This is a genomic window from Rhizobium sp. RAF36, assembly GCF_052114105.1.
Classification (GTDB): domain Bacteria; phylum Pseudomonadota; class Alphaproteobacteria; order Rhizobiales; family Rhizobiaceae; genus Rhizobium.
In genome coordinates this window covers 57,672-169,587 of the sequence record NZ_JBFREC010000010.1, presented here as the reverse complement: position 1 = coordinate 169,587, position 111,916 = coordinate 57,672, and the positions used below count along the sequence as shown (strand labels likewise).

Annotated in this window: 107 protein-coding genes and 1 pseudogene (2 of these 108 only partly in view); 62 read left to right on the top strand and 46 right to left on the bottom strand. The window is 61.1% G+C overall.

Annotated elements, in window-relative coordinates; genetic code table 11:
- Window positions 1-1,186: the 3' portion of an adenylate/guanylate cyclase domain-containing protein gene (locus AB4Z25_RS26230; protein ID WP_112537098.1), read on the top strand. It extends 38 nt beyond the left edge of the window; only the last 1,186 of its 1,224 coding nucleotides appear in the window; the start codon falls outside the window, past its left edge; it ends in the stop codon at window positions 1,184-1,186.
- Window positions 1,187-1,266: 80 nt separating this feature from the next.
- On the opposite strand, the gene dgoD is transcribed toward AB4Z25_RS26230, so the two are convergent.
- A complete protein-coding gene (gene dgoD / locus AB4Z25_RS26225) occupies window positions 1,267-2,415 on the bottom strand; it encodes a galactonate dehydratase (RefSeq protein WP_112537097.1) in 1,149 nt (382 codons plus the stop codon).
- A gap of 55 nt (window positions 2,416-2,470) precedes the next feature.
- Window positions 2,471-3,226 carry a FadR/GntR family transcriptional regulator gene (locus AB4Z25_RS26220; protein WP_112385671.1) on the bottom strand — a complete coding sequence of 252 codons (756 nt, stop codon included), beginning with the start codon at window positions 3,224-3,226 and terminating at the stop codon, window positions 2,471-2,473.
- 211 nt (window positions 3,227-3,437) lie between these two features.
- Between AB4Z25_RS26220 and AB4Z25_RS26215 the strand changes: the two genes are divergently transcribed.
- From AB4Z25_RS26215 to AB4Z25_RS26175, 9 genes are all read left to right on the top strand, one after another.
- A complete protein-coding gene (locus AB4Z25_RS26215; protein ID WP_112385670.1) occupies window positions 3,438-4,421 on the top strand; it encodes an arabinose ABC transporter substrate-binding protein in 984 nt (327 codons plus the stop codon).
- A 71-nt stretch (window positions 4,422-4,492) separates the two neighbouring features.
- Window positions 4,493-5,998 carry an L-arabinose ABC transporter ATP-binding protein AraG gene (gene araG, locus AB4Z25_RS26210; RefSeq protein WP_112537122.1) on the top strand — a complete coding sequence of 502 codons (1,506 nt, stop codon included), beginning with the start codon at window positions 4,493-4,495 and terminating at the stop codon, window positions 5,996-5,998.
- Window positions 5,999-6,013: 15 nt separating this feature from the next.
- Window positions 6,014-6,964, top strand: a complete 951-nt coding sequence (araH, locus tag AB4Z25_RS26205) for an L-arabinose ABC transporter permease AraH (RefSeq protein ID WP_112385669.1) — start codon at window positions 6,014-6,016, stop codon at window positions 6,962-6,964.
- Window positions 6,961-7,824 carry an aldose 1-epimerase gene (locus AB4Z25_RS26200; RefSeq protein WP_442210047.1) on the top strand — a complete coding sequence of 288 codons (864 nt, stop codon included), beginning with the start codon at window positions 6,961-6,963 and terminating at the stop codon, window positions 7,822-7,824. The genes araH and AB4Z25_RS26200 overlap by 4 nt, the downstream gene beginning before the upstream one ends.
- 11 nt (window positions 7,825-7,835) lie before the next feature.
- Window positions 7,836-8,615: an SDR family oxidoreductase gene (locus AB4Z25_RS26195; RefSeq protein ID WP_112537095.1), complete on the top strand. Its 780-nt coding sequence runs from the start codon at window positions 7,836-7,838 to the stop codon at window positions 8,613-8,615.
- A 119-nt stretch (window positions 8,616-8,734) separates the two neighbouring features.
- A complete protein-coding gene (locus AB4Z25_RS26190) occupies window positions 8,735-9,166 on the top strand; it encodes an OsmC family protein (protein ID WP_112537094.1) in 432 nt (143 codons plus the stop codon).
- 144 nt (window positions 9,167-9,310) lie between these two features.
- Window positions 9,311-9,916 carry a TetR family transcriptional regulator gene (locus tag AB4Z25_RS26185; RefSeq protein WP_112385665.1) on the top strand — a complete coding sequence of 202 codons (606 nt, stop codon included), beginning with the start codon at window positions 9,311-9,313 and terminating at the stop codon, window positions 9,914-9,916.
- A gap of 48 nt (window positions 9,917-9,964) precedes the next feature.
- Window positions 9,965-11,101: an efflux RND transporter periplasmic adaptor subunit gene (locus tag AB4Z25_RS26180; RefSeq protein ID WP_112537093.1), complete on the top strand. Its 1,137-nt coding sequence runs from the start codon at window positions 9,965-9,967 to the stop codon at window positions 11,099-11,101.
- A gap of 24 nt (window positions 11,102-11,125) precedes the next feature.
- Window positions 11,126-14,269: an efflux RND transporter permease subunit gene (locus tag AB4Z25_RS26175; protein ID WP_112537092.1), complete on the top strand. Its 3,144-nt coding sequence runs from the start codon at window positions 11,126-11,128 to the stop codon at window positions 14,267-14,269.
- Window positions 14,270-14,318: 49 nt separating this feature from the next.
- On the opposite strand, the gene AB4Z25_RS26170 is transcribed toward AB4Z25_RS26175, so the two are convergent.
- The 3 genes from AB4Z25_RS26170 to AB4Z25_RS26160 are packed head-to-tail and all read right to left on the bottom strand — an operon-like array spanning window position 14,319 to window position 17,280.
- Window positions 14,319-15,230, bottom strand: coding sequence for an ROK family protein (locus AB4Z25_RS26170; RefSeq protein ID WP_112537091.1), 912 nt, complete (start codon window positions 15,228-15,230; stop codon window positions 14,319-14,321).
- A 59-nt stretch (window positions 15,231-15,289) separates the two neighbouring features.
- Window positions 15,290-16,624, bottom strand: a complete 1,335-nt coding sequence (locus AB4Z25_RS26165) for a sensor histidine kinase (protein ID WP_112385661.1) — start codon at window positions 16,622-16,624, stop codon at window positions 15,290-15,292.
- Window positions 16,621-17,280: a response regulator gene (locus tag AB4Z25_RS26160; RefSeq protein WP_112385660.1), complete on the bottom strand. Its 660-nt coding sequence runs from the start codon at window positions 17,278-17,280 to the stop codon at window positions 16,621-16,623. Before AB4Z25_RS26160 ends, AB4Z25_RS26165 begins: the two co-directional genes overlap by 4 nt.
- Before the next feature lie 185 nt (window positions 17,281-17,465).
- Between AB4Z25_RS26160 and AB4Z25_RS26155 the strand changes: the two genes are divergently transcribed.
- The 3 genes from AB4Z25_RS26155 to AB4Z25_RS26145 all read left to right on the top strand — a co-directional run bounded on the left by AB4Z25_RS26155 (window position 17,466) and on the right by AB4Z25_RS26145 (window position 20,676).
- A complete protein-coding gene (locus tag AB4Z25_RS26155) occupies window positions 17,466-18,125 on the top strand; it encodes an exopolysaccharide biosynthesis protein (protein ID WP_112385731.1) in 660 nt (219 codons plus the stop codon).
- A gap of 141 nt (window positions 18,126-18,266) precedes the next feature.
- Window positions 18,267-19,220, top strand: a complete 954-nt coding sequence (locus AB4Z25_RS26150) for a sugar-binding transcriptional regulator (RefSeq protein WP_112385659.1) — start codon at window positions 18,267-18,269, stop codon at window positions 19,218-19,220.
- Between the two features lie 145 nt (window positions 19,221-19,365).
- Complete coding sequence (locus tag AB4Z25_RS26145; protein ID WP_112385730.1) at window positions 19,366-20,676, top strand: ABC transporter substrate-binding protein; 1,311 nt, start codon at window positions 19,366-19,368, stop codon at window positions 20,674-20,676.
- Here AB4Z25_RS26145 and AB4Z25_RS26140 read toward each other — a convergent pair.
- Complete coding sequence (locus tag AB4Z25_RS26140; RefSeq protein WP_442210064.1) at window positions 20,664-20,870, bottom strand: hypothetical protein; 207 nt, start codon at window positions 20,868-20,870, stop codon at window positions 20,664-20,666. The genes AB4Z25_RS26145 and AB4Z25_RS26140 overlap by 13 nt on opposite strands.
- Between AB4Z25_RS26140 and AB4Z25_RS26135 the strand changes: the two genes are divergently transcribed.
- The 6 genes from AB4Z25_RS26135 to AB4Z25_RS26110 all read left to right on the top strand — a co-directional run bounded on the left by AB4Z25_RS26135 (window position 20,815) and on the right by AB4Z25_RS26110 (window position 27,479).
- Window positions 20,815-21,687, top strand: coding sequence for a carbohydrate ABC transporter permease (locus AB4Z25_RS26135; protein WP_112385658.1), 873 nt, complete (start codon window positions 20,815-20,817; stop codon window positions 21,685-21,687). The two genes, AB4Z25_RS26140 and AB4Z25_RS26135, sit on opposite strands and share 56 nt — an antisense overlap.
- A gap of 1 nt (window position 21,688) precedes the next feature.
- The gene (locus AB4Z25_RS26130; protein ID WP_112385657.1) at window positions 21,689-22,519 is read left to right on the top strand and encodes a carbohydrate ABC transporter permease; all 831 of its coding nucleotides are present in this window, start codon (window positions 21,689-21,691) and stop codon (window positions 22,517-22,519) included.
- An 18-nt stretch (window positions 22,520-22,537) separates the two neighbouring features.
- Window positions 22,538-23,536: an ABC transporter ATP-binding protein gene (locus tag AB4Z25_RS26125; protein WP_112516867.1), complete on the top strand. Its 999-nt coding sequence runs from the start codon at window positions 22,538-22,540 to the stop codon at window positions 23,534-23,536.
- 102 nt (window positions 23,537-23,638) lie between these two features.
- The gene (locus AB4Z25_RS26120; RefSeq protein ID WP_112537090.1) at window positions 23,639-25,120 is read left to right on the top strand and encodes a mannitol dehydrogenase family protein; all 1,482 of its coding nucleotides are present in this window, start codon (window positions 23,639-23,641) and stop codon (window positions 25,118-25,120) included.
- An 89-nt stretch (window positions 25,121-25,209) separates the two neighbouring features.
- Window positions 25,210-25,893: an HAD family hydrolase gene (locus tag AB4Z25_RS26115; protein ID WP_112537089.1), complete on the top strand. Its 684-nt coding sequence runs from the start codon at window positions 25,210-25,212 to the stop codon at window positions 25,891-25,893.
- A complete protein-coding gene (locus tag AB4Z25_RS26110) occupies window positions 25,893-27,479 on the top strand; it encodes an FGGY-family carbohydrate kinase (RefSeq protein WP_112385653.1) in 1,587 nt (528 codons plus the stop codon). Before AB4Z25_RS26115 ends, AB4Z25_RS26110 begins: the two co-directional genes overlap by 1 nt.
- Here AB4Z25_RS26110 and AB4Z25_RS26105 read toward each other — a convergent pair.
- The gene (locus AB4Z25_RS26105; RefSeq protein ID WP_112385652.1) at window positions 27,476-28,333 is read right to left on the bottom strand and encodes a MurR/RpiR family transcriptional regulator; all 858 of its coding nucleotides are present in this window, start codon (window positions 28,331-28,333) and stop codon (window positions 27,476-27,478) included. The two genes, AB4Z25_RS26110 and AB4Z25_RS26105, sit on opposite strands and share 4 nt — an antisense overlap.
- 235 nt (window positions 28,334-28,568) lie before the next feature.
- Here AB4Z25_RS26105 and AB4Z25_RS26100 point away from each other — a divergent pair, with 235 nt between their 5' ends.
- Window positions 28,569-29,282 (top strand): sulfate transporter family protein, encoded by a 714-nt coding sequence (locus AB4Z25_RS26100; protein WP_112537088.1) that lies wholly within the window; start codon window positions 28,569-28,571, stop codon window positions 29,280-29,282.
- Window position 29,283: 1 nt separating this feature from the next.
- On the opposite strand, the gene AB4Z25_RS26095 is transcribed toward AB4Z25_RS26100, so the two are convergent.
- Complete coding sequence (locus AB4Z25_RS26095; RefSeq protein ID WP_442210044.1) at window positions 29,284-29,709, bottom strand: VOC family protein; 426 nt, start codon at window positions 29,707-29,709, stop codon at window positions 29,284-29,286.
- Between the two features lie 81 nt (window positions 29,710-29,790).
- On the opposite strand from AB4Z25_RS26095, the gene AB4Z25_RS26090 reads away from it, so the two are divergent.
- Window positions 29,791-30,366: a TetR family transcriptional regulator gene (locus AB4Z25_RS26090; protein ID WP_112537086.1), complete on the top strand. Its 576-nt coding sequence runs from the start codon at window positions 29,791-29,793 to the stop codon at window positions 30,364-30,366.
- Here the strand turns inward: AB4Z25_RS26090 and nth are convergent.
- Window positions 30,331-31,134: an endonuclease III gene (gene nth, locus AB4Z25_RS26085; protein ID WP_442210042.1), complete on the bottom strand. Its 804-nt coding sequence runs from the start codon at window positions 31,132-31,134 to the stop codon at window positions 30,331-30,333. The genes AB4Z25_RS26090 and nth overlap by 36 nt on opposite strands.
- Between nth and AB4Z25_RS26080 the strand changes: the two genes are divergently transcribed.
- Together AB4Z25_RS26080 and AB4Z25_RS26075 are read left to right on the top strand one after the other, a co-directional pair.
- Window positions 31,133-31,630 carry a DUF2244 domain-containing protein gene (locus AB4Z25_RS26080; RefSeq protein ID WP_112537121.1) on the top strand — a complete coding sequence of 166 codons (498 nt, stop codon included), beginning with the start codon at window positions 31,133-31,135 and terminating at the stop codon, window positions 31,628-31,630. The genes nth and AB4Z25_RS26080 overlap by 2 nt on opposite strands.
- A gap of 69 nt (window positions 31,631-31,699) precedes the next feature.
- Entirely contained in the window at window positions 31,700-32,572 is an 873-nt protein-coding gene (locus AB4Z25_RS26075; protein WP_112537084.1) for a bifunctional helix-turn-helix domain-containing protein/methylated-DNA--[protein]-cysteine S-methyltransferase, read from the top strand.
- A gap of 10 nt (window positions 32,573-32,582) precedes the next feature.
- Here the strand turns inward: AB4Z25_RS26075 and AB4Z25_RS26070 are convergent, their stop codons facing one another.
- The gene (locus AB4Z25_RS26070) at window positions 32,583-33,563 is read right to left on the bottom strand and encodes a sugar-binding transcriptional regulator (protein ID WP_112537083.1); all 981 of its coding nucleotides are present in this window, start codon (window positions 33,561-33,563) and stop codon (window positions 32,583-32,585) included.
- Between the two features lie 434 nt (window positions 33,564-33,997).
- Between AB4Z25_RS26070 and tal the strand changes: the two genes are divergently transcribed.
- On the top strand, window positions 33,998-34,963 hold the full coding sequence (tal, locus tag AB4Z25_RS26065) for a transaldolase (protein ID WP_112385645.1): 966 nt from the start codon (window positions 33,998-34,000) through the stop codon (window positions 34,961-34,963).
- Between the two features lie 93 nt (window positions 34,964-35,056).
- The gene (locus tag AB4Z25_RS26060) at window positions 35,057-35,722 is read left to right on the top strand and encodes a DUF1345 domain-containing protein (RefSeq protein WP_112537082.1); all 666 of its coding nucleotides are present in this window, start codon (window positions 35,057-35,059) and stop codon (window positions 35,720-35,722) included.
- An 18-nt stretch (window positions 35,723-35,740) separates the two neighbouring features.
- On the opposite strand, the gene AB4Z25_RS26055 is transcribed toward AB4Z25_RS26060, so the two are convergent.
- Entirely contained in the window at window positions 35,741-35,914 is a 174-nt protein-coding gene (locus AB4Z25_RS26055; protein ID WP_112385643.1) for a DUF1328 domain-containing protein, read from the bottom strand.
- Window positions 35,915-36,189: 275 nt separating this feature from the next.
- On the opposite strand from AB4Z25_RS26055, the gene AB4Z25_RS26050 reads away from it, so the two are divergent.
- The gene (locus tag AB4Z25_RS26050) at window positions 36,190-36,822 is read left to right on the top strand and encodes a YjbE family putative metal transport protein (RefSeq protein WP_112537081.1); all 633 of its coding nucleotides are present in this window, start codon (window positions 36,190-36,192) and stop codon (window positions 36,820-36,822) included.
- Here the strand turns inward: AB4Z25_RS26050 and AB4Z25_RS26045 are convergent.
- The 7 genes from AB4Z25_RS26045 to AB4Z25_RS26015 form a co-directional block, all read right to left on the bottom strand.
- A complete protein-coding gene (locus tag AB4Z25_RS26045; protein ID WP_112537080.1) occupies window positions 36,819-37,916 on the bottom strand; it encodes a helix-turn-helix transcriptional regulator in 1,098 nt (365 codons plus the stop codon). The genes AB4Z25_RS26050 and AB4Z25_RS26045 overlap by 4 nt on opposite strands.
- A gap of 173 nt (window positions 37,917-38,089) precedes the next feature.
- On the bottom strand, window positions 38,090-39,517 hold the full coding sequence (locus AB4Z25_RS26040) for a gamma-aminobutyraldehyde dehydrogenase (protein WP_112537079.1): 1,428 nt from the start codon (window positions 39,515-39,517) through the stop codon (window positions 38,090-38,092).
- Between the two features lie 48 nt (window positions 39,518-39,565).
- Window positions 39,566-40,381 (bottom strand): ABC transporter permease, encoded by an 816-nt coding sequence (locus AB4Z25_RS26035; protein WP_112537078.1) that lies wholly within the window; start codon window positions 40,379-40,381, stop codon window positions 39,566-39,568.
- The gene (locus tag AB4Z25_RS26030; RefSeq protein ID WP_112537077.1) at window positions 40,371-41,333 is read right to left on the bottom strand and encodes an ABC transporter permease; all 963 of its coding nucleotides are present in this window, start codon (window positions 41,331-41,333) and stop codon (window positions 40,371-40,373) included. The genes AB4Z25_RS26035 and AB4Z25_RS26030 overlap by 11 nt, the downstream gene beginning before the upstream one ends.
- The gene (locus AB4Z25_RS26025) at window positions 41,330-42,313 is read right to left on the bottom strand and encodes an ABC transporter ATP-binding protein (RefSeq protein ID WP_112537076.1); all 984 of its coding nucleotides are present in this window, start codon (window positions 42,311-42,313) and stop codon (window positions 41,330-41,332) included. The genes AB4Z25_RS26030 and AB4Z25_RS26025 overlap by 4 nt, the downstream gene beginning before the upstream one ends.
- A 187-nt stretch (window positions 42,314-42,500) precedes the next feature.
- Window positions 42,501-43,661, bottom strand: a complete 1,161-nt coding sequence (locus AB4Z25_RS26020) for an ABC transporter substrate-binding protein (RefSeq protein ID WP_112537075.1) — start codon at window positions 43,659-43,661, stop codon at window positions 42,501-42,503.
- Between the two features lie 121 nt (window positions 43,662-43,782).
- Window positions 43,783-44,694, bottom strand: coding sequence for a LysR family transcriptional regulator (locus AB4Z25_RS26015; RefSeq protein WP_112385636.1), 912 nt, complete (start codon window positions 44,692-44,694; stop codon window positions 43,783-43,785).
- Window positions 44,695-44,873: 179 nt separating this feature from the next.
- Between AB4Z25_RS26015 and AB4Z25_RS26010 the strand changes: the two genes are divergently transcribed.
- Entirely contained in the window at window positions 44,874-45,626 is a 753-nt protein-coding gene (locus tag AB4Z25_RS26010; protein WP_112537074.1) for a hypothetical protein, read from the top strand.
- Window positions 45,627-45,713: 87 nt separating this feature from the next.
- Here AB4Z25_RS26010 and lysS read toward each other — a convergent pair whose 3' ends face one another.
- From lysS to AB4Z25_RS25990, 4 genes are all read right to left on the bottom strand, one after another.
- Window positions 45,714-47,210: a lysine--tRNA ligase gene (gene lysS, locus AB4Z25_RS26005; protein ID WP_112537073.1), complete on the bottom strand. Its 1,497-nt coding sequence runs from the start codon at window positions 47,208-47,210 to the stop codon at window positions 45,714-45,716.
- Between the two features lie 16 nt (window positions 47,211-47,226).
- Window positions 47,227-48,684, bottom strand: a complete 1,458-nt coding sequence (gltX, locus tag AB4Z25_RS26000; protein WP_112537072.1) for a glutamate--tRNA ligase — start codon at window positions 48,682-48,684, stop codon at window positions 47,227-47,229.
- Between the two features lie 194 nt (window positions 48,685-48,878).
- Window positions 48,879-50,648, bottom strand: a complete 1,770-nt coding sequence (locus tag AB4Z25_RS25995) for an SLC13 family permease (protein ID WP_112537071.1) — start codon at window positions 50,646-50,648, stop codon at window positions 48,879-48,881.
- A gap of 91 nt (window positions 50,649-50,739) precedes the next feature.
- The gene (locus AB4Z25_RS25990) at window positions 50,740-51,495 is read right to left on the bottom strand and encodes a bestrophin-like domain (protein ID WP_442210035.1); all 756 of its coding nucleotides are present in this window, start codon (window positions 51,493-51,495) and stop codon (window positions 50,740-50,742) included.
- 134 nt (window positions 51,496-51,629) lie between these two features.
- Here AB4Z25_RS25990 and AB4Z25_RS25985 point away from each other — a divergent pair, with 134 nt between their 5' ends.
- Window positions 51,630-52,175, top strand: a complete 546-nt coding sequence (locus tag AB4Z25_RS25985; RefSeq protein ID WP_112537070.1) for a glutathione peroxidase — start codon at window positions 51,630-51,632, stop codon at window positions 52,173-52,175.
- On the opposite strand, the gene AB4Z25_RS25980 is transcribed toward AB4Z25_RS25985, so the two are convergent.
- Entirely contained in the window at window positions 52,176-53,009 is an 834-nt protein-coding gene (locus AB4Z25_RS25980) for an AraC family transcriptional regulator (protein ID WP_112537069.1), read from the bottom strand.
- Between the two features lie 93 nt (window positions 53,010-53,102).
- Here AB4Z25_RS25980 and AB4Z25_RS25975 point away from each other — a divergent pair, with 93 nt between their 5' ends.
- Window positions 53,103-54,026 (top strand): phytanoyl-CoA dioxygenase family protein, encoded by a 924-nt coding sequence (locus AB4Z25_RS25975; RefSeq protein WP_112537068.1) that lies wholly within the window; start codon window positions 53,103-53,105, stop codon window positions 54,024-54,026.
- 33 nt (window positions 54,027-54,059) lie between these two features.
- Here AB4Z25_RS25975 and AB4Z25_RS25970 read toward each other — a convergent pair whose 3' ends face one another.
- Both AB4Z25_RS25970 and AB4Z25_RS25965 read right to left on the bottom strand, forming a co-directional pair.
- Window positions 54,060-54,809, bottom strand: coding sequence for a TerC family protein (locus AB4Z25_RS25970; protein WP_112537067.1), 750 nt, complete (start codon window positions 54,807-54,809; stop codon window positions 54,060-54,062).
- A 158-nt stretch (window positions 54,810-54,967) separates the two neighbouring features.
- Window positions 54,968-55,645, bottom strand: coding sequence for a TetR/AcrR family transcriptional regulator (locus AB4Z25_RS25965; RefSeq protein ID WP_112537066.1), 678 nt, complete (start codon window positions 55,643-55,645; stop codon window positions 54,968-54,970).
- Window positions 55,646-55,800: 155 nt separating this feature from the next.
- On the opposite strand from AB4Z25_RS25965, the gene AB4Z25_RS25960 reads away from it, so the two are divergent.
- The 7 genes and pseudogenes from AB4Z25_RS25960 to xylA all read left to right on the top strand — a co-directional run bounded on the left by AB4Z25_RS25960 (window position 55,801) and on the right by xylA (window position 63,810).
- Window positions 55,801-57,021 carry an HlyD family efflux transporter periplasmic adaptor subunit gene (locus AB4Z25_RS25960; RefSeq protein ID WP_112537065.1) on the top strand — a complete coding sequence of 407 codons (1,221 nt, stop codon included), beginning with the start codon at window positions 55,801-55,803 and terminating at the stop codon, window positions 57,019-57,021.
- A 22-nt stretch (window positions 57,022-57,043) separates the two neighbouring features.
- Complete coding sequence (locus tag AB4Z25_RS25955; protein WP_112537064.1) at window positions 57,044-58,633, top strand: DHA2 family efflux MFS transporter permease subunit; 1,590 nt, start codon at window positions 57,044-57,046, stop codon at window positions 58,631-58,633.
- A 91-nt stretch (window positions 58,634-58,724) separates the two neighbouring features.
- Window positions 58,725-59,717: an alpha/beta fold hydrolase gene (locus tag AB4Z25_RS25950; protein WP_112537063.1), complete on the top strand. Its 993-nt coding sequence runs from the start codon at window positions 58,725-58,727 to the stop codon at window positions 59,715-59,717.
- 100 nt (window positions 59,718-59,817) lie between these two features.
- Window positions 59,818-60,843 carry a LacI family DNA-binding transcriptional regulator gene (locus AB4Z25_RS25945; RefSeq protein ID WP_112537062.1) on the top strand — a complete coding sequence of 342 codons (1,026 nt, stop codon included), beginning with the start codon at window positions 59,818-59,820 and terminating at the stop codon, window positions 60,841-60,843.
- Window positions 60,844-60,861: 18 nt separating this feature from the next.
- The gene (gene xylB / locus AB4Z25_RS25940; protein ID WP_112537061.1) at window positions 60,862-62,316 is read left to right on the top strand and encodes a xylulokinase; all 1,455 of its coding nucleotides are present in this window, start codon (window positions 60,862-60,864) and stop codon (window positions 62,314-62,316) included.
- Window positions 62,312-62,425: pseudogene (locus tag AB4Z25_RS25935) on the top strand (endonuclease domain-containing protein); the annotation flags it as partial. The gene xylB and the pseudogene AB4Z25_RS25935, both read left to right, overlap by 5 nt.
- A 74-nt stretch (window positions 62,426-62,499) precedes the next feature.
- Window positions 62,500-63,810, top strand: a complete 1,311-nt coding sequence (xylA, locus tag AB4Z25_RS25930) for a xylose isomerase (protein ID WP_112516837.1) — start codon at window positions 62,500-62,502, stop codon at window positions 63,808-63,810.
- 75 nt (window positions 63,811-63,885) lie between these two features.
- Here the strand turns inward: xylA and AB4Z25_RS25925 are convergent, their stop codons facing one another.
- The 3 genes from AB4Z25_RS25925 to AB4Z25_RS25915 all read right to left on the bottom strand — a co-directional run bounded on the left by AB4Z25_RS25925 (window position 63,886) and on the right by AB4Z25_RS25915 (window position 67,632).
- Entirely contained in the window at window positions 63,886-64,269 is a 384-nt protein-coding gene (locus AB4Z25_RS25925) for a response regulator (protein ID WP_112516836.1), read from the bottom strand.
- Between the two features lie 3 nt (window positions 64,270-64,272).
- Window positions 64,273-66,279, bottom strand: a complete 2,007-nt coding sequence (locus AB4Z25_RS25920; RefSeq protein WP_442210031.1) for a GAF domain-containing protein — start codon at window positions 66,277-66,279, stop codon at window positions 64,273-64,275.
- Between the two features lie 321 nt (window positions 66,280-66,600).
- The gene (locus tag AB4Z25_RS25915) at window positions 66,601-67,632 is read right to left on the bottom strand and encodes a LacI family DNA-binding transcriptional regulator (protein WP_112537057.1); all 1,032 of its coding nucleotides are present in this window, start codon (window positions 67,630-67,632) and stop codon (window positions 66,601-66,603) included.
- 165 nt (window positions 67,633-67,797) lie between these two features.
- Here AB4Z25_RS25915 and AB4Z25_RS25910 point away from each other — a divergent pair, with 165 nt between their 5' ends.
- From AB4Z25_RS25910 to AB4Z25_RS25885, 6 genes are all read left to right on the top strand, one after another.
- The gene (locus AB4Z25_RS25910; RefSeq protein ID WP_112537056.1) at window positions 67,798-69,321 is read left to right on the top strand and encodes a sugar ABC transporter ATP-binding protein; all 1,524 of its coding nucleotides are present in this window, start codon (window positions 67,798-67,800) and stop codon (window positions 69,319-69,321) included.
- Between the two features lie 80 nt (window positions 69,322-69,401).
- Complete coding sequence (locus AB4Z25_RS25905; RefSeq protein ID WP_112385617.1) at window positions 69,402-70,406, top strand: ABC transporter permease; 1,005 nt, start codon at window positions 69,402-69,404, stop codon at window positions 70,404-70,406.
- 86 nt (window positions 70,407-70,492) lie between these two features.
- A complete protein-coding gene (locus AB4Z25_RS25900; protein ID WP_112385616.1) occupies window positions 70,493-71,440 on the top strand; it encodes a substrate-binding domain-containing protein in 948 nt (315 codons plus the stop codon).
- Window positions 71,441-71,690: 250 nt separating this feature from the next.
- Window positions 71,691-72,743, top strand: a complete 1,053-nt coding sequence (locus tag AB4Z25_RS25895) for a sugar phosphate isomerase/epimerase family protein (RefSeq protein ID WP_112538080.1) — start codon at window positions 71,691-71,693, stop codon at window positions 72,741-72,743.
- Window positions 72,744-72,930: 187 nt separating this feature from the next.
- Complete coding sequence (locus tag AB4Z25_RS25890) at window positions 72,931-74,118, top strand: Gfo/Idh/MocA family protein (protein ID WP_112385614.1); 1,188 nt, start codon at window positions 72,931-72,933, stop codon at window positions 74,116-74,118.
- Window positions 74,119-74,231: 113 nt separating this feature from the next.
- On the top strand, window positions 74,232-74,591 hold the full coding sequence (locus tag AB4Z25_RS25885; protein ID WP_112538079.1) for a hypothetical protein: 360 nt from the start codon (window positions 74,232-74,234) through the stop codon (window positions 74,589-74,591).
- 47 nt (window positions 74,592-74,638) lie between these two features.
- Here the strand turns inward: AB4Z25_RS25885 and AB4Z25_RS25880 are convergent, their stop codons facing one another.
- Entirely contained in the window at window positions 74,639-75,046 is a 408-nt protein-coding gene (locus AB4Z25_RS25880; protein ID WP_112538078.1) for a DoxX family protein, read from the bottom strand.
- 250 nt (window positions 75,047-75,296) lie between these two features.
- Between AB4Z25_RS25880 and AB4Z25_RS25875 the strand changes: the two genes are divergently transcribed.
- The 3 genes from AB4Z25_RS25875 (at window position 75,297) to AB4Z25_RS25865 (ending at window position 80,960) form a co-directional block, all read left to right on the top strand.
- Window positions 75,297-76,895, top strand: coding sequence for an ABC-F family ATP-binding cassette domain-containing protein (locus tag AB4Z25_RS25875; protein WP_112538077.1), 1,599 nt, complete (start codon window positions 75,297-75,299; stop codon window positions 76,893-76,895).
- A gap of 164 nt (window positions 76,896-77,059) precedes the next feature.
- Window positions 77,060-78,433, top strand: coding sequence for a GH1 family beta-glucosidase (locus tag AB4Z25_RS25870; protein WP_112538076.1), 1,374 nt, complete (start codon window positions 77,060-77,062; stop codon window positions 78,431-78,433).
- A 319-nt stretch (window positions 78,434-78,752) separates the two neighbouring features.
- Window positions 78,753-80,960, top strand: coding sequence for an EAL domain-containing protein (locus AB4Z25_RS25865; RefSeq protein ID WP_112538075.1), 2,208 nt, complete (start codon window positions 78,753-78,755; stop codon window positions 80,958-80,960).
- Here the strand turns inward: AB4Z25_RS25865 and trhO are convergent.
- The 3 genes from trhO to AB4Z25_RS25850 form a co-directional block, all read right to left on the bottom strand.
- Window positions 80,957-81,886 carry an oxygen-dependent tRNA uridine(34) hydroxylase TrhO gene (gene trhO / locus AB4Z25_RS25860; protein ID WP_112538074.1) on the bottom strand — a complete coding sequence of 310 codons (930 nt, stop codon included), beginning with the start codon at window positions 81,884-81,886 and terminating at the stop codon, window positions 80,957-80,959. The two genes, AB4Z25_RS25865 and trhO, sit on opposite strands and share 4 nt — an antisense overlap.
- Before the next feature lie 62 nt (window positions 81,887-81,948).
- Entirely contained in the window at window positions 81,949-82,857 is a 909-nt protein-coding gene (locus tag AB4Z25_RS25855) for a CHAD domain-containing protein (RefSeq protein WP_112538073.1), read from the bottom strand.
- On the bottom strand, window positions 82,835-83,323 hold the full coding sequence (locus tag AB4Z25_RS25850) for a CYTH domain-containing protein (protein ID WP_112385607.1): 489 nt from the start codon (window positions 83,321-83,323) through the stop codon (window positions 82,835-82,837). Before AB4Z25_RS25850 ends, AB4Z25_RS25855 begins: the two co-directional genes overlap by 23 nt.
- A gap of 151 nt (window positions 83,324-83,474) precedes the next feature.
- Between AB4Z25_RS25850 and AB4Z25_RS25845 the strand changes: the two genes are divergently transcribed.
- From AB4Z25_RS25845 to AB4Z25_RS25830, 4 genes are all read left to right on the top strand, one after another.
- Entirely contained in the window at window positions 83,475-84,113 is a 639-nt protein-coding gene (locus tag AB4Z25_RS25845) for a 2-dehydro-3-deoxy-phosphogluconate aldolase (RefSeq protein WP_112385606.1), read from the top strand.
- Window positions 84,114-84,217: 104 nt separating this feature from the next.
- Window positions 84,218-84,937, top strand: a complete 720-nt coding sequence (locus tag AB4Z25_RS25840) for a tellurite resistance TerB family protein (protein WP_112538072.1) — start codon at window positions 84,218-84,220, stop codon at window positions 84,935-84,937.
- A 63-nt stretch (window positions 84,938-85,000) separates the two neighbouring features.
- Window positions 85,001-85,690 carry a GNAT family N-acetyltransferase gene (locus AB4Z25_RS25835; protein ID WP_112538071.1) on the top strand — a complete coding sequence of 230 codons (690 nt, stop codon included), beginning with the start codon at window positions 85,001-85,003 and terminating at the stop codon, window positions 85,688-85,690.
- Window positions 85,687-85,893 carry a hypothetical protein gene (locus AB4Z25_RS25830; protein WP_112538070.1) on the top strand — a complete coding sequence of 69 codons (207 nt, stop codon included), beginning with the start codon at window positions 85,687-85,689 and terminating at the stop codon, window positions 85,891-85,893. The genes AB4Z25_RS25835 and AB4Z25_RS25830 overlap by 4 nt, the downstream gene beginning before the upstream one ends.
- Window positions 85,894-85,896: 3 nt before the next feature.
- On the opposite strand, the gene AB4Z25_RS25825 is transcribed toward AB4Z25_RS25830, so the two are convergent.
- From AB4Z25_RS25825 to AB4Z25_RS25805, 5 genes are all read right to left on the bottom strand, one after another.
- A complete protein-coding gene (locus AB4Z25_RS25825) occupies window positions 85,897-86,943 on the bottom strand; it encodes a nickel/cobalt transporter (RefSeq protein ID WP_442210060.1) in 1,047 nt (348 codons plus the stop codon).
- Between the two features lie 20 nt (window positions 86,944-86,963).
- A complete protein-coding gene (locus AB4Z25_RS25820) occupies window positions 86,964-87,605 on the bottom strand; it encodes a DUF1007 family protein (protein WP_112385601.1) in 642 nt (213 codons plus the stop codon).
- Window positions 87,606-87,707: 102 nt separating this feature from the next.
- Window positions 87,708-88,601: a LysR family transcriptional regulator gene (locus tag AB4Z25_RS25815; protein ID WP_112385600.1), complete on the bottom strand. Its 894-nt coding sequence runs from the start codon at window positions 88,599-88,601 to the stop codon at window positions 87,708-87,710.
- A 26-nt stretch (window positions 88,602-88,627) separates the two neighbouring features.
- Window positions 88,628-88,954 carry a type II toxin-antitoxin system PemK/MazF family toxin gene (locus AB4Z25_RS25810; RefSeq protein WP_112538082.1) on the bottom strand — a complete coding sequence of 109 codons (327 nt, stop codon included), beginning with the start codon at window positions 88,952-88,954 and terminating at the stop codon, window positions 88,628-88,630.
- Window positions 88,951-89,166, bottom strand: coding sequence for an antitoxin MazE-like protein (locus AB4Z25_RS25805; RefSeq protein WP_310296888.1), 216 nt, complete (start codon window positions 89,164-89,166; stop codon window positions 88,951-88,953). Before AB4Z25_RS25805 ends, AB4Z25_RS25810 begins: the two co-directional genes overlap by 4 nt.
- Before the next feature lie 552 nt (window positions 89,167-89,718).
- On the opposite strand from AB4Z25_RS25805, the gene odc2 reads away from it, so the two are divergent.
- Window positions 89,719-90,852 carry an ornithine/lysine decarboxylase gene (odc2, locus tag AB4Z25_RS25800; RefSeq protein WP_112538068.1) on the top strand — a complete coding sequence of 378 codons (1,134 nt, stop codon included), beginning with the start codon at window positions 89,719-89,721 and terminating at the stop codon, window positions 90,850-90,852.
- Between the two features lie 88 nt (window positions 90,853-90,940).
- Entirely contained in the window at window positions 90,941-91,531 is a 591-nt protein-coding gene (locus AB4Z25_RS25795; RefSeq protein WP_112538067.1) for a GNAT family N-acetyltransferase, read from the top strand.
- Window positions 91,532-91,574: 43 nt separating this feature from the next.
- On the opposite strand, the gene AB4Z25_RS25790 is transcribed toward AB4Z25_RS25795, so the two are convergent.
- Complete coding sequence (locus tag AB4Z25_RS25790) at window positions 91,575-92,531, bottom strand: NAD-dependent epimerase/dehydratase family protein (protein ID WP_112538066.1); 957 nt, start codon at window positions 92,529-92,531, stop codon at window positions 91,575-91,577.
- 179 nt (window positions 92,532-92,710) lie between these two features.
- On the opposite strand from AB4Z25_RS25790, the gene AB4Z25_RS25785 reads away from it, so the two are divergent.
- Entirely contained in the window at window positions 92,711-93,676 is a 966-nt protein-coding gene (locus AB4Z25_RS25785) for a serine hydrolase domain-containing protein (RefSeq protein WP_442210058.1), read from the top strand.
- Between the two features lie 23 nt (window positions 93,677-93,699).
- On the opposite strand, the gene AB4Z25_RS25780 is transcribed toward AB4Z25_RS25785, so the two are convergent.
- The 3 genes from AB4Z25_RS25780 to AB4Z25_RS25770 form a co-directional block, all read right to left on the bottom strand.
- Window positions 93,700-94,689, bottom strand: coding sequence for a WD40 repeat domain-containing protein (locus AB4Z25_RS25780; protein ID WP_112516899.1), 990 nt, complete (start codon window positions 94,687-94,689; stop codon window positions 93,700-93,702).
- Window positions 94,689-95,792 carry a CobW family GTP-binding protein gene (locus AB4Z25_RS25775; RefSeq protein WP_112538064.1) on the bottom strand — a complete coding sequence of 368 codons (1,104 nt, stop codon included), beginning with the start codon at window positions 95,790-95,792 and terminating at the stop codon, window positions 94,689-94,691. Before AB4Z25_RS25775 ends, AB4Z25_RS25780 begins: the two co-directional genes overlap by 1 nt.
- A gap of 127 nt (window positions 95,793-95,919) precedes the next feature.
- Window positions 95,920-96,711 (bottom strand): creatininase family protein, encoded by a 792-nt coding sequence (locus AB4Z25_RS25770; protein WP_112538063.1) that lies wholly within the window; start codon window positions 96,709-96,711, stop codon window positions 95,920-95,922.
- 72 nt (window positions 96,712-96,783) lie between these two features.
- Between AB4Z25_RS25770 and AB4Z25_RS25765 the strand changes: the two genes are divergently transcribed.
- The 3 genes from AB4Z25_RS25765 (at window position 96,784) to AB4Z25_RS25755 (ending at window position 99,416) form a co-directional block, all read left to right on the top strand.
- Window positions 96,784-97,296, top strand: coding sequence for a MarR family transcriptional regulator (locus AB4Z25_RS25765; protein ID WP_112385721.1), 513 nt, complete (start codon window positions 96,784-96,786; stop codon window positions 97,294-97,296).
- A gap of 119 nt (window positions 97,297-97,415) precedes the next feature.
- On the top strand, window positions 97,416-98,438 hold the full coding sequence (locus AB4Z25_RS25760) for a LacI family DNA-binding transcriptional regulator (protein WP_112385593.1): 1,023 nt from the start codon (window positions 97,416-97,418) through the stop codon (window positions 98,436-98,438).
- A 15-nt stretch (window positions 98,439-98,453) separates the two neighbouring features.
- Entirely contained in the window at window positions 98,454-99,416 is a 963-nt protein-coding gene (locus AB4Z25_RS25755) for a 2-hydroxyacid dehydrogenase (RefSeq protein ID WP_112538062.1), read from the top strand.
- Here AB4Z25_RS25755 and AB4Z25_RS25750 read toward each other — a convergent pair.
- The gene (locus AB4Z25_RS25750) at window positions 99,413-100,183 is read right to left on the bottom strand and encodes a gamma-glutamyl-gamma-aminobutyrate hydrolase family protein (protein ID WP_112538061.1); all 771 of its coding nucleotides are present in this window, start codon (window positions 100,181-100,183) and stop codon (window positions 99,413-99,415) included. The genes AB4Z25_RS25755 and AB4Z25_RS25750 overlap by 4 nt on opposite strands.
- Window positions 100,184-100,476: 293 nt before the next feature.
- Here AB4Z25_RS25750 and AB4Z25_RS25745 point away from each other — a divergent pair, with 293 nt between their 5' ends.
- On the top strand, window positions 100,477-101,583 hold the full coding sequence (locus AB4Z25_RS25745; protein ID WP_112385590.1) for a TRAP transporter substrate-binding protein: 1,107 nt from the start codon (window positions 100,477-100,479) through the stop codon (window positions 101,581-101,583).
- Window positions 101,584-101,640: 57 nt separating this feature from the next.
- On the opposite strand, the gene AB4Z25_RS25740 is transcribed toward AB4Z25_RS25745, so the two are convergent.
- Entirely contained in the window at window positions 101,641-103,179 is a 1,539-nt protein-coding gene (locus AB4Z25_RS25740; RefSeq protein WP_112538060.1) for a TRAP transporter large permease, read from the bottom strand.
- Window positions 103,180-103,200: 21 nt separating this feature from the next.
- Window positions 103,201-103,740 (bottom strand): TRAP transporter small permease subunit, encoded by a 540-nt coding sequence (locus AB4Z25_RS25735; RefSeq protein ID WP_112538059.1) that lies wholly within the window; start codon window positions 103,738-103,740, stop codon window positions 103,201-103,203.
- Between the two features lie 321 nt (window positions 103,741-104,061).
- Between AB4Z25_RS25735 and AB4Z25_RS25730 the strand changes: the two genes are divergently transcribed.
- From AB4Z25_RS25730 to AB4Z25_RS25705, 6 genes are all read left to right on the top strand, one after another.
- A complete protein-coding gene (locus tag AB4Z25_RS25730) occupies window positions 104,062-106,359 on the top strand; it encodes an EAL domain-containing protein (RefSeq protein WP_112538058.1) in 2,298 nt (765 codons plus the stop codon).
- Between the two features lie 143 nt (window positions 106,360-106,502).
- Window positions 106,503-107,255 carry an N-acyl amino acid synthase FeeM domain-containing protein gene (locus AB4Z25_RS25725; RefSeq protein ID WP_112538057.1) on the top strand — a complete coding sequence of 251 codons (753 nt, stop codon included), beginning with the start codon at window positions 106,503-106,505 and terminating at the stop codon, window positions 107,253-107,255.
- Window positions 107,256-107,433: 178 nt separating this feature from the next.
- A complete protein-coding gene (locus AB4Z25_RS25720; RefSeq protein WP_112385585.1) occupies window positions 107,434-107,658 on the top strand; it encodes an aa3-type cytochrome c oxidase subunit IV in 225 nt (74 codons plus the stop codon).
- Window positions 107,659-107,754: 96 nt separating this feature from the next.
- Complete coding sequence (locus tag AB4Z25_RS25715; RefSeq protein WP_112538056.1) at window positions 107,755-108,903, top strand: Re/Si-specific NAD(P)(+) transhydrogenase subunit alpha; 1,149 nt, start codon at window positions 107,755-107,757, stop codon at window positions 108,901-108,903.
- On the top strand, window positions 108,903-109,301 hold the full coding sequence (locus AB4Z25_RS25710) for a proton-translocating transhydrogenase family protein (protein ID WP_112385583.1): 399 nt from the start codon (window positions 108,903-108,905) through the stop codon (window positions 109,299-109,301). Before AB4Z25_RS25715 ends, AB4Z25_RS25710 begins: the two co-directional genes overlap by 1 nt.
- Before the next feature lie 10 nt (window positions 109,302-109,311).
- Entirely contained in the window at window positions 109,312-110,706 is a 1,395-nt protein-coding gene (locus AB4Z25_RS25705) for an NAD(P)(+) transhydrogenase (Re/Si-specific) subunit beta (RefSeq protein WP_112538055.1), read from the top strand.
- Between the two features lie 117 nt (window positions 110,707-110,823).
- Here the strand turns inward: AB4Z25_RS25705 and AB4Z25_RS25700 are convergent, their stop codons facing one another.
- Together AB4Z25_RS25700 and AB4Z25_RS25695 are read right to left on the bottom strand one after the other, a co-directional pair.
- Window positions 110,824-111,306: a DUF992 domain-containing protein gene (locus AB4Z25_RS25700; protein ID WP_112385581.1), complete on the bottom strand. Its 483-nt coding sequence runs from the start codon at window positions 111,304-111,306 to the stop codon at window positions 110,824-110,826.
- A gap of 62 nt (window positions 111,307-111,368) precedes the next feature.
- A protein-coding gene (locus tag AB4Z25_RS25695; protein WP_112538053.1) for a sensor histidine kinase crosses the window boundary here: on the bottom strand, window positions 111,369-111,916 show its 3' end. 1,111 nt of this gene lie beyond the right edge of the window; 548 of the gene's 1,659 nt are visible here — the last part of the coding sequence; its start codon lies off the right edge, out of view; its stop codon occupies window positions 111,369-111,371.

The window sequence follows — 111,916 nt, the reverse complement described above, 5'->3', positions numbered from 1 at the left end:
GACGGAACAGGGCTTGAAGGGCGCAACCGAGTCCGAGCTGCTCGACGGCTTCTGCATCGCCTGCCGTGACAAGGGTCTGCAGATTGACCGCGGCATGGCGCTGATGGATACGCTGCATCCGGTTCACGAGGGGCGCGCCTTTCGCTTTGACAGCGAGCAGGAGATCGAATCCGAATTCGAGTATGGGCCGACCGGCGAAGGGGAAGCGCTGGAAAGCTGGAAGCGGTCCGCCTTCTATTATCTCTGGGCGGGCACCGAAAACGAGGTTCGCCGCCGTATCGGCTTCGGCGATCCCGCCGATTTCCAGATGCTGGAGAAGATGGCCGAGCTCGGCCATACCGATTACGTCGCGTTGATCCACCGCTTCGAGAAGGAAGGCACCATCGGCGAGATGGACTGCTTCTTCTCGCATTTCTCGACGCGTCACCCGGAAGGCTTTTCGGACCACGATCTCGTCATCCTGCGCAAGCTGGTGCCGGTACTGGCGCTGGCGATCAAGTGTATCGCGCTCGGCCGCATCGCCCGCACTATTGCCGAGGTCTATCTCGGGGAAGACGCGGCGCGTCAGGTCATGGAAGGCAAGATCAGCCGCGGCAAGTCGGAGCGGATTTCGGCGGCGCTCTGGTTCTCGGACCTGCTGAACTATACGAAGATCTCCGACAACGCTTCGCCGGAAGAGATTCTGCCGTTTCTGAACGAGTACAGCGAAGTGGTGATTTCGGCGATCCACGAGTCCGGCGGCAACGTTTTGAAGCTGATCGGCGATGGCGTGCTTGCAATCTTCAAGGGCGAGGATCCCTCGGAAGCCTGCTGCGCGGCGCTGAAGGCCGAACGGCTGCTGCGCGAAAAGCTCGCCAAGCTCAATGCGGCGCGCGCAGTCGATAGCCGGCCAACGACCGATGTCTATCTCGGCCTGCATATTGGCGATGTCTTCTACGGCAATATCGGCAGCCAGGAGCGGCTCGACTTCACCGTCATCGGCCCTGCCGTCAACGAGGTCAGCCGCATCGCCTCGATGTGCCGGTCGGTGGATTTCAACGTGCTCATTTCGTCGGAATTCGCCGATACGATCCCGAGCGAGGATCGCGCCGAACTCGCCTGTATCGGGCGTTACGCGCTGCGCGGCGTCAAGCGCCCGCAGGCTCTCTATACGCTGGAGACCGCCTGGCTGGGCGCAGGCAACTAACGGCGCAATTTTGGCGCCGTTGCCTGACATCTGTCGCCGTTCCGGAAAGCAGAAGGGCCGCTTTCGCGGCCCTTGCTATCTTACCATTCGGCGAAGCTGCCATCTTCGTGGCGCCAGATCGGGTTGCGCCAGCGGTGACCTTCCTTGGCGCGTTCGATGACATAGGCTTCGTCCACCTCGATGCCGAGACCCGGTCCCTGCGGGATGGAGACGAAACCGTCGGCATACTGGAACACCTCCTTGTTGGAGATATAGTCAAGGATGTCGTTGCCCTTGTTGTAGTGGATGCCGAGGCTCTGCTCCTGGATGAAGGCGTTGTAGCTGATGGCATCGACCTGCAGGCAGGCGGCGAGCGCGATCGGGCCGAGCGGGCAATGCGGGGCGAGCGCCACGTCATAGGCTTCGGCCATTGATGCGATCTTGCGGCATTCGGTGATGCCGCCGGCGTGGCTCAAATCCGGCTGGATGATATCGACGTAGCCGTCTGTCAGAACCGACTTGAAGTCCCAACGCGAATAGAGCCGCTCGCCGAGTGCGATCGGCGTCGAGCAATGGTTGGCGATTTCCTTCAGCGTTTCGCGGTGTTCCGAAAGCACCGGCTCCTCGATGAACATCAGCTTGTAGGGCTCGAGCTCCTTGGCGAGCACCTTGGCCATCGGCTTGTGGACGCGGCCGTGGAAATCGACGCCGATGCCGATATGCGGGCCGATCGCTTCGCGGATAGTGGCGATGGTCTCGACGGCGCGATCGATCTTCTCGTTGGAGTCGACGATCTGCATTTCCTCGCAGCCGTTGAGCTTGATTGCCTTGAAGCCGCGGGCGACGACATCCTTGGCGTTGCGGGCAACGTCGGAAGGGCGGTCGCCGCCGATCCAGGAATAGACCTTGATGCGGTCGCGCACCTGGCCGCCGAGAAGCGAGTGGATGGGCTGGCCGAGCGCCTTGCCCTTGATGTCCCATAGCGCCTGGTCGATGCCGGAAATCGCGCTCATGTGGACGGCGCCGCCGCGGTAGAAGCCGCCGCGATACATGACCGTCCAGTGGTCCTCGATCAGGAAGGGATCCTTGCCGACGAGATAATCGGCCAGCTCGTGGACGGCGGCCTCGACCGTCAGCGCCCGTCCCTCGACAACCGGTTCGCCCCAGCCGACGACGCCCTCATCCGTCTCGATCTTCAGAAACAGCCAGCGCGGCGGAACGATGTAGGTCGTGAGCTTGGTGATCTTCATGGGGTCGGGCTTTCATTCATCTCGTGTTGCGTCTGCGGCGGTGCCGCCTGTCTGTTTACTTGGTCCGGCCGATCGCCTTTTCGGCGGCGGCCAGATCGCGCACGGCCAGATCCAGCATGCGATTGGCGCATTCACGCGCCTTGGCGCGGTTGCGCAGCCTCAGCGCCTCGACAAGCTCGCCATGGACGGCAACGGCGTCCTCGCGGCTTTCGACGGCAATGTTCGAGGCATGCAGCGCATATTTCAGCGCAGCATGGATGGCGCTAAGCAGGCGCCGGAAGACCTGGTTATGGCTCGCCTTGAGAAGCACGGCATGGAAGGTCACGTCGGCATCGGTGAAGGCTTCGGGATCGCCGGCGGAATCCCGCATCTGGCGCCAGGCGCTGTCGAGATCGGCGATTTCCTGGGTCGTTGCCCGTTCGGCGGCATATTCCGCGGCTGCCGGTTCGATCGTGCGGCGTGCCTCCAGAATGCAGCCGAGCAGATCGAAGTCCTTGATATAGGGGCCCATCCATTCGAGCACTTCGGCGTCGATGATATTCCAGTCGTCCCGGTCGCAAACCGACGTGCCGATCCGCGGCTTGCCGCGCACAAGCCCTTTGGACTCAAGCACCTTGAGGGATTCACGGATAACGGTGCGGCTGACGCCGTAGAGCTCGCAGAGATCGTTTTCGCGCGGCAGCGGTGAGCCGGCAGGGTAGCGCTCCGAGAAGATGTCTTCGGCCATGGCAGCTGTCACGTTCTTGCGGACGCGCGGACGGCTTCCAATGCGCGGATTTGCATCCCCACTCTGTTGCTCGATGGAATCCAAAATGACCTCTCCGCTTTCCTTGCCCGCGAAGCAAACCGAACCGTCTTAGCCGAATTCGATTTCCTTTGCGACGGCTCCTCCCGGCACGCTTGATATTATCTTATTATTCCAATCATCATACAAAGGCAATTGACTGGTATGATGATTTAACTTAATTCTAGCGCACTGCCTGGGAGGCAGATGCTCATTTTTGAGAGTTAGGGAGAGAGACATGCGCTTGTTCAAAGCAGCCATCCTGGCTGGCACATTTGCCATTCTGGCCGCCGGCTCCGCCTTTGCCGAAGACGTCAAGATCGGCTTTATCGTCAAGCAGCCGGAAGAGCCGTGGTTCCAGGACGAATGGAAGTTCGCCGACCAGGCCGCCAAGGAAAAGGGCTTTACGGTCGTCAAGATCGGCGCCGAAGATGGCGAGAAAGTTCAGTCGGCGATCGACAACCTCGGTGCCCAGGGCGCCCAAGGCTTCATCGTCTGCACGCCTGACGTCAAGCTCGGCCCCGGCATCGTCGCCAAGGCTGCCGCCAATCAGCTGAAGGTCATGACTGTCGACGACCGTCTGGTCGATGCCGATGGCAAGCCGCTGGAAGATGTTCCGCATATGGGTATCTCTGCCACCAAGATCGGCGAGACCGTTGGTCAGGCGCTTGTTGACGAAATCAAGAAGCGCGGCTGGGATATGAAGAATGTCGGCGCGATCCGCGTTTCCTACGACCAGCTTCCGACCGCGGTCGATCGCGTCGAAGGCGCGATTTCTGTTCTGAAAACCGCTGGCTTCCCGGCTGAAAACATCTTCGATGCGCCGCAGGCCAAGACCGATACGGAAGCTGCTCTGAACGCGGCGACGACCGTTCTCAACAAGCATGCCGACGTGAAGTACTGGGTCGCGTTCGGTCTCAATGACGAAGCCGTTCTCGGCGCGGTCCGCGCATCGGAATCGGTCGGTATCGCTGCCGACCACGTGATCGGCGTCGGCATCGGTGGCGCTGACTCGGCGATCAACGAGTTCAAGAAGCCTGCCGCAACCGGCTTTTTCGGCACCGTCATCATCTCGCCGAAGCGTCATGGCTACGAAACCGCCATGAACATGTACGACTGGATCGCCAACGGCAAGGAACCGGCCAAACTGACGCTGACTTCCGGTTCGCTGGCACTGCGCGGCGACTATGAAAAGGTTCGCAAGGACCTCGGCATCGAATAATCATCCTCCCAAGGTGATTTTAATCCCGGCGGCGCATGTCTGCCGCCGGGCTCTTTCTCGATGGAGCGATGATGGCTTTCCTCGAATTCAAGACCATTTCCAAAGGCTATCCGGGCGTGCAGGCGCTCTCCAATGTCTCGTTCGGTGTCGAAAAGGGCGCCGTTCATGGCCTGATGGGTGAGAACGGCGCCGGCAAATCGACGCTGATCCGGATCCTCTCGGGCGATCAGTCGGCTGATGAGGGCACGATCGTCATCGATGGTGAGGAGCAGAAATACAGCTCCGTCCGCGATGCCTTTAACGCTGGCGTTATCGTCATTCACCAGGAACTTCAGCTCGTTCCCGAGTTGACGGTCGCCGAAAACCTCTGGCTCGGACGCTTCCCGGGCAAAGCCGGAGTCATTGACAGCAAGACGCTGATCGAGACGGTGCGCGCCAAGCTCGATGATATCGGCATTGATGTCGATCCTTCGGCAAAGGTTGCGACGCTGTCGATCGGTGCCCGCCAGATGGTGGAGATCGCCAAGGCTGTGATGCTGGATGCGCGGGTAATCGCGCTCGATGAGCCGACATCTTCGCTGTCGTCGCGTGAAAGCGAGATCCTCTTTTCGCTGATCGAGAAGCTGAAGTCCAAAGGCACCGTCATTCTCTATGTCTCGCACCGGCTGGACGAAATCTTCCGGCTTTGCGACAGCCTGACCGTTTTGCGCGACGGCAAGCTTGCGGCCCATCATCCAAAGGTCGCCGATACGACGCGTGATCAGATCATCGCCGAGATGGTCGGGCGCGAGATCAGTAATATCTGGGGCTGGCGCGAGCGGCCGCTTGGCGGCGTCAGGCTGGAGGTGAAGAACCTCTCCGGTTCCAAGCTCCGCAATCCGATGAGCTTTTCCGTCCGCCGGGGCGAAATCCTCGGCTTCTTCGGCCTCATTGGGGCAGGGCGAAGCGAGATGGCCCGCTTGCTCTACGGCGCCGATCACCGGCATCAGGGCGCGGTGACGATCGACGGCGTTGCCGTCTCGCCCAACAATCCGAAAGCGGCAATCAATGCGGGGATGGTTCTCTGCCCCGAGGATCGCAAATTCGACGGGATCATCCAGGGACGGTCGATCCAGGAAAACATCGCGATTTCCTCGCGCCGCCACTTCTCGCCTTTCGGTGTGCTGAACCCGAAGAAGGAAGCGTCGGTCGCCGACCAGTTCATCGCCAAGCTTCGGGTGCGGACGCCATCGCGCAAGCAGGACATCATCAATCTGTCGGGTGGCAACCAGCAGAAGGTCATCCTTGGCCGCTGGCTTTCGGAGCAGGGCGTCAAGGTCCTCGTCATCGACGAGCCGACGCGCGGTATCGATGTCGGCGCCAAGTCCGAGATCTACGAAATTCTCTATGAGCTTGCGGCGGGTGGCATGGCGATCGTCGTCATCTCCAGCGAATTGCCTGAGGTGATGGGTATTTCGGATCGCATCATGGTCATGTGCCAGGGCCGCGTTGCCGCCAATGTGGCACGCGCCGATTTCGACGAACGCAGCATTCTGACCGCGGCACTGCCCGACAAGAATGCCGCCGGCACAATCTAATTCAGGAACAGCACGATGAACTCGTTGAAAAAAATCCTTCTCGGCGAACAGGGCTTGGTGGTGATCTTCGCCATTGCCTTCGTCATCGTCTCGATCTTTGTTCCGAGCTTCCTGACGGAACGCAACATGCTCGGTCTGCTGCAGTCGGTGGTCACCATCGGCATCGTTGCCTGCACGATGATGTTCTGCCTGGCGTCGCGCGACTTCGACCTCTCCGTCGGTTCGACGGTCGCCTTCTCCGGCATGATCGCCGTCATGGTGTCGAATTCGACCGGCTCGATCCCGCTCGGCCTGCTGGCGGCGCTGATCTGCGGCAGCATCGTCGGCGTCATCAACGGTGTGGTCATCGCCAAGTTCCGCATCAATGCGCTGATCACCACGCTGGCAACGATGCAGATCGTTCGCGGCTTCGCGCTGATTGCGTCGGATGGCCGTGCTGTTGGGATCAACGATCCTTCTTTCTACCAGCTGGCGCTGTCGCGTTTCCTGACGGTGCCGACGCCGATCTGGATCATGATCGCGCTGTTTATCGTCTTCGGCTTCGTGCTGAACCGCACGGTCTTCGGCAAGAACACGCTCGCCATCGGCGGCAATCCGGAAGCCTCGCGGCTCGCCGGCGTCAACGTCGTCAACATGCGCATCTGGATCTTTGCGCTGCAGGGTCTGGTCTGCGCCATCGCCGGCATTCTGCTTGCCTCACGCATCACCTCCGGTCAGCCGAACGCGGCGACCGGGCTTGAGCTTTCGGTCATCTCCGCCTGCGTCCTCGGCGGCGTGTCGCTGGCCGGCGGTCGTGCGGCGATGACCGGTGTCATCGTCGGTGTGCTGATCATGGGTATTGCCGAAAACGTCATGAACCTTCTGAACATCCAGGCCTTCTACCAGTATGTCGTGCGCGGCCTGATCCTGCTGATTGCCGTGCTGCTCGACAATCTGAGATCGTCGGCGGCCGGACGGCGCGGGTGAGCGGGTCTGCGGATATGGAGGAGATCCGGATCGCCGATGGCGATCTTGAGATCTCCCTGTCCCGCCTTGGCGGCGCGATCCGCAGTGCCAGTTTTCGCGGTACGGCTTTCATGATTGCCGATGCCGGTGCGGTCAGCTTCCCCTTGGTGCCCTTCGGCAATCGGGTCGAGTACAATGTGATGACCGTCGGCGGACGGGACTATTGCTTCCGCGCCAACACGGCCGATCCGCTCTATCTTCATGGCGATGGCTGGCTTGGGCTATGGGAGATCGTCTCTCAGGACGCGCGGCGTGTGGAGATGACGTTCCACCACGCGGCAGATGCCGTTTCACCCTATAGCTATGAAGCATCGCAGAGTTTTTCAATTTCGGACAATCGCCTTGTGAATACGCTGCGCGTGACAAATGGCGGTGACGCGCCGATGCCTTTCGGTCTCGGCTTTCATCCGTATTTCATCCGCACGCCGCAGACATTGCTTGCGGCCTCCGCAACCCATTTTTGGACGGAGCGGGATGGCCATCTGCCGGATGAGCGCGGACCGGTGCCCGAGCTGCTCGATTTCTCACGGCCTCGAAACATTCCGCCGCACTGGATCAACAATGCCTTTGAAGGCTGGGATGGTCATGCCCGAATCGTCTGGCCGGAACTAAAGCTTGTGGCCGACATCGACGCCGCTCCAATCTTCGGCAACTACATGATCTATAAACCCGGCGGCGATGCGGATTTCTTCTGCTTCGAGCCGATGACCCACTTGCCGAATGGCCATCACATGCCCGAGTTTGGCGGCCTGGTTCTGCTGCCGCCCGGCGAGAGCCTTTCGGGGAAAATGGCGATCAGCCTTTCGGCTTTGGAAATCTGACGGAGGAAATTTTGGTGGAGCGTCTCACGGGAAAGCGCGTGCTGATCACAGGTGCGGCGCAGGGTATCGGCTTGGCGATTGCGGAGGCCTTCGTGCGCGAAGGTGCCGGCGTTTTCCTGATCGATACGGACGAGGCCCGGCTTGCCGCAGCCGCCTTGCAACTTCGTAATGCCGGAGGAAGTGCCGGTCATGCGCGGGCGGATATCACCGATGCACCGGCGATTGCTGCCGCCGTTTCGCGCGCTGCTGCCGAGATCGGTCAAATCAACGCGCTGGTCAATAATGCCGGCGTCAATGTCTTTGCCGAGCCGCTTGAGACGAGCGATGCTGAATGGGACCGCTGCTTCGACATCAACCTCAAGGGCGCCTGGAACTGCACGAAATCCGTGCTGCCGGGATTGATCGATCAGGGCGGTGGCGTGATCCTCAATATCGCCTCTACGCATGCCTTCACCATCATCCAGCATACATTTCCCTATCCGCTTGCAAAGCATGCGTTGCTCGGCATGACCAAGTCGCTGGGGCTCGAATACGCGGCGAAGAATATCCGCGTGAACGCGCTGGCGCCGGGCTATGTCGCGACCCAGAAGGTCATCGACTACTGGAACAGTTTTCCCGATCCGGAGGTCGCCAAGGCCGAGACGATGAAGCTTCATCCCGGCGGGCGGATCGCCACGCCGGAGGAGATCGCCATGGCTGCCGTCTTCATGATCTCTGACGAATGCCCGTTCATGAATGCCACCTGCCTGACTGTCGACGGCGGTTTGAGCGTGCAGCAGCATCCGGCCTGAATGATTTTCGCGCGGTGGTCGCCAACGCGAGATCGAGCCTTATATTGCGCCAAGGAAGGTGATGCCTTCCGCGGTGGCGGCATTGGCCGCTTCAGGTTTTAATCGCAACGGAGGACGGCATGCAGATCAATCGCACAGCATCGGCCCAATGGTCCGGCGGGCTCAAGGATGGCAAGGGCAAGATTTCGACCCAGAGCGGCGCTCTCAAGGAGCAGCCCTATGGCTTTGCAACGCGTTTCGAAGGCGTTCCCGGCACCAATCCGGAAGAGCTGATCGGCGCGGCGCATGCCGGTTGCTTCACGATGGCGCTTTCACTGATCCTCGGTGAAGCCGGGCTGACGGCCGAGAGCATGGAAACGAATGCGAAGGTGACGCTGGAAAGCGTCGAAGGCGGCTTTGCGATCACCGCCATCCATCTTTCGCTGTCCGGCAAGGTACCGGGCGCCGACCAGGCGAAATTCACTGAGCTTGCCAACAAGGCCAAGGCCGGGTGCCCGGTTTCCAAGGCGCTTTCGGCCGTGCCGATTACGCTCGATGTGACGCTTTCCTGATCTATTTGAAAACATTCATACAATGCCGCGCGCCCGATGGCCGCGGCATTTTTACGTTTGATTCACTGATTGACATGTGATGGCTGATATCTTACGACTGACGAAATTCAAAATTCGTCAGTCGTAAGTGAGGCCACCCAAAGCATGGGCGAAATTGCAGAAGCCACGATCGAAAGCAGCCGTCAGGAGAATGTGACGCGCATTCTGGATTCAGCGGAAAAGCTGTTCCGTCACTACGGTTATGCCAAGACGACCGTTGCCGACGTGGCCCGCGATCTGGGAATGTCGCCTGCCAACATCTACCGCTTCTTTGCATCCAAGGTGGAAATCCACCAGGCGATCTGCGGCCGCATGCTGGCCGCAGGCTACAAGCAGGCCTATGACGCCTGCCATTTGCCGCTCAGCGCTTCGGAGCGGCTGCGGCTTTTCGTGCATGGCCAGTATCAGATGACGGTCGACACCATGCTCGATCGCGAAAAGGTTCACGAGATGGTAGTCGTCGCGATCGAGCGCGACTGGCACGTGATCGACAAGCATATCGACAGCATTCATGCATTGCTTGCCGACGTGATCCGCGAGGGGATTGCGGCCGGTGAGTTTGCCGAACAGGACGCGGATGCGGCTTCGCGTTGTTTCGGTGCGGCGACGGTCACCCTGTGCCATCCGCAAATCGTCGCTCAGTGTCTTGCCAAGACCAATCGGGCGACGATTGACGAGCTCGTCGAATTCTCTCTGAAAGCATTGAAATAACAGGCGGTTCGGCCGCCGTATAACATTCGAAAGATCGGGAGCGCGAAGATGATTTCGCTCAATAGCCGCCTCACGCCGTCCATTTTTAGTCTTGCGCTTGCCGGCGCTCTCAGTCTCGGCCTTTCCGGCTGCAGCGACGAGAAGAAGGCCGAAGCCCCGCAAGTGTTGCGGCCCGTGAAGGTCGTCGAGATCACCAAGGCCGGCGACACGCGGGCGCTTGATTATTCCGGCGCCGTCAAGGCGCGCACCGAGATGAATCTCGGCTTCCGCGTTGCCGGCAAGATCACCGAACGCGCCGTCAATATCGGCGACCGGGTGAAGCCCGGCGACCTTCTGGCGCGCGTCGATGCGACCGACTACGAGCTTGCCGTGAAGAGTGCTGAAGCCAATCTGGCTGCGGCCGAGAAGGGCGTACAGACCGCCGATCTGGCCAACAAGCGCGCCATCCAGCTCTTCGACAAGAGCGTCGCCTCGAAATCGCAACTTGAGCAAGCGTCGCTGACCTACGATCAGGCGGTATCGACGCGCGATGCCGCTCTGTCGTCGCTCGACCAGGCGAAAAACCAGGTGAGCTACGCTGCGCTGCAGGCCGATCAGAACGGTATCGTGACCGCAATCAATGCCGATACCGGGCAGGTCGTGGCTTCTGGTACGCCGGTCGTCGCGGTAGCCGTCGATGGCGAGAAAGAAGTGCAGATCGCCGTGCCGGAGAACGATATTGCCGAGTTCAAGCCTGGCAAGCCCGTCAAGGCAAGCTTCTGGTCCGATGACAAGCTGGTTCTGCAGGGCAAGGTTCGCGAAGTCTCGGGTGCCGCCGATCCGCAGTCGCGGACCTTCTCTGTCCGGGTCAGCCTGCCGAATGATCCGCGCGTGCTTCTTGGCATGACCGCGACCGTCGAGGCCAATGTCACCAATACCAATCCTGATGTCGCCGTGCCGCTGACGGCGTTGGCGGAAAAGGATGGCAAGAAGATCGTCTGGATCGTCGACCGCAATGCTGCGACTGTCCATGCCCGCGAGATCAAGATTGCCGATTTCACCGGCGATGGCGTCAGCGTCACCGAAGGCCTGCAGAGCGGCGATATCGTCGTTGCTGCCGGCACGCAGTTCATGACCGAGAACCTCAAGGTCAAGCTGCCCGATCAGCAGGCCGCTTCCACCGAAGCGACCAGCGCCGTCGAGTAAGGCGTAGCGAGAGGGACACAGGTCATGGACAGCAACGACACCACCGAGAAGCGCCCGTTCAATCTGTCGCGCTGGGCAATCGGCCATCCGAGCATCGCCCGCTTCCTCTTTGGCCTCATCCTGATCACCGGGGTGCTCGGGCTGATGCGCATGGGCCAGAAGGAAGACCCGGATTTCACCTTCCGCGTGATGGTCGTGCAGGCCGTCTGGCCGGGCTCCTCCATTCAAGAGATGGAAGACCAGGTCACCAACAAGATCGAGCGCAAGCTGCAGGAAACCCCGCATCTCGACTGGGTGAAATCCTATACCCGTGCCGGCAGCTCAATCATCACCGTTCAGGTGAAGGGCGACACCAGTTCGGCCGACGTCGCCGACGCTTTCTACCAGGTTCGCAAGAAGGTCGGCGATATCGCCAGCGAGCTGCCGCAGGGCCTGCTCGGCCCCTATTTCAACGACGAATTCGGCGATACCTTCATCACCCTGCATTCGATCAGTGGCGACGGTTATTCCTATCCGGAGCTGAAGAAATTCGCGATCCAGGCGCGTGACATGCTGCTGACGACGCCGGGCGTCGAGAAGGCTGTCATCATCGGCGATCAGCCGGAGAAGATTTATATCGACGTCTCCTCCAAGGCGCTGGCCGAGCGCGGCCTGACCGTCATCGATCTACAGAACGCGATTAAGGGCCAGAACAATGTCGATCCGGCAGGTTCGGTTGATACCGGTCTGCGGTCCGTGCGCATCTCGGTCGAAGGCGATGTCCGCAAGGTCGAGGATATCCGGGAACTGCGGCTGCGCTCCGGCAATCAGGTGACCCGCCTCGGCGATATCGCCACCGTCTATTCGGGTCTCGAGGATCCCTATCAGCGCAAGTACCGCTTCAACGGTCATGAGAGCGTCCAGGTCGGCGTCGTCATGGCCAAGGGCTTCAAGGTCACCGATGTCGGCAAGGATGTCGAAGCGACCTACGAGCGCTTCGAGAAGGCGCTGCCCTATGGCGTGGCTGTCGATCAGATCTCCAACCAGCCCGATGTCGTGACAGATGCGATCAGCGAGTTCATGCATGCGCTGGGCGAAGCGCTGGTGATCGTGCTTATCGTCTCGTTCCTGTCGATCGGCTGGCGCTCCGGCCTGGTGATCGCGATCGCGATCCCCTTGGTACTCGCGGCCACATTCGCCATCATGTACGAGCTCGGCATCGACCTGCAGCGCATCTCGCTCGGCGCGCTGATCATCGCGCTCGGTCTTCTCGTCGATGATGCAATGATCGTCGTCGAGATGATGGAGCGAAAGCTCGAAGAGGGACTGGTGAAGGTCGAGGCGGCAAGTTTCGCCTATTCATCGACAGCCTTCCCGATGCTGACCGGCACGCTGATCACCACGGCCGGGTTCATTCCCGTCGGTTTTGCGGCATCGACGGCGGGTGAATATGTCCGTTCGCTCTTCTATGTTGTCGGTATCGCGCTTATCGTTTCATGGTTCGTGGCGGTCTATTTCACGCCATGGCTCGGCTACATGATCCTGAAGCAGCGGCATCACACCGGCGAGCATCACGATGTCTTCGACACGCGCTTCTATCGCGGCCTGCGCAACAGCGTCGGCTGGGCGGTGCGCCATCGCGCCATCGTGCTCCTGATCACCGTCGGTGCCTTTGTCACCAGTCTCTGGAGCTTCCAGTTCATTCCGCAGAACTTCTTCCCGCAGTCCTCGCGTCCCGAAATCCTTGTCGATCTCTGGCTGCCCGAGGGCACCAGCATCAAGGACGTCGAGACCAAGGCGAAGGCTCTCGAAGCCAAGATGATGGCGGATACCGACAAGAAGTTCATCGCCACCTATATCGGCGAAGGCGCGCCGCGGTTCTTCCTGCCGCTCGATCAGCAGCTTGCCAATCCGAACTTTGCCCAGCTCCTGATCATGGCGAATGATGAACCGGCGCGTGAGCGGCTGATCGTCAAGCTCAGGACGATCCTGGCCGAAGACTTCCCCGATATCCGCGGCAAGGTCGATCGCCTGTTCCTGGGACCGCCGACCGGCTGGCCCGTGCAGATGCGCGTCATGGGGCCCGACCGCCAGGAAGTGCGCCGGATTGCCGACGAGGTGAAGGCCAAGTTTGCCGAGAACCCCGAACTTGGTGCCATCCACGACGATTGGCTGGAACCGGTACCGGCGATGAAGCTCGTCATCGACCAGGATCGCGCCCGTTCGCTGGGTGTTACCTCGCAGCGCGTCCGGCAGATGCTGCAGACCGCGATGTCCGGGGCGCCGCTCGATGACTTCCGTGATGGCGAAGAGACGGTCTCGATCGTTGCCCGGGAGCCGGAGACGAGCCGCTCGCTGCTCTCGGCCGTCAACTCGGTCTATGTGCCGACGGATTTCGGCGGCTTCGTGCCGGTGTCGCAGATCGCCAAGGTGGTTCCGGTGATGGAGCAGGGCATCGAATGGCGCCGCAACCGCCTGCCGACGATCAGCGTCCGTGCCACACTACCTGACGGTGTGCAGCCGAACGACGTTGCCATGAAGATGTATGCCGACATGAAGGGTCTGCGCGACAGCTTGCCCGCCGGCTATCAGGTGCAGATCCAGGGCGGTGCTGAAGATGCAGCCGAGAGCCAGGATTCGATTGCCGCCAAGGCGCCGATCATGCTCGTCGTCATCATGATCCTGCTGATGGCGCAGCTGCAGCATTTCGGCAAGGCGATGCTGGTCTTTGCGACCGGTCCGCTCGGCATCATCGGCGCGGCTAGCGCCTTGCTGATCAGCGGTGCGCCGTTCGGCTTCGTGGCGATCCTTGGCGTCATCGCGCTGCTTGGTATCATCATCCGCAACTCGATCATCCTCGTCGACCAGATCGACCAGGATATCAAGGCGGGGATGCATCGGCAGGAGGCGATCGTCGGTGCTGCTGTCCGCCGCTTCAGGCCGATCATGCTGACGGCGCTGACCGCTGTCCTGGCGCTGATCCCGATCTCACGCGGCGTTTTCTGGGGGCCGCTTGCCTACGCCATGATGGGCGGCATTCTGGTTGCCACCCTGCTGACGATCTTCGTTCTGCCCGCCGGCTATGCGCTGTTCTTCGGCCGTGAGCCGGAGGATGCGACGGGCGGGCAGGCCAGCGCCGACCAGGAAGACGCGGATGAGCATCATCCGCCGGCGATGGCCGCAGAGTGAAGATGGCGCGGTTCCGGCCGCGCCGTTTTCGCTTTCAGATCAGGTGCGTTCAGGCCGCCTCGGCCTTGAGGCCGAGGATGGCTGCGCCGATCAGGCCGGGTTCGACGCGGCATTCGCTGCGAACAACCAGCGGCCGGTCGAACTTGCGCAGGATCCGCTGGCGGACCGCCTTGTCGAGTTCGGCAAGCAGCTGTTCGACATTCGACAAGCCGCCGCCGACAGGGACGATCGTTGCGCCTGTGATGTTGATGGTCAGGGCGAGTGGCGAGGCCACGAGATCGGTATAGACGTCGATTGTTCGCGTCGCCTTCTCATCACCCTGCTGCCATTGCGCAATGATCTCCTCGCTGGAGAAATCGAGATCATGCAGCGTCTTGTGGAGGCGCTCGAGGCCGCGGGCGCCGCCGACGGTGTCGACACAGCCCTTCTGGCCGCAGCCGCAGGGATAGGCCGGGATCTTGGCGGGCGGATTTCCGGCTTCGGAGGCGATGATCGGGCCGTGGCCCCATTCGCCGGCAAAGCCGCCCGAGGCATTGATCAACCGCCCGTCGGAGACAAGGCCACCACCGACGCCGGTGCCGAGAATGGCGCCAAGCACGATGCGGTGGCCGCGTCCGGCGCCGAGTTCGGCCTCTGCCATGGCGAAACAATCTGCATCATTGGCGATCAGCACCGGCAGGCCGAGTTCCACCTCCAGCTCGGCTGCGAGATCGCGGCCGTGAATGCAGGGAATGTTGGCGCAGGTGAGCCGCTGGGTATCCGGATCGACAACGCCGGCAATCGAAAGCGCAACGCGCGAGGGCTGTTCGTCGCTTTCCGTGATGAAACTGCGGATGGTTTCGACGAAGGCCGCAAAGTCGTCCTTGGGCGTCGGCTTGCGGCCCATGGGAGTGATGTCCGCTTCGGAGCGGGCGATGCCGCCCTTGATGGCCGAGCCGCCGATGTCGAAGGAAATGATCATGTCTTGCCGCCTCGCGATTACCGGCGTCTGCTCGCATCGTTTGAGTGGATTTGCAAGCCCTATGCAGGGAGCGTGACCCGTGCTTCGAAACCTGATTGCCTGCCGCTTGCCGGTGACAGCAGTTCCAGCGTCCCGCCCATCTGGGTGGTGATGCGGTCGGCAATCGCCAGACCGAGACCAGATCCCGGCGCGTTGGTCGCCCCCCGGCGGAAGCGCCGCTTGAGATTGCCGAGGTCTGCCGCAGAAATCACCGGACTGTCGTTGACCACGCGAATGGTGCCTTCCCCATCCAGTGAGACCGAAACCTCCTGCCCGGGGTCTCCATGAGAGAGGGCGTTTTCGACCAGATTGCGGATAACGATGCCGAAGGCATCGACGTCGGCGTTGCGCACAAGCGTTGCGCCGTTTCGGGCCTCATAGGCGATGCGGCCCTCGGTGCGGCTGTCGCGGGCATAGTCGGTCATCAGCATGTCGAGCACCGGCTTCAGGTCGGAGGCTACATCGCTCTTGCCGATCCCGGCTTCGGCGCGGGAGAGCTGCAGCAGCTTCTCCGCCAGCCGGCTGAGATTGACCAATGAAGTCTCAACCTGCTTGGCCCGCTGCCGCACCGGGCCGGGCGGAAGCTCTTCTGCAAGTCGCTGCGTCTGCGCCAGAGCACCGGCGATCGGGGTGCGCAGCTCGTGCGCGCTGTTGGCTGTAAATTCGCGCTCGGCTTCCAGCGCCGACCGCAGCCGGGCCAGCAGCAGATTGACGGAACGGCCGATCGGTTTGATCTCGCGGGGCAGGCTGCCGCTCTCGATCGGCGCCATGTTGCCACCGTCCTTGGTGGCAATGTCCTGGCGCAGTGTTTCGATCGGTTTCAACGCGCGGCCGACCACGAACCAGACGGCGAAGATGCTGGCCGGGATGAGGACGATGAGCGGCCAGAGCAGGGTGGCGGCACTTTCGCGCACGGCCTCGCGGCGATTGCCGAAGCGGTCGGCCACCTGCATGAACAGCGTGCCATCCGTCGTTGCCTCGGTGTAGATCCGATGCGTCTGGGTGTCATGAAAGCCGTGGACGAGTGGCGCATTGAAGGGCTCGGCCGGCGCGTCGTTGGAGCGGAGCACGACCTTGCCGGTTTTATCCCGCAGTTGATAGGTCAGATATTCGCGGCTGGCGGCGGTGTTCAGCATCGCAACGCTGCGCGGGTCGGTAACGGTGCGCTGGTCGAGATCGTCGACGATCAGTGCCAGCAGCCGCTGCGTCGTTTCTTCCTGAGCGCTGTCGAATATCTCCGAGAACTCGTGCTGCATGACGCGGATGCTGAGGCCGATGGCAATCAGCCAGAAGAGCACGACGATACTGGTCAGCGCCAGGATCAGCGGCCGGGTGATGCTCGGTTCGCGTCTCATGCTTCGCCCAGCGTGTAGCCGATGCCGCGGGCGGTGCGGATGCGGTCCTTGCCGATCTTCTTGCGCAGCCGGCTGACATAGACCTCGACGGTGTTGCTCTCGATTTCCGATCCGAAAGCGTAGAGCGCCTCTTCGATCCGATCCTTGGGCACGATCGCGCCGGGCCGGGCAACCAGCAGATCGAGCACGGCCCATTCACGGCTGGTCAGGACGATCGACTCACCAGCGACCGCAAGCTTGTGCTGGGGGCGATCGATCTCGATATCGGCGATCTTGATGATGGGGTGCGGATTGGCGCCGTAGCGGCGGGCCACCGCCATGATCCGGGCTTCGAGTTCTCCGAGATTGAACGGCTTGACGAGATAATCGTCGGCACCGGCATTCAGCCCCTCAATGCGGTCGGATATCTGGTCGCGCGCCGTGAGGATGATGACGGGCACGGTCTTGCCGCGCCCCCTCAGCGCTTTCAGGAATTCGATGCCTGTACCGTCAGGCAGCTGCAGGTCGAGCAGGATCAGCCCGTAATCGACCGATTTTTCCGCCGCCTGCGCATCGCCGATCGTGCGCATCCAGTCGATGGCGTGGCCAGCGGCGGCCACATGGTCGCGCACCGCTTCGCCAATCATTCCATCGTCTTCAACCAACAGAATTCGCACGCAATTTCTCCCTGGGGAATGAGTAGCGCCTGGCGCTGGCGGGGGTCAAGCATGGCGTGACGGCGAAAAATGGCCTTGCAATGGCCGCGATCGGGAACCGGCGCCGTCATGATGGCGGCACATTCAGCAGAGAAGGTTCATATTTGGATGGTATCAAGCACACGAAATCGAGTTTCTGGGGTTTTATGACGATCGAAAGCATGGATATGGCGCGGGGGCGCCTGCCGCGTAATCCACGGCCGAGGGCGCGCCGCCTGTCTGCAATTCTCAGGCAGATGGCCAGTGACCGCTCGCGCGAGCGCATCTCCATCCGGGATATTTTCGAAACGATGGGCGACCGGGCGATCGGCGCTCTGATGCTGGTTTTCGCGCTGCCGAACCTCGTGCCGACGCCGCCCGGCACCTCGGCGATCCTCGGGGCGCCGCTGCTCTTTCTTGCCGCCCAGTTGACCTTCGGCCTCAGACCATGGCTGCCGAAGGTGATTGCCGACCGGTCGATGCGCCGCGAGGATTTCGAGGCGATCATTTCGCGTATCCATCGGAAGCTGGCTTTCGCCGAGCGGATGCTGAAGCCGCGGCTTTCGGTGCTTGTCGAGCCGCCGGCAGAATATCTTGCCGGCTTCCTCTGTCTGGTGATGGCGATCATCCTGACGCTGCCGATTCCGCTTGGGAATATGCTGCCGGCGCTGGCGATCTGCCTGTTCTCCTTCGGTATTCTCGGCCGCGACGGCTTGTTCGTAATCCTCGGCGTGATCGCTGCCGGACTGTCGGCGACCGTCGTCGGCGGGATGGTCTATGGGATCATCAAGGCGGCAGCTTTCGTCATCGCCAACTGGTTTGCCTGACAGGTCGCCAAGACGAAATCTGTCACGCATTTCTTCAACACACTCGACATTTGCCCATTTTTGTTTTGATCTGGCGCATTAGAGATTCATGGTCATATTCACCCGGTAGAACGCCGGCTTATTTTGCGCGGTAGAAGCTAGATGGCAAAGAGAACCGACACTCCGGGACGGCTGGATGACGCGGCGCGAGCAGGGTGGCTCTATTATGTCGCGGGCCGGACGCAGGATGAGATTGCTTCGACGATGGGCATCTCGCGCCAGTCGGCGCAGCGTCTCGTTTCGCTTGCCGTTGCCGAGAAGCTGATCAAGGTGCGGCTCGATCATCCGATCGCCGCCTGTCTCGAACTCGGCAATCAGCTGCGCAAGAAATTCGATCTGCGTTCCGTGGAAATCGTGCCCAGCGATCCCGGCTCTTCCTCAACGACGATCGGCATTGCCGAGGCGGCGGCTGCGGAAATCGAGCGTTGGCTGAAGCGGCCCGAACCGATCGTGCTTGCCGTCGGTACCGGCCGTACGTTGAAAGCGGCCGTCGATCAGCTGCCGCAGCTCGAATGTCCCGAACACCGCATCGTCTCCCTAACCGGTAACATCACACCCGATGGGTCGGCGGCATATTACAACGTGATTTTCAGCATGGCCGATGCCGTGAAGGCGCGGCATTTCCCGATGCCGCTGCCGGTTCTCGTTACGTCGGCGGAAGAGCGTGAAATGCTGCACAGCCAGCAGCTGGTGCGCTCGACGCTGGAGATCAGCTCGCAATCGGATGTCACCTTCGTCGGTATCGGGGAGCTCGGCATCGATGGTCCGCTCTGCGTCGATGGTTTTCTCGAGAAGGACGAGATGATGGAGCTGATGCGCAATGGCGCCGTCGGCGAGATCTGTGGCTGGATTTTCGACGGTGACGGGAAGCTTCTCGACAACCCGATCAACGAGCGCGTTGCCTCGGCGCCGATCCCGCCGCGCGACTCATCCACCGTCATCGGAATCGCCAAGGGAAAGCGCAAATTCAAGGCGATACGAGCCGCCATCGTCGGCCGCCAGATCAACGCTTTAATCACCGATGAGGCAACTGCCGAGTTTTTGCTCACAGTCTGAGCAAAAATTATTTTGTTTTAAATCAACGCCATAAGTGTCCCTTTCGCTACCGCAGCAACGAATGCGGATTGACATTCTGTAACCTCTTGTGAGTAATTGCCCATGAGCAAAGCGAATGCTCACACTCATCTTCTGGGAGGAAGATATGACATTGAGAACTCTTCTGCTGGGCGCCTGCTCGGCACTGGCGTTTGCGGGCATGGCTTCGGCTGAAACGCTCACAATCGCGACCGTGAACAACGGCGACATGATCCGTATGCAGAAGCTGACGGATGACTTCAAAAAATCCAATCCCGACATCGACCTGGAATGGGTCACGCTCGAAGAGAACGTGCTCCGCCAGAAGGTCACCACTGACATCGCCACCAAGGGCGGTCAGTATGACGTTCTGACGATCGGCACTTACGAAGTTCCGATCTGGGCAAAGCAGGGCTGGCTTCTGCCGCTCGACAATCTCGGCGCCGACTACGATGCCGACGACCTGCTGCCGGCAATCCGCAGCGGTCTGACTGCAGACGGCAAGCTCTATGCAGCGCCGTTCTACGGCGAAAGCTCGATGGTCATGTACCGCAAGGACCTGTTCGAAGCTGCCGGTCTCAAGATGCCCGACGCTCCGACCTGGGATTTCATCGCAGACGCTGCGAAGAAGATCACCAACAAGGACAAGGAAGTCTACGGCATTTGCCTTCGCGGCAAGGCCGGCTGGGGCGAAAACATGGCGTTCCTGACGGCCATGTCGAATTCCTTCGGCGCACGCTGGTTCGATGAACAGTGGAAGCCGCAGTTCGACCAGCCCGAGTGGAAGGACACGCTGAACTTCTACGTCAACCTGATGAAGGAAGCCGGCCCTCCGGGTGCTTCTTCCAACGGCTTCAACGAAAACCTGGCGCTCTTCCAGACCGGCAAGTGCGGCATGTGGATCGACGCCACCGTTGCAGCATCCTTCGTCAGCAACCCGAAGGAATCGCAGGTTGCCGACAAGGTCGGTTTCGCTCTGGCTCCGGATAAGGGCCTCGGCAAGCGCGGCAACTGGCTCTGGGCCTGGAACCTCGCCATCCCGGCAGGCTCGCAGAAGGTCGAAGCGGCTGAAAAGTTCGTCGCTTGGGCTACCAGCAAGCACTACACCGAGCTGGTCGCTGCAAAGGAAGGCTGGCTGAATGCACCTCCCGGTACCCGTTCTTCGCTCTATGCGAATGCCGACTACCAGAAGGCAGCACCTTTCGCGAAGATGACGCTTGATAGCATCAACTCGGCTGACCCGACCAAGCCGACCGTCAAGCCGGTCCCCTATGTCGGTGTCCAGTTCGTGGCGATCCCGGAATTCCAGGGCATCGGTACGGCCGTTGGACAGCAGTTCTCCGCAGCGCTTGCCGGCCAGCTTTCTGTCGACCAAGCTCTGCAGAGCGCACAGCAGCTGACCACCCGCGAAATGACCAAGGCTGGTTACATCAAGTAATAACCTCCTGAGAACGGGTTGGAATGCTTGACATTCCACTCAACTGGGCCGCCGAATTGCCCGAACTGCATCGGCGGCCCCCTTTTTTCTTTGCTGCCCTGCAGCCGTTCGCCACTCCAGACATGATCGGTAATTGCCATGGCAACGTTACACACCCGCTCAGCCGCGCGCATGATGATGGCGCCTTCGGTCATTCTTCTGCTGCTGTGGTCGCTCATCCCGCTGGCGATGACGATCTACTTCTCGCTGCTGAACTACAATCTGCTCAGCCCGGGTATGGAAAGCTTTGTCGGCTTCCTGAACTATCAGTACTTCCTGACGGATCCAGCCTTCTTCTCCGCTCTGGCAAATACGCTGCTGCTGGTGCTCGGAGTCCTGTTGATCACGGTCGTCGGCGGTATCGCCTTCGCGATCTTGCTGAACCAGGACATCTACGGGCAGGGCATCGTTCGCATCCTGGTCATCGCGCCCTTCTTCGTCATGCCGACGGTGGCAGCGCTTGTCTGGAAGAACATGTTCATGAACCCGGTCAACGGGCTCTTCGCGCATCTCGCCAAGGCGCTAGGTTTGCAGCCTTACGACTGGCTGGCCAACGCGCCGCTGTTCTCGATCATCCTGATCGTCGCCTGGCAGTGGCTGCCGTTTGCCACGCTGATCATGCTGACGGCACTGCAGTCGCTCGATGAGGAACAGCAGGAAGCCGCCGAAATGGATGGCGCGGGTGTCGTTTCGAAATTCATCTATATCGTTCTGCCGCATATGGCGCGCGCCATTACCGTGGTCATCCTGATCCAGACGATCTTCCTGCTTTCGGTCTTCGCCGAAATCCTGGTCACCACCAATGGCGGCCCCGGCACGCAGAGCACCAACCTGACCTATCTGGTCTATGTCCAGGCGCTCCTGCAGTTCGATATCGGCGGTGCTTCGGCAGGCGGTATCGTCGCTGTCATCCTCGCCAATATCGTCGCGATCTTCCTTGTCCGCCTCGTCGGCAAGAACCTGGAGGCGTAAGATGGCCCGTAAAGTCACCACCCAACGCAAGGTCATCATGACCGCGATCGCCTGGACGCTCGGGATCCTGATCTTCTTCCCGATCCTCTGGACGTTCCTGACCAGCTTCAAGTCCGAAGCCGATGCGATCGCGTCGCCGCCGCAGTTCCTGTTCTTCCACTGGACGACGGAGAATTATGCGGAAGTGCAGAGCCGGTCGAACTATCTCGGCCACTTCATGAATTCGGTGATAATCTCCTTCGGCTCGACGCTGCTCGGCCTGATCATCGCCATTCCGGCCGCCTGGGCCATGGCGTTTTCGCCGACCAAGCGGACCAAGGACGTTCTGATGTGGATGCTGTCGACGAAGATGATGCCGCCGGTCGGCGCGCTCATCCCGATCTACCTGATGTTCCGCAACACCGGATTGCTTGACAGCCGCATGGGCCTGGTGATCGTGCTGACGCTCATCAACCTGCCGATCATCGTCTGGATGCTCTACACCTACTTCAAGGAAATCCCCGGCGAGATCCTCGAGGCCGCCCGCATGGACGGTGCCTCGCTCGCCAAGGAAATCATCTATGTGCTGACGCCGATGGCCATTCCCGGAATTGCCTCGACGCTGCTGCTCAACATCATCCTGGCCTGGAACGAAGCCTTCTGGACCCTCAACCTCTCTGCCTCCAAGGCAGCGCCGCTGACGGCCTTCATCGCTTCCTATTCCAGCCCCGAGGGCCTGTTCTACGCCAAGCTCTCGGCAGCATCGACCATGGCGATCGCCCCGATCCTGATCCTCGGCTGGTTCTCGCAGAAACAACTCGTCCGCGGCCTGACCTTCGGCGCGGTGAAATAAGACGACAGGGAGAGAAACATGGGCAGCATTACCCTTCAGAAAGTCTCGAAGGTCTTCGGCGAAGCCAAGGTCATCCCTTCGATCGATCTCGAAATCAAGGACGGCGAATTCGTCGTCTTCGTAGGACCATCGGGCTGTGGCAAGTCCACGCTGCTGCGGCTGATCGCCGGGCTCGAGGATGTCAGCGGCGGCAAGATCGTCATCGATGGCAAGGATGCGACCGAACAGGCGCCGTCCGAACGCCGGTTGGCGATGGTGTTCCAGTCCTATGCGCTATATCCGCATATGAGCGTGCGCAATAACATCGCCTTTCCGCTGAAGATGGCGGGGATGGACAAGGCTGAGATCGACCGCAAGGTCGGCGACGCCGCGCGCGTGCTGAACCTCACCGACTATCTGGAGCGCAAGCCGCGCCAGCTTTCGGGCGGTCAGCGCCAGCGTGTCGCCATCGGCCGCGCCATCGTTCGCCAGCCGTCGGCCTTCCTGTTCGACGAGCCATTGTCAAACCTCGATGCGGCGCTGCGCGTTAACATGCGCCTCGAAATCAGCGAACTGCACCAGCAGTTGAAGACGACGATGATCTACGTCACCCACGACCAGGTGGAAGCCATGACGATGGCCGACAAGATCGTCGTCCTCAACCGAGGCAATATCGAGCAGGTCGGCTCGCCGCTGGAGCTCTACAAGAACCCGCGCAACCTGTTCGTCGCCGGCTTCATCGGTTCGCCGAAGATGAATTTCGTCAAGGGCCAGCTTGCCGCGCAGCTCGGCGCGCATACGATCGGCGTTCGCCCCGAACATGTGCTGCTGTCGCTGGAAAGCGGCGACTGGAAGGGCCGGGTCACGGTTGCCGAACATCTCGGCTCCGACACATTCCTGCATATCGATGTCGAGGGCATCGGTGCGGTGACCGCGCGTGCCGGCGGTGACTTCGCGGCCAAGGCGGGAGACACCGTTTATGTGACGCCCGACAAGGCGCGTATCCACAAATTCAACGAGGGCGGCCTCGCCATCTGAGGCGGGACCGGGCCGGGGTGGCCATGCGGAGCGGGCGCGGTGCCCGGTCCGCCGAGACCTGGAGCGGGAGGCCGCTCCGGAAGACCTCAAGAGGACTGTATCATGACGTGCAAACTATCGCTGGCAACGCTTACCGAGGCGGCCAAGACGGCCACGGTTCCGGCCTATGGCCGGGCGTCGCTCTCAGCCGGCATCGTGCACTTCGGCGTCGGCAATTTTCATCGCGCCCACCAAGCGATCTATCTCGATGATCTCTTCAACGAGGGACAGGATCACGACTGGGCGCTTGTCGGCGCCGGCATGCTGCCGTCGGATGCGTCGATGCGCGAAAAGCTTGCGGCGCAGGACTTTCTGACGACCGTGGTCGAGCAGGACAACAACAAGACGGCGGCCCGGGTCACCGGACCAATGATCGACATCCTGCCGGTCGGCGATTCCAAGGCGATCATCGCCAAGCTTGCGGATCCCTCCATCCGCATCGTCTCGATGACGATTACCGAGGGAGGCTATTTCATCGACGCGTCCGGCAAGTTCAATCCGGAGCATCCGGCGATCGCCGCCGACGGCAAGAACCCGTCCGAGCCGAAGACCGTGTTCGGCCTGATTGTCGCTGGTCTCAAGGCGCGCAAGGACAAGGGCCTTGTTCCCTTCACGGTGATGTCCTGCGACAACATTCCGCATAATGGCGTGGTCACCACCAACGCCGTCGTCGGTACAGCGAAGCTGTCGGATCCGGCCTTCGCTGACTGGATCAAGGCCAACGTTGCCTTCCCGAATGCCATGGTCGACCGCATCACGCCGGCAACCGGCCAGCGCGAGATCGACCTGCTGAAGGATCAGTTCGGCATCGAGGATAACTGGCCAGTCTATTGCGAAGAATTCAAGCAGTGGGTGCTGGAAGACAAGTTCACCGCAGGCCGTCCGGCACTCGAAAAGGTCGGCGTCACCTTCGTGCCTGATGTCACGCCCTACGAGCATATGAAGATCCGCATCCTGAACGGCGGCCATGCGGCGATTGCCTATCCGGCAGCGCTGATGGACATCCACTTCGTTCACGACTCGATGGAAGATCCGCTGATCCGTGCCTTCCTGGCGAAGCTCGAGAAGGACGAGATCATCCCGATCGTGCCGCCGGTACCTAATACCTCGCTGCAGGACTATTTCGAGCTTATCGAGCGGCGTCTGCTGAACCCGAAGATTGCCGACACCATCCCGCGCCTGGCACAGGACGGCTCCAACCGGCAGCCGAAATTCATCCTGCCCTCGACGCTCGACAATCTCAGTCAGGGCAGGGACGTGGTGGGTCTGTCGCTGGTTTCGGCGCTCTGGTGCCGCTACTTCGCCGGCAAGACGGATAGCGGCAAGGAGATCGTCTTCAACGATGCCAGCGCCGACCGTCTGCACGCGGCTGCGGTCAAGGCCAAGGACGATCCGGCGGCCTTCCTCGCCTTTGACGATATCTTCGGCGAAGTCGCGAAATCGGAGCTCTTCCGCAAGCGCTTCGCCCATGCCCTGAAAACGCTGTGGGAAAAGGGCACTCGCGAGACGCTGCAGCTCTATCTCGACGGCAAGCTTGCAGTGTAAGCAATTGCGATGGCGGCAGATAACGCCGTCATCGACCCGCCTTGCGGCAAGCAGGACGGTAACGCGTCCGAAAACATGGTTGGTCTTTCATGACTGAGACACGGCTTGTCATTTTCGATTGCGACGGCGTGCTCGTCGATAGCGAGCCGATATCCGTCAACGTTCTCGTCAAGGCGATGAACGATCGCGGGGTGCCGATCACTGAAGACGAGGTCTATGGCCGCTTTCTCGGCAAGAGCCTTGCGACTGTCATTGAAACGATGAAGAGCGACTATCACGTCCATGCCGGCGAGGAGTTTCTTGAGCGGATGCGGGTCGATCTCTACGGCCGGTTCCGCAAGGAGCTGAAGCCGATCGAAGGCATCGGCGAGACGATCGACGCGCTCGATATTCCCTGCTGTGTTGCTTCATCGAGCCAGGTCGAGCGTATCAAGCTTTCACTGTCCGTCACCGGGCTGATCGGCAAGCTGCCGAATATCTTCAGCGCCAGCATGGTGAAAAACGGCAAGCCGGCACCGGATCTCTTTCTGCATGCAGCGCGGGAAATGCACGTCGCGCCGGAGAACTGCGTGGTGATCGAAGACAGCCCGGCGGGCATCGAGGCGGCGAAGGCCGCCGGCATGCGCGTCTTTGCCTTTACCGGCGGTTCGCACGCCAATTTCGAGGGCTATCGTGCTGAACTTGACCGGCTTTCGCCCGAAGCCGTGTTTGACGTAATGCCTGAATTGCTCCACCTTATCCAGAAACAAAAGCTGGATGGGATGCACCCCTGATGCATGATCACGTGGTTGCGGTGGATGTTGGCACCGGCAGTGCGCGCGCCGGCGTCTTCGATGCCGGCGGCCGGTTGCTGGGCAAGGCCGAGCATCCAATCATCATGAACAGGCCGCGCGAAAACCACGCCGAGCACGATTCAGAGAATATCTGGTCAGCGGTCTGCATCTCGGTGCGCAAGGCCGTTGAACAATCGGGAGTGGCGCCTGCTTCGATCGGTGCGATCGGCTTTGACGGGACGTGTTCGCTTGTCGTGCGCGATGTCGAGGGCAGGCAAATCTCGGTCTCGACGGGCGGCGAGAAGCGCTTCGACACCATCGTCTGGCTGGATCACCGGGCGCTGCAGGAAGCGGATTTCTGCACGGCGACGCAGCATGCCGTTCTCGAACATTCCGGGCATTTCATGTCTCCCGAGATGGAGATGCCGAAGCTGATGTGGCTGAAGACGAAGCTGCCGGGCACCTGGATGAATGCCGGCTACTTCTTCGATCTTGCTGACTTCATGACCTGGAAGGCCACGGGATCCCTCAGCCGCTCGCGCTGCACGCTGACGGCGAAATGGAACTATCTTTCCCATGAGAAAGACGGCTGGCGGAAGGACTTCCTGGCGCAGATCGGTCTCGACGATCTGCTGGAGCGGGGACACCTGCCTGACGAGACGGTGCCGGTCGGCTCCAGCGTCGGCACGTTGACTCAGGAGGCGGCCTCGGCGCTCGGCCTGACAACGGCCTGCCATGTTGCTGCCGGGATGGTCGATGCCTATGCCGGTGCGCTCGGCACCCTCGGCGGCTATGCGGCCGATCCGCGCGAGCTTGAGCGTCAGCTGGCGCTGATTGCCGGTACATCAAGCTGCATCGTTTCGTTTTCGCGCGAACGGCGGCCGAGCCACGGCATGTGGGGCCCATATTACGAAGCGGTGTTTCCGCAGTCCTGGCTTGTCGAAGGCGGCCAGTCTGCGACCGGCGCCCTGCTTGATCATATCGTGCGCATGCATGCGGCCGGCGGCGAGCCGACGGCGGCGTTGCATCAGAAGATCGCAGCCCGTGTCGCTCAGCTCCGTGCTGAAGAAGGCGACGATGCGCTTGGCGCCAGGATCTTCGTACTGCCTGACTTTCATGGCAATCGCTCGCCGCTCGCCGATCCCCACGCCGTCGGCGTCGTCAGCGGGCTGACGCTCGATACGTCGTTCGACGGGCTGTGTGCGCTCTATTGGCGGACCGCCGTCGGGATTGCGCTTGGTATCCGCCATATCCTCGAGACGATGAAAGAATACGGCTACGTTCCGGATACGCTGCATGTGGCCGGCGGCCACGTGAAGAACCCGGTGCTGATGGAGCTTTATTCCGACGCGACGGGATGTAAGGTTGTGGTGCCGAAAATGAACGAAGCCGTCCTGCTCGGTACGGCGATCGCTGCTTCCGCCGCCTGCGGATTACACAAGGATCTGGCAGCGGCCGGAACCGCGATGTATCCCGGCGGCGACGAACGCAGCCCGAACGCGGCCAAGCGGGCGATGTACGACCGCGAATACCGGCGGCTATTGGCCATGTACCGGCATCGCGCCGAACTGGAAGCGATGGACTAGCCTCCGCCGCGGCCTTCGCCGAGGATGGCGCCGAATTCCGCCATGCGGCGTTCGCGCTGGAAGGCCTCGTCGCCGGCCGCAGCAATCACCGTTTCCGAAAGGCAATCGAGCAGTGCCATCAGCGGCGGCAGGTTATCTTCGTCCGGCACGCGTGACGGAGGCAGTGTCAGCATGATGTTCGACTGCTCCGGCATCCAGTCATTGTTTTCCGCAGTGATCAGCACCACCCGGTAGCCGTAGCGCCTTGCTGTTCTGGCAAGCAGCCTAGCGCGGGCAAAGCGCCGGCAATCGATGATGACGAGCAGGGCGCCTTCGCCGGTCTGTCGGGCGAAGAGTTCGGCAAAGCGGCTCCCCGATCCATCGAGCGCGCGAACGCCATCGCGGGCGTGGGTAAGGCGCTGGGCAAAATGCGAAGCGAAACCGGTCAGGCGTACATGGGTGGCGATGAAGACTTCGCGGGCGCTTGAAATCATTGACGCCGCCTCGGCCCATTGGGGCTGCGCGGTCAGGTGGTAGATATGGTGCATCGCCTGGATCTGTTCGGTAACCAGCAATGCCAGCGGCTTGCCGCTCGATGCGTCGGTCTGCAGCTCGTTGAGCGAGGTCTGCAACTGAACCGGCGATGTGACCGCCGTTTCGCGGATATGGATCTTGACGCTGTCGAGGCCCTGATAGCCGAGCGCCCGCAGGAAGCGCCCGACCGTCATTGGGCTAAGATCCAGCCGGTCGGCCACCGAGGCTGCGGTTTCGAAGGGCAGGTCGTTCAGATGCTCGGTGAAATACTTCGCGATCCGGCGCTCCGCTGGCGTGCCGGACTTCACGTAATGCCTGAGCTTCTGGACGAAGTCTTCCACGCAACGGGCCCCTCACTGGCGAAAACGCGTCTTGCGGATGCGCGCGGGCGAGACTTGCCGTTTGCAACTATTTCCGGAAGCTGCGTCTCAGGCTCAAGTTTAGATCGAATAATTTCCAGTATATATTAGTGTTCAATTGCAGACAAGTTTTCCATTGCTGCATGTACTTTTATTTCGGCTTGCCGTTCTGCGCGGGGATTCCTACATCCTGGGTCAAACCACGGAGACGCCACGCATGATCCTTGACGCCGCCCGCCTGTCCTTCCGCAACCTGCTTGCTCCCGAGACACGCTCAGTGTTCTGGAAGGTGCTGGGTTTGACACTTCTGGTGCTGGTCGGGCTGTGGTTCGTGCTGCGCAGCCTGTTTGCGACGCTGCTCTTTCCCTGGATTGCTGGTTTCTTTCCACAGATGCCCGAATGGGCGGGGTGGCTGAGCTTCGTCTTAGCCATTCTCGCCGGTCTTGGGCTGGCGCTCGGCCTTGCCCTTCTTCTGTCGCCGGTGACGGCGCTGATTGCCGGTCTGTTTCTGGATGACGTTGCCGAGGTTGTGGAGAAACGCGATTATCCGAACGACCGGCCGGGCACGGCAATGCCGTTCGGACCGGCGTTGACGAGTTCGATCAAGTTCCTCGGAGTGGTGATTCTCGGCAATATCATCGCGCTATTTCTGCTCTTCATCCCCGGCGTCAATCTGATCGCCTTCTTCGTGGTGAACGGTTATCTGCTCGGGCGGGAATTCTTCGAGTTTGCAGCGATGCGCTTCCGGCCGCCCGAGGAGGCCCGCGCCTTCCGGGCAAAGCACGGATCGACGGTCTTCCTGGGCGGCCTTGTCATCGCGGCTTTTCTCGCGGTGCCGTTCCTCAATCTCCTCACGCCACTCTTTGCCGCCGGCATGATGGTGAACCTGCACAAGCTGGTGTCGCAGAAGGATCCGGCCTTCAGAGGTTAGGTCAGGCGGGCAGGGCCGAGGCGTCGTACATGGCGGCGAATTCGGCGCTCGGCGGGATCGGCTTGATGATGTCGATCAGCACGCCGTTGGGGTCGGCGGTGATGAAGTGCCGCTGGCCGAAATCCTCGTCACGCAAATCGCGCATGATCGGCAATCCCGCGGCCTTGCAGGCCGCGTAGATGGTATCAACATCCTCGACCTCGAAATTCAGAAGCAGGCCGGAGACCTTGCCGCGCGCTTGCTCGGGGATGGTCTCGTGGCCGCCGTCCAGGATCGCGAGGTTGATCCGCTCGTCTTCGGCGGATTGAAGGTGGACATACCAGTCGCTTTCGAAAAGCGCCTGAAAGCGGAGATGCGTCATGTAGAAAGCCGCCGTTGCCGCCACGTCGCCGGTCATGATGACCGGATAATAGCTCGTCGATTTCATTTCATTAATCCGTTTTAATTTACGTACAGATTGTATGTTTTTTCATTTAACATACATGCAGCGTGTATGTAAATAGGTGATATGACCAGGACCAATCGCGAACGAACCGAACAGACGCAGCAGGCACTGATCGCGGCTGCGCGCCGCCTCTTTGTCGACAAAGGCTATGCCGAGACCGCGACGCCGGACATCGTCTCGGCGGCGGGCGTGACGCGGGGGGCTCTCTATCACCATTTCGAAGACAAGCGGGCGCTGTTCCGAGCGGTAATCGAGCTGGAGGCGGAAAAGGTGGCAGAGGAGATCGAGAGCCATTCGGCGGATGCGGGATCTCCAAGGGATGCACTGCTCACGGGTGCATCGGCCTATTTCGATGCCATGGCGGCGGAGGGACGTACACGGCTGCTGCTGCTGGAGGCGCCAGCGGTTCTCGGCGCCGAGGCTTCGGCGATCGACCGGGAGAATGCGGAGGAAAGCCTGCGCCGGGGTTTGGCGGCGATGCTGCCCGCCGCGGCGGCGCAGCTGGGACCGCTGACGGCATTGTTGTCGGCCGCCTTCGACCGTGCTGCGATCGAGATCGAGCAGGGTGGGGTGCGGGCAGATTACGAACAGGCGATCGCCGGCCTAGTCGACGGCCTCGCCGATCATCTGCGGCGGTAGCTCGACGAGCGGCGCGGGGATGTCCCACGTCTTCTCGGCAGACTTGCAGATATCGGCGATGACGCAGCGCTCGCATTCGGGGCGTCTCGCCTTGCAGGTATAGCGGCCATGCAGGATCAGCCAGTGGTGCGCGTGGTAGAGATACTGCTTCGGCACCACCTTCATCATGCGCTCTTCGACCTCATCGGGCGTCTTGCCCGGCGCGAGCCTGATGCGATTGGCGATGCGGAAGATGTGCGTATCGACGGCCATGGTGGCCTGGCCGAAAGCCATGGAAAGGACCACGTTGGCGGTCTTGCGGCCGACGCCTGGCAGGCGGATCAACTCTTCGCGCGTCTGCGGCACGACACCGCCGAACTCATGGACCAGCATCTGCGACAAGGCGATGACGTTCTTCGCCTTGTTGCGATAGAGGCCGATCGTCTTGATGTAATCGCGGACCTTTTCCTCGCCGAGGGCAAGCATCTTTTCCGGCGTATCGGCAGCCTTGAAAAGCGCCCGCGTCGCCTTGTTGACGCCGGCGTCGGTCGCCTGCGCCGAGAGCGCCACGGCAACCACCAGGGTGAACGGGTTGCTGTGCTCCAGCTCGCCCTTCGGTTCCGGCCGCTGGATCGAGAAGCGGCGGAAAATCTCTTCCCGCTCGGCTTTGGAATAGGCGCTGCGGACCGCCGCCGTCTTGCGTCGGGCGATCACTTTTGAGTTTTGCGAAATGCGGGAAGCGGATTTGAGTTTCGGTTCGGCCATCGACAATCTATACTCACCAGCCATGACGGAAAGCAACGCCGACAGCGCGGTCGAACAGCCTGTTTTCGCCGCCGAACTCTTCCCCTACCGGTCGCTCGGCCGCAAGGGATTTCGTGTGCTGCTGGTGCTCTCTGGCGCCGTCTGCTTCATGCATGCGGTATTCTTCGTCGCGACTGGCGCCTGGCCGATCGGCTTTTTCTTCGGTCTCGATTTCGCGCTTCTCTACGGTGCCTTCTGGCTGAACTACCGCTCCGGCCGTGCGCGGGAGGAGGTCACCGTTTCGCGAAGCGACGTGGCGATCCGCAAGTTTGCGCCTTCAGGCAAGATGATCGAACACCATTTCAATCCGTTCTGGACCCGCTTCCTGGTGCGGCGACACGAGGAGATCGGCATTCTCTCGATGCATGTTGCGGGTGAGGGGCGGCGCACGGATATCGGCTCGTTCCTCAATCCCGATGATCGCGAAAGTTTCGCCAAGGCCTTCAAGGGCGCGCTGGCGACGGTGAAGCAGCGGATCTGAAAGCCGCGCAAGAAACGGGTGGTTTCGCAGATCCCGCTTGATTATCTCCTTGATACAAGGAGAAATACGATGAACATGATCGCAAATCTGAACAGAGACATCACGCCTGATGGTCCCGATTACGAGACCGTTCGCCGGGTCATCGAATTGATCACCGAGGATTATCGCGACCAGCCTTCGCTGGAAGACATCGCCGCGCGCCTCAACCAATCGCCGACGCAATTGCAGAAGACCTTCACGCGCTGGGCCGGGCTTTCGCCTAAGGCCTTCCTGCAGGCAGTGACGCTCGATCACGCCAAGCGGCTGCTGCGCCAGGAAGAGCTGCCGTTGCTGGAGACGTCTTTCGAGGTCGGTCTCTCCGGCCCCAGCCGTCTGCACGATCTGTTCGTCACCCATGAGGCCATGTCTCCGGGCGAGTGGAAGGCAAGGGGCGGCGGACTGACCATTCGCTACGGTTTCCACACCTCGCCCTTCGGTGTCGCCCTGGTGATGGCCACCGATCGCGGACTGGCCGGGCTCGCCTTCAGCGATCTCGGCGACGAGGCGGCCTGCCTGGAGGATATGACCTGCCGCTGGCCGAATGCCGCGTATGTCGAAGACCAGCAGGCGACGGCGCCTTATGCCGAGCGGATCTTCCAGCCGGGCAAATGGTCATCCGAGCAGCCGCTTCGCGTCGTGCTGATCGGTACCGATTTTCAGGTGCGGGTCTGGGAAAGCCTGCTGAAGATCCCCTTCGGCAAGGCCGTGACCTATAGCGACATCGCCAATGACATTGGCAGCCCGAAGGCCATGCGCGCAGTCGGTGCGGCTGTCGGTGCCAACCCGATCTCCTTCGTCGTGCCGTGCCACCGCGCACTCGGCAAGAGCGGAGCGCTGACGGGATATCACTGGGGGCTGACGCGCAAGCGGGCGATGCTTGGCTGGGAGTCGGCGCACGCCTGACCGGGTGCGTTCAGGCCGCAGCCAATTCCAGCAGCGCCTTGGCCGCGCTCTCGTCGGTGATCAGCGTATTGCAGCCGATCCGCTTGATCGTGGCGCGAATAGCGGTGGCGCGGTGTGCGCCGCCGGAGGAGAGCACGATGTGCTTTGCCTTTTTCAGCGTGTCGAGATCGACCGACATGACGCGGCTGTTGATCGAGTGATTGACGGTGTTTCCGTCCTTGTCGAGGAAGTTGAACATCGTGTCGCAGACACAGCCGGCGTCGATAAGCTCCTGCAGCTCGGTCTTCGAAATCCATCCCTCGGAGAGTGAGGTCGAATGCGGACCGATATCGCCGCAAGAGACGATCGCCAGATCGAGGCTCTCGGCGAGCCGGTAGATCGAGTCCAGGCCGCATTTTTCGATCAGATTACGTTTGGTCTCTATGGAATCGACCAGCAGCGGAGCCAGGAACATGTAGCACTCGGCGCCGAGCTGGCTCGCCAGCCGCCAAGTGTAATCGATCGGATTGGTTTGATGCACGGCAACGACGCCTCCAAGCAGCGAGACGACCTTGCAATTGTCGCGCCGTGGCGATCGGAAGCTCGATAGCGAAGCGGTCATCGTCCGCCCCCAGCCGACGCCGATCGTGTAATTGTCGGGGATCGCTTCGGAGAGAAACTGGCCGAGCGCCAGGCCGACGCTTTTCGCCAACGCATTAACGTCGCTGTTTGCGGGGGAGGGCACGACGATCGCCTCATCGAGGCCGTAGGCACGCTCAAGCTTGACGGACAGCTCGACACAGTCACCGATCGAATCGTTGATCCAGATCTGCACTTCGCTGCGCTTCATCGCTTCGTCGAGGAGGCGGATGACGGTGGTGCGGCTGATGCCGAGTTGCTCGGCAACGTCCTTCTGCGTGAGGCCCTGATTGTAGTAGAGCCACGCCGCCCTGAGCCTCAGCGAGGAAGCTTCGGAATAAGCGGTGTGCGTGCCGCGCTTCAGCTTGACCACATCTTCTCCCGCGAGAATTTCACCCTAATTGCCTGCAGCAAGCGAAAGGCGCTCGGGCATCGCATTGTTCCCGCCGATAATGACGGGTGTGACACTTATGTCAATTGAAATGCACAAATGTCCTTGACTTTCGATGAACGGAATTGCGATATTATCCGCGACAGACGTCGTTCTTGTCCGTCCGAGGAGGACATTGTGCGGGCATACGGAAAGTCAGGACCGGCCTTGGTGCCGCAGGCATTGCCTGCGCCGAATTATCGCGCCATTCTTTCGGCTCCGGCCCGGAACATTGCCGGTGCAACTCCCGTTAGCTCAACAGCCGTGATGGAGCCGCGCTTCTTCGCCTGCAACACGAACGTCAGCATTCCGTAGATCACCTCTTTTCCGGGCGAAGGTCGCGCCGGTTCGCAGCTCAGTCACAAAGGATTTTGACCATGACATCCAAGCTTGACCAACTCCGCGAGATAACCACGGTGGTTGCCGATACCGGCGACATCGAGGCGGTGGCGCGCCTGAAGCCCGTCGATTGCACCACGAACCCGAGCATCGTTCTGAAGGCACTCGGCACGCCGATGTTTGCCGACGCGATCAAGGAAGGCGTTGCCTGGGGCAAGAAGCAGGGCGGCAATGCCGAGGCTGTTTCGGCCGCCGTTGCCGATCGCCTGGCGATCTCCGTCGGCGCTGCGCTCTCGAAGCTGGTGCCTGGCCGCGTCTCGACGGAAGTCGATGCCGACCTTTCCTTCGACACCAAGGCTTCGATCGACAAGGCTCACAGCATCATCGCCGGCTACAAGGAACGTGGCATCGAGAAGGACCGTATCCTGATCAAGCTCGCCTCCACCTGGGAAGGCATCCGCGCTGCCGAAGTGCTGCAGAAGGAAGGCATCGACTGCAACCTGACGCTGCTCTTCTCGAAGGCACAGGCCGTCGCCTGCGCCGACGCCAAGGTTTTCCTGATCTCGCCCTTCGTCGGCCGTATCCTCGACTGGTACAAGAAGTCGACGGGCAAGGATTACACGCCTGAGGAAGATCCGGGCGTGGTCTCTGTTCGCGACATCTACAACTACTACAAGGCCAATGACATCAAGACGATCGTCATGGGTGCCTCGTTCCGCAGCGCCGGTGAAATCGAAGCGCTGGCCGGTTGCGACCGCCTGACGATTGCGCCGAACCTGCTCGATGAACTGTCGAACGACCAGGGCAAGCTCGAGCGCAAGCTGTCGCCGGAGACGGTGAAGCCGGCCGCGAAGATCAGCGTCGATGAAAAGACGTTCCGCTGGATGATGAACGAAGATGCGATGGCGACCGAAAAGCTCGCTGAAGGCATCCGCGCGTTCGCCAAGGATCTCGGCACGCTGCGCGGCATGGTGCAGAAGGAACTGCAGCTCGCTGCTGCCTAAGGCCTTTACACAAGCCCTTGAAAAGGCCCGGACGCCGATGGTGTCCGGGCCTTTTTCATGTTTCATATCATGATCTGAGACGGGAGAAGCGGAATGGCAGGCGGGAAGCGCTCTGGGTTTATGACCTACGCAATCAGGCATGGCAGTTTCATCATCGCCTTCGCTGCCGGGTTTGCCGTCTTCCTGCTGCTGACGTCGCGCGATGTGAATGCCAAGAACATGCTGGTCGGCTGGAATGTGACGGCGATCGTCTTCATCGCCATCAGCTGGCGCAAGATGCTGCGGGCGACCGTTTCCGATATCCGCCGCCGCTCCGAAGACCTCGATTTTTCCGATACTTTCGTGCTGTTCCTGTCGATCGCCGCCGCAGTTGCAAGCATTGCCGGCATCGGTCTCGAGCTGCATTCGGTCAAGGACGCGCCTGCCGACGTGGCGCTGGAACGCGCGATGGCGGCGATCGTCACCATCCTGATTTCCTGGGTTTTCCTGCACACGCTCTTCACCATCCACTATGCCCACCGCTTCTACGGCGGGCGGGACAAGGCTGAAGGTCTGGTTTTCCCGGACAAGATAGAGGAGCCCATCTATTGGGACTTCCTCTATTTCTCCTTCACCATCGGTGTCGCCGCGCAGACGGCCGATATCGGCCTGTCCTCCCGCACGATGCGCAAGATCGCGCTGCTGCATGCCGTACTGTCGTTTCTCTTCAACACGACAATCCTGGCGCTGGCGATCAATGTCGGGGCGAGCCTGCTCTGAGGCTCGCCGTTTTTGGCGCTAGAGGATCGCCTGTCCCGCCATCAGTGCAAGGACGAGGAAGATCAGGAAGATCACCAGCGCGATGCCGAAGAGGACGCGCGCGATCGTCGCGGTCGCAGCGGATATGCCGGAGAAGCCGAAGAAGCCGGCGATCAGCGAAATGACGAAAAATATGAGAGCCCACTTAAGCATGGAGGTTTCCTCTGTGTTGGACGCAGAAGAAGACGCGGAAGACGGCAATTTGTTCCCGTCGCATAATAAAATCGATTGAAATAACAGGCGATTTTCCAATCCGCCTTTATCGGCCGGTCGCAGGGCTTTTCAACCGGGCCCTGATCTGTTTCAAACTTTTTCCAGGAAGAGCCCCCAATTCCTAAGGGTCACGATCTGCCGCGTATCCACGCTGCAGGCGCGCTGAAGGCGTGGGGATCTTCTCATCGATTTGCCCCATCGACGAAAGTGCCTTGATGTCCTCCTTCTTTGATCCCGCCGTCATTTCCATCTATCTCGAAGTCATCATGATCAACATCATCCTCTCCGGGGATAATGTGATTGTCATCGGCATGGCGGCGGCCGGTCTGGCGCCGGAGCTGCGCGGCAAGGCGATCGTGGCGGGCATTGCCGCGGCCGCGGTGATCCGCATCGTCTTCGCCATCATCGCCGCCGAGCTGCTCGTCATCAAAGGGATCAACCTGATCGGCGGCTTCCTGCTGCTCTGGATCTGCTGGACGATGTTCAAGGAACTTCGGGAGGCGGGCGAAGAAGAGGGTGGCGATGACGCGGCCGGGCATCATGCGCATAAGCCGAAGCTTCTGCGTCAGGCGATCGGGCAGATCATCTTCGCCGACCTTTCTATGTCGCTCGATAATGTGCTGGCGGTGGCGGGTGCCGCGAAATCGAACATGACGGCGCTGGTTTTCGGCCTCATTCTCTCGGTCGTGCTCATGGGCGTTGCCTCGAATTTCGTCGCCAAGCTGCTTAGCCGCTTCCGCTGGATCGGTTGGATCGGTCTGGCCATCATCGTCTATGTGGCGCTCGACATGATCTGGGAAGGCGGCTGGGAAGTATGGGCGCTGTATGGCGCCCAGGTGGGGGCCTAAGACTTCAGGCCTGAAAGCAGGGCGATCAGCTGCGCCTGCCGTTGAGTGCCCGTCTTGGCGAGTACGCGTTTGACGTAGCCGCGCGCCGTTTCATATTGCAGTCCGCAAATGGTGGCGATCTCCCGCGGCGAGGAGCCGTCAAGCAGCAGTTTTGCCACCGTGGCTTCCTGCGGTGTGAGTGCAAAGGTGCTGCGCAGCAGCTCAATGCTCGGCCCCTCGCGTTCGGCGAGGTCGGTGATCAGGACGACAACGCTGGAATGGGCAAAGAGGTCTGCGGCGAGGCCCTGAAGCTTCTGGACGCGGGCGACCAGCGGCGGCTTTCCGGTTCGGGATATGCGGACAGAAGGAAGATCGATGAACAACGCACCATCGGCCGCCGACAGGACCTGCCGCTGCAGCTGCGCCGCCTCGCTCTGCTTCACCGAGAAGAACTCGCCGCCTGCGACGCGGACTTCGTCATCGAGCAGCTTTTCGGCCCGGCTGTTGAGATAGGTGATCCGTCCTTTGCGATCGAAGAAGATTGCTGCGGCGGCAGTGAGGTCGAAGGCGTCTGCCATGCCGCCGACCTTTGCCGCATCGAGGGTCCGGACGATCTCCGCGGCGGCCGAGAGCCGGGATTGCATGGCGAGCAGCAGCGGTTCGTCGGAGCGGTCGAAGGGCGTGTCGTTCATGCCCCGCTGCAGATTGATGCTGAGGGTGCTGCCCCTGATTTCGAAGAGGACCATTGCGGAATAGCGCAGCCCGAAGCGCGCCAGGAAGTCGGCATAGAAGGCCTGGCGCTCAAAATCGGCGCTGTTTGCGATGTCGTGCTCGATCACCACGCCCTTGCTGAGGCCGATCGGCAGGCCGCGCTCGCGAAAGTCGCGCTTGTACCAGCCTTCGGCAAAATAGACGTCGAAGGCCTCCAGAAAATTGGGGGTGGTGAGCACGCCAGCTTCGAATTTTCCACGCACAGGCATGATGTGTGCCCCGGCCGAACCGGTCGCGCGGCTGATCGCCTCCAGCGTGCCAGCCCAAGTCTCCGGCATCAATGCGGAATCCATCAAGCCGGCAAGTGCGCGCTCGAGTTCTGCAATATTAATTACCGATGCCATTGAAACTTATCAGCCTTCGTAGCCCCCCGCGGCCATTGCCAAGGCTTTGCTCAAATATGGAGCAGATGTTCGTTCAACGCAATATTGAAATATATCAACAAAAAGACCGCCGTAGTTGTTCACGGCGGCCTCGTATCACAAATATGTTATTGCAATAACCCCTTCGGGTTATTTCATCGGTGGTTGATCATTACGTGGCGGACCGCCGTGTAGTCTTCCAGAGCATAGACCGACATGTCCTTGCCGTAGCCGGATTGCTTGACGCCACCATGCGGCATCTCGTTGACCAGCATGAAATGCGTATTGATCCAGGTGCAGCCATATTGCAGGCGGGCTGCCGTCTTCATGCCGCGGCCGATATCCTTGGTCCAGACTGAGGAGGCCAGGCCGTAGTCGCTGTCATTCGCCCAGGTGACGGCATCCTCGACATCGCTGAAGCGGGTAACCGAGACCACGGGACCGAAGACTTCGCGGCGGACGATTTCATCGTCCTGCGTCGCGCCGGCGATGACCGTCGGGGTGAAGAAGAAGCCCTTGTCGCCGGAGGCCTTGCCACCGACGGTGACTTCCATGTGCTTGTGCTCGGAAGCCCGCGCGACAAAGCTCTCGACGCGGTCGCGCTGACGCTTGGAGATCAGCGGGCCGATCTCGTTTTCGGTGTCGTCGGCCTGGTTGAACTTGATTGAGGAGACGGCGGAGGAGAGATCAGCGACGAATTTGTCGTAGACCTTGGCGTCGGCATAGATGCGGCAGGCGGCGGTGCAGTCCTGACCGGCATTGTAATAGCCGAAGGTACGGATGCCGGCGACCACAGCGTCGATATCGGCATCGTCGAAGACGATGACGGGCGCCTTGCCGCCAAGTTCCAGATGGGTGCGCTTGACGGTCTTGGCGGCGGCCTGCAACACCTTTTTGCCGGTGGCGACATCGCCGGTGATCGAAACCATGCCGATCTTCGGATGGTTGATCAGCGCGTTGCCGACGCTCTCGCCGCGGCCGAGGATGACGTTGACGACGCCCTCGGGCAGGATTTCCGAGAGCAGCTTCGCCATCTTCAGCGCCGTTAGCGGCGTCTGTTCAGAGGGCTTGAAGACAACCGTGTTGCCGCCGGCGATCGCCGGTGCCAGCTTCCAGGCCATCATCATCAGCGGATAGTTCCAGGGCGCGATCGAGCCGACGATGCCGATCGGATCGCGGCGGATCATCGAGGTGTGACCGGGCAGGTATTCGCCGGCAGCTGGGGCATGCAGATTGCGCACGGCGCCCGCAAAGAAGCGGTAGCAATCGACGATCGCCGGGATTTCATCGTTGAGGACGGCGTTGATCGGCTTGCCGCAGTTCAGCGCTTCCAGCGCTGCGAAACCCTGCGCATCCCGCTCGATCGCGTCGGCGATCTTCAGGAGATAGGAGGAGCGCTCGCCGGGCGTCGTCTGCGACCAGCTCTTGAAGGCTTTTTCGGCGGAATCGACGGCGGCATCGACCTGGCCTAGCGACGCTTCCGGCAGATCCACCACCTTTTCGCCCGTCTTCGGGTTCAGGACGTGTTCTTCGGTTTCCGTGCCCGCTTCGAAGCGCGAGCCGATCAGCATTTGGGTGTCCATGATGTTCTCCCTTTTGTTCAGCGAGCGGATGGGGGCATCCCACTCTGGTTATTTTCCGGCGCCGGCAATCTGGTCGCCGTCGCGGGTGAGGTAATAGGCTGCGAGGATCGGCAGGAAGGTAACCAGCACGACGACCATGGCGACCACGTTGGTGACGGGGCGCTGGCGCGGGCGGATCAGCTCTTCCAGCATCCAGATCGGCAGCGTCGATTGCTGCCCGCCGGTGAAGGTGGTGACGATGACTTCGTCGAAAGACAGTGCAAAGGCAAGCATGCCGCCGGCCAAGAGCGCCGTGCCGATATTCGGCAGCACGACATGGCGGAAGGTCTGGAAGCCATCTGCGCCGAGATCCATCGAGGCCTCGATCAGCGAGCCTTGCGTACGCCGGAAACGGGCAACGGCGTTGTTATAAACGACGACGACGCAGAAGGTGGCGTGGCCGAGCACGATCGTCCAGACCGAGAATGGGATATCGAACAGGCTGAAGGCCGAGCGTAGCGCAATGCCGGTGATGATGCCAGGCAGGGCGATCGGCAGGATGACGAGCAGCGAGATGGCTTCGCGGCCGAAGAACTTCGTCTGGCTGACGGCAGCCGCACAGAGCGTGCCGAGCACCAGCGCGATGGCGGTTGCGATGCAGGCGACCTGAACGGACAGCCCCAATGCCGACCAGACATCCGGGCGGTTCCAGGCTATGCCGAACCACTGCAATGTCAGGCCTGGCGGCGGCCACTGATAGCTCTTCTCTTCCGTCGTGAAGGCATAGACGAAGATCAGCAGGATCGGCAAATGCAGGAAGAGCAGCCCGCCTGCAGCGGCGATCTTCAGGACCAATGGGGATCGTTGTCCGCGATCAGAGCGCATCGAAAGCTCCCTGTTTTTTGGCTAGCCAGAGATAGATGGCCATCATGACGATCGGCACGACGGAGAAGGCGGCGGCGAGCGGGACGTTTCCGGCCGTGCCCTGCTGCGTATAGACCGCCTGACCGATGAAGAGGCGCGAGGAGCCGATGATCTGCGGGATGATGTAGTCGCCGAGCGTCAGCGAGAAGGTGAAGATCGAACCGGCGACGATGCCCGGCAGTGCCAGCGGGAAGAGCACGGTGCGGAAGGTCTGGCGCGGGGTGGCGCCGAGATCCGAAGAGGCCTCGATCAGGTTGCCGGGCACGCGCTCGAGGGCGGCCTGCGTCGGCAGGATCATGTAGGGCAGCCAGATATAGACGAAGACGATGAAGGTGCCGAGGTAGCTGACGGAGAGCGAATTGCCGCCGATAACGGGCAGGTTCAGGATGCCGTCGAGCAGCCAGGAGAGATAGAGCTTGTCGAAGAACCAGGTGAGGATGCCTTCCTTGGCGAGGATGAGCTTCCAGGCGTAGATCTTCACCAGATAGCTCGACCAGAGCGGCAGCATGATGCCGAGATAGAAGAGCGCTTTCCATTTTCCCTGCGCGTAACGCGCCGCATAATAGGCGATCGGGAAGGCGATGAATGCGGAGGCGATGGTGACAAGAGCCGCCATGACCACCGTGCGGACGATGATGTCGAAATTGGTCGGGTTCAGCAGCTGCGCATAGGTGGACAGCGTGAACTCGTAGCTAATCATCCCCGAGAAATCGTCGATCGAGAAGAAGCTCTGCAGCAACAGGGCGATCAGCGAGCCGATATAGATGACGCCGAGCCAGAGCAGCGGCGGTGTCAGCATCAGGAACAGCAGCAGTTTCGGGTGCCGCCAGAAGGCATCGGAAAGGCTGCCGAAGAAGCCGCCGCGGCCCGGCAGGATCGACGTGTCCTTGCCTGTCATCGCAATGGCGCTCATGCCGCGTCATCCATGTAGTGGACGTCGCCCGGCTGCCAGCCGAGGCGGACGCTGGAGCCAACGTCGGGCACATCGGTACCGGCGGGCAGCATCACATGCAGGCGGGTGCCGCGGATATCGACGGTCAGCCGCGTCGCGGCGCCGAGGAAGCTGGCGTTCTCGACCCTTGCCTCTGCGCCATCGCCGAGGCGGATCGCTTCGGGGCGAAGGCTCGCCCAGCGCTTTTCGCCACCGAGAGAGGCCATGAATTCCGGGGCGATGACGTTCGATGAGCCGACAAAATCGGCGACGAACCGCGTCTTCGGACGGCGGTAGATATCGTGCGGCGTGCCTTCTTGAACGATGCCGCCATCGTTGAAGACGGCAACACGGTCGGCCATGGACAGTGCCTCGCCCTGATCGTGGGTGACGAAGACGAAGGTGATGCCGAGGGCGCGCTGCAGGCTCTTCAGTTCCTCCTGCATCTGTTCGCGGAGTTTGAGATCGAGCGCGCCGAGCGGCTCGTCGAGGAGCAGCACCTTCGGTTTGTTGACGAGGGCGCGCGCCAGCGCCACGCGCTGGCGCTGGCCGCCGGACAGCTGGCCGGGACGGCGGCCGCCGTAACCGGGAAGCTTGACCAGTTCCAGCGCCTTTTCGGCTTCCCGCAGGCGCTCGGCCTTGCCGACGCCCTTGACCATCAGCCCGTAGGCGACGTTGTCGAGAATATTGAGATGCGGAAAGAGCGCGTAGTCCTGGAAGACGGTATTGACGTTGCGCCGGTACGGCGGAATGCCCTCGGCAGTCTCGCCGAAAATCTGGATATGCCCGCTGGTCGGCTGCTCGAAGCCGGCGATCAGCCGGAGGCAGGTGGTCTTGCCGGAGCCGGAGGGGCCGAGCATGGCGAAGAACTCGCCCGGCGCGATCTCGAGATCGACGCCATCGACGGCGCGAACCTGGCCGAAGTGACGCGAGACCTTCTGGAAACGGACGGCGGGTGTCATGTGGGGGCTCCGGGCGTGTCTAAGTGATGCTTCAATCTTGGCAAAATACCCCGCCCCAAACCCCTCCCCACAAGGGGGAGGGGCTTAACCCCGCCATTCCCTCTTGGAGAACTCAGACGTTGAGATTGGAGCGGAGCGGTGCATCGAGTAGCCCCTCCCCCTTGTGGGGAGGGGTTGGGGAGGGGACTTACCGCCCGCCGATCACGCCGACATAGTCGGAGACCCAACGATGGTACGGCACGCATTCGCTCTGCGTGGTGCACTTGGCAACCGGGGTCTTCCAGAACTTGATCTTGTCGAAGTGGTCGAAGCCGTTGGTGGCGCAACCGGTGTCGGTCATCAGTTCGTTGCCCTTGCAGGCTGCCGGAACCGAGGGAACGGCGCCGAACCAGGCAGCGGCGTCGCCCTGAACCTTGGCGGACAGCGAGTGTTCCATCCACATGTAGGCGCAATTCGGATGCTCGGCGTCGGCATGCAGCATCGTCGTATCGGCCCAGCCGGTGACGCCTTCCTCGGGGAAGGTCGAGGCGATCTTCTGCTTGTCGGCCTGCATCAGGTTGACCTGGAACGGCCAGGAACCGGAAGCGACGACGCCTTCGTTCTTGAAGTCGTCGATCTGGATCATCGCATCGTGCCAATAACGGGAAACGAGCTTGCGCTGGCCGCGCAGCAGGTCGAGCGCTGCCTTATACTGGTCTTCGTTGAGTTCGTAGGGATCCTTGATGCCGAGCTCCGGCTTGTGGGCCATGAGATACATGGCGGCGTCGGCGATATAGATCGCGCCGTCATAGGCCTGAACGCGGCCTTTGTTGGACTTGCCATCCGGCAGGGTTTCTTCCTCGAAGACCACCTTCCAGCTGGTCGGCGCCTTATCCTTGAAGGCGTCGGTGTTGTACATCAGCACGTTCGGTCCCCAGAGGTAGGGAACGCCGTAATGCACGCCGCCGACCGTGTACCACGGACCCTGCTGCAGGCGCGGATCGACATTCTTGAAGCTTGGGATCAGATCGGTGTTGATCGGCTGGACGCGCTTGCCGGCGATGAGGCGAAGCGAAGCGTCGCCGGAGGCGGTGACGAGGTCGAAGCCGCCTTCGTTCATCAGCGAGACCATTTCGTCCGACGTCGCGGCGGTCTTTACGGTGACCTTGCAGCCGGTGTCCTTTTCGAAGCCGGTGACCCAGTCGTAATTCTTGTCGGTTTCGCCGCGCTCGATATAACCAGCCCAGGCGACGATGCTGACAGCACCTTCACCCTTGCCCAACGTCTTCAGCGGTTCTGCGGCAATAACCTGCGTTGCGAAACTCAGGCACGCGAGTGCGGCCGTGCAGGATTTCAAGAGATTCGTCATCGTCTGTCTCCCGGTTTGAGCCGCTTATTGCGGCATTTTGTTCCCGGTTGAAAAGTTGCGATGAAAAATCCGCTTTCGCAAATTCATTTATCAGAAAGGTGATATCGGAAATTCCGATGGATCAGGAGCGGATACGGCCTGAGCGCATGCTTTCGGCGATGCCGACGAAATCGCGCGCCGCCTGCGGCAGGCTCGATCCCTTGCGCCAGACCATGCCGACCTGCACCACCGGCAGGGAGCCCGAGACATCGCGGCTCTCGATACGGTCGCCTTCCAGCGACCAGGGACGGTAAACGAGGTCGGGCAGCAGCGCGACACCAGCGCCGGTTGCGACGAGGCTTCGCACCGCTTCGACCGAGCGTGTGCGGAAGGCGACGTGCGGGCGGGCGCCGAGCGCCGAGAGCAGCTTGCCGGTATTCTCTTCGATTTCATCGACCGTCAGCATGATGAGTGGTTCGCGGGCGATATCGGCGACGGAGATGATGTCGGCGGAGACGAGCGGATGGCCCATCGGTAGCCACAGGCGGTAGGGCGAGGTCTCAAGAATTTCCGCCTGAAGTGCCATGCGGTCGCGCAGGTTGGAGATCACCATAACGGCGACATCGAGTTCGCCGCCGACCAGGAGATGCTCGAGATAACCGCCGTTGTCCTCAATGGCGCTGACATCGACACCCGGGCAGGCGCGGCGGTAACGGGCCAGAAGATCGGAGAGCACATAGCCGGCGACAAGCGATGTGACGCCGATATTCAGCGTTCCCGAGAGCGCACTTTGCTGTCCGGAAAAACTGGTGCGGGCATCCGAAACCGTTGCCAGGATTTTCGTCGCATGGCGGAGAAACTGATGGCCATTATGCGTGATGGTCAGTCCACGTGGGTGACGATCGAACAGCGTGACGCCGAGATCCGTTTCCAGTTCTTTCAGGGCTTCGGTGACGGACGATTGAGAGATCGAAAGGTTCTGCGCCGCGCGCGTCACCGAACCCTGTTCGGCAACGGCGACAAAATATTGGAGCTGACGAAGCGTGAAGGCCATGCGGCTTTAGAGCATGCCGAAATACAGCCTGACAAGTCTGTGAATATCCGGACCTTTTTTGGTGTTTTATTCTCACCGATGCGTTTTTACTGATGCCACTTAAGCATTCCGAAACGTCGTTTCACTAGCTTTCCGAACATGTATCGAGTTGGAGTCTTGTCGATGGCGGAGCAGTTGGCGTGAAGGCCTTACTGCGCATATTCCGGCCTTCCCGGAAGCTGGCAATCGTTATCGGCGGCATGGCGCTTTTCGCGGGCGCTTCCGGCGGCGCAGCGCTTTATATTGGCAAGGACAAGATTCTCGGCCCTCCGGCAGAGGAGGTCAACGGCGTTTCCTGTACCGATGTCACGCTGGTGACGATCAAAAAACAGGACCATGTCTGGCTCCGCAAATACATCAAGACCGAACCGACCGATGGCGTGACGCGTGTCCGCACCGCGCTTCGCGTGGCGCAGGCACTCTATAACGACAGCAAGCCCGATCTGGTGCAGGTCGTGGTGCTGGATCAGAACGGCCCGACCGTGCGTTCGGATATACGCGGCCGGGCGATCGGCGCCGATGTCGTCTATATTCCGCATCCGGAAAAGATGATCGAGGGTATCGACGACAAGCCGTTCACGGCGCGCTACTACGACGGCCAGGCAAGTGCCAACGGGCTGTTCTTCGGCGAGCGCGTCGATCTTCCCGAAACCGAAATCCAGGCACTGAACGCCTCGTTCAACGAGCATTCCGATTGCATCGATCCGACCGCTGTCGCCTCGACCGAAGGTGGAGAGGATGGCGGCAAGAAGGGCGGCAAGGGCCAGAAAGCCAAGGGCGGCGAGGGCGAGGGTGAAGCACCTGCTGCGGCCGAGGGCAAGGAAGGCGAAGCGCCGGCTGCCGAAGGTGGCGGCGAAGGCGGCGAGGCCGCGCCTGCCAAAAGCGGGCACTGAGATTTTCAACAGTTCAGCCGGTGACGGCAAAGAAAAAGCGGAGCGTCCTTTCGGGCGCTCCGCTTCCGTCGCTTAGAATATCTGTTCTCAGTCTGCCTTCGCGCGGCGGGCCGGGAAGAGAATGACGTCGCGGATCGATGGTGCGTTGGTGAGCAGCATGATCAGGCGGTCGATGCCGATGCCGAGGCCACCTGCGGGCGGCATGCCCTGGTCGATGGCGTCGAGGAACTCGTCGTCGAGCTGCTTGTCCTTTTCGCCGCGGGCGTGCGCCTGTTCCAGCTGCTCGACCATACGGCGGCGCTGCTCCTCGGGGTCGTTGAGCTCTGAGAAAGCGTTGCCGAGTTCCCAGGCGTTGCAATAGGTCTCGAAGCGTTCGACGAGGCGCGGTTCGCCCGGCACTTCCTTGGCGAAGGGCGAGATGTCCTTCGGGAAGTGCGTGACATGGCTCGGCTGGATCAGCGTGGCCTCGACCTTCTCCTCGAAGATGAAGGCCAGGCATTCGCCCCAGGTCCAGTCCTTCTCGACTTCGAAACCGGCAGCCTTGGCGGCAGCGCGGGCTTCTTCGTCGGTCTTCATCGCCAGGAAATCGATGCCGGTCACTTCCTTGACGGCATCCGGCATCGGCACGCGCTTAAACGGACCCTTGAAGGACAGCGTCTTGTCGCCGAACGGGAATTCGGTCGAGCCGTGGATCTGCAGTGCGAGTGTTTCGAACAGCCGCTCGACGAGGTCCATGATGTCCTCGTAGTCGGCATAGGCCCAGTAGCATTCCATCATCGTGAATTCAGGATTGTGCCGGGTGGAGACGCCTTCGTTGCGGAAGTTGCGGTTGATCTCGAACACCTTGTCGCTCAGGCCCGAAACCAGCGTACGCTTCAGAAACAGTTCCGGCGCAATGCGCAGGTACATGTCGAGCTTCAGCGTGTTGTGATGCGTCTTGAACGGCTCGGCGGTCGCGCCGCCATAGACCGAATGCAGCATCGGCGTCTCGATTTCCATGAAGCCGTCATTTTCCATGAAGCGGCGCACGCCCGAAACGATCTTCGAGCGCTGCTGGAAGCGGAGCTTGGACTCTTCGTTGGTCATGATGTCGAGATGGCGCTTGCGATAGCGGATCTCGATGTCGGAAATGCCGTGCCACTTCTCCGGCATGGGGAGAAGCGACTTGGTCAGCATGGTGATTTCGCGGGCGTTGATCGACAGTTCGCCGCGCTTGGTGCGGCGCACGGTGCCGGTGACGCCGATGATGTCGCCCATATCGATCATGCTGAGCATGTTGCGGGCTTCTTCCGGCGTCACGTCCTTGTGGCTGAAGATCTGGATCTTGCCGCCGGCGTCATGGATATCCATGAACATGCCGGAGTTGCGCGAGGAATAGACGCGCCCTGCGACGGTGACGACATCCTGCGTCTCGACGTCGGATTCCAGATCCTTGTACTTTTCTGACAGCTCGGCGTTGGTCATCGTCCGGTGGAAATGCGCCGGATAGACGTCGCCGATCTGCTCGCGCAGCAGCTTGAGCTTCTGGGCGCGCACTTCAGTGGCGTCGGAGGAAAGGGTCGCTGTTTCGGTCTTTTCGGTCATGGTGCATATGTCCGGTTCAGTTCTTCGGGCCGACGAGAGAGGCGACTGCCTGGGATGCGAGCTTGAGGCGCTGGCGCACGACCGAGCGGCCGAGGATCGCCATCGAGTCAAACAGCGGCAGCGAGCGCGACGAGCCGGAGACGGCAACGAAGAGCGGGGCTACCACGACCTTCAGCTTCTTGCCCATGCGGTCTGCGATGGCGCGCAGTTCGGCTTCGATCGTCTCGACATTCCATTCGAGGATTTTTTCGAGATCCGGCTGAACGGTGTTGAGGATATCGAGGATCTCTTCCGGCGGCGACTTGATCTTGGCGAAGGCCGAGGGATCGAGGCCGAGATCGGACTTCAGGAGGAAGCCTGCCAGCTCCGGCAGTTCGCCGAGCTTGGAAATGCGCGACTGAGACAAGCGCAGACCGGCCTTCAGGCGGTCGTTCTCCATCGCCCAGGTCAGGACGCGGGCCTGGAATTCCTCTTCCGACATCTTCTCGCGGATCCAGCGGCCGTTCAGCCAGTCGAGCTTCTGAATGTCAAAAATGGCGCCGGCCTTGGAAAGGTTCTCCGGGTCGAACTTGGCAGCGAGCTCCTCGATATCGAGCAGCTCCTCGCCTTCGGCGATCTGCACGAAGAACAGGCCGAGGAAGTTCATCAGCGCTTCCGGGATATAGCCGAGAGCGGAGTAATAGGAAATCGAGGTCGGGTTTTTGCGCTTCGACAGTTTCGACTTGTCGGCATTGCGCATCAGCGACAGGTGCATGAAGACAGGCGCTTCCCAGCCGAAATAGCGGTAGAGCAGGATGTGCTTCGGCACCGAGGCCAGCCACTCTTCGCCGCGGGCGACGTGGGTGATCTTCATCAGATGGTCGTCGATGACGTTTGCCATGTGATAGGTCGGCATGCCGTCGCCCTTGATGAGCACCTGCATATCGACACTGTCCCACGGGATAGACACGTCGCCGTAGACGCCGTCGTTGAAGTCGCAGGAGCCCTCAGCAGGGATCTTCATGCGGATCACCGAGCTTTCGCCTGCAGCCATCTTGGCGCTGACTTCTTCGGCCGAGTATTTCAGGCAGAGACCATCATATTTCGGCGCCTTGCCGGCGGCGCGCTGGGCTTCGCGCATCTGTTCCAGACGCTCGGGCGTGCAGAAACAGCGGAAGGCATGGCCCTTGTCGAGCAGTTCCTGGCCGTAGGGCGTGTACATGTCCTTGCGGTCGGACTGGCGATAGGGACCGTAGGGGCCGCCGACGTCAGGGCCTTCCGACCATTCGAGACCGCACCACTTCAGCGCGTCCAGCACCTTCTGCTCGAATTCCGGGGTCGAGCGGGTGGCATCGGTATCTTCGATGCGCAGGATGAACTCGCCGCCGTTCTTCTTGGCGAAGAGATAGTTGAAGAGTGCAATATATGCGGTGCCGACATGCGGCTCGCCGGTCGGCGAGGGAGCAATGCGGACGCGGACGCCGGAAGCTGTCATTTGTTTTGTGCCCGTCAAATGAATGCCGACGGCTTTTGCTGTGAAAAGCGGCGTGCGGCAGGAAGAATGCAGATAACTGGATCAGGAAACCGGCCGGATAAGGGCAAGTTGCGCACTTCGCCCGGCGATTGTCCGTTTGGCTGGCCTTAAGGCCATATTCGACCGCTGACGTCAAGAAAAATGGGCGCTCCGGCTCATTGCAGCGGCCAGACATAGAGCAGCATGGGAACGCTGACGAGGATGATGATGAAGGAAAGCGGCAGGCCGAGACGGGGGTAATCGCTGAAGCGATAACCGCCCGGGCCGAAGACCAGCGTGTTGCACTGGTGGCCGATCGGGGTGAGGAAATCGCAGCCGGCGCCGATCGCCACCGCCATTAGGAAGGCCTCCGGCTTGTAACCGAGCGTCTGAGCGAAGCTGGCGGAAATCGGCGCCATCACCAGCACGGTGGCGGCGTTGTTGAGGAAGGGCGTCACCGCCATCGCGGTGATCAGGATGAGTGCCAGCGCGCCGAATGGCGGCATCTGTGCGGCGAAGTGGCCGAGCCAGCCGGCAATCAGCTCGCTGCCGCCGGTGGTGCGCAGCGAGTCCGAGACCGGGATCAGGGCGGCAAGCATGATCAGGATCGGCCCGTCGAACGCCTTGTAGACATCGGCCAGCGGGATGACACGGAAGACCACCATAGCCAATGCGGCGCAGAAGAAGGCGGTTGCGACCGGCGCAAGGCCGGCCGCGGTGGCGCCCATGGCGGCAGCCAGGATCAGCAGCGGCACATAGGCGCGGCGCTGGGTGCCGAGCAGGATATCGCGCTGGGCAAGCGGCAGGCAGGCGAATTCCTGCAGGAAGGCCGGAAGGCTCTTGCGGCTGCCCTGGAGGACGAGGACGTCGCCCGATTTCAGCGTGACTTCGCTCAGCCGTTCGGTGAGCCGGTGACCCTGGCGGCTGACGGCTAGCAGATTGATGCGCCGGCGATTGAAAAGCGAAAGCTGGCGCGCCGACCAGCCGATGAGAGTCGATTCCGACGACACGACGGCCTCGATCGAGGTAACGTCGCCTTCTTCTTTCGCTGCCGGTATCTGCTTTCCTGACAGTTTGAGCTTGGCATTGGAAACTACCCGGTCGAGTGCCTCCGGGCCGCCCTCGAGCAGGATCGTGTCGCCCAGTTTCAGCGTCACATCGGGAAAGGGCGACAGGCGGGAATGCCCGCGCAGGATGGCCGTTGCCACCACCTCGCCATCGCCGAGCTGGAGGATATCGCGGAGCTTCTTGCCATCGAAGCCGGAGTCATCGACGACGGTGGCTTCCGAGAAATAGGTCTTCAAACCCAGTGCTTCTTCCAGCGACGGGTTTTCGTTTTCCCGCTCCGGGACCAGCCAGTGAAAGAAGATCAGGAAGAGCACGCCGACGACGGCAAGTGTCGCGCCGACGGGCGTGAAATCGAACATCGTGAAGGAGGTGCCGGTGATTTCCTCCCGCAGTCGGGAGACGACGATGTTCGGCGAGGTGCCGATCTGCGTCATCAGGCCGCCGAGCAGGGCCGCAAAACTCATCGGCATCAGATAGAGCGAGGGCGATTTCCCTGTCTTCTTCGAGAACTGGAAGGCGACCGGGATCATGATCGCAAGCGCGCCGATATTCTTGATGAAAGCGGAGAGCACGGCGACGACGATCAGCAACAGCGCCAACTGCGTATGCAGCGAATTGAGGTTCGGGAAGAAGCGTTTGATGGCGCTGTCGACGATGCCGGATCGCGCGACGCCGGCGCTCACCACCAGGGCGCTGCCGACGATGATGACGATGTCATCGCTGAACCCCGAGAAGGCCTTGTCGAAGGGGACGATGCCGACGCAGATCGCCAGCACCAGCGCGCAGCAGGCGACAAGATCATAACGGAAGCGGTCCCAGATGAAGACGGCCATCATCAGGCCAATGACGCCGAAGGCGAGAATCTGCGGGGTGGTCATGCTGCTCCAGAGGCTGGAATTCCTAACGCGAAGAAGCTCCGCGACAGGAGTAACTGTAACGCCGATTGCGCTTATCAATCCCGCCCGTGCATCATCGCTGCAGTTCGGCGAGCGCCCGGCGAAGCGGCGCGTCGGAAATCTGGATCATGCCGGCAAAGGGGATATCCATATCGAGCACGAGGTAGATCGACGCGGAAATCAGAAAGGCAGCAATCAGGAACATCGACAGCACGATGATATTCTTGGGCGCCCGGAACCCGAAACTCGCGAAGATCAACGTCAGCCAGGCCATCAGCATGAAGACCAGCGGCATCGGAATGACGCCCTCCGACTGCTCGACGATCACCCATCGCCGCTCGACGATGGTCTTGTATTGTTGCCGGGCGTCGGTCCAGAGCGCCATGTGATTGGGATCGGTTGGGTTCATGACGGCAATGTTGTTGCCGATGGCGTTCAGCGCCATTTCCGATTTGCGGTCGCTCTGGAGTACCGGATCCACGAGGCGCATCGGGCTGGCCAGCGCTTGCTCGACATAGTGGATCAGGCTGGCGCGGGTATCGTCGGCTTCCAGGCCATAGGTTCGCAAGGTGCGGTCGAGCAGGATGATTTCGGTGGCGAATGAATGGACGCTGTCGTCGATGCCGGCAAACGTGTTCTTCGAGGAATTGATCATCAGGCCGAAGACCAGCGAGGTCATGACGACGAAGATGTTGGCGACGAGGCGGACAACGGTATTGGTTTCTTCTTCGCGGTGGCGCGCCGGCAGCCGCGGATAGGCGACCATGGTGCCGATCGAGGCGATAGTCAGGCAGACGAACACTGATCCCGCAACAATGATCTCACGCACCCGAGATTTCCCCTCTCTTCTCTCCGTGGGGCACGTTAGCGCATGCGGAGGATTTTGGCATCAGGGCGGTTTTGAAGGCTGGACAAAGCGCGGCACGGGTATAGCTTCACCGCCCGACGTGAATGGAGACTGATATGACCGAGATCCTTGACATCGCCGTAAAGCTCGCAGATGGCCGCGAGACAAGCCTCAACGAACATCGCGGCAAGGTTATGCTCGTCGTCAATGTTGCCTCGAAATGCGGGCTGACGGCGCAGTATGAAGGTCTGGAAAAGCTTTACGAGGACAAGCGTGAGCGCGGCTTCGTCATTGCAGCCTTCCCGGCCAACAATTTCAAGGGTCAGGAGCCGGGGACCGATGCCGAGATCGTCGAGTTCTGCCAGCTGACCTATGACGTGAAATTCCCGATCTATTCGAAGATCTCCGTCAAGGGCGATGACAAGCACCCGCTCTACCGTCAGCTGACCGCCGCACCTCTGCCAACCACCGGCGAAGGGCCGATGCGCGAGCGGCTGCGCGATCGCGGTCTTGCCGATGATGACGGCAAGGAAATCCTCTGGAACTTCGAGAAGTTCCTGATCGGCCGCGATGGCAAGATCGTTGCGCGTTTTGCGCCCGATGTGACCCCCGACGATCAGCGGCTGGTGACGGCGATCGACAAGGAATTGTCCAAGGCCTGATTACTGCCTGCGAAAGCGGCTGCGGAAAGCGGTCGGCGCCATGCCCTCGCGGTTCTGGAAGAGCCGCGAGAAATAGAAGGCGTCACCGATGCCGATCTCCCGCGCGATCGCTTCGATCGGGAGATCGGACGTGGTCAGCAATTGCTTGGCATGGTCGATCCGCAGCCGGAGCTGGAATGCTTTCGGCGAAAGTCCGGTTGCCGCCATGAAGCGGCGGCGGAACGTTGCCGGTGACATCGCGAATTCGGCGGCGAATTTCTGCATGTCGAGCTCCTCGAAGGCGCGCCCGGAAAGGGCGGAAACGGCTGCCTCGATCCTGGCGCCATTCACAGTGTCGTTTGCGGCTGCATCCACCTGCCTTGCGGCCTGGATGACGATGCGGTGAAGCGTGGCGGCGGCCGAGCTCAGCGCCAATGTGCTGCCCTCGGTGAAATCCGCGCGGAGCGTCGCAAAGAGCTGCTGCATCTCGTGCAGATTGTTGAGTGCCACATACGGTGCCGTCTCGGAGATCAGACGCTGGCGGATCAGGCTCGAAGCGAAAGAGCCTTCGAACAGCGCCCATTGCTCCTCCCAGCTTTCGCCCTCGGCGGGGCCGTAGGAATGCCGGCTGCCCGGCGTCAGCCAGAAAAGCGCCGGCGCTTCGATTGCGAGCCTGCCTGCCTGTTCGGTTTCCAGCGTGCCGTGCCCCGACTCGACAAGCACCACCGCATGGCAGGGCAGGCGTCGCTCCCGGACGTGCACGGCGATCCGCTGCCGCCCGAAGCCGGTCACCGATAAGGCGGGCGGGTTGATCGATGGTGGCGAGCGGTAGAGCGCGAGCGGCGCAGATTTCATGAGCGAAAAGTCCAGCTGTGAATTCTGTCCATGGCCATCTGCGTTTCATCGTTGCAGCATTGTGGCCTGAATTCGGAGAGGAGGACGATCGAAATGTCAAGTTTGGCCATGAAGACCATGTCTGAGATGCCAGTGCTGAGGGCCGGTGGCAAGGTGCTCTCGACGGCCGGGAACAGGCTTGGCTATCTTGTTCCGACCGATCCGGAAATCGGTATCGCGGCGATCCGCGAGCGCTACGAAGAGCATGGTTATGTCTGGCTGAAGCGCTTTCTCGATCCCGATGCCGTCAACGCGTTTCGCGGCTGGGTGTTCGGGCATCTGGCAGGGGCGGGGTTGATCGAGCCGGGATCGGATCCGCGTCTTGGTCTGGCGGCGGCCGCGGAGAGCGATCCGCAGCAGGCCAACCGCATCCTCATGTCGCTCGTCCGCTCCGTCGCCTATGAAGGTTTTTGCGCCCAGCCGCGCCTTGCGGCTTTCATGGACGAATTCCTGTCCGGCATTTCCTATCTGCATAAGCGCAAGATCATGCGTCACACGCTGCCTGGCAGTTCGACTACGACGCCGGCGCATTACGATCTCGTTTATCTGCGCGGCGGGACAAGCCGCATCGTCACCGCCTGGATTCCGCTCGGCGATGTTCCCGTCGATATGGGCGGGCTCGTCTATCTGGAGGGATCGCATGCGATCGGCAGGCGGATGGAGACGGAGTTTGCCGCCGGGAGTGCCGGGCTTTCGGCTGAAGAGCGCATCAGCGCCTATAATCGCAACATGGCCGAAGGGGGCTGGGTATCGAAAGACCTGTCCGATATGGCCGAGCGCTTCGATACGCGCTGGCTGATCGCCGACTACGAGGCCGGCGATGTGATGCTGCACAGCCCCTACATGATCCATGCCTCGACGGCGAATGAAAGCCCCGAGCGGCTGATCCGTCTGTCGACCGATATCCGCTACCAGAATGTCGATGACGAGATCGATGCGCGCTGGGGCAATCACTGGAGCCTGGGAGACATGCTCTAGGCGCGGCCGGGGCCGCGCCCGTTGCCGAGCTAGCTAGTGGCTCTCGCCCTTCTTTCGTTTTCGGGCATTTCTCGCAAACATGTTCAGCACCTCGACCAGCGCCGAGAAGGCCATGGCGGCGTAGACGTAGCCCTTCGGAACATGGAAGCCCATGCCTTCGGCGATCAGCGTCGTGCCGATCATCATCAGGAAGGCAAGCGCCAGCATGACGATGGTCGGGTTCTTCTCGATGAAGTTTGCGAGCGGCGTTGCGGCAACCAGCATGACGGTGACGGCGGCCAGAACGGCGATGACCATGATCGGCAGATGCGGCGTCATGCCGACGGCGGTGATGATGCTATCGACCGAGAAGACGAGGTCGAGGATCAGGATCTGCACGATCGCCGAGCTGAAGGTCGTCGTCGCCGAATTGGCGATGAAGTCCTCGTTGTGATCGGCGGGATCGACGCTGTGGTGAATTTCCTTCGTCGCCTTCCATAGCAGGAAGAGACCACCGGCGATCAGGATCATGTCCTTCCACGAGAAGCCGTGGCCGAAGACCTCGAAGACCGGCGTGGTGAGCTTGACGATCCACGCAACGGTGCCGAGCAGCGCCAGACGCATGATCAGCGCCAGACCGATACCGACCTTGCGGGCCTTTTCACGGTGTTCGGGCGGCAGCTTGTTGGTGAGGATGGAGATGAAGATAAGGTTGTCGATACCCAGAACGACTTCCATGACGACCAGGGTCACCAGCGCCACCCAGGCGGCCGGATCCTGAACCAGGATCATGATATCTTGCATGAATTGTCTTTCCCTTGCGCCACAGACAGCTGACGTCGAAATCTAGAGTGAAGGCGCAGAGATGCAAGCGCCGCAAGGGGTATACGAAAGCGGGACGGTATTTATTCCGTGAGGAATATGAAGAATGACGCAGTTCCGATGTCGCGAGGCACGCTTCGTCAGGCGGGCTCGCTCTGCTTGGCGCCATAAGCGGCCATGAAGACGCGGATAGCACCGTCGATGACACGCTTTCGCTCGGCCTCGGACGGCGGCTCGGGCATGCTGCCGAACAGGCGGAACTTGAAGAAGCTGCCGCTGGCGAGATCGAGGAACTGTCCGGCGGCAAGATCGACGTCATCTATATTGAGCTCACCCGCCTTCACATATCGCGTGAGATAGTCGTGCAAGACCGTGCGCAGATTTTCCGGGCCGTTGAAGAAGCGCTGACACAGCACCGGCATCCGATCTCGAACGCCGAGAACCGTGCGCATGGCGCTAATCACCTTCTCGCTGGTCACGTGAGCAATGAAGCTCAGGCCGAAGTCGTAAAGGCCTTCCTCGATGTTATCATGGTGTTCGAGAGCGACACGCAGCGCGGCCACGAAGGCGGCGCGCTCGGTCTCGATCATTGCCGTGAAGAGCTCTTCCTTATTGGCGAAGTAGACATAGAGAGTGCCTTTCGAGACGCCGGCTTCGCGGGTCACGTCGTTCATGCTCGCCGCGTCGAAGCCCATCTTCATGAAGACGTGCTTGGCGCCCTCGAGGATCTGCGTGCGCTTGGCCGGATCTTCTCCGGCTGCCCAGCGGCCAGTGGCTGCTGATGTTTCGGCGGCTGAAACCTTGGACACTTCTGTCATCTTCTCCTTAACCATTTTTCGCACTTGCGAAGATTCTTTACTAAAATCGAACCGCTCGGTTCGATATGGCTTGATATGGATGTAAAAAGAGCCTATGTCAACTGAACCGAACCGTTCAGTTCGATTAAATCTACTCCATTATCCGGTGTCCGTCTATGTCCACTCAGAAAACCAATGTCGCACGCATTGTTAGCGATTCCGCCGAAGCCGAAGCGGCTAAGCCGGAAACTGCAGCCTCCGCGGACACCCCCACCGCGGAGGCTCGCAGTGCTCCTCAGCAGGCGCCTGCACCGGAAGTGAAGGCTGCCGAGCAGCCGCCGGTCAAGAAGAAGCGCAGTCTCGTTCTGCCGATCGTTGCGCTCGCGCTCTTCGCAGGTGGCGGCTGGTATGGCTACGAATGGTGGACCAACGGCCGCTTCATGGTCTCGACCGATGATGCCTATATCGAAGGCGATATCGCGACCATCTCGCCGAAGGTCACCGGCTATGTTGCCAAGGTCAATGTCGTTGCCAACCAACTGGTCAAGGCCGGTGACGTTCTGGCAACCCTCGACAACGGCGACTATCAGAACGCTCTCGATCAGGCCGAAGCGCAGATCGCCACGGAAAAGCTGTCGCTGAGCCGTATCGATGCACAGGTTGACGGTGCCAAGGCGGCTCTCGCCCAGGCCCAGGCACAGAAGGTATCCCTCGATGCCGCCGTTCGCGGCGCCGAGATCACCCAGAAGCGCCAGAGCGACCTGCAGGCGAAGTCGGTTGGCACCGCTGCCGATCTCGATACCGCCAACATCGCGCTCGATCAGGCCAAGGCAAACCTCGTTGGCGGTGACGCCAATATCAAGTCGGCCGAAGCCAACATCACCATTCTGGAAGCGCAACGCAAGGAAGCCGAAGGTTCTGTCCGGACGCTGGAACTGCAGCGCGACAAGGCCGCCCGCGACCTGTCCTTCACGGTTCTGAAGGCGCCTTATGACGGCGTCGTGGGCAATCGTTCGGTTCAGGAAGGTGATCTTGTCTCGCCCGGTCAGCGCCTGATGGCGCTTGTCCCGACCCGCCAGCTCTATATCGACGCGAACTTCAAGGAAACGCAGATCCAGCATCTGGTTCCGGGTTCGAAGGTCAATGTCCATGTCGACGCTTATGACGATCATGCGATCGTCGGCACCGTCGAGTCGATCTCGCCGGCCTCCGGCTCGGTCTTCTCGCTGCTGCCGCCTGAAAATGCGACGGGCAACTTCACCAAGATCATCCAGCGTGTGCCGGTTCGTATCGCGCTCCCGCAGGATGCACTGGATACCGGCCGTCTGCGTGCAGGCCTGAGCGTCGTTGTCGATGTCGACACGCGCACGGCGCCGGACGCACAGCAGGCAAAGTAATCAGCCAGCCGGAGTAAGGCCAATGGCCGCCACCACCACTGCAGGAACCGTTCCCGGCGTCGGCGCCGAGGAACGGATGGACCCGCGCAAGCTCATCGCATTCTTCGCGATGGTGCTCGGCATGTTCATGTCGATCCTCGACATTCAGATCGTTTCGGCTTCGCTGGCCGAAATCCAGGCCGGCCTTTCCGCCGGCTCGGATGAGATCGGCTGGGTGCAGACCTCGTATCTGATCGCGGAAGTCATCATGATTCCGCTGTCGGGTACGCTCGCCCGCATCGTTTCGACGCGCTACCTCTTCGCCGTTTCGGCGGCGGGCTTCACGCTGTCGAGCGTGCTGTGCGCCACGGCGACGAATATCGACCAGATGATCGTCTACCGTGCGATCCAGGGCTTTATCGGCGGTGGCATGATCCCGTCGGTGTTTGCCGCTGCTTTCACCATCTTCCCGCCGTCGAAGCGCAGCGTCGTCTCGCCGATCATCGGCCTGATCGCCACGCTGGCGCCGACCATCGGCCCGACCGTCGGCGGCTATCTCAGCCATGCCTTCTCCTGGCACTGGCTGTTCCTGGTCAACGTCATCCCCGGCATCATCGTCGCCACCGTTACCTGGAACTTCATCGACTTCGACAAGCCCGAACTGTCGCTCTTCAAGAAATTTGACTGGTGGGGCCTGATCTCGATGGGCGTGTTCTTGGGCGCGCTGGAATACGTTCTCGAAGAGGGCAATTCGAACGACTGGTTCAACGACAATTATATCGTCATCGGTGCCATCGCCTCGGCGATCGCCTGTGTCGTCTTCTTCTACCGAGCATTCACCGTCGATTTTCCAGTGGTCGATCTCAGGGCCTTTGCCAACCGGAACTTTGCCTTCGGCTCGGTCTTCTCATTTGTCATGGGCATCGGTCTCTACGGCCTGACCTATATCTATCCGGTCTATCTCGGGCGCATTCGCGGCTATGACTCGCTGATGATCGGCGAGACGATGTTCGTCTCGGGTCTCGCGATGTTCTTCACTGCGCCGATCGCCGGCAAGCTGTCGACGAAGATGGACTTGCGCCTGATGATGGTCATCGGCTTCGTCAGCTTTGCGGCCGGTACCTATATCATGACCGGCCTGACCGACGACTGGGACTTCTACGAGCTTCTCGTGCCGCAGCTGTTCCGTGGTTTCGGGCTGATGATGTGCATGGTGCCGATCAACAATATCGCGCTCGGCACGATGCCGCCGGCCCGCATGCGCGGTGCCTCCGGTCTCTTCAACCTGACGCGTAACCTCGGCGGCGCCGTGGGTCTCGCGATCATCAACACCGTGCTCACCAACCGCCAGGACGTCCACTACGAGCGTCTGCGTGAAAACATGGACTGGGGTCATCCGGCCGCGATCGACCAGCTGAACAATCTGACTGCCAACTTCAATTCCTACGGGATGGATGGCGCGTCGGTGGCGATCAAGCAGATGGTCGGGCTGGCGACGAAGCAGGCGGTGATCCTGTCGTTCGGCGATATCTTCCTGATGCTGACCGTGCTGTTCCTGGCGATGGTTCTCGGCGTTGCGATGATTGCCAAGCCCGCACCGCAAGGCGGCGGAGGCGGTGGCGGAGGCCACTGACGTCTGAGTTTCAAAATAACGGCCGGCTTGGGAAACCAAAGCCGGCCGTTTTGCGTATAGGGCTGCATATCTCTCCAGCGGATGCCGCCTTATGTTTCAGTCTTCCGCCAGGGCAATTGCCTGGCTCTGCATCATCCTGCCCCTGTTCGCATCCGCGCCTGCCAAGGCTGCTGTCAAGGAAGAGAGAATAGATGTCGGCGGCTACAAGCTGAACAGCGTCTTCATTCCGGCATCCGACAAGCCGTCGCTTCCACCCATCGTCTTCATCCATGGCGCCAGCGCCAATCTCTATGACCCGATGTTTTCCTTCCGCGAAAAGCTGGAGGGCAAGGCGGATCTGCTGTTTGTCGATCGTCCGGGTCATGGCCACTCCGATCGGGGCGGGCCGCAGAATGCCTTCCCGGATGGGCAGGCGGATGCGATTGCGGCGTTGATGAAGAAGCGCGGGATCGGTCGAGCGATCATCGTCAGCCATTCCTTCGGCGGCGCCGTTGCGGCGGCTTTCGCGCTCAACCATCCTGATATGGTTGCCGGTCTCGTGTTCCTGTCGCCTGCCGTCTATCCGTGGCCAGGCGGTATCGCCTGGTATTACGACGCCGCGACGGCGCCGGTGACTGGGCCGCTGTTCAGCGCGCTGGTCGTGCCGCCGGTCGGGCTGGCGATGGTCAACGGTGCGACGAATAGCGTATTTGCGCCGAACAAGCGGCCGCCCGGTTATATTTCCAAGGCGCGAACGCTTCTGGCGCTTCGTCCGGCCGAGTTCTACAACAACGCCACTGATATCGCGAACCTGCTGGAGTGGACGAAGAAGGCTTCGCTGCGCTACCGGCAGATCAAGGCGCCGACGATTATCATCACCGGCGATACCGATAGTGTCGTCTCGCCAACCATCCACTCCGCCCATCTGGCCAAGGATATCAAGGGCGCGCGGCTGATTGTGGTTCATAATCTCGGGCACAAGTCCGATTACGTCGCCCGCGATCTTGCAGTTGCCGCGATCGAAACGCTTGGTGGAAAGCGCCGGGATCTGCGAAAGATCGCCTTGGCGATCGAGGCGCGTATTGCCGCTGACGGCAAGAAATAGTCAATCTTTTCAACGGCCGGTATCTACACTTCCGCTTTGATGAGATTTTCTGATTTACGTACATCAGAATTGGCGATAAAGGGTTTCGTCAGGAGGATTGATGAAGCCTACTGTCCACGATATCGCCGCCCATGCGGGGGTCAGCCTTGCGACTGTCGATCGCGTGCTGAACCAGCGTCCGGGCGTGCGCCACGTGACCCGCGAGAAGGTGGAAAACGCCATTCGCGAGATCGGCTATGTCAGGGATGTGGCGGCGGCCAATCTCGCCAAGGGCCGAACCTACTCTTTCGCCTTCATCCTTCCGGCCTCCGACAATTCCTTCATGCATGGACTGACGGCGGAGATCCGCGACGCGGTCGCCCGTTCGCCGGTGGAGCGCACGCAAATCCGCACGGTCGAGGTTCCGGCGTTCGATCCCGATGCGCTGGTCAAGGCGCTGCAGGCGCTCGGCGCCGAGCGTCCGGCGGGCATTGCGCTGGTGGCGACTGATGCGCCTGAAGTCGTTGCTGCCGTCGATGCGCTGGTGCGCGATGGCATTCCCGTCGTCACCCTCGTTTCCGATCTGACGGGCTCCTTGCGTCACCATTATGCGGGTGTCGACAACATCGCTGCCGGGCGCACGGCGGCTCGCTTGCTTGGCCGCTTCTTGGGCGGCGCGAAGGGCGAGATCGCGGTGCTTGCCGGTTCCATGCTGGTGCGCGACCATCGCGAGCGGCTGGAGGGCTTTGCGGCGCTGATGGCGCAGGAATTCCCGGGTCTTTCAATCCTCCCCGTCATCGAAGGGCGCGACGATCCGGAGATGGCGCATATGCTGGTCTCGGATGCGCTTTCGAAGAACGATCGCATCGTCGGCATCTACAGCCTCGGCGCCGGTAACCGCGGCCTGATCAAGGCTTTGAAGGCCAAGGGCGCGGGGCGGCAGGTGACTGTCGTGGCGCATGAGCTGACGCCGAATACGCGCGCCGCCCTTCTCGACGGAACGATTGACGCAATCTTGAACCAGGATGCCGGACATGAGGTGCGCAGCGCCATCCGTGTTCTGAAGGCAAAGGCGGACGGGCTTTCGCTGATCGATGCGCAGGAACGCATCCGCCTCGACATATTCTTGAAAGACAATCTGCCGTAACGGCAAAGGGAGAATGACATGTATCTGGGTCTCGATCTCGGAACCTCCGGCGTCAAGGCGATGCTGATCGACGGTGATCAGAAGATCATCGGTTCGGCCAATGGCGCTCTCGACATCTCGCGTCCGCATTCCGGCTGGTCGGAGCAGGAGCCGTCGCACTGGATCCGCGCGACCGAAGAGGCGGTGGCCGGTCTGAAGGCCAAGCATCCGAAGGAGCTTGCCGCCGTCAAGGGTATCGGCCTCTCCGGCCAGATGCACGGTGCGACGCTGCTCGATGCCGACGACAAGGTTCTGCGCCCCTGCATTCTCTGGAACGATACCCGCAGCTATCACGAAGCCGCTGCACTCGATGCCGATCCGCGCTTCCGCAAGCTGACCGGCAATATCGTCTTCCCCGGCTTTACCGCGCCCAAGCTCGTCTGGGTCGCCAAGAACGAGCCGGAGATTTTCGCCAAGGTCGCCAAGGTTCTCTTGCCGAAGGATTATCTGCGCCTCTGGCTGACCGGTGAGCACATTTCCGAAATGTCGGATTCCGCCGGTACCTCCTGGCTCGATACCGGCAAGCGCGCCTGGTCGTCCGAACTGCTCGCGGCCACCGGCCTCGATGAAAAGCAGATGCCGTCGCTGGTCGAAGGCACGGAGCAGGCCGGCAAGCTGCGCGGTGAACTGGCTTCCAAGTGGGGCATTGCAGGTACCGTTGTCGTTGCCGGTGGGGCAGGGGACAATGCGGCCTCGGCCTGTGGCATGGGCACGGTCAGCCATGGCGCGGCCTTTGTGTCGCTTGGCACGTCCGGCGTGCTCTTTGCGGCCAACGGCTCCTATCTGCCGAAGCCGGAAAGCGCCGTTCACGCCTTCTGCCACGCGCTTCCCAACACCTGGCATCAGATGGGCGTCATTCTCTCCGCCACCGATGCGCTGAACTGGCATTCGCATGTGACGGGCAAGTCCGCCGCCGATCTGACCGGCGAGCTTGGCGACACGCTGAAGGCGCCGTCGGGTGTTACCTTCCTTCCCTATCTCTCCGGCGAGCGCACGCCGCACAACGATGCGGTCATCCGCGGCGCCTTCATCGGCCTCGAGCATGAAAGCAGCCGTGCTGTTCTCACCCAGGCCGTGCTTGAAGGCGTCTCCTTCGCGATCCGCGACAATCTGGAAGCCCTGCGCTCGGCAGGCACCGATATCGCCCGCGTCACGGCGATCGGCGGCGGCTCGCGTTCGCGTTATTGGCTGGCGTCCATCGCGACGGCGCTCGGCGTGCCAGTCGATCTGCCTGCCGATGGCGATTTCGGCGCGGCCTTCGGTGCTGCGCGTCTCGGTCTGATTGCGGCGACAGGGGCAGACCCGGTTGCCGTCTGCACGCCGCCGGAGACGGATGGCACGATCGAGCCCGACACGGCGCTGACGGGCGCCTACGAGGAGGCCTACAAGCGCTACCGCGCGCTTTATCCGGCCATCAAGTCGCTGGCGCATTGAGAGCTTAGAGCCGGCGGCCCCCTCATCCGCCTGCCGGCACCTTCTCCCCGCTGGGGAGAAGGGACACGCAATGGCCGCCTCAGTTCCCTTCTCCCCTCGGGGAGAAGGTGGCCCCAAAGGGGTCGGATGAGGGGGCCGCACGAAACAACAGACAAGACTGAAACAACCCAAGGAGGATCAAAAATGAGCACCGGATTTTTCGGCGATATCCAGAAGATCAAGTATGAAGGCCCCGACAGCACCAATCCGCTGGCCTTCCGTTACTACCAGCCGGACGAAATCGTTCTCGGCAAGCGGATGGAAGACCATCTGCGCTTCGCCGTTGCCTATTGGCACACCTTCACCTGGCCGGGCGGCGACCCCTTCGGTGGTCAGACCTTCCTGCGTCCGTGGTTCGAAGACACGATGAAGGCTGCGAAGCTGAAGGCTGATGTTGCCTTCGAATTCTTCCAGCTGCTCGGCGCCCCCTATTACTGCTTCCACGACGCCGATGTACGCCCGGAAGGCAATAACTTTGCCGAGAACACCAAGAACCTCAACGAGATCGTCGACTACTTCGCCGAAAAGCAGGCTGCAACCGGCACCAAGCTGCTCTGGGGCACGGCGAACCTCTTCTCGAACCGCCGCTACATGTCGGGTGCTGCGACCAACCCGGATCCCGAAGTCTTCGGCTTTGCCGCTGCAACGGTGAAGACCTGCCTCGACGCGACGCAGAAGCTCGGCGGCGAGAACTACGTTCTCTGGGGCGGCCGCGAAGGCTATGAGACGCTTCTCAACACCGACCTGAAGCGCGAGCTCGACCAGATGGGCCGCTTCCTCAACCTCGTGGTCGAGTACAAGCACAAGATCGGCTTCAAGGGCACGATCCTGATCGAGCCGAAACCGCAGGAGCCGACCAAGCATCAGTACGACTACGACGTCGCGACGGTTTACGGCTTCCTGAAGAAGCACGGCCTCGAGAACGAAGTGAAGCTCAACATCGAGCAGGGTCACGCGATCCTTGCCGGCCATTCCTTCGAGCACGAGCTGGCGCTGGCCAACGCGCTCGGCATCTTCGGCTCGATCGACATGAACCGTAACGACTACCAGTCCGGCTGGGATACCGACCAGTTCCCGAACAACGTTCCGGAAATGGCGCTTGCCTACTACCAGGTTCTGCAGGCCGGCGGCTTCACCACCGGCGGTACGAACTTCGACGCCAAGCTGCGCCGCCAGTCGCTCGATCCGGCAGACCTGCTGATCGGTCATATCGGCGGCATGGATTGCTGCGCCCGTGGCCTCAAGGCTGCTGCCAAGATGGTCGAGGAAAAGGCTCTGTCCAAACCGCTCGCCGACCGTTATGCCGGCTGGGATTCGGCCGAAGGGCAGAAGCTTTTCCGCGGCGAATACTCGCTGGAAGAGATCACCGGCTGGGTCGAGAGCAAGGACATCAACCCGCAGCCGCGTTCCGGCAAGCAGGAACTGCTCGAGAACGTCGTCAACCGTTACGTTTGATTGCGCCGCTCGTTTAAACAGAAAGCCGGGAAGCGAAGGCTTCCCGGCTTTTTTCATGAGACAACAACAGACCTATCAGTGCGGCGCGCCGAACTCGACCAGTTTCTGAGTGACCCGGCGGGTATCGTAAGGCTTCGGAAAGAATACGCCGCGCACCGGAAGGACCACTTCCTCTTCGCGGATATGGCCAGAGGTGATGATGATTTCGATCGGCGGCCAGCGGTCGCGGATCGCGGCTGCCAACATCATTCCGTCGATGCTTCCCGGCATGTCGATATCGGTGAAAACGATGCGGATATCGCTGCGTGCTTCCAGAATGCGCACCGCTTCCTCTGCATCGGCGGCGCCGATCGCCTCGAAACCGGCGTCTTCAACAAGGTCGATGGCCATCATCCGCTGCAGCGGCTCATCTTCGACAACGAGAACGTGTAGTCTCGTGCCTGTGTGATCATCTCCCATAACTCAGTCGCTCCTTTGCATTTGCGAGAGCGACGCGGACATTTTGACCGAGTAGCCATCCGGGCTGTAACTGGTTTCCGTCCCGCCGGACCCTATGAGGCCCATTTTTATAAGCTTGGAACCGAAGCCCTTTTTGGTTGGTTCGAAGGCGGTCGGGCCGCCTTCTTCACGCCACGATAGGTGGAATGTAGCCTGTTCACCTCGACCTTCAATGGTCCAGTGCACATAAGCTGCGCCGCTTTCGGCCGAAAGAGAGCCGTATTTGACAGCGTTGGTGGCAAGCTCGTGCAGAAGCAGGGAAATCGATAGCGAGCCCTTGGGGCCAACAGAGGTTTTCGGCCCGGCGATCGTGACACGATCGATGACGCCCAGCGATTCGATTGCCTTGACGACGAGGTCGTGGACATTGGCGCTCAGCCAGTTGTCCTGCAGCAGTATGTCGTGGGCGCGGCTCAGAGCATGCAGGCGGCGCTCGAAATTCTCGACATGCTCCCGCTCGGCCACTGGCTTGAGGGTCTGGGTGGCAATGGCCTGGATCATCGCGAAGGTGTTCTTCAGGCGGTGATTGATCTCGCGATTGAGAATATCCTGCTCGGCATCGGCCCTGACGCGGGCAATGGCGAGCTGAATGCGATCGCCGAAGCTGCGCACGAAGGCGAGCTCCTCGTTCGACCAGTCGTAGGGGTGGTTGTGATGGACGAAAACCACCAGGCTGAAATGTCCGTGGTCGAAGATCGGCACATTGACCAGGACCCGGATATCCAGATCCAGAAGTGCTCTGGCGTGATCGCTGGTTCGGGGATCCAAGCTGACATCCTCGATGATCACGGTGTCGCCAAGTTTCAGATCGTCGATGAAATTTCCATAGTCGCGGAAACTATGGATGCCTGCAAGCGAGGCGATGCCGGGCGCCTGCCATTCCGGCTGCACCGACACTGTCTCATTACCGGCATCGACCAGACCGAAGCCTGCTCGCGTGGCATCCAGCGCCTTGGCCATAAGATCAGCCGCGGCGATTGCCATCGATTCGATATCGTCAAGATTTCTCAGCCGGTCGCCGAGATCGAGCAGGGCCTGCGCGCGGGCGCTGGCGCGCTTCTCGGCGGTAACGTCCTGGACAGTTCCGCGAAGAGCAATCGGTTTGCCGTCAGCGTCGGTCGTGAAGGCGGCATGCCGGGATATCCAGCGCACGCTTCGATGCTTGGTGCTGATACGATACTCCACATCCAGCAGCGCCGTGCCGTCCATCCGGGTCGAGGCACTCGTCTTGACGGACTGGTCGTCGGGAATCACCATGTCTTCGAATGTCGAAGCCGGATAGCTTTCGGCGATCGGCACGTCGAAGATCCTGCAGAATTCAGGTGACACGCGCATCTGGCTGGTGGCGATATCGAGATCGAACGTTCCGATACGGCCGGCTTCCTGCGCCGCCATGTTCTTGTTCACGGATGAGCGCATCGCCGAGCTGATGCTTTTCTGGCGGCGGAAGAGTTCGTCCTTGCGGCTCGAAATGCGTCGGGCCTCCAGCAGCGCCACCACCTGCCGGGAGAGTGCCTGGAGGATCTTCAGCTGATCCGGGGCCAAGCCTTCAGGGCGTGGAACCGTGTCGATGACGCAGAGCGTGCCGATGATCGTACCGTCAGCGGTCACCAGCGGCGCTCCGGCGTAGAAACGAATACCGGGCGGTGCTGTCACCAGCACGTTGTCTCTGGTTCGCTCGTCTTTCGTCAGATCGGGGATAATGAGCGGCTGGGGACTCGATAGCGCATGAGCGCAGACGGATTGGTCGATCGGCGTCTCGCAGCTCTCAAGTCCGACTGCGGCCTTGAACCATTGCCGATCGACCTCGACGAGGCTGATCAGCGCTACGGGCGTATGGCAAACCGAGGAGGCGACGAAGACGATGTCGTCGAATTCCGGTTCCGGAGCCGTGTCGAGAATGTCGAAGGCTTCAAGCGCATCAAGTCGCTTCTGATTTTCGGCATGGTGTCGATCGGGTATCGGCGGCACAGAATTCCCAGGTCCTATGTGGCTGTTTCAATTCTTGAATGTAGGCGAGTGGCGGAATTTTCTAGCGGAAACATCAGAGAGTCCAAAAAAGATCTTCGGCCTCGACAGATTGCTATTCAATGGAAGTGAGCCGGAACGAGCGCCCGGCATTGAGGACAACGAATGCCTGACCGGCTTTCGCATTTTGATTGGACGCCAGCCGCTGGGTGCAAACCACAATATCGACTGATGCAGCCAGCGTCCGGGTCAACAAACGGTTGAACCTCGCAATTGTTCCCGCGACTTTCCCGATTTCCGGACTATGGCGGCAATTCTGCGCGATTATCGTCTCTGCCAGTTCTTCGGCGGCGATGAGACGGAGTTGCGCACGACGAGATCCGGGCGCAGCAGGATTTCCGTCTCGGAGGGCTGGCCGTCGCCGAGGAGTTCGAGCAGCAGCGCCATCGCCTGCTTGCCGATTGCCGTTCGCGGCTGGCGGATGGTGGTCAGCGACGGGCTCATGAACACGGCCTGTGGCACGTCGTCGAAACCGGTGACCGAGAAGTCGCGCGGGATATCGTAGCCGCGCGCATTGAGGCCGATCATCACGCCGATCGCTGTCTGGTCGTTGACGCACATGAAGGCCGTCGGCAGCGTGTCGCGCATGAAAAGCTGTTCGACGGCATGCCGGCCGCTTTCGATCGTGCCGTCGCCTTCGAGAACGATGCGCGTTTCCTTCGGCACGCCTGCAGCGTCCAACCCTACTTCATAGCCCTCGCGTCGGCGGGTGTAAGCGAGGCGGGTGCGGGAATCGCCGATGAAGGCGATCTTGCGGTGGCCCTCGGCCAGCAGGAGATCGACGGCCTTGCGCGCACCTTCTGTGTCATCGACGCCGACATAGGGAATGCCGCCATTGAAGACAGGTTCGAAGACGCCGACGCTCGGCGGCAGCCGGGCGGTCATCGTCTGGTGACCGAAGGGCAGGATGCCGGTGAACAGGATGAGACCTGCCGCCTGGTTCGAATTGAAGAACTTCAGATATTCGAGGCCGCGCTGGGCGTCGTTCTGCGTATGGCCGATCAGCACCCCGTAGCCATGGGCACGCGCCTCGTTTTCAAGGCCGACGAGAATGTTGGAGAAATTCGGGTCGCCAATATCGGGCGCCACCACCAGAATCATGTTCGACCGGCCGAGGCGCAGGCTGCGCGCCATCGCATTCGTCGTGTAGCCGGTGATGGCGATTGCCTGGTTGACCTTCAGGCGCGTCGAGTTCGCAACCTTCTCAGGCATATGGATCGCGCGCGATACGGTCGCGATGGAAACCTCGGCAATCCGGGCGACGTCTTCGATCGTTGCGGGCGTGGAATTCGACACTGGGGGCTCGCCATAGGCTGTCTTCGCCGCGACACTACACAGACTTGCCGACAGGTCAAAGGCAGCCAGTCACAGATCTGTGTAAATCAATGATGTAAACCTTTACATCCCATATGTAAAGGTTTACATCATTCTCAAGCGGTGGGGAGCCGCAGGGAGGAAATGATGGTTGTGGAGCCTGCAGAGGCTGCGCCTTTGGTGCTGTCCGCGAAGCGAATTTGCAAATCCTTCAATGGGGTACAGGTTCTCTTCAGCGTCAATTTCGATCTGCGCGCCGGCGAAGTCCATGCGCTGATGGGCGAGAACGGTGCGGGCAAGTCCACCCTCGTCAAGGTCCTTTCCGGTTTCGAGCAGCCGACATCAGGCGAGATCCTTCTCGACGGTCAGCCGATCGTTCTGCCGCCCAATGGCGGCGCCGAAGCGCTCGGCATTGTCATCATCCACCAGGAATTCAATCTTGCCGACCATCTGACGGTCACCGAAAGCCTGTTTCTCGGCCGTGAAGTGACGCATTTCGGTGTGCTTGACCGGCGCTACATGCGCAAGGAAACGCGCCGCGTGCTCGATATGCTCGGCTCGCATGTCGATGAAGATGCGCTGATCAGCGCGCTGTCAATCGCCGACAAGCAAATGGTCGAGATCGCCAAGGCGATCAGCCGCGATGCGCGCGTGGTGTTCATGGACGAGCCGACTGCGGTTCTGTCGCGCGAAGAAACCAACATTCTCTTCGAGCAGGTCCGCAAGCTGCGAGACAAGGGGACAAGCTTCGTATTCGTCTCGCACAAGCTCGATGAAGTCATGGAATTGACCGACCGGGTGACGGTTCTGCGTGACGGGCAGTGGGTCAAGACGGCGCCGACCTCCATTCTCGATGGGGAATCCATTGCGCAGCTGATGGTCGGCCGTGAGCTTTCCAGTCTCTACCCGGCCAAGGTCGAGCCCAATGTCGATGAAGAAGTGGTGCTGAGCGTCAGCGGCGTTTCGACCGGCTATGTGCAGGATGCCAGCTTCGAGGTCCGCAAGGGTGAAGTCATCGGCTTCTCAGGCCTGATCGGCTCCGGGCGGACCGAGTTAATGGAGGCGATCGCCGGACTGCGTTCGCGCGTTTCCGGCGATGTCGTGATCAAGGGGCAAGAGGTTGCGTCTGGCGACGTGCATGCCGCCAATCGCGCCGGTCTCGCCTATATGACCAAGGACCGCAAGTCGAAGGGTCTGCTGCTGCGCTCCAACATGGTGACGAACCTGACGCTGCAGTCGCTTGGACAGCATGTGGCTCACGGTTATCTCAGTCCCAATAGCGAGGCTGCGGCGCTGGCCAAGGCAAAGCGCCGCTTCGATATCCGCGTGCGCGACGCCAATATCGTTGCCGGCCGCATGTCGGGTGGCAACCAGCAGAAGCTGCTGCTCGCCAAGGTGATGGAGACCGAGCCCGACATCATCATCATCGACGAGCCGACGCGCGGCATCGATGTCGGCACCAAGCAGCAGATTTATCATTTCATTTCGGCGCTCGCCCGCGATGGCCGGTCGATCATCGTCGTGTCGTCGGAAATGCCGGAGGTTATCGGTCTCTGCACCCGGGTCTGTGTGATGCGCGAGGGGCGTATCGTCGGTGTGCTGGAGGGCGACGAAATCTCCGAACAGGAAATCATGCGCTATGCCGCGGGCCTGAAGAGGAAGGCCGCCTGACAATTCGGCAGGCGCCGCTTCGGCACGCGTTTCAACGATAAGATGCCCACAGGGTTTGGGTCGGGAGGTTGGTTTTGACAATGAGCATCAACGAGGAGACCAGAGAGATCCGGCGCCGCTCCTGGCGGGACGTCGATCTGCGCGCCGTGGCACCGTTCGCCGCGCTGTTCCTGCTTTTGATCGTCGGCGCCCTGGTCAATCCGAATTTCATCGGCATCACCAATCTTGCCAACGTCGCGACGCGCTGTGCGTTCATCGCCATCATCGCTGTCGGTGCCACCTTCGTCATTTCCGCTGGTGACCTCGATCTGTCCGTCGGCTCGATGGTGGCCTTCGTAGCCAGCTTGATGATCCTTCTGCTCAACTCTGGCGTCATTGCCGATCCGACGATGATGCTTGTCGTCGCTGTCGTGTTCGCTGTCGTTGCGGGCGCGCTGTGTGGCTTGGCAAACGGTCTGATCACCACAATGGGCAAGATCGAGCCGTTCATCGCGACGCTCGGCACGATGGGCATCTATCGCGGCCTGACGACGTGGCTGTCGCAGGGCGGCGCCATCACGCTACGTTCGCCTGAAATCCAGACGCTCTACCGTCCGGCTTATTTCGGCAGCTTCCTCGGCGTGCCGGTTCCGATCGTCGTCATTCTGGCGGTCACTGCCGTTGCCGCCTTCATTCTTTACCGCACGCGCTATGGCCGCCATGTCGTCGCCGTCGGTTCGAACAGCGATGTCGCCCGCTACTCGGGCATTGCGGTCAACAAGGTGCGCACCATTGCCTTCGTCATCCAGGGGCTCTGCGTGGCGATCGCCGTTCTTCTTTACGTGCCACGTCTCGGTTCGACCTCGGCCACCACCGGCATCCTCTGGGAGCTGCAGGCAATCACGGCTGTCGTCGTCGGCGGCACGGCGCTCAAGGGTGGGGCGGGGCGTGTCTGGGGCACGATTTGCGGCGCCTTCATCCTCGAGCTCGTCGGCAACATCATGCTGCTGTCGAACTTCATCAGCGAATATCTCATCGGTGCGATCCAAGGTGCGATCATCATCATCGCCATGCTGGTGCAGCGCTCGCTGGTCCGGAAGGGATAACGGACCGCAAAAGCATTGGCCGGGCTCACAGGGCGTCCGGTTTACGGGTAGGAAAGTCCCTGAAGTTATGTTGGGAGGAGAATAGCATGCGCAAACTCATGTTGGGTCTTGCGGTTGCGGCCGTCGCAGTGGCGGGTTCCGCATACGCACAGGACAAAAAGTTCACCATCGGCGTGTCCATTCCGGCCGCCGACCACGGCTGGACCTCTGGTGTGGTGTTCCATGCCGAACGCGTCGCCAAGAAGCTGATGGAAGAGCATCCTGGCCTGAACGTCATCGTCAAGACTTCGCCGGACGCTGCCAGCCAGGCAAACGCCGTGCAGGACCTTGATACGCAGGGCATCGATGCCCTCGTCATCCTGCCGTCGGATCCGGATCCGCTGGTCAACGCCATCAAGGAAGTCAAGGGCAAGGGCAAGTATGTCGCTCTCGTCGACCGTGCTCCTTCGACCAACGACGATTCCGTCCGCGACCTCTATGTTGCCGGTAACAACCCGGCGCTCGGCGAAGTCGCCGGCAAGTACATTGCCGCTCAGACGCCGGACGCACAGGTCGTCGTTATCCGCGGTCTGCCGATCCCGATCGATCAGCAGCGCCAGGACGGCTTCGATAAGGGCATTGCAGGCTCCAACGTCAAGGTTCTCGACCGCCAGTACGGCAACTGGAACCGCGACGATGCCTTCAAGGTTATGCAGGACTACCTGACCAAGTACCAGAAGATCGACGTCGTATGGTGCCAGGACGACGACATGGCTGTCGGCGTTCTCCAGGCTATCGAGCAGGCCAAGCGCACCGACATCAAGTATGTCGTCGCCGGTGCAGGCTCCAAGGACATGATCAAGAAGGTCATGGACGGCGACAAGATGATCCCGGTCGACGTTCTCTATCCGCCGGCAATGGTCGGTACGGCCATGGAACTGACGGCTGCTGGTCTTTACGATCAGGTTCCGGTGCGCGGCACCTTCGTTCTTGATGCGACGCTCGTCACCAAGGACAATGCCAAGGACTTCTACTTCCCGGATTCTCCGTTCTGATCATTCGCTTCAGATGCGCCCATTCGCAAGGATGGGCGCATTTTTCATGTCCCGATTTCGCATGCGGACGAATTTGCGGCACGTACCTCTTGCGGCTGCCGGTGAGGCGTGTTTAGTTCGCTCACCATTTGACTTCCGGCTATCCAGCCACATTTGCACGCAAGTGCGTGGAGGCGCCTTGCTCCCGCCAGAATGCGTGTGACAGATTATCATAAACGTTTACGGTCGCTAATCAGGGAGGATTTCTGACATGAAGACGATCAAGGGGCCAGGCCTGTTCCTCGGCCAGTTCGCAGGCGATACAGCGCCTTTCAACTCATGGGATGCGATCACCAAATGGGCGGCCGACACAGGCTACAAGGGCGTTCAGGTTCCGACCTGGGCAAGCCAGCTCATCGACCTCAAGAAGGCCGCATCCTCCAAGGATTACTGCGACGAGTTTGCTGGTGTGGCGCGCCAGAACGGCGTCGAGATCACCGAGCTTTCGACCCATCTGCAGGGCCAGCTCGTTGCTGTTCACCCGGCCTATGACGAAGCCTTCGATGGCTTTGCGGCGCCTGAAGTGCGCGGCAATCCGAAGGCGCGTCAGGCATGGGCTGTCGAGCAGGTGAAGATGGCGCTGACGGCGTCGAAGCATCTCGGCATCAAGGCGCATGCGACCTTCTCTGGCGCGCTTGCCTGGCCGTTCATCTATCCGTGGCCGCAGCGCCCGGCCGGTCTGGTCGAGACCGCTTTCGATGAGCTCGCCAAGCGCTGGACGCCGATCCTCGATCATGCGGATTCATGCGGCGTCGATGTCTGCTACGAAATCCATCCGGGCGAAGACCTGCATGATGGCGTTACCTTCGAGATGTTCCTGGAGCGCGTGACGAACCATCCGCGCGCCAACATGCTCTATGACCCGTCGCACTACGTCCTGCAGTGCCTGGACTACCTTGAGAACATCGACATCTACCAAGACCGGATCAAGATGTTCCACGTCAAGGATGCCGAGTTCAACCCGACCGGGCGGCAGGGCGTCTATGGCGGCTATCAGGGCTGGGTCGAGCGTGCGGGCCGCTTCCGTTCGCTGGGTGATGGCCAGGTCGATTTCGGCGCCGTCTTCTCGAAGATGACCGCCAACAATTTCGACGGTTGGGCCGTGGTCGAATGGGAATGCGCGCTCAAGCATCCGGAAGACGGTGCCCGCGAAGGCGCCGAATTCGTCAAGGCACATATCATCCGCGTCACCGAGAAGGCGTTCGACGACTTCGCCGCGGGCGGTACCGATCAGGCCGCCAACCGGCGCATGCTGGGGATTTAAATGTTCAACGTCCCTTCTCCCCAGCGGGGAGAAGATGCCCGCCAGGGCAGATGAGGGGGATGAGGAGCGAAGCGACGAATGCCTTGAGCGACAAGCGAAAGGCGTCTGCGCGTAGCCCCCTCATCCGACCCTCCGGGCCACCTTCTCCCCGCTGGGGAGAAGGGGAAATACTTTCGAGGAGGATACAATGGCAATTGAAGCATCAAACGAACAGACGCGCGAACCGCGCATTCGCCTCGGCATGGTCGGCGGCGGGGCTGGCGCATTCATCGGCGCCGTGCACCGCATGGCGGCCCGTCTGGACGACCAATATGAACTGATCGCCGGGGCGCTGTCCTCGACGCCGGAAAAGGCGCAGGCCTCCGGCCGCGATCTCGGTCTCGATCCGTCGCGCACCTATTCCAGCTATCGCGAGATGGCGATCCGCGAAGCGAAGCTGAAGAACGGCATCGAGGCGGTGTCGATCGTGACGCCGAACCATGTGCATTACGATGCCGCCAAGGAGTTTCTTCGCCGCGGCATCCACGTCATCTGCGACAAGCCGCTGACATCGAACCTTGCCGATGCCAAGAAGCTGAAGAAGATCGCCGACGAGAGCGGTGCGCTCTTCATCCTCACGCATAATTACACCGGCTATCCGATGGTCCGCCAGGCGCGTGAGATGATCGCCAATGGCGAGCTCGGCGACATCCGCCTCGTGCAGGCCGAATATCCGCAGGACTGGCTGACGGAAGCCGTCGAGCAGCAGGGCGCCAAGCAGGCGGTCTGGCGCACCGATCCGGCCCAATCCGGCGCCGGCGGTTCGACCGGCGACATCGGCACGCATGCCTACAATCTCGGCTGCTTCGTTTCCGGCCTGGAGCTCGACAGCCTCGCTGCAGATCTCGACAGCTTCGTCGAGGGGCGCCGTCTCGATGACAATGCGCATGTGATGCTGCGCTACAAGGCGAAGGGCAAGGAAAAGCCGGCCAAGGGCATGCTCTGGTGCAGCCAGGTGGCGCCGGGCCATGAGAACGGTCTGAAGGTTCGCGTCTATGGCACCAAGGGTGGCATCGAGTGGGTTCAGGCCGACCCGAACTATCTTTGGTTCACGCCGTTCGGCGAGCCGAAGCGGCTGATCACCCGCAATGGTGCCGGTTCGGGCGCTGCGGCTGCCCGCGTCTCGCGCGTTCCATCCGGTCATCCCGAAGGCTATCTCGAAGCCTTTGCGACGATCTATACGGAAGCGGCCCATGCCATCAACGCTGCCAAGAAGGGTAAGCCGGTCGACAAGGCTGTGGTCTACCCGACTGTCGATGACGGCGTGAAGGGCGTGGCCTTCGTCGAAGCCTGCGTTGCCTCTTCCAAGAAGAACGGCGGCTGGGTCAAGGTCTGATCCGAGGCCAGTTCGTTTCAAATGAGCGCATTCCCTTCAATCTTAGGGAATGCGCTCATTCGCGTTTAAGGGGATTGTGAAAGAAGGAGGCCACAACCATATGGGGAGGCCCGATGACATTCTCTTTCCGCATCATGACGTGCATTCTGGCGCTGGCAGCCGTTCCGGCATCGGCGCAGCAGCTCATTCCTGGCGGGCAGCGTGTGCCCGGAACCGTCAATGTTCAATCGACGATGTCGGTTCCGGCCGATGCAACGCAAAATCCTTCCGAACAGATCGAACTGGCGCAGAAGACCTTCTATGCTATGGCCGGGCGGCAGTGCTCGCTGGTTCTGGAGACGGTGGGCGAGAGCTGCCAGATCACCAATCTCAGCAACAATGCCGATCTCAATCGCGGCAATGGCAGTTTCATCACGGTGCGCGGTACAGTTACGATGGCCGTCAAGCTCAAGGGTCAGGCTGACAAGCCGTAAGCCCTATCAGGCTGAAGCGGAAAGCCGCTTCAGCCTTGCGATCTGCTTCAGGCTGCGACAGCGGCCTGCTTGCGCTTCAAGAGCGCATCAATGCTGAACGAGCCGGCGCCCGCGGCGACGAAATACAGCATGACGAAGCAGAACAGGATCGCGGCGACGCCACCGTTCTGCGCCGGGTAAAAGCTCTTCGGCGCATGGGCGATGAAATAGGCGAAGGCCATCAGGCCGGAGAGAACGAAGGCGGCGGCTCGCGTCTTGAAGCCGATCAGCACCAGGAAACCAAGAACCAGTTCCAGCATGCCGGCGATCCAGGACATCGAGCCGACAGGCGGTACGCTTGCCGCGACGGGGAAATGCAGGATCTTCTGAGTCCCGTAGCTGAAAAGCACGAGCGACGAGACGATGCGCAGCAGGCTGAGAAGATGCGGCTGCAGCAGGTGGATGGAAGCGAGCATCGGGTTCCTTTCGTTGTTATCTCCCACTCCGCTCTCACCCGGCACACCGGCGATCTCAAGTCACGACTTCTGACATCAGCGTTATCGTGCCGCGAGCGCGCCCGGTTGCGTCCGCCCGCTTGCGCCTTGATTTGACCTGTTTGCCCGCCTAGATTGCCGCCATCCCGCAATACCAACAGGATGTGTGCCACCATGGATTTCACCCAGATCGCAATGCCGTCTCGCCTTGCCATCCGGGAGTTCTCGATCCATGCCTGCCTCCATCACTCTTTCCAATCTTTCGTGGTCCACGCCTGACGGGCGGCCGCTTCTTTCCAATCTCGATCTGAGCTTCGGTACCGAGCGCACTGGACTTGTCGGGCGCAATGGCGCCGGCAAGACGACGCTGCTGAAGTTGGTGACCGGCGAGCTGCAGCCGCTGTCCGGCAACATCGCCTTCGACGGGCGCCTCGGCGTTCTCCGCCAGTCGGTTCAGGTCGAAGCCGGGGCAACAATCGCCGATCTCTTCGAGACCCGCTCGGCGCTTGCCATCCTCGCGCGCGCCGAGCGTGGCGAGGCGAGTGGCGAGGAGCTTGCCCATGCCGACTGGACGCTCGAGTCCCGCATGGCTTCGGCCCTCGAACGCGTCGGCCTCGATGCTCTGCCAGAAACAGTGCTTTCGTCGCTTTCCGGCGGTCAACGCACCCGAGCGGGTTTGGCGGCGCTGATTTTTGCCGAACCCGATTTTCTCATCCTTGACGAGCCGACCAACAATCTCGACCGCGAGGGCCGGGAAGCGGTGATCGCGTTGCTGCTTGATTGGCGCGGCGGCGCGCTTGTTGTCAGCCATGACCGCGAGCTGCTGGAGACGATGGATGCGATCGTCGAGCTGACGGCGCTGGGTGCCAGGCGCTATGGCGGGGGCTGGAGCGCTTTTCAGGAGCGCAAGGCGATTGAGCTTGCCGCTGCCGAACATGATCTCGCCGACGCCGAGAAGCGGATCGACGAAGTCAATCGCAGCGCCCAGCTGGCGGCCGAGCGGCAGGCGCGAAGCGACCGCGGCGGGCGGATCAAGGCGGCGCGTGGCGACATGCCCCGCATTGTCGCCGGCGGGCTGAAACGCAAGGCCGAGAATACCCGAGGTGAGAGAGTGCGGCTCGGCGAGAAACGGCGGGAGCACGCACTTGGCGCGGCTTCGGCGGCGCGCGGCAAGATCGAAGTCCTGCAGCCTTTCGCCGTCAGGCTGGAACCGACCGGCTTGCCGCTGTCGCGTGTGGTGCTGAGGCTCGAAGGCGTCACGGCCGGATATGCGCCGGGGCGGCCTGTCATCCGCAATCTGTCGCTGTCGCTGACAGGGCCTGAGCGTGTGGCGATCTCCGGTCCGAACGGCTCCGGCAAGACGACGCTTCTGGCGCTGATCACCGGTGTGCTCGCCCCTTGGGAGGGCACGGTCTCGGTTCCTGCCGGGCATGCGTTCTTCGATCAGAGCGTCAGCCTGCTCGATCCCGGTCTCAGTGTCCGGGAGAATTTCCGTGCCCTTAATCCGGGCGCGGATGAGAATGCCTGCCGGGCGGCGCTGGCACGGTTCATGTTCCGCGCCGACGCTGCCCTGCAGCAGGTCTCGACGCTGAGCGGCGGGCAGCTGTTGCGGGCCGGGCTCGCTTGCGTGCTCGGCGGACCGAAGCCTCCGCCGCTGCTCATCCTGGACGAGCCGACCAACCATCTGGACATCGACTCGATTGCGGCCGTCGAAGCCGGGCTCGCGGCCTATGACGGCGCGCTTCTGGTCGTCAGCCATGACGAAGTGTTTCTGGACAATATCGGGATCACGAGACGGGTTCTGATGCCGTCGGGCGCAACCATGCTCTGATGGCGGGACGAAGCGTAGCGGGAAGCCGGTCCTGAAGCCGGAATTGATCTGCAACGTTACAGTTTTGACATTCGAGGCCTGTACAAGACATTCCGGCTTGGCTAAACCGCCGCCAACGATGGCCGCGCCGGCCGACCTGAACAGCACTAAAGACGGAAAACATCATGATCGATCCGAAGCTTCTCGCAGCCCGCTTCCCGGGCGACTTCACCTTCGGCGTGGCGACAGCCGCCTTCCAGATCGAAGGCGCCTCCAAAGCCGATGGCCGCAAGCCCTCCATCTGGGATGCGTTCTGCAACATGCCCGGCCGCGTCTATAACCGGGACAACGGCGATGTCGCCTGCGATCACTATAACCGCCTCTACGAAGACCTCGACCTGATCAAGGAGATGGGCGTTTCGGCATACCGCTTCTCGATCGCCTGGCCGCGCATCATCCCTGACGGTACCGGCCCGGTGAACGAGGCTGGTCTCGATTTTTACGACCGCCTCGTCGACGGCTGCAAGGCGCGGGGCATCAAGACCTTCGCGACGCTTTACCATTGGGATCTGCCGCTGCTGCTCGCCGGCGACGGCGGCTGGACGGCGCGCTCGACCGCTTATGCCTTCCAGCGCTATGCCAAGACCGTCATGGCCCGCCTCGGCGATCGTCTCGACACGGTCGCGACCTTCAACGAGCCGTGGTGCATCGTTTGGCTCAGCCACCTCTACGGCATCCATGCTCCGGGCGAACGCAACATGCAGGCAGCGCTCCATGCGATGCATTACATGAATCTCGCCCATGGTCTCGGTGTCGAAGCGATCCGCTCCGAGGCGCCGAATGTTCCTGTCGGTCTGGTGCTCAACGCCTCGTCGATCATTCCGGGTTCCGACAGCCCGGCCGATCTCGCCGCCGCCGAGCGAGCCCATCAGTTTCACAACGGCGCCTTTTTCGATCCTGTCTTCAAGGGCGAGTATCCGAAGGAATTCGTCGAGGCGCTCGGCGATCGGATGCCTGTCATCGAAGACGACGACCTGAAGATCATCAACCAGAAGCTCGATTGGTGGGGCCTCAACTATTACAAGCCCGACCGCGTCCACAACGATGCCTCGAAGAAGGGAGACTTCCCCTGGACCGTCGAGGCGGCACCGGCCAGCGACGTGAAGACCGATATCGGCTGGGAAGTCTATGCGCCCGGTCTCAAGCATCTGGTCGAGGATCTCTACCGCCGCTACGAACTGCCGGAGTGCTACATCACCGAGAACGGTGCCTGCGACAATACCGATGTCGTCAATGGCCAGGTCGATGACACGATGCGCCTCGACTATGTCAGCGACCACCTCGATGTCGTCGCCAACCTGATCAAGGATGGCTATCCGATGCGCGGCTACTTCGCCTGGAGCCTGATGGACAATTTCGAATGGGCGGAAGGCTACAAGATGCGCTTCGGCCTCGTTCATGTCGACTACAACACCCAGGTCCGCACCGTGAAGAAGAGCGGCAAGTGGTATCGCGAGCTCGCCGGCCAGTTCCCGAAGGGCAATCACAAGACGGCCTAAGTGGAGCTTTCGTTCCACTCTGGAGTTTATCGAGAATCGCTGAAATCACCCCTGGGTTTCAGGGGTGATTTTGGTCTCCCGAACGAGGGTCGGAAATCGGTTTCTGATGCCAGTTTTCCGCTTCGAAGCCCCGGTTAAGCGGCGTGCCATGACTACAAAATATGCAGCAAAGTCAGCCGCTTCCGATGCTCCGAGGGCGGTTTTTGCATAGATAGCGAAATTTATCTGTAAAACACTCGCTGATTAATCGTTTTGCCGTGATTTTTAACAGTTTCTTGAGCTCTTGACTGGCACAGTCCCTGCCATCGGGGAGCAATAAATGCCTAAGTTATTCGGGCAAAAAAATCAGGCCTTGGGGATAGGCCGGCACACGACCGTCACGGGCGTGTTGCTGACCTTCGCCGTCATCGTCGCGATCGTCACTGTGATGATCCTGACCGCAATTTCGCGCGTCGCAGACAATGCCAATGTGCTCGACGACGAGCGTTCGCGGGAGACCACCGCTGGAGCGCTGAAGACCTTCGAAGAGCAGCTTGGCGCGACCCTCAACGATTATGCCGCATGGGACGATGCCGCCGCCAATGTCTATGCCGATGGCGGCATGGCATGGACGATCAGCAATTACGGCGAGATGTCCGTCAACAGTTCGCTGTTCGACATGGCCATCGTCATTGATGACAACAAGAAACCGCTGATGGCCTTTCGTAATGGCAAGGCGATGGAGGGCCGTCTCGACGACTTCTTCGCACCATCGCTCTGGACCCTGCTCGACAAGGTTCGAGCGGCAGATCTTACTGATCCGGAGGCGGTCGGTTTTGTCGGGACGAAGTCGGGCATCGCCGCTGCAGGCATCGCGCTGGTACGCGAGAAATCCGGCGCGTTGGACAAGCCAGCTGGCAGCCGCCGCTACCTGATTTTCGCGCGGCATCTCGATGATGCCAAGGTGACCGGTCTTGGCGACACCTATGTGATTCATGGCATGAAGCTTGTGCCCGCGGACTACGCCGCAAAATATTCCGTCAGGATCGATGACGCCGCGGGCGTGACGCTCGGCAAGCTCGTCTGGACGTCGCGGTCGCCGGGAGACATCGGCTATGATCAGGTGCGGCCGACCGTGGTGAAAGCCGTGGGCCTCGTGGGCTTGTTCTTCGCCGTGCTTCTGGTGATCGGCTGGATGGCCGGACGGCGTCTCAAGGCGGAAGAAATCACCGCCCGCGAGGAGGCGCTTCGCGACCGGCTGAGTGGTCTCTGGAACCGCGAGGGGCTGGGGATCGCAATCGACGCGATGGTCGAGGAAGCCCAGCAGAACAAGAAGAACATCCTCATTCTCTACCTCGATCTCGATGGCTTCAAGGAAGTCAACGACAGCTACGGCCACGGCACTGGCGATCAGCTGATCCGTGCCGTCGCGGCCGGGTTGAAGGTTCTGATCCCGCCGCATGCTGTTCTCGCCCGTATCGGTGGCGACGAGTTTGCCATTGCCTTCCATTCCGAAGGCGGCAATGCCGAAGCTCTGCAGCTCTCGGAACAGATTCTCGACTTCCTCGCCGAGCCGCTGGAAATCGGCCGCCGTGTCGTCGTCATCGGCGCTAGCATCGGCATCGCGATGTCGCCCGAAGGCGTTGCTGACCGCGAAGAGCTGGTGCGCCGCGCCGACCTCGCGATGTACAAGGCCAAGGAAGCCGGCCGTGCCCGGATGATGCTTTATGATCCGGAGATGGATGCAGACCGCGAAGAGCGCAACGCGCTGGAGATCGATCTGCGCGCGGCGATCGAGAGCGGCGATCTGACGCTTGCCTATCAGCCGCTGATCGATGCCGAGACCTATGAGATGAACGGGGTGGAAGCGCTGGTGCGCTGGAACCGCCCCGGCTTCGGTCCTATTTCGCCCGATGTTTTCATTCCGGTTGCTGAGACCAGTGGGCTGATCGAAGCGCTCGGCCTATTCGTTTTGCGCAAGGCATGCGAGACGGCCAAGCAGTGGCCGGATCTGCGGATCTCGGTCAACGTTTCACCCGGTCAGTTCCGCAATCCGGCATTTACCGATTATGTGCGCTACGTTCTGAAGCAGACGGAGATCGAAGCGCGCCGGGTGACGCTCGAGATCACCGAAGGCTACATGATCCAGAATCCGCAGCGGACGCGCCAGTCGATCGAACGGCTGAAGACGCTCGGCGTGAAGATTGCGCTCGACGATTTCGGTTCTGGTTTCTCGTCGATCGGTTACCTGCGCCAGTTCGGCTTCGATCGCATCAAGATCGACCGTTCGCTTGTCGATGGCGTTACCGAGAGCGAGAGCCAGCGCGAGATGCTGCAGGCAACTGTCGCCCTTGCACGATCGCTCAATATTCCGGTGACGGCCGAGGGCATCGAGACGGAAGCCCAGGCGGTCGCCGTCCGTCTCTTCGGTTGCGACAGCCTGCAAGGCTATCACTTCAGCCGGCCGGTGACGGCCGACAAGATCACCGAAATGCTGGAAGAGCGGCGCGAGCAGCGCCGCCCGCCGCGCCGGACGAGTGCAGCCTAGGTTCCGATATGCTTCTGACCGCGCTTCCTGGCAAGCGCGATCTGATGCTGGCGCTGACGGTAGCGCAGGCGATCTTCCTCGCTGCGCGTGCCGTAGCAATGGCTGCAGGAAACGCCTTCCTCATAGCGTGGTGAGGTAATCTCTTCCGCGGTGATCGGGTTGCGGCAGGCGTGGCAGAGCTTGTGCTCACCTTCCTTCAGGCCATGCTCCACGGACACGCGCTCATCGAAGACAAAGCAGGCGCCTTCCCAGAGGCTTTCTTCCTGCGGCACTTCCTCAAGGTATTTCAGGATGCCGCCCTTGAGGTGATAAACCTCGTCGAAGCCCTGTTCCTTCATGAAGGCGGTCGCCTTTTCGCAGCGGATGCCGCCGGTGCAGTACATGGCGATCTTCGGCTTGTTGTGCAGGCCGGGATTGTTGCGCACCCAATCTGGAAACTCGCGGAAGGTCTTGGTCTGCGGATCGACGGCGCCGCGGAAAACGCCGATGGCCGTCTCGTAGTCGTTGCGGGTGTCGATAACGATGGTGTCGGGATCGGAGATCAATTCGTTCCAGTCCTTTGCCGCGACATAGGTACCAACCACCTTGTTCGGGTCGATGTTTTCGACGCCCATGGTGACGATCTCTTTTTTCAGCTTCACCTTCATGCGCAGGAACGGCATTTTTGATGCGCGGCTTTCCTTGTGCTCCAGTGTCGCGAATTCCGGCTGGGCGCGCAGATAGGCCAGCACCGTCCTGACGCCTTCATCCGGTCCGCCGATCGTGCCGTTGATGCCCTCATGGGCAAGCAGCAGCGTGCCCTTCACGCCGTTTGCCTCACAGAGCGCCTGCAGCGGCTCACGCAGGCTTTCGAAGCGCGGCACGGAAACGAAATGATAGAGCGCCGCCACGAGGAACGAGCTTGAGCTATTGATGCTGTCGGTCATGGGCGGTGGAAATACAGCTTTCGGCCCGTCAGTGCAATTGCCTGTTGGCCGGCGCGCTCAAGTCACTTTGCCGCTGCGCGCCAGAGGAGCCGGATGCGCTTGGCCTCTTCACCGGGATCGTCGGCAAAGATGGTCTCTGCCATGATCAACGCCTCGCGGCGGTCGTCCTGCTGGCGATGGATGATCGCATCGAGCAGGCGCGCAAGATCGTCATTGCGGGTGAAGAGCTGCGGCTCGGCCTCTACCAGATCGCTGAGCACGGACAGATCGTGGACGTGTCCCAGACGATCCACCAGTGCCTTGGCCGCATCGCGCTTGGCTTTCATCGCAGTAGGCCAGAGGACGGTCAGGAGTTTATGATTGGCGCGGTAATCCTGCGTTCGCTTGCGCAGTTCATGGAAGGCGCTGTCGGAGGCCTCGCCATGGCACGCGTCAAGCGCGGCTCGTGCTTTCACCGCTGTCCGCTCCCATCCCTTGGCAATCATTTTCGCAGTCTTGTCACGTTTGCCCGGGAAAGAAAGGCCATCCAGCGCTGCGATCGCCTCCTTCAGAATGCCGCTGGTTTCCAGAAGCTTCGGCTCGATCCCCGCCTCGGCCTCTGTCATCCAGTTCCGTCGGGTTTCTAAGATGACAGCTATCCGCTCGAGTGAGGCGCGCTCGCCGTCATCGCGCGCATGAGATTGCAGATAGCGGACGGTTTCGATCAGCGCTTCGGCATCGCGAATGGTGGAGAGCGCCCTGGCGGCATCCCTTAGCCGGATATTCTCGCGTTTCCGGATTGCGCCCATCTCGCGGGCCACCAGCCTGTAGAGCGAGCGCACCTTTTTCAGGTTCTTGCGGAAGGCATGAATCGCCTCGTGTGTGCCATCCGGCCGCTGTTCGAGCATGCGGATCGCTTCCAGCAGTTCGCCGGTCGCAGCATCCTTGAAGCTCTCGGTAAAATCCGCGTCAGGCCGAATGCGGAAGGGCATGGCGGTCGTACTGGTATTCGGTCGCCAGCGCCTGGTTCGAGTAGTGGAAATCGCCGGTGACCTCGCGGCCTAGCCACGAGGGCAGGGAGGGGCTGTCGGTTTCCGCCTTCAGTTCGACTTCCGCAATCACGAGGCCGCGATGGGGGCCGCCAAAGACATCGACTTCCCAGATGAAGCCTTCGTGGGGCACGCGGTAGCGGGTCTTCTCGATGACGATACCGATGGCGTTTTCCATCAGTTCCTCGGCATCGGGGACGGGGATATCATATTCGAATTCGTCGCGCGTCAGGGTGCTGCGGCCGATCTTCATTGTCAGCCGGGCGCTGCTGTCATCGAGGATACGCACCCGGACGGAACGGTCGTCCATCGAGGCGACGTAAGCCTGCTTGAGAATTGCCTTCGATACGGCCTTGGCGCGCCATCCATCGGTGCGTACCAGAAACTTCCGCTCGATTTCCTTCGCCATTGCCAGTGACCTTTCGTGACGAGGGGCTAAGCTAGCGCAAAAAAATAATGGTTCAAACCCATTTATGCCAAAGATCGGTTTGGTCTCGACAAAGTGTACCCTTGGGCGTATCTCGGAGCCCGAATTTCAATCGTTTCAAAGGATCTTGGCCATGGGCGAAAAGACACAGAAGCTCCTTTCCATCCTCAAGCTTCAGCCGGTCGTTCCGGTGCTCATCATCGACGACGTGAAGTCCGGCGTTTCTCTGGCGCGTGCGCTGGTCGCCGGCGGTCTGAAGGCCATCGAGATCACCATGCGGACCCCGGTCGCGCTCGAAGCCGTGCGCGCCGTTGCCGACGAAGTGGAAGGCGCTGAAGTTGGTGCCGGGACGATCCTTAATGCCGCCCATTGGGAAGCTGCCGTTGCCGCAGGCTCGAAGTTCATCGTCAGCCCCGGCGCGACGCAGGAACTGCTCGATGCCGCGGCCCAGTCTCCCGTTCCGCTGCTGCCGGGCGCAGCAACGGTGAGTGAAGTGATGGCACTTCGCGAAGAGGGCTACCAGGTCCTCAAGTTCTTCCCCGCCGAACAGGCAGGCGGCGCCGCCTATCTCAAGGCTCTGTCCTCGCCGCTCGCCGGCATGCTGTTTTGCCCGACCGGCGGCATTTCGCTGAAGAACGCCAATGATTACCTGTCGCTGCCGAACGTTGTCTGCGTCGGCGGCTCCTGGGTTGCGCCGAAGGAGCTGGTTGCCGCGGGCGACTGGGCAGGCATCACCAAGCTTGCCGCCGAAGCCGCAGCGCTGCAGGCCTGACATTTAAGTGATCGCTATTGATGCAGGCGCCTTGCGCCTGCATTTGTATTTACAGTTGCACTTCCTATCTTCATCCCAGCCTTAAAACAGGGAGACGACGGGGAATGTTCGACGCAAAGAAGCTTCTTGATCAGTTTTTGGGATCGCAGATCCCGGGTGTTGGCGGCAGTGTTCGCGATCGCGCGGGCGGCGCGGTGCAGCTTGCCAAGGACAATCCATGGAAGGCCGGAGCGCTGGCGACAGCCCTTCTCGGCACCAAGACCGGCCGCAGCATTGCCGGCAATGCGCTGACGATCGGCGGACTGGCCGCTATCGCCGGTCTCGGCTATCAGGCCTACAAGAATTATCAGGCCGGGCAGACGCCTGCCGCTCCTGCCGAGGCTACTCCTTCATCGCCGCCGCTTGTTCTTGCTCCGCCTGTCGATTCCGGTTTTGGCCCGCAGTCGCCTGCTGCCAGCAATGAGTTCGTGCTGGTGCTGATCCGCGCCATGATCGCCGCTGCCAAGGCCGACGGCCACATCGACGATGGCGAACGTACGCTGATCATGGGCAAGATGAAGGCCGCCGATGTCAGCGGCGAAGCTGCAGCTTTCATCGAGAAGGAATTGGCCTCGCCAACCGATCTCGACGCGCTTGTTGGCGCTGCTCGGACCGAGGAGCAGAAGGTGGAACTCTACACCACCTCGCGCCTGACCATCGAGCCGGATTCCCGTGCCGAGCGCGGCTATCTCGATCTGCTGGCAGGCCGTCTCGGTCTTGCCGATGCGCTGGTCGATCATATCGAGGCAACGGTGTCTTCCGCGAAGGTTACGCTGTCACAGTGACAAAGGGGCCGGTTGCCTTTCCGGGGCGGCTGGCCTATCCACTCTTCCACTAGAGGAGTGACCATGCGCGATCTTTCCACCTACAAGGTTTCCGCCCCCGGCTATGTGACGCTGAAGGGCCGCTATGTGACGGTTGAGCCGTTCGTCGGCGAACAGCATCTGCAGGCCCTGTGGGACGGTCTTGGCGGCATGGGCATCAATCCGCTGCTTCTCTATTTCGCACAGGACGATTTCGGCGGTATCGAGGATTTCGGTACGTGGCTCGACAACGCCAAGAAGGGCGGCTGGCTGACGCATATCTTCCGTGACAATGCGACGGGCGAAATCGTCGGGATGGCGAATTACATGCGCGCCGATCCCGCGAATGGCGTTGTCGAAATCGGCGGTGTTGCTCATGGCGCCGGGATGAAACGTTCGCCACTGTCTACCGAAGCGCATTACCTGATGGCCAAGCATGTGTTCGAGGACCTCGGCTATCGCCGCTACGAATGGAAGTGCGACAACAACAACGAGCCGAGCAAGACAACCGCGGCCCGCTATGGCTTCACCTTCGAAGGCGTCTTTCGTCAGCACATGATCTCGAAGCGCCGCAACCGTGATACCGCCTGGTTTTCGATGATCGACAGCGAGTGGCCGCTGCTCGTCGATGCCTTCAAGGCATGGCTGTCGCCTGATAATTTCGATGGAAATGGAGACCAGAAGCGCAAGCTGCAGGACATTCGCGCTGACCTGGAAAAGGAACGGCTGGCATGAGCCCGGAAAGCCGTTCGCAGGCCGTTGCCGCAGCCGTCATTCTCCTGGTTGCAGGGCTGGTCATCTATTTCCTGCCGACCCTCGTTTTGTGGATTGGCCAGTATTCGCCGCCGCTCGCCTTTGCGGTCGGTGCGGTCCTGCTGCTTGGTTTCTTCGCGATCTTCTGGCTGCGCGCCCGCTATCAGCGAAACAAGAGCCGCTGAGCGTCAGCCCTGCAGGGAGGCGCCAAGAAGCAGGGCGCCGAAGCAGATGACGAGTATGGCGCCGAGAATCTCGATCGCATTGCCGATCCAGACCGATGTCACGGAGCCCCGGCCGGCGATGCGAACGGCAGCACCCTTGGCTGTCACTGCAAGCGTTGCGAGGATCGCGACAGTGATCGCCGTGCCGAAGGACATGGCGAGCACGGAAAGCACGCCGCCGAGATAAAGCCCGTTCAGCAGCGAAAAAGTCATGACCAGCAACGCGCCGGAGCAGGGACGCAGTCCGACGGCGATCATCGCCGACCAGGCTTCGCGAATACTGAACGTATCGGAGCCAAGCAATGACGGATCCGGCATATGTGACTGGCCACAGGTTTCACAGGCCATGCCCGATATGAAATTGTGGCCGGCGCTGCGGGCTTGGACCTCGCCGAATGCATAGGCGTTCTTTTCCGTCTCGTTATCTTTCCAGTCGAGCATCATGCTGACCGGCCCTTCCGGCGTCGCCACGACTTCGCGTTTCGGCATGCCTGAGATCATCGAGCGTAGCTTGCGGAAGAGAAGCCAGCCGCCGAAGGCAATCACCATGACGAAGCTGGCGATCTCCATGGCATGCGTTGCCTGCGTCAGCGTGATCCCGCTGCCGCGCAACACCAGCCACGCTCCGCCGACGAGCGCGACGGCGACGATGCCCTGGATGAAGGCCGAGATGAGGGAGATGACGACGCCGCGGCGAAGCTCGACTTCATTGGCGATCATGTAGGACGAGATCACCGCCTTGCCGTGACCGGGGCCGGCGGCGTGAAAGACGCCATAGGCAAAGGACAGGCCGATCAGCGACGTCAACTGCCAGGGGTCCTGACGCATCGCCTTCAGGGCGCCGGTCAGCGCCCGGTAGAAGGCCTGCTGTTCATAGTTCACATAGGCAAGAAGAGGTGCAAGCGGGCCGCCGATAGGCTGGAAGCTCGGCTCTGCGGTTCCGATCCCAAGCGGAGACTGCGCGTGCGCGGCGCTGACGGCCACGGCCATCATCAGGGCCGCCGCGGGCATGAGGAACGGGATGGATCGTTTCAGCATGAGATCTCAAGCCTGGTGGCAAAGAGTTTCGACATGTTTGTGCCGGTCGGATCGTTGAAGAAGGCGTCGGTCAGGGATTGCTTGTTTTCTGAAATGACCTGGTCGGGGTCGGGGCGCAGAACATCGTGCTTGCACCCCTTGAAGCCATCGCCGACCAGTACGAGTTCGTTGTCGGACGGAAAGTCGATCGAAGTGTAGAGCGTTGGATCGTAGACGCCGAAGGTCAACTTGCTTTTCAGCGGCATCGGCTGCGAAGGCTTGACTGCAAAGAACATCAGCAGCTGGCCCTCCTTGTAATCGACATGGATGATGTCGGGCTTCTCGACCGTGACGTTTTTCCCATCGACGGTCATGTTCATGTAGTAGTCGTAGTCGGCCAGTGAGTCCCGTACCGTCTTGCCGACTTCGGCAAGCTCGTTCGGCTCAAGCTTCAGGTCGGTGTTCTTGTCGAAATCCATGACGACGGACGATGAGAAGACCTCGTCGAAGCGCCAGATGTTTCTCAGCTCCTGGATCGTGCCATCCGGTGCTGCGACCACCTCGAGCCGGGCCTCCACGAAGATGTGCGGATGCGCCATGGCTGCGACGGGCGCGAGTGCCAGCAGGCCGGCGATCGGAAGCGTGGATTTTTTCATGCGTCGGCTTATCGCTTTGCCCAAATCGGTTGGAGTTTTCTTGCCTGACAATGGGACGGAATTGGGACCGGTCTCAAGGTGGCAAAGTGAATCAGCCGCCGTTCAGCTATGCTTCTTGAACCAGCCGTGCAGGTAATCCACGAAGATGCGGACCTTGGCCGGGAGATAGCGCCGGTGCGGATAGACGGCGTAAATGCCGCGATCGGTGGGGATGTAGTCGTTGAACAACGTCACCAGCCTGCCATCTTCAATCGGCTTGCGGGCGATGAAATCGGGGATCAGCGCGATGCCGAGGCCTGACAGCGCTGCGCGTAATGTCGCATGCGGGCTGTTCACCTCCATCGGCCCGGAGACGGCGACGGTAAACGTCGTGCTGTCCGGATTATAGAAGTGGATGCTCGCCTGCGTGCGTGAATTCCGGTCGACGATGAAGGGCACATTGGCCAGATCCGACGGATGCTCGATATCAGGATAGCGCTCCAGAAATTCCGGCGTCGCGCAGATATGGACGCGGAAGTCAGAGATCTTGCGGGCGATCATCCCGGAGTCTTCCAGCTTGGTGACGCGGATCGCCAGGTCGAAGCCTTCTTCGATCAGATCGACGAAGCGGTCGTCGGCGGCGATCTCCAGCTGCAGATCCGGGTTTTCCTTGGCGAAATCGATGAGGCACTGGCCGACATCGGCATCGACGAAGGTGCGCGGAACCGAGATCTTCAGGCGGCCCTTCAGCTGTGCATTATTTTCGCGGACGAGATCGGCGAGATTGTCGATCTCCTTCAGGATATCGGACGCTGTCCGGTAGTAGGTATGGCCGGCCTCGGTCATCGAGAACTGGCGGGTGGTGCGGTTTAGCAGCAGCGCGCCTAGTTCATCTTCCAGTTCCCGGACATATTTGGAAAGCAGCGCCTTGGAGCGGCCGGTCCGGCGCGCGGCAGCAGAAAAGCCTTCGGCTTCGACGACATCGATGAAAGCGCGTATGCGGGTGAGCGTGTCCATATGTCTTTTATCCAGGTTCTAGGAGGTCAATCTACGAGACCGAGAAGGAATGCAAGCGCGGCATCGAGCTGGCGCAGCTCGGTTTCGGTCATGTGTCCGATGATCTTTCCGACTTTCTCTCGCGGCACGCCGATAATCTTGTCGGTCATAATCTGAGAACGAATTCGCAAACCCGTTCCTTCGGCCACATCCAGAATCGGCCGGAAATCAGATTCCACGATTGTTGAACTGATCGGACAGACGACGACAGAGGCATGTTCCTGGGAAATGGCGTTGGTTTGCACAACGACAGCGGGCCTAGGCTTTCCATAATCGCCGGATATCGCGATCGTGACGATGTCGCCACGTTTCATTCCGGCCATGTCCAGCCACGGAGGTCGGCAGCTGCCTCAATCCACTCCAGAACTTCCCGCTCATCATCCTTGTTAAGAGCGGCGACCTGCTTTGCAATGCGCCTTCTCACTTCGGGAGAGCGGGCATCGAGCGCAACGATGCGCACTTCGCGAAGGTGGTTGGCCTTCCGCCGCTCTCTCATCGCCTTCATGCGCTCTGCGGCGGCCGACATTGGCACTTCCTCCGATTTTTCCAAGGATAAGTGTAACGCGTGACGCCTCGGCACGCAATTCGGCGCATTTTTCGCGGCTTTGATTTTTTGCGGCAGGGGTCAAAAAAATTCTTGATTATGACGACGAATATTCTTATCTCGTCCTCAGCCCAAAGTCGCACGTGCCCATGGGTGTCCGCCGAACCCTCGAATTGGTGAGGAAATCGGTAAGGTACCTGGAATTAACCCCTCCAGTCGCTATTCCGGCCAACCGGAAAATGCGAGGACGCCTGAAGCAACGACGGTGCGGGCCTTTTTGTTCTCTCCCTGCTTTCCATCAGCGGGGGTTACTGAAGAGGCACACCTTCATTGCCGGAAGTGCGGTAGGGAACCCCCTCCAATCCATGGCAGACAAAGCCGAATCCATGTCGCGTATGCGGCGTCGATTCATCATTTGCGCATCGAGCGCTTGCTATGGTTCCGGGGTCTCCACCGGCTGGTTCCAATGCGAGTTCCCGTATGCCCTTTGTCCTCCGGTTTTTACCGGAGCTCTGGAATTGAAAAGGGATTGACATGACCACTCAGCGCATCCGCGACTTTCTCGCAACCCGACGTCCCGACGGTCCCTGCCTCGTGGTCGACCTCGACGTCGTGCGCGACAACTTCTCCGCTTTCCGTTACGCGATGCCGGACAGCGCCATCTACTACGCCGTCAAGGCAAACCCAGCTCCGGAAGTCCTGAAGCTGCTCGCCGACATGGGCTCCAACTTCGATTGCGCGTCCGTCGCCGAAATCGAAATGGCGCTGAACGCCGGTGCGACCGCTGCCCGTATTTCCTACGGCAATACGATCAAGAAGGAACGCGACGTCGCCCGCGCGCATGCGCTCGGCGTCAGCCTCTTCGCCGTCGACAGCCACGAGGAAGTCGAGAAGATCTCGCGTGCCGCTCCCGGCGCCCGTGTGTTCTGCCGCGTTCTGACGGATGGCGAAGGCGCCGAATGGCCGCTGTCGCGCAAGTTCGGCTGCGTTCCGCAGATGGCCGTCGACGTTCTCGTCTACGCTCACCAGCTCGGTCTCGAGTCCTATGGCGTTTCGTTTCACGTCGGTTCGCAGATGACCAAGGTCGATGCCTGGGATTCGGCTCTCGCCGATGCCAAGCGCGTCTTCGTTCAGCTGGCCAAGCAGGGTATCCACCTGCAGATGGTCAACATGGGCGGCGGCTTCCCGACCAAGTACCTGCGTGACGTCCCGACGGCGGAAGCCTATGGCCGTGCAATCTACCAGAGCCTTCGTGACCACTTCGGCAACAATCTGCCGAAGACGATCATCGAGCCGGGCCGCGGCATGGTCGGCAATGCAGGTGTCATCAAGACGGAAGTCGTGCTGATCTCGAAGAAGTCGGACAACGACGCTGCCCGCTGGGTGTTTCTCGACATCGGCAAGTTCGGCGGTCTGGCCGAAACGATGGACGAAGCCATTCGCTACCCGATCCGCACCGAGCGTGACGGCGACGAGATGGAGCCTTGCGTGATCGCCGGCCCGACCTGCGATTCCGCTGATGTGCTGTACGAAAAGAATCTCTACCCGCTGCCGCTCACTCTTTCGATCGGCGACGAGATCCTGATCGAAGGTACCGGCGCCTACACGACGACCTATTCGGCGGTCGCGTTCAACGGCTTCGAGCCGCTGAAGGCCTACATTATCTGATCTAGCTCGCCCCGTAGCCAGCCGGGGCGGCAAACTCACAATTCCTTTTCATCGCCGCTAACTACGGTATTGGGTACGGGAGGCCACGATGGCCGCTGTTCTTGATTCTGTCCGCGCATTCTTTGCGCCTTCCATTTTCACCATCGACGCGGAAAATCCCTCGGATGTCGTGGCCCGCGAGAATTTGCTCGATCGCGCCATGGGTCCGAACCGCCGCAAGAAGTCGTCGGAAAAGATCCGCCGCGGCCGTATTCCGGCCGAAGGCCTGGCTCTCGTCGCCCGCGATGGCGACGGCCATGTCATCGGCACTGTCCGTCTCTGGAATGTCGAAGCCGGCGTTAACAGCGAAGGCACGCCGATCAATGCGCTGTTGCTCGGACCGCTCGCCGTCGATGCCGCCTTTGAAGGCAAGGGCATTGGTGCGGCGCTTATGCGCGCTGCGATTCTCGAAGCGAAGAACCGTCAGCACGGCGCAATCCTGCTGGTCGGCGATGCGGCCTATTACGAGCGCTTCGGCTTCTTTGCCGAGGGCGCCTGCCATCTCGTCATGCCCGGCCCGTTCGAACGTTCGCGCTTTCTGGCGCTTGAACTCGTGGAAGGCTGGCTTGACGGCGCAGCCGGCATGATCGTTCCCACGGGGCGCATGCTGACGAGCGCGCCGGTCCGGAAGGCGGCCTGACCGGAAACGAGCCTCTCTCCTGATGGAGGGAGGCTTTTTTGTCTCAGCGAGCAATCTTGCCCTTGTCGATCAGCCAGCCGACCGAGTCCTGGACTGCTTCAAGCGAGCTGTAGCGCGGCCGGAAATCCAGGAGATGGCGGGCCTTTGCCATCGAGCAGTTCGGGCTGCGGGCGATATGTTCCCACGTCGCCTCGGCATCCTCGGGCGTTTGATCCGCCTTCCACGCATCATAAGGCTTGTAGGCTAGGTTCGGCTCATGGCCGAACCAGCGATACATCGCTTCGGCATAGCCGCGCAGTGTCAGCGCCTGTTCGGACACGGCGTGGAAAGCCTCGCCGGTCGAAGCGCGCCAATTGCCGATCGCCGCCATGAAGAGTGCTGCGATATCATCGGCGTGAACATGGTGCACCGTTTCCAGGCCGAAATTGGCGAGCGTCAGCTGCTCGCCGCGGGCGATGGTCTCGAAGGCTACGAGGTTGAAATGCCCGGCCGGATTGAGCGGCGCCCAGCCACGGCCGACGATATGGCCCGGATGAATGAGCGTTACCGGCAGACCGCGGAGTTTCGCCGCTTCCAGCAGATAGTCTTCGATCGCCTTCTTCTGGATGCCGTATTCGCCGAAGGGAGCTTTCGGCGCGTCTTCGCGTGTCGGCACGGCAAGCGAATGACCATGCGTCCAGATCGTGCCGGTGTGCAGAAGGTGGCCAACATGGCCGTTCAGCGCTTCGCCGAGTTCGCGGGCGCTATCAAGGGTGAAGCAGATTTTGTCGATGACGATATCCGCCTTCAGCGCACGGATTGCCCGGCCGAAGCTGCCGTCGCGCTTAAGAGCGGCGCGGTCCATCTGCCTGGTCGCGACACTCTTCCAGGCCGCGTGCGGCAAATACGGCTCTGAAGTGCCGCGGCTGACGGCGATGACCTCGTGGCCCGCCTCGACAAGCCGCGGCACCAGATAGGTACCGACGTGACCCGTTGCTCCGATAACGACGACGCGTGCCATGAACTTCTCCTCCATCCGTCCGGCCGGGACTATGTCGTGCCGGGCATGCTGGGGGCAAGGGGCTTCATAACGTTTCACGTCCACGTGAGACGGCTCGGCTCGGTGGTGATTTTCTACCGCGATGGCCCTAGGTGAGGGGCATGCTCAGAATTATCGCCGCCGCCCTCATTGTTATCGCCATGCCGCTTGCCGTTGTCGCGGAGGACAAGCCGCTCGCAGGATTGCTCGATAGTCTCGGTAACAGACAGGAACTGGTGCCGCTGAAGACAGTCGTGATTGCCAGGAATGGTGAGATCGTTGCCGAGCAGGGGTATCGTGGCCACACGACCTCCGAATCCGCGAATATCAAATCAGCTTCGAAGTCGATCATCTCGGCTCTGGTCGGGATCGCCATCTCGAAGGGCCTGCTGGAAGGGCCGGATCAGAAGATCGCGCCGATCCTCAACGCCGATCTCCCTGATAACCCCGATCCCAGGCTCAATGACATCACCATCGGCAATCTGCTCTCGATGCAGGCAGGACTTGGGCGGATGTCGGGGCCGAACTATGGGCGCTGGGTCTCCAGCCGCAACTGGGTTCGCTTCGCGCTGGCCCAGCCTTTCGATGACGAGCCGGGCGGCCAGATGCTCTATTCAACGGCATCGACGCACCTGCTCTCGGCAATCCTCACGAAAGTCGGCGGCAAGTCCACTTTGGCCCTGGCGCGTGAGTGGCTGGAGCCTGTTCAAGGTTTCCGCATCGGCGCATGGGAGCGGGATCCGCAGGGCATCTATCTCGGCGGCAATCAGATGGCGATGAGTGCCCGATCGCTGCTGGCCTTCGGCGAGCTGTACCGCAATGGCGGCAAGACGGGCGGCGGTGTGCAGGTCGTACCCGCGGAGTGGATTGCCCAGTCGTGGCAGAACCGCACCAATTCGCGCTTCTCCGGGGATGGCTACGGCTATGGCTGGTTCGAGCGGCAGATCGGTGGGGAGACGGTCCATTTTGCCTGGGGCTATGGCGGGCAGATGCTCTACATCGTTCCATCGCTAAACCTGACGGTCGCCATGACCTCGGCGGAAAGCGGCCCTTCAGCGCGTAACGGCTATCGTGACGCGCTGCATGAGCTGCTGGCGGACATCATCGAGACGGCGAAGACGTCGTGAAGGCGGCTGACGCCGCCATCAACTCAGGCCGAGATATCGACCACGCCGCAATCGCCGGCTTCGGATGCGAAGGCCAGCAGCTTGCCGTTCTTGCTCCAGCTCATGGCGGTGATCGCACCCTTGCCGGGGCGGCGGATCAGGGCTTCCTTGTTGTCGGCGAGGCGAACGGCCAGGATCATGCCGTCGATGAAGCCGATCGCCAGGATATCCTCGGCCGGGTGAAACTTGACTGCAGTCGCCATGATGTTGGCGCGCGTGCCGAGTTCCAGCGGCGACTTGCCCATCGGGCCGTCCTTACCCTGGAAGGGCCAGACGATGGCAGCGGGGGCGCCAGATGAGGCGAGCCACTTGCCCTTGGCAGACCAGGATAGCGACTTCACCTTTGCCGGATAGCCGGTCATGCGCATGTGGCGGGCCTCGGTGCCCGGCTTGATATCAAGCTTCCAGCCGTGCAGGGCGTTTTCCTGCATCGAGGTGACAAGGAAGTTGCCATCGGGCGAGAAGGTGACGCCTGTGTGGGCACCCTTCCATTCGAGATCAACAGGCTTAGCTACTGTCGAAACCCAGTGCAGCGACACGCCGTTATAGCGGGCCGCGGCAATGCGCAGGCCTTTTGGCGCGAAGGCCAAGCCTTCGACGGTGCGTTCTTCGGTGAATTCCTTGGTCTCGCCGTTGGCGAGGCGCACGAAGGCGCTCTTTCCATAGGAATAGGCGATGGCGCCCTGCGGGCCGGCGGCAAGCTGCGAAATCCACTTGCGCGGCGCGCTGGCAATTTCGGTCACGGAGGCATCGGCGCCGATACGCAGCACCTTGCCGTCTTCGCCGCCCGAAATCAGGCTTTCGCTATAAGGATCGCGGATGCAGGTGAGCATGCCCTGGTGGGCTTCGGAAACCTTCTCAGCGCCATCCAGCCGGTGGAACGTGCCATTGGCATTGGCGAAGAACGGGGTGTCACCTAAAAATTCGACGGCCAGGATGTGGCCGTCGAGATCAAGCGGAGCAACTGTTGGCATCAGGCCGCGGCCTCGCATGCCTTGAAGGAGGCTTCGAGCTTTTCGCGGTCGAGTTCGCGGCCGATGAAGACGAGACGGGTCTCATGCTTCTCGCCGTCCTTCCACGGACGCTGGTGATCGCCTTCGACGATCATGTGCACCCCTTGAACGACATAGCGCTCGGCATCGTCCTTGAAGGCGATGATGCCCTTCAAGCGCAGGATATTCGGGCCCTGCGTCTGGGTGATCTTCTGGATCCAGGGGAAGAAGCGCTCGGCAATCATTTCGCCGCCGCGCAGCGACACTGACTGCACCGTCACGTCATGGATCGGCGATACCGCGCCATGGTGATGATGGTCGTGTCCGTGATGGTGATGATCGTGGTCGTGGTCATGACCATGCGCGTGGTGATGGTGATCGTGATCGCAGTCCGGGCCGCAGACGTGGTCGTCATGGCCATGCTCGAGGAAATGCGGGTCGTTTTCCAGCGCACGCTCGAGATTGAAGGCGCCCTGATCGAGCACGCGGGCGAGATCGACGCCGGAGCGGTTGGTCTTGTAGACGCGGGCCGACGGGTTGATGGCGCGAACGATATCCTCGATCTGCGCCAGTTCCTCGGCAGTCACGAGGTCGGTCTTGTTGATGAGCACGACGTCGGCGAAAGCAATCTGGTCTTCTGCTTCGCGGCTGTCCTTCAGGCGCAGCGGCAGATGCTTGGCATCGACGAGGGCGACCACGGCATCGAGCTCGGTCTTGGCGCGGACGTCGTCATCCATGAAGAAGGTCTGGGCGACGGGAACCGGATCGGCAAGGCCGGTGGTTTCAACGATGATGCCGTCGAAACGGCCGGGGCGGCGCATCAGGCCTTCGACGACGCGGATCAGGTCACCGCGCACTGTGCAACAGACACAGCCGTTGTTCATCTCGTAGATCTCTTCGTCGGACTCGACGATCAGGTCGTTGTCGATGCCGATCTCGCCGAATTCGTTGACGATGACAGCATATTTCTTGCCGTGATTTTCGGACAGGATGCGGTTCAGCAGCGTCGTCTTGCCGGCACCGAGATAACCGGTGAGCACGGTGACGGGAATGGGCTTCTGCTGGGTGGAGATTGCGTCGGTCATGAGAACCTCGAAGAAATGGGCGTGCGGCCGCGGGGGCTAAAAACGGTCGGTTTCATATAAGGAGTTGGGAGCGGCAGTTCAAAGGGTTTTATAATGTTATAAGATCACATTCTGCCGCTGCTGCGCCTCAGCCAAGTTCGGATGCGTCGAAGGCATCGATATCCTGCAGCAGCTCGATCAGGCCTTTAACGGCGTGGGCGACCAGTGCCTCGCCTTTTTCTGCCGTCGCGGCCGAAGCATTGCCCGCCACGCCTTTCGCGCTGAGATCGGACATCTTCCATCCGAAAGCGTGCGGACCATAGGCGCGCAGATGCTTGAAGCGGCTGGCGAATTCGCTTTGGCGCGACGGGAAATCGGCGGCTTTCTGCATCTTCACCTTGCCTGGGTGCAGAGCCAGCATCACCGATGTCTCGATATCGCCGCCATGAATGTCGATCGCCTTCGCCTCGGGCGCAATCACGCCATCGGGCACGCCGAAGCGTGTCCAGCTGGTTGCCACCGCCAGCATGTTGAAGTGGACACGGGCCTCGGTCGAAACGATTGCCGTCAGCGGCGAGTTGCCGCCATGGGCGTTGAGCAGAACCAGCTTGCGGATGCCGAGATCATGCAACATCCCCGATATGCCCAGCCAGCGATGGATCGCCTCGCCATAGGTCAGCGTCTTCGTGCCTTCGACGTCCATATGCTCTATCGAATAGCCGATCGGCTCGGCGGGAAGGAAGGTCACGGGAAGGCCCGGCGGCAGCGCTGCTTTGAGGCGCTCGACAATGCCTTCGGCGATCAGGGTATCGGTGTCGAAAGGCAGATGCGGCCCATGCTGCTCATAGGCGCCAAGCGGCAGCACGGCAATCCAGCCCTTTCTTTCGTCAGACGTGAGCGACGGATCGTTTTCCGCGAAGTTTAGAGAGGGGACTGTCATGCGGTTTCAATGCCCCTTGTTTATGACGTGAAGCTGCGCAATGTCATAATGCAGAAGATCAAAGGGATGGCGATGGGCAAGAAGCACAAAGACGGTAAGAAAAACAAGTCCAAGAAGAAGGACCAGACCGAATATACGCTTGCCGATCTCTCGCCCGCCCTGACGCAGGCGGCGCGCTCGATGCGCACAGTGCTGTCCCGTAATCTTCTGGAGAGCGGTCTCTATGCCGGGCAGGACGGCGTCATTCTTTCGCTTTCGGAAACGGATGGCATGACCGCCGGCGGGCTTGCCCAGCGCCTCGGCGTCAAGGCGCCGACGATGACGCGGACGATCGGACGCATGGAGGCGCAGGGTTTCGTCGAGCGCAAGCCGGATGCGGAGGACGCGCGCCTGACCAAGGTCTATCTGACGGAGCTCGGCCGCGGCAGCGTGCAGTCGATCGAGACCGCCGCATCGCGTTGCGACGGGATGGCGACGCAGGCCTTTTCCGACAAGGAGATCCGCAATCTCGTGCGGCTGCTGAAGGCGATCGACAGCAATCTGCAGGCTGAAGCGGCGCATTTCGAAGAGCCGGACGAAAACTGAGATCTATTGAAATTTAGGTTTGCCTCCCTGCGTTTAATCTTTTAATTAAATATTTTAAGGAGCGCGCTTACCCGTTCGCACAAGCGCTCCATATCTAGCGCGTTGCCTGGGGAGGATGCGTGGCTCAGAAGATCAAGCTTTCGACGATTGCCGAAACACTCGGTATTTCAACGGCAACCGTCTCTCTCGCCTTACGCGACAGCCCGCTCGTTGCGGGCAGTACCCGGGACAAGATCAAGGAACAGGCGCGAGCGCTCGGCTATATCTACAACCGCCGCGCCGCCAGCCTTCGCACCTCGCGATCGGGCATCATCGGTGTCGTCGTTCACGACATCATGAACCCGTTCTACGGGGAAATCCTGAAGGCGATCGAGAGCGAGCTCGACCGCAGCCGCCACACCTTCATTCTCTCCAATCACTATGACTCGGTCGAGAAGCAGCGGACTTTCATCGAGACGCTGCTGCAGCTCGGCGGCGATGGCGTGATCATGTCGCCGGCGATCGGCACGCCACCCGAAGACCTGCAGCTGACCGAGGACAACGGCATGCCGGCGATCCTCGTCGCCCGTTCGATGGACGTGATGGATCTGCCGACCTATCGCGGCGACGACAGCTACGGCATCTCGCTTGCCACCAACCATCTGATCGGCCTCGGCCACCGCTCGATCGCGATGATCGGCGGTACGGACCAGACCTCGACCGGCCGCGACCGCTACCAGGGCTATGTCAATGCGCTGCGCAAGGCAGGGATCGAGGTCGATCCGAACCTTCGCATTCCGGGCCCGCGTTCGAAGCAGGGCGGTTTCGAAGCTGCCGTTCACTTCCTGTCGCTGCCGCAGAAGCCGACGGCTGCCGTCTGCTGGAACGACCTCGTCGCCATCGGCCTGATGAACGGTATCGCCCGCGCCGGACTCGTCCCCGGCGGCGATATCTCGGTAACCGGCTATGACGATCTTGAGGAAGCATCAATTGCAACGCCGGCGCTGACCACCGTCTGGAACGGCCAGGCCGAAGTCGGACGGCTTGCAGCGCGCGCGCTGCTTGACCGTCTTGCCGGCAGTCACGAACCCGATGGCATCCATCTCATCAAGCCTGAGATGCGGATCCGCCAGTCGACCAGCCCCTACAGACCCCGCACGTAATCAAGAGGAAAAGCCATGTCCCGCATCGCCATTCTCGTTCCCGGGAAGATACACGAACGCGTTCCCGCCAGGCTGCGGGAGCATTTCGAGCTGATCACGGCCGAACGCGATGCGCATGGCGCGCTCGCGATCGATGCGGAGACGGCGGCGCGCATTCGCGGTGTGGCGGTATCGGGTTTGATCAAGGCTGAAGACATCGACCGGCTGCCTGCGGTCGAGGTGATCTCGAGCTTCGGTGTCGGCTATGATGGCGTCGATGTGAAGCACGCGGCGTCGAAGAATATCGTCGTGACCAACACGCCCGACGTGCTGAACGACGAAGTTGCCGATACGGCGCTGGCGCTGCTGCTCAACACCGCCCGCGAATTCCCGCGTGCCGAAAACTGGCTGCGCGACGGCAACTGGAAGCCCGGCGTGAACTATCCGCTATCGCGCTTTTCGCTGAAAGGCCGGCATGTCGGCATGTTCGGCCTTGGCCGCATCGGCCAGGAAATCGCCGCGCGGCTGGAGCCGTTCAAAGTCAAGATCAGCTACCATACACGCACGCGCAATCCTGATGTCGCCTACGACTATTACCCGTCGCTGAAGGAGCTGGCGGTTGCCGTCGACACGCTGATCGCCATCGTTCCGAAGACGCCTTCGACGCACAAGATCATCGATGCCGACATCCTTTCAGCGCTTGGGGCCGACGGGATTTTCATCAATGTCGGCCGCGGCTGGAGTGTGGATGAGGAGGCGTTGTTCTCGGCGCTGAAGAGCGGCACGATCGGCGCAGCCGGTCTCGACGTCTTCTACGACGAGCCGAATGTGCCCGCCGGACTGATCGCGCTGCCGAACACCGTGCTGCTGCCGCATCTGGCCTCCGGTTCGGTGCCGACGCGCAATGCCATGGCCGATCTGGTAGCCGATAATCTGATCAGTTGGTTCCAGCAGGGGGCGCCGCTGACGCCGGTACCGGAAACGCCCGTCAAATCCTAGGCGATTGCCTTTGAGGCGGTCCGCGCGGCGACATAGTCGCGCACCGCATCGCCGAAAGCTTCGAAGATCTGGTTCGAGGGCTTGTCGGTTTCGGCCCAATACTCCGGATGCCATTGAACGCCGACGGCGAAGGCCTTGGCATCGATGACGGAGACGGCTTCGACCGTGCCGTCTTCGGCCAATGCCTCGACCTGCAGCCGCGGCGCCGTCTTGGCGATCGCTTGGCGGTGCAGCGAGTTTACCTGAACCTCGCCGGAACCGATGATCCCGGCGATGCAGGAGCCTTCCTTGACGAAGACGCTCTGGCGGATCGCATACATGCCGTCACGGTCGACGCCGTCTGGCTTGCGGTGATCCCAGATGCCCGGCTGTTCCTGGATCTCGCCGGCGAGAGAGCCGCCGAGCGCGACGTTCAGTTCCTGGATGCCGCGGCAGATGGCCAGCAGCGGGATGCCGCGGTCGATGGCGCGGCGGATCAGCGGCAGGCTGGTGGCATCGCGCGCCGGGTCGAACGGGCCGTCGCTTTCTTTCGCCTCGGCGCCGTAGAGCGAGGGGTGGACATTGCTCGCCGAGCCGGAAACCAGCACGCCATCGACACGGTCGAGCACGGCGTCGATATCATAGCCCTTCTCGAAAGCCGGAACGATCAGCGACATCACCCCGGCTGCGTTCAGTGCGGCGCGGACATATTGATGCTGGGCGGCGTGCCAGACGGCGCCATCGAGAGTTCGGATGTCGGCGGGAACGGCAACGATCGGCTTGGTCATGGTCTGTCCGGAAGATCTCTTGGTGATGTCTATTTGAGAGCCGAGAACGGCTTCAAAGTCAACTTCTCGGCGCAGTGGCTGGCCAAATTGGGGCAGTGGCCGATATCGGCCGCGAAGAATAGGCTAAACTGCTGATTTTGATGGAAAGGCCGGTCGCGCCGCATTGCTGCCGTGATGCCAAAGTCTCATAGACTAAAGCTTGAAACGCGAACGGCTGCATGCTTAGCTCGGCGCCATTGCGACGGGTAGGGAAGAGTTTAGCCGCGCATTGCCATCTATACGGGAGGTTTTTGATGGATCGTCGTTCATTTATCAAGAAGGCGGGTGCTACGGGGGCAGGCGCCGTCGCGGCTGGCGCATTGGCAGCACCGGCGATCGCGCAGGAAAATCCGAAAATCTCCTGGCGCATGACGTCTTCGTTTCCGAAGAGCCTGGATACGATCTTCGGCGGTGCCGATGATGTCGCCAAGCATGTTGCCGCTGCAACGGACGGCAACTTCCAGATCCAGACCTTTGCCGCGGCCGAAATCGTCCCGGCGCTCGAAGCGGCCGATGCTGTCAGCTCCGGCACGGTCGAAGCGGCGCACACCTGCTCCTATTATTTCGTCGGCAAGGATCCGACCTACGCTATCGGCACGGCGATCCCCTTCGGTCTCAACGGCCGCCTGACCAATGCCTGGTATTACGAAGGCAACGGCAACACGCTGATGAACGAATTCTACGCGACGCAGGGCATCTACGCGCTGCCCGCCGGCAATACCGGTGCCCAGATGGGTGGCTGGTTCCGCAAGGAAATCAACACGCTCGACGATCTCAAGGGCATCAAGATGCGTATCGCCGGCATCGCCGGTCAGGTCATGTCCAAGGTCGGCGTCATCCCGCAGCAGATCGGCGGCGGCGACATCTATCCGGCGCTGGAAAAGGGCACGATCGATGCGGCTGAATTCGTCGGCCCCTATGACGATCTGAAGCTCGGCCTGCACAAAGTGGCGAAATATTACTACTATCCGGGTTGGTGGGAAGGTGGCCCGACGGTCCACGCCTTCTTCAACCTCGAAAAGTGGAACAGCCTGCCGAAGCACTATCAGGCAGCACTGACCGATGCCTGCGCTTACGCCAACACCAACATGATGGCGAAGTACGACATGAAGAACCCGGGCTCGCTGAAACAGCTCGTCGCCGAAGGCGCGACGCTGCGTCCGTTCAGCCAGGAAATCATGGAAGCCTGCTTCCAGGCGTCGATGGACCTCTACAAGGACCTGTCGTCGAAGAACCAGTATTTCAAGAAGATCTATGAGGATCAGGCCGCGTTCAAGCGTGATGCCTATCTCTGGATGCAGCTCTCGGAATACACTTTCGACACGTTCATGATGATCCAGCAGCGCGCCGGCAAGCTGTAAGCCTTCAGCCGAGACAAATAAGGAAAGCCCCGGATTTCTCCGGGGCTTTTTGTTTGCTTACTTGATGACAGGCGGCTGGCTGAGGTCGGGCTGCGCCGGTGCTGCCGGGGCAGGGACTGCTGGCGGTTGGCCGGGGGTGCCCAATGGCGGCAGGGTGAGGCCCGGAATTTGCGGCGATGCGCCACCGGGAGCGCCCATCGGTGGCAGGCCGAGCTGGCCGCCGAAGCCGGGCACTTCGATCTTGATGGTGTTCGGGTCGACCTGCGGACCCTTGTCCAGCCAGTAGGTGACCGACTGTGGCCAGAAGATAATGATCGCCACCAGGATCAGCTGCATGCCGACCCAGGGGATCGCGCCCATGTAGATGTCCTTGGTCTTCACGTCCCTGCTGGCGATCGAGCGCAGATAGAAGAGCGCGAAGCCGAACGGCGGGTGCATGAAGCTCGTCTGCATGTTCACGCAGATCAAGACGCCGAACCAGATCAGATCGATCCCGAGGCTGTGGGCCACCGGCGCCAGCATCGGGATGACGATGAAGGCGATCTCGAAGAAATCGAGGAAGAAGGCGAGGATGAAGATGAAGATGTTGACGAAGATCAGGAAGCCCACGGGGCCGCCTGGAATGCCTGACAGCATGTGCTCGATCCAGCGCGAACCGTCCATGCCCTGAAAGACGAGGCTGAAGCAGGTCGAGCCGATCAGGATCATCACCACCATCGAGGTGATGTGCATAGTCGAGGTCATGGCTTCGCGGATCAGCGGCCAGGTGAGGCGGCGGTGTAGGGCGGCGAGCGCGATGGCGCCGACAACGCCGAGAGCGCCTGCTTCGGTCGGGGTAGCGAGGCCCATGAAGATGGTGCCGAGCACCAGGAAGATCAGCACGATCGACGGGATCATGCCCCAGAGAACGGTGGCCAGCAGCTTCCAGTCGAAGTCGCCGTGCACTTCCTTCGGCAGCGGCGGCATCGATTTCGGATTGATGATCGACAGGACCAGAATGTAGCCGACGAAGATCGCCACCTGCAGGATCGAGGGGCCGATGGCGCCGAGATACATGTCGCCGACCGAGCGGCCGAGCTGGTCGGCGAGGACGACGAGAACCAGTGAGGGCGGAATGACCTGGGTGATCGTGCCGGAGGCGGCGATGACGCCGGTCGCAAGCCGCGGGCTGTAGCCGTAGCGCAGCATGATCGGCAGCGAGATGACGCCCATGGTGATGACGGAAGCCGCGACCGTGCCGGTGATGGCGCCAAGCACGGCGCCGACCAGAATGACGGCATAGGCAAGACCGCCCGGGATGGCGCCGAACAGCTTGCCAGTACCTTCAAGCAGGTCTTCCGCCAGCCCGCATCGCTCGAGCACGGCGCCCATCAGCGTGAAGAACGGGATGGCAAGCAGCAGGTCATTTGAGACGATGCCGAAGAAGCGCAGCGGCAGGGCTTGCAGGAACACTTCGCTGAAGTGGCCGGTGATGATGCCGATGATGCCGAAGAACAGACCGACAGCGGCCAGCGAGAAGGCGACCGGAAAGCCATAAAGCATGAAAATGATCATGCCGACGAACATGGCGGGCGGAATGATACCGTAATCGAACACGTGCTTTCTCCCCCGGATGTCTTACTGCAGCGGCTTTTCGTATTTCGTGTCGATCTGGATACTGCCGGCGAGCGCCGCGATCCTCTTGATCAGCTCCGAAATGCCCTGAAGGCTGAGAAGCGTGAAACCGGCAAACAGCATGAACTTCACCGGCCAGCGGATCAGGCCGCCCGCATTGGCGGAGACTTCACCCTGTTGGAAGGAATGCATGAAATAGGGCCAGCAGAGAATGGTGAGGAAGATGCAGGCCGGGATCAGGAAGACGATGAGGCCGATGATATCGATCCAGAGCCGGGCGCGATCCGAGACCGAGCCGTAGATCAGGTCGACGCGCACATGCTCGTTGTTCCGCAGCGTGTGGGCGGCGCCGAGCACGACGACATAGGCGAAGAGATACCATTGGATCTCCAGCCAGCCATTCGAGCTGTAATTGAACGTGTAGCGGACGATGGCATTGCCTGCGCTGATCAGGCAGCAGAAGAGCACCATGTAGTCTGCAATCTTGCCGATGACTTGGCTGAATCGATCGATCAGCCGGCTGACACTCAACAGAGCCGCCATCTCTTCTCCCCGTATTGCCTTTGCGGCAAGTTCTCCTCGTTGGAATTTGTGTAAACGAGGGTTCCCTAAAATGAAAGATGAAATGGCCCGTCTAGGAGTTTAGTCGTAGGCGCCATGGCTGTGGCCACTGAGGGCTCGCCGGTATGCGGCCGATGCCGACCCTAATATAAGTCAAGAATAATGCATCTCCCGGATGTGTATTCCCACTCCGTTTTTGAAATACGCCCCGGAGTTTTAGAAAAACCAGCCAAATACATAGGGTTCATGCAATCAAATTTTAAAGGGTTCTGAGTATCGTGCCCGCGCACAGGGAAAATATGGATGAAGCCACATAACCCGAACCGGGTCCCGAAGGATGTGTACCTGTCGTTCGTGAGTTCCCTCTTCGGGAACCGCATGACGCTTGTGGCCGGTGTCGTGGTTCATGCTGTCGCTTTCGCTGCAGTGGCGGCAAAAGCCGATGCCCCGCTCTATTATGTGCTGGCGCTCGCATTTCTCATTATTTTCGCCGGACGCATGTTCAGCTTCCGCCAGTTCGACAAGCTGGACAAGCAATCGCTGACCCGTGCCGATATCGAGCGCTGGGAGACGATCTACGTCGCCGGAGCGACCTCGACTGCCGCCATTCTCGGCATCGGCAGCGGTTATGCCATCTTCATCCTCAAGGAGCCCTTCGCCGAACTCGCCTGCATCGCCGTGACGATGGCGTCGATGGTATCGGTGGTCGGGCGCAACTATGGTTCTCAGCGGGCGATCGACCTGCAAACGCTTGCCTGTTGCCTGCCGATGATCGTCTGCAGCCTGATGGCGCTGGATTTCTACCGCGCTATCCTCTCGGCCTTCCTCATTCCTTTCGGCCTGACGACGCGGGCGATGGCAAACGGTGTGCGCGAGTTTCTCTACGAAAATGTCATCGCCCACCGGCAGATCTCGCTGATTGCCGACCGGTTCGATACGGCGCTCAATAACATGCCGCATGGCCTTGTGATGGTCGATCCCGGCAACCGGATCCAGGTGATCAACCGCAAGGCCTGTGAGCTCCTGAAGATCGGCGACCCTGACAGACTGAAGGATCGGGATCTCGGTGCGGTGCTGCGCTATGGCGCCCGCTACAGTTTCATGGATTCCTCGCAGCCCGATCTCATTCTGCGCCAGCTGTCGCAGGTGGCGGAGGGCAGCATGTCACGGGTGCTGATCCACCTGCCTGAGGACCTGTCGCTTGAATTTTCCGCCAAGCGGCGCGTCGATGGCGGCGCGGTGCTGATCTTCGAGGATGTGTCGAGCAGAGTGAAGGCGGAGCAGAAGATCCTGCACATGGTCCGCTTCGATGCGTTGAGTGGCCTGCCGAACCGCGAATATTTCGGCCAGCTCGTCCAGGATTATCTTGGCCGCCATCCGCGCCGCAAAGGCCCGCTCGGCTTCATGGTCATCGATATCGACGAGTTCAAGCATGTCAACGACATGCGCGGCCACATCACCGGCGACAAGCTGCTGTGTGCCATTGCCGAGCGGGTGAAGCAGAAGGCCGGAAGCGCGATCGTCGGGCGCCTGATGGGCGACCAGTTCGTGATCTTCTTCCCGCATGCCAAGAGCCGGGACGCGCTCGAAGGCGAAATGCGGGGCGTGCATGCCGCAATCCAGGGCCACTACGAGGCCGACGAGGTGACTTTCCTTATCTCGCTCAGCGCCGGTTACGCGGTGCTGGAAGGCAATGCGTTCGCAATGGACGAATGGAGCATTAAGGCTGATCTGGCGTTGTTCGAGAGCAAGTCGCGCGGACGTGGCGGTATCGCAGGCTTCGAGCACGAGATGGATGGCCGCTATGTCGAGCAGCAGAAGCTGAAGGCCGATCTTCGCGATGCCGTCGCGGCGGGCGCGTTGAACGCCGTCTACCAGCCGATGTACAAGACCGACGGAACGCGGATCGAATGCGCTGAGGCGCTGGCGCGCTGGGTGCATCCCGAACGGGGTTCGATCCCGCCCGATGTCTTCATCCGGCTTGCCGAGGAGATGGGCATCATCTCCGATATCACCCGCTTCATCCTGCTGCGCGCCTGCGCCGACTGCATGACCTGGCCGGAGCATATCGCCGTCTCCGTCAACCTTTCGGCGCGTGACCTGCGTGACAACGATATTCTCTCGCTGGTCTCCGAGGCGCTGTCGCGAACCGGTCTGCCACCCGCGCGCCTGCATCTGGAAGTGACCGAAAGCTGCCTGATCGACGAGCCGGCGGCGGTGCGCGCCATCCTTGCGGAACTGCGCTCGCGCGGCATCACCATCGCCATCGACGATTTCGGCACCGGATTCTCCAGCCTCAGCTATCTCGACACGCTGCCGCTCGATATCGTCAAGATCGACCGTTCCTTCGTGCGCAACATCGTGCAGGATACCCGCAGGCTGAAGCTGCTGCGTGGCACGGTCAATCTGGCGCGCGAGCTTGGTTTGAAGATCGTTGTAGAGGGTGTCGAGACGGCAGATCAGCTTGCTATCCTCAACAAGCAGCGCAGCGCCGATCTGATCCAGGGCTACGTCTTCTCGCAGCCTGTTCCATCGCAGAACATCGGCATTCTCTCCGCGAATCTGCGTCCAGCAGCGCGCCGCAAAACCGGCGCCGCCTGATTTCCCCTCAGAATTCAGGGGTATAGCGGCCGGATTCCGCGTGGCCGTTAACCTTAACGATTCAAATGTGATTAACATTGTCTGCAATCATTGCGCGAGAACGGGCGGTATGCTTAATAATCCGTTAACAAGCGGTGAGCACGATGGCAGACGGGTTTTCGACGACCAGCGATTTCAGCAGGAAGCTGATGGAAATACTCGACCATGTCGAATACCGGCGCGTTGAAAGCACCGAGGACATGGAAGACGTGGAGCGCCTGCGCTTCCGAGCCTATAAGGCGCGCGAAGTGCTGCCGGTCGCGGCCACCACGCTGATCGATGACGTCGATTTCGACCGTCAAGCCTATGTTTTCGGGCTGTATTATTATGAAGAACTGGTCAGCACGATCCGCATTCATCACGTGACGCCCGATCATCGCGTGTCGCAGTCGGGCGGCATCTTTCCTGGCGAAATGGATGCCTTTCTCGATGCCGGAATGACGCTGATCGATCCGGCCCGGTTTGCGGCCGACCCCGAAGCGGCCGCTGAGCTTCCCTGGCTGCCTTATCTGACACTGCGCCCGAACATCGTTGCGGCTGCGCATTTCCGCGCCGACCGCGTATTGCAGCATGTGCGCCCGGCCCATGCTGCCTTCTACAAGCGGGTTTTCTACGCCGATACTGTCGTCGCGTCGCGGATGGCCGATATCTACGGCTTCGACCTGACGCTGATGGCAACCAATGTGCTCGAAGTCGGACGCAAGCTGCTGACGCGCTATCCGTTCTTCATGTCGAGCGCCAGCGAGCAGCGCATGATGTTCGGCCGGGTCGCGGATCAAGGGCCGCCGGCGCTGACCATCATCCCAACGGCACGCTTCGTGCCCGAGGGCGAGCTTGGCACTGATCTGCCGCTCTGAGGCTATGGCGCAAGAAAGCCGTTTCCGCGTACTGCATGCGGCATTGTCATGCATTGCGCTTTCCCGAAGCTTTGTGTAAGCCCTGAACAGGGATTGATCCGCTGCAAGCGCTGCTGATCATGGCATTCAGGCGGTCTGCCTCACTATGCGGACCGGGCATTTGAGGGAGACGATATTCATGGCCGAACATCACACCGGACCCGTCGAAGTTGGCGCGCCGATGGACTACAAGGAACATGAGGCCACTTACAATACGTTCATCGCTGCCGCAAAGTACGGCACTATGTTCCTCGTCGCCCTGCTGCTCGGTATGACGGCTGGTTTCTTCACCGGTGGCGGCCTGCTCGGCGGCATCCTGGTTTTCCTTATCATTCTCGTCGCCGGTCTGGTCCTGCTGCGTTGATCGCGGCAGGGAGGGGCGATTTTCCAAAGATTTTCTGACGCTTGGCCATAAGCGGGGAGACCCGCGGCGGTCTGGCTGACCCGGAGGAGGGGGCAGTTGGGCACTATCGTATTCGTCGCGCGTGAAGCGGCGGACTTGGAGACGCGCGTATCGGCGTCGCCCGAGACCGTCAAGAAGATGAAGGGCCTCGGCTTCGACGTGATCGTCGAGGCGGGGGCGGGTGGCCTGTCGCGTATTCCGGACGGGGAATTCGAGGCTGCCGGTGCGAGGATCGGCACGGCTGCCGATGCTGCTTCGGCCGACGTTGTCCTGAAGGTGCGCCGCCCGGCTGCGGCCGAGATTGCCGGATACAAGAGCGGTGCTGTCGTCATCGCCATCATGGATCCCTACGGCAATGACGAAGCGATTGCCGGGATGGCAAGTGCCGGTCTCTCCGCCTTCGCCATGGAACTGATGCCGCGCATAACCCGCGCCCAGTCGATGGACGTGCTCTCCTCTCAGGCCAATCTCGCCGGTTATCAGGCGGTCATCGAGGCGGCTGCGGTCTATGACCGCGCCATGCCGATGATGATGACGGCCGCAGGCACGGTGCCGGCCGCCAAGGTCTTCGTCATGGGCGCCGGTGTTGCCGGTCTGCAGGCGATCGCCACCGCGCGCCGTCTGGGTGCCGCGGTTTCTGCAACCGACGTTCGCCCGGCCGCCAAGGAACAGGTCGCCTCGCTCGGCGCCAAGTTCATCGCCGTCGAGGACGATGAGTTCAAGGCCGCCGAAACGGCTGGCGGCTATGCCAAGGAAATGTCGAAAGACTATCAGGCGAAACAGGCGGCGCTGGTTGCCGAACATATCGCCAAGCAGGACATCGTCATCACCACGGCGCTGATCCCCGGCCGACCGGCGCCGCGCCTCGTGACGCGCGAGATGCTGAAGGCGATGAAGCCCGGCGCCATCGCCGTCGATCTCGCGGTCGAGCGTGGCGGCAATATCGAGGGTGCTTTGGCCGATCAGGTGGCCGAGGTCGAAGGCGTCAAGGTCATCGGCTATGCCAATATGGCGGGCCGCGTCGCGGCCAGCGCCTCGGCGCTCTATGCCAAGAACCTCCTGACGTTCCTGGAGACCATGGTCAACAAGGACACGAAGACGGTGGTCATCAATCTCGACGACGAGCTGATCAAGGCGACGATGCTGACTTATGCCGGCGATGTCGTGCATCCGGCATTCGGCGGCGCCAAGAAAGGGGATAACTGATGGCCAGTGAAGCAATGGACAAGGCCCTCGAGCAGCTCGACCAGGCCGTCACCGCGGTGGCAACAGCTGCCGCGCACGCGCCTGAAGTTGCCAGTGCTGCCACCGGCGGGGCGATCGATCCCTTCGTCTTCCAGCTGGCGATCTTCGTGCTGGCGATCTTCGTCGGATACTATGTCGTCTGGTCGGTGACGCCGGCGCTGCACACGCCGCTGATGGCGGTCACCAATGCCATCTCCTCCGTCATCGTCGTCGGCGCGCTGCTTGCAGTCGGCATCTCGGCCAGCGGTCTGGCAACCGGCTTCGGCTTTGTGGCGCTGGTTCTCGTCTCGGTCAATATCTTCGGCGGCTTCCTCGTCACGCAGCGCATGCTGGCGATGTACCGCAAGAAGGACAAGTGAGGCCGGACGCATGACCAATATCGCAGCTTTCCTCTACCTCGTCTCCGGCGTGCTGTTCATCCTGGCGCTCCGCGGTCTGTCCCATCCCGCCACCAGCCGCAAGGGCAATCTCTACGGAATGATCGGCATGGGGATCGCCATCCTCACGACGCTGGTGCTGGCGACACCGTCCTTCATCGGCTTCGTGCTGATCGTGCTCGGCCTGGCGATCGGCGGCGGTGCCGGCGCCTATATCGCCCGCGTCATTCCAATGACCTCGATGCCGCAGCTGGTCGCTGGCTTCCACTCGCTGGTCGGCCTTGCTGCCGTGCTGGTCGCAGCATCCGCGCTCTATACGCCGCTCTCCTTCGGCATCGGCGATATCGGCTCGATCCATGCCGAAGCGCGTGTCGAGATGGCGATCGGTGCGGCCATCGGCGCGCTGACCTTCACCGGCTCGATCATCGCCTTCCTGAAGCTCGACGGGCGGATGTCCGGCAAACCGATCATGCTGCCGTTCCGCCACGTCATCAACGCCGCGCTGCTGGTGCTGATTGTCTTCTTCATCATCGGCCTTGCGGTCACCGAAAGCCATTTCGATTTCTGGGCGATCATCGTGCTGGCGCTGGCGCTCGGCGTGCTGCTGATCGTGCCGATCGGCGGCGCCGACATGCCCGTCGTCGTCTCGATGCTGAATTCCTATTCGGGCTGGGCGGCAGCCGGCATCGGCTTCACGCTCGGCAATCTGGCGCTGATCATCACCGGCGCGCTGGTCGGCTCGTCTGGTGCGATCCTGTCCTACATCATGTGCAAGGGCATGAACCGCTCCTTCATCTCGGTCATCCTCGGCGGCTTCGGCGGCGAGACATCGGGCGGTGCGGCCGACAATTCCGACAAGACGGTCAAGCTCGGTTCGGCCGAGGATGCCGCCTATCTGATGGCCAATGCCTCGAAGGTGATCATCGTCCCGGGCTACGGCATGGCGGTAGCACAGGCCCAGCATGCGCTGCGCGAACTCGCCGATAATCTCAAGAAGGCCGGTGTCGAGGTCAAGTACGCGATCCATCCGGTCGCGGGCCGCATGCCCGGCCATATGAACGTGCTGCTGGCCGAAGCCAATGTTCCCTATGACGAGGTCTTCGAGCTCGAGGACATCAATTCGGAATTCGCCCAGGCCGACGTTGCCTATGTCATCGGCGCCAACGACGTCACCAACCCGGCGGCGCGCGACGACAAGACCTCGCCGATCTACGGCATGCCGATCCTCGACGTTGACAAGGCCAAGACCTGCATCTTCGTCAAGCGCTCGCTCGGCTCCGGCTATGCCGGCATCGACAACACGCTGTTCTACAAGGACGGCACGATGATGCTGCTCGGAGACGCCAAGAAGGTCACCGAAGAGATCAACAAGTCGATCGGTCATTGAGCGGTTTGAACGCGACCATGCGGAAAGAGCCCGGTTTCGCCGGGCTCTTTGCTTTTATGGCGTAGGCACAGAAAATGCCTGCCGCGGCAGGCCTTTTCCTCGCCGCTGAACCGGAGGTCAGGTCGCAGCGGGCGCCAGCGTCATTTTCTCCACGCCGACAGCGAGGTTCAGGCCTTCCTGGGCCTGGACATTGAGCGGCTGCAGCATGAAGGATTGGTTGGTACCGCCGGCGATCACCTTTGCGCCGGCCCCAGCGCCGAAGCTGGCATCGGCACCGACGCCGTAATATTCGCCGGCGAGCGCGAATTGCGGGAAGTCTGTGCCTGTCTTGGCCAGCACCTGCCAGATCATCACGCTCTTGCCGGTCTGGCCTATATCGATGCCGTATTTCTCGATCTTACCCGCATAGACGGCCTTCGCACCGCCGCCTGCCGGCGTGTAGGTGCAGATCAGGTTCTTCTCGGACTTGATGATGAGACCCTGACCGCCGTCCGAGCCGCAGACGAGGCGCCCGAGGCTGACATAGTCGGCAGCTGCCGCCGGTGTGGCGCAGGCTGCAGCGGTCAGCGCGGCGGCTGCGATCATCGTTTGCTTGAACATGGTCCTTCTCCTTTGAATGACCTGTTCGAAACGGGCGGCGCTTTTGATTGTTCCCGCCGGCTCTAATCGCGGGCCAGTGTGCTGCGGGTTGCCGTCAGCACCCAGAGCAGGCCTTCCGCCAGGTAATCGACCTGAACGGTGCCGCGGAAGGCAGCTGCCGCATGCATCTTGATGACCGTCGTGCCGAATCCGGAGCGCTCCGGCACTTTCACCGCAGGTCCGCTCAGTTCCCGCCAGATGAACCGGAGCATCGGCTCCGTCTGGTTTTCGACTTCGACCTCCTCCCAGGAGAAGGTCACGCGTCCCTCGGGGATCGACAGGGCGCCGTATTTCACCGAGTTGGTCGCCAGTTCATGCAGCGTCAGGCCGAGATTCTGGACTGCCTCGGGCTTCAGCATGAAGTCCTTGCCATCGATTTCGATTTGCTCGACGGCCTGCGGGAAGGCGTCGAGATGTATATCCACCACCCGCCGCAGCGAGGCGCCGGCCCATTGTTCGCTGGTCAGGAGCTCGATCGACCGCACGAGGCCATCCAGCCGCTCGGCAACGGCTGCCTGAAAACCCTCGACGCTGTCGGCTTGCTTCGCAAGCTGGCGCATCATCGCCTGGG

What these genes read in the sequence shown, in the direction of transcription:
- dgoD (WP_112537097.1), bottom strand. Translation starts at nt 2,415, where the DNA reads ATGAAGATCACCAAGCTCACGACCTACATCGTTCCGCCGCGCTGGCTG.
- AB4Z25_RS26215 (WP_112385670.1), top strand. Translation starts at nt 3,438, where the DNA reads ATGCGCTTGTTCAAAGCAGCCATCCTGGCTGGCACATTTGCCATTCTG.
- araG (WP_112537122.1), top strand. Translation starts at nt 4,493, where the DNA reads ATGGCTTTCCTCGAATTCAAGACCATTTCCAAAGGCTATCCGGGCGTG.
- araH (WP_112385669.1), top strand. Translation starts at nt 6,014, where the DNA reads ATGAACTCGTTGAAAAAAATCCTTCTCGGCGAACAGGGCTTGGTGGTG.
- AB4Z25_RS26190 (WP_112537094.1), top strand. Translation starts at nt 8,735, where the DNA reads ATGCAGATCAATCGCACAGCATCGGCCCAATGGTCCGGCGGGCTCAAG.
- AB4Z25_RS26185 (WP_112385665.1), top strand. Translation starts at nt 9,311, where the DNA reads ATGGGCGAAATTGCAGAAGCCACGATCGAAAGCAGCCGTCAGGAGAAT.
- AB4Z25_RS26180 (WP_112537093.1), top strand. Translation starts at nt 9,965, where the DNA reads ATGATTTCGCTCAATAGCCGCCTCACGCCGTCCATTTTTAGTCTTGCG.
- AB4Z25_RS26175 (WP_112537092.1), top strand. Translation starts at nt 11,126, where the DNA reads ATGGACAGCAACGACACCACCGAGAAGCGCCCGTTCAATCTGTCGCGC.
- AB4Z25_RS26170 (WP_112537091.1), bottom strand. Translation starts at nt 15,230, where the DNA reads ATGATCATTTCCTTCGACATCGGCGGCTCGGCCATCAAGGGCGGCATC.
- AB4Z25_RS26165 (WP_112385661.1), bottom strand. Translation starts at nt 16,624, where the DNA reads ATGAGACGCGAACCGAGCATCACCCGGCCGCTGATCCTGGCGCTGACC.
- AB4Z25_RS26155 (WP_112385731.1), top strand. Translation starts at nt 17,466, where the DNA reads ATGACGATCGAAAGCATGGATATGGCGCGGGGGCGCCTGCCGCGTAAT.
- AB4Z25_RS26150 (WP_112385659.1), top strand. Translation starts at nt 18,267, where the DNA reads ATGGCAAAGAGAACCGACACTCCGGGACGGCTGGATGACGCGGCGCGA.
- AB4Z25_RS26145 (WP_112385730.1), top strand. Translation starts at nt 19,366, where the DNA reads ATGACATTGAGAACTCTTCTGCTGGGCGCCTGCTCGGCACTGGCGTTT.
- AB4Z25_RS26135 (WP_112385658.1), top strand. Translation starts at nt 20,815, where the DNA reads ATGGCAACGTTACACACCCGCTCAGCCGCGCGCATGATGATGGCGCCT.
- AB4Z25_RS26140 (WP_442210064.1), bottom strand. Translation starts at nt 20,870, where the DNA reads ATGACCGAAGGCGCCATCATCATGCGCGCGGCTGAGCGGGTGTGTAAC.
- AB4Z25_RS26130 (WP_112385657.1), top strand. Translation starts at nt 21,689, where the DNA reads ATGGCCCGTAAAGTCACCACCCAACGCAAGGTCATCATGACCGCGATC.
- AB4Z25_RS26125 (WP_112516867.1), top strand. Translation starts at nt 22,538, where the DNA reads ATGGGCAGCATTACCCTTCAGAAAGTCTCGAAGGTCTTCGGCGAAGCC.
- AB4Z25_RS26120 (WP_112537090.1), top strand. Translation starts at nt 23,639, where the DNA reads ATGACGTGCAAACTATCGCTGGCAACGCTTACCGAGGCGGCCAAGACG.
- AB4Z25_RS26115 (WP_112537089.1), top strand. Translation starts at nt 25,210, where the DNA reads ATGACTGAGACACGGCTTGTCATTTTCGATTGCGACGGCGTGCTCGTC.
- AB4Z25_RS26110 (WP_112385653.1), top strand. Translation starts at nt 25,893, where the DNA reads ATGCATGATCACGTGGTTGCGGTGGATGTTGGCACCGGCAGTGCGCGC.
- AB4Z25_RS26100 (WP_112537088.1), top strand. Translation starts at nt 28,569, where the DNA reads ATGATCCTTGACGCCGCCCGCCTGTCCTTCCGCAACCTGCTTGCTCCC.
- AB4Z25_RS26095 (WP_442210044.1), bottom strand. Translation starts at nt 29,709, where the DNA reads ATGAAATCGACGAGCTATTATCCGGTCATCATGACCGGCGACGTGGCG.
- AB4Z25_RS26090 (WP_112537086.1), top strand. Translation starts at nt 29,791, where the DNA reads ATGACCAGGACCAATCGCGAACGAACCGAACAGACGCAGCAGGCACTG.
- AB4Z25_RS26080 (WP_112537121.1), top strand. Translation starts at nt 31,133, where the DNA reads ATGACGGAAAGCAACGCCGACAGCGCGGTCGAACAGCCTGTTTTCGCC.
- nth (WP_442210042.1), bottom strand. Translation starts at nt 31,134, where the DNA reads ATGGCTGGTGAGTATAGATTGTCGATGGCCGAACCGAAACTCAAATCC.
- AB4Z25_RS26075 (WP_112537084.1), top strand. Translation starts at nt 31,700, where the DNA reads ATGAACATGATCGCAAATCTGAACAGAGACATCACGCCTGATGGTCCC.
- tal (WP_112385645.1), top strand. Translation starts at nt 33,998, where the DNA reads ATGACATCCAAGCTTGACCAACTCCGCGAGATAACCACGGTGGTTGCC.
- AB4Z25_RS26060 (WP_112537082.1), top strand. Translation starts at nt 35,057, where the DNA reads ATGGCAGGCGGGAAGCGCTCTGGGTTTATGACCTACGCAATCAGGCAT.
- AB4Z25_RS26055 (WP_112385643.1), bottom strand. Translation starts at nt 35,914, where the DNA reads ATGCTTAAGTGGGCTCTCATATTTTTCGTCATTTCGCTGATCGCCGGC.
- AB4Z25_RS26050 (WP_112537081.1), top strand. Translation starts at nt 36,190, where the DNA reads ATGTCCTCCTTCTTTGATCCCGCCGTCATTTCCATCTATCTCGAAGTC.
- AB4Z25_RS26045 (WP_112537080.1), bottom strand. Translation starts at nt 37,916, where the DNA reads ATGGCATCGGTAATTAATATTGCAGAACTCGAGCGCGCACTTGCCGGC.
- AB4Z25_RS26040 (WP_112537079.1), bottom strand. Translation starts at nt 39,517, where the DNA reads ATGGACACCCAAATGCTGATCGGCTCGCGCTTCGAAGCGGGCACGGAA.
- AB4Z25_RS26035 (WP_112537078.1), bottom strand. Translation starts at nt 40,381, where the DNA reads ATGCGCTCTGATCGCGGACAACGATCCCCATTGGTCCTGAAGATCGCC.
- AB4Z25_RS26030 (WP_112537077.1), bottom strand. Translation starts at nt 41,333, where the DNA reads ATGAGCGCCATTGCGATGACAGGCAAGGACACGTCGATCCTGCCGGGC.
- AB4Z25_RS26025 (WP_112537076.1), bottom strand. Translation starts at nt 42,313, where the DNA reads ATGACACCCGCCGTCCGTTTCCAGAAGGTCTCGCGTCACTTCGGCCAG.
- AB4Z25_RS26020 (WP_112537075.1), bottom strand. Translation starts at nt 43,661, where the DNA reads ATGACGAATCTCTTGAAATCCTGCACGGCCGCACTCGCGTGCCTGAGT.
- AB4Z25_RS26015 (WP_112385636.1), bottom strand. Translation starts at nt 44,694, where the DNA reads ATGGCCTTCACGCTTCGTCAGCTCCAATATTTTGTCGCCGTTGCCGAA.
- lysS (WP_112537073.1), bottom strand. Translation starts at nt 47,210, where the DNA reads ATGACCGAAAAGACCGAAACAGCGACCCTTTCCTCCGACGCCACTGAA.
- gltX (WP_112537072.1), bottom strand. Translation starts at nt 48,684, where the DNA reads ATGACAGCTTCCGGCGTCCGCGTCCGCATTGCTCCCTCGCCGACCGGC.
- AB4Z25_RS25995 (WP_112537071.1), bottom strand. Translation starts at nt 50,648, where the DNA reads ATGACCACCCCGCAGATTCTCGCCTTCGGCGTCATTGGCCTGATGATG.
- AB4Z25_RS25985 (WP_112537070.1), top strand. Translation starts at nt 51,630, where the DNA reads ATGACCGAGATCCTTGACATCGCCGTAAAGCTCGCAGATGGCCGCGAG.
- AB4Z25_RS25980 (WP_112537069.1), bottom strand. Translation starts at nt 53,009, where the DNA reads ATGAAATCTGCGCCGCTCGCGCTCTACCGCTCGCCACCATCGATCAAC.
- AB4Z25_RS25975 (WP_112537068.1), top strand. Translation starts at nt 53,103, where the DNA reads ATGTCAAGTTTGGCCATGAAGACCATGTCTGAGATGCCAGTGCTGAGG.
- AB4Z25_RS25970 (WP_112537067.1), bottom strand. Translation starts at nt 54,809, where the DNA reads ATGCAAGATATCATGATCCTGGTTCAGGATCCGGCCGCCTGGGTGGCG.
- AB4Z25_RS25965 (WP_112537066.1), bottom strand. Translation starts at nt 55,645, where the DNA reads ATGACAGAAGTGTCCAAGGTTTCAGCCGCCGAAACATCAGCAGCCACT.
- AB4Z25_RS25960 (WP_112537065.1), top strand. Translation starts at nt 55,801, where the DNA reads ATGTCCACTCAGAAAACCAATGTCGCACGCATTGTTAGCGATTCCGCC.
- AB4Z25_RS25955 (WP_112537064.1), top strand. Translation starts at nt 57,044, where the DNA reads ATGGCCGCCACCACCACTGCAGGAACCGTTCCCGGCGTCGGCGCCGAG.
- AB4Z25_RS25950 (WP_112537063.1), top strand. Translation starts at nt 58,725, where the DNA reads ATGTTTCAGTCTTCCGCCAGGGCAATTGCCTGGCTCTGCATCATCCTG.
- AB4Z25_RS25945 (WP_112537062.1), top strand. Translation starts at nt 59,818, where the DNA reads ATGAAGCCTACTGTCCACGATATCGCCGCCCATGCGGGGGTCAGCCTT.
- xylB (WP_112537061.1), top strand. Translation starts at nt 60,862, where the DNA reads ATGTATCTGGGTCTCGATCTCGGAACCTCCGGCGTCAAGGCGATGCTG.
- xylA (WP_112516837.1), top strand. Translation starts at nt 62,500, where the DNA reads ATGAGCACCGGATTTTTCGGCGATATCCAGAAGATCAAGTATGAAGGC.
- AB4Z25_RS25925 (WP_112516836.1), bottom strand. Translation starts at nt 64,269, where the DNA reads ATGGGAGATGATCACACAGGCACGAGACTACACGTTCTCGTTGTCGAA.
- AB4Z25_RS25910 (WP_112537056.1), top strand. Translation starts at nt 67,798, where the DNA reads ATGGTTGTGGAGCCTGCAGAGGCTGCGCCTTTGGTGCTGTCCGCGAAG.
- AB4Z25_RS25905 (WP_112385617.1), top strand. Translation starts at nt 69,402, where the DNA reads ATGAGCATCAACGAGGAGACCAGAGAGATCCGGCGCCGCTCCTGGCGG.
- AB4Z25_RS25900 (WP_112385616.1), top strand. Translation starts at nt 70,493, where the DNA reads ATGCGCAAACTCATGTTGGGTCTTGCGGTTGCGGCCGTCGCAGTGGCG.
- AB4Z25_RS25895 (WP_112538080.1), top strand. Translation starts at nt 71,691, where the DNA reads ATGAAGACGATCAAGGGGCCAGGCCTGTTCCTCGGCCAGTTCGCAGGC.
- AB4Z25_RS25890 (WP_112385614.1), top strand. Translation starts at nt 72,931, where the DNA reads ATGGCAATTGAAGCATCAAACGAACAGACGCGCGAACCGCGCATTCGC.
- AB4Z25_RS25885 (WP_112538079.1), top strand. Translation starts at nt 74,232, where the DNA reads ATGACATTCTCTTTCCGCATCATGACGTGCATTCTGGCGCTGGCAGCC.
- AB4Z25_RS25880 (WP_112538078.1), bottom strand. Translation starts at nt 75,046, where the DNA reads ATGCTCGCTTCCATCCACCTGCTGCAGCCGCATCTTCTCAGCCTGCTG.
- AB4Z25_RS25875 (WP_112538077.1), top strand. Translation starts at nt 75,297, where the DNA reads ATGCCTGCCTCCATCACTCTTTCCAATCTTTCGTGGTCCACGCCTGAC.
- AB4Z25_RS25870 (WP_112538076.1), top strand. Translation starts at nt 77,060, where the DNA reads ATGATCGATCCGAAGCTTCTCGCAGCCCGCTTCCCGGGCGACTTCACC.
- AB4Z25_RS25865 (WP_112538075.1), top strand. Translation starts at nt 78,753, where the DNA reads ATGCCTAAGTTATTCGGGCAAAAAAATCAGGCCTTGGGGATAGGCCGG.
- trhO (WP_112538074.1), bottom strand. Translation starts at nt 81,886, where the DNA reads ATGACCGACAGCATCAATAGCTCAAGCTCGTTCCTCGTGGCGGCGCTC.
- AB4Z25_RS25855 (WP_112538073.1), bottom strand. Translation starts at nt 82,857, where the DNA reads ATGCCCTTCCGCATTCGGCCTGACGCGGATTTTACCGAGAGCTTCAAG.
- AB4Z25_RS25850 (WP_112385607.1), bottom strand. Translation starts at nt 83,323, where the DNA reads ATGGCGAAGGAAATCGAGCGGAAGTTTCTGGTACGCACCGATGGATGG.
- AB4Z25_RS25845 (WP_112385606.1), top strand. Translation starts at nt 83,475, where the DNA reads ATGGGCGAAAAGACACAGAAGCTCCTTTCCATCCTCAAGCTTCAGCCG.
- AB4Z25_RS25840 (WP_112538072.1), top strand. Translation starts at nt 84,218, where the DNA reads ATGTTCGACGCAAAGAAGCTTCTTGATCAGTTTTTGGGATCGCAGATC.
- AB4Z25_RS25835 (WP_112538071.1), top strand. Translation starts at nt 85,001, where the DNA reads ATGCGCGATCTTTCCACCTACAAGGTTTCCGCCCCCGGCTATGTGACG.
- AB4Z25_RS25830 (WP_112538070.1), top strand. Translation starts at nt 85,687, where the DNA reads ATGAGCCCGGAAAGCCGTTCGCAGGCCGTTGCCGCAGCCGTCATTCTC.
- AB4Z25_RS25825 (WP_442210060.1), bottom strand. Translation starts at nt 86,943, where the DNA reads ATGCCCGCGGCGGCCCTGATGATGGCCGTGGCCGTCAGCGCCGCGCAC.
- AB4Z25_RS25820 (WP_112385601.1), bottom strand. Translation starts at nt 87,605, where the DNA reads ATGAAAAAATCCACGCTTCCGATCGCCGGCCTGCTGGCACTCGCGCCC.
- AB4Z25_RS25815 (WP_112385600.1), bottom strand. Translation starts at nt 88,601, where the DNA reads ATGGACACGCTCACCCGCATACGCGCTTTCATCGATGTCGTCGAAGCC.
- AB4Z25_RS25810 (WP_112538082.1), bottom strand. Translation starts at nt 88,954, where the DNA reads ATGAAACGTGGCGACATCGTCACGATCGCGATATCCGGCGATTATGGA.
- AB4Z25_RS25805 (WP_310296888.1), bottom strand. Translation starts at nt 89,166, where the DNA reads ATGTCGGCCGCCGCAGAGCGCATGAAGGCGATGAGAGAGCGGCGGAAG.
- odc2 (WP_112538068.1), top strand. Translation starts at nt 89,719, where the DNA reads ATGACCACTCAGCGCATCCGCGACTTTCTCGCAACCCGACGTCCCGAC.
- AB4Z25_RS25795 (WP_112538067.1), top strand. Translation starts at nt 90,941, where the DNA reads ATGGCCGCTGTTCTTGATTCTGTCCGCGCATTCTTTGCGCCTTCCATT.
- AB4Z25_RS25790 (WP_112538066.1), bottom strand. Translation starts at nt 92,531, where the DNA reads ATGGCACGCGTCGTCGTTATCGGAGCAACGGGTCACGTCGGTACCTAT.
- AB4Z25_RS25785 (WP_442210058.1), top strand. Translation starts at nt 92,711, where the DNA reads ATGCCGCTTGCCGTTGTCGCGGAGGACAAGCCGCTCGCAGGATTGCTC.
- AB4Z25_RS25780 (WP_112516899.1), bottom strand. Translation starts at nt 94,689, where the DNA reads ATGCCAACAGTTGCTCCGCTTGATCTCGACGGCCACATCCTGGCCGTC.
- AB4Z25_RS25775 (WP_112538064.1), bottom strand. Translation starts at nt 95,792, where the DNA reads ATGACCGACGCAATCTCCACCCAGCAGAAGCCCATTCCCGTCACCGTG.
- AB4Z25_RS25770 (WP_112538063.1), bottom strand. Translation starts at nt 96,711, where the DNA reads ATGACAGTCCCCTCTCTAAACTTCGCGGAAAACGATCCGTCGCTCACG.
- AB4Z25_RS25765 (WP_112385721.1), top strand. Translation starts at nt 96,784, where the DNA reads ATGGGCAAGAAGCACAAAGACGGTAAGAAAAACAAGTCCAAGAAGAAG.
- AB4Z25_RS25755 (WP_112538062.1), top strand. Translation starts at nt 98,454, where the DNA reads ATGTCCCGCATCGCCATTCTCGTTCCCGGGAAGATACACGAACGCGTT.
- AB4Z25_RS25750 (WP_112538061.1), bottom strand. Translation starts at nt 100,183, where the DNA reads ATGACCAAGCCGATCGTTGCCGTTCCCGCCGACATCCGAACTCTCGAT.
- AB4Z25_RS25745 (WP_112385590.1), top strand. Translation starts at nt 100,477, where the DNA reads ATGGATCGTCGTTCATTTATCAAGAAGGCGGGTGCTACGGGGGCAGGC.
- AB4Z25_RS25735 (WP_112538059.1), bottom strand. Translation starts at nt 103,740, where the DNA reads ATGGCGGCTCTGTTGAGTGTCAGCCGGCTGATCGATCGATTCAGCCAA.
- AB4Z25_RS25730 (WP_112538058.1), top strand. Translation starts at nt 104,062, where the DNA reads ATGAAGCCACATAACCCGAACCGGGTCCCGAAGGATGTGTACCTGTCG.
- AB4Z25_RS25725 (WP_112538057.1), top strand. Translation starts at nt 106,503, where the DNA reads ATGGCAGACGGGTTTTCGACGACCAGCGATTTCAGCAGGAAGCTGATG.
- AB4Z25_RS25720 (WP_112385585.1), top strand. Translation starts at nt 107,434, where the DNA reads ATGGCCGAACATCACACCGGACCCGTCGAAGTTGGCGCGCCGATGGAC.
- AB4Z25_RS25710 (WP_112385583.1), top strand. Translation starts at nt 108,903, where the DNA reads ATGGCCAGTGAAGCAATGGACAAGGCCCTCGAGCAGCTCGACCAGGCC.
- AB4Z25_RS25705 (WP_112538055.1), top strand. Translation starts at nt 109,312, where the DNA reads ATGACCAATATCGCAGCTTTCCTCTACCTCGTCTCCGGCGTGCTGTTC.
- AB4Z25_RS25700 (WP_112385581.1), bottom strand. Translation starts at nt 111,306, where the DNA reads ATGTTCAAGCAAACGATGATCGCAGCCGCCGCGCTGACCGCTGCAGCC.